General features: G+C 43.2%; 126 protein-coding genes, 1 pseudogene, 1 riboswitch and 1 other annotated feature (2 of these 129 cut by a window edge). Of the genes and pseudogenes, 102 read left to right on the forward strand and 25 right to left on the reverse strand.

From position 1 onward, the window contains the following. The 5 genes from purF to purD form a co-directional block, all read left to right on the forward strand. Positions 1-454 carry the 3' end of an amidophosphoribosyltransferase gene (purF, locus tag K7887_RS02140; protein WP_223491959.1) on the forward strand. It extends 962 nt beyond the left edge of the window, so only the last 454 of its 1,416 coding nucleotides appear in the window; the start codon falls outside the window, past its left edge; its stop codon occupies positions 452-454. Between the two features lie 277 nt (positions 455-731). After that, on the forward strand, positions 732-1,772 hold the full coding sequence (gene purM / locus K7887_RS02145; RefSeq protein ID WP_223491960.1) for a phosphoribosylformylglycinamidine cyclo-ligase: 1,041 nt from the start codon (positions 732-734) through the stop codon (positions 1,770-1,772). Next, positions 1,769-2,359, forward strand: coding sequence for a phosphoribosylglycinamide formyltransferase (purN, locus tag K7887_RS02150; protein ID WP_223491961.1), 591 nt, complete (start codon positions 1,769-1,771; stop codon positions 2,357-2,359). Before purM ends, purN begins: the two co-directional genes overlap by 4 nt. Continuing rightward, positions 2,356-3,885 (forward strand): bifunctional phosphoribosylaminoimidazolecarboxamide formyltransferase/IMP cyclohydrolase, encoded by a 1,530-nt coding sequence (gene purH / locus K7887_RS02155; RefSeq protein ID WP_223491962.1) that lies wholly within the window; start codon positions 2,356-2,358, stop codon positions 3,883-3,885. Before purN ends, purH begins: the two co-directional genes overlap by 4 nt. A 227-nt stretch (positions 3,886-4,112) precedes the next feature. Next, on the forward strand, positions 4,113-5,384 hold the full coding sequence (gene purD, locus K7887_RS02160) for a phosphoribosylamine--glycine ligase (protein WP_223491963.1): 1,272 nt from the start codon (positions 4,113-4,115) through the stop codon (positions 5,382-5,384). Here purD and K7887_RS23045 read toward each other — a convergent pair. After that, positions 5,359-5,463, reverse strand: coding sequence for an EYxxD motif small membrane protein (locus K7887_RS23045; protein WP_326929576.1), 105 nt, complete (start codon positions 5,461-5,463; stop codon positions 5,359-5,361). The genes purD and K7887_RS23045 overlap by 26 nt on opposite strands. A gap of 100 nt (positions 5,464-5,563) precedes the next feature. Beyond that, positions 5,564-5,878 carry a YgaP family membrane protein gene (locus K7887_RS02165; protein WP_223491964.1) on the reverse strand — a complete coding sequence of 105 codons (315 nt, stop codon included), beginning with the start codon at positions 5,876-5,878 and terminating at the stop codon, positions 5,564-5,566. A gap of 216 nt (positions 5,879-6,094) precedes the next feature. Here K7887_RS02165 and K7887_RS02170 point away from each other — a divergent pair, with 216 nt between their 5' ends. Genes K7887_RS02170 through K7887_RS02180 form a run of 3 tightly spaced genes read left to right on the forward strand, consistent with a single transcriptional unit; the run spans position 6,095 to position 9,280 of the window. Next, on the forward strand, positions 6,095-7,840 hold the full coding sequence (locus tag K7887_RS02170) for an adenine deaminase C-terminal domain-containing protein (protein WP_223491965.1): 1,746 nt from the start codon (positions 6,095-6,097) through the stop codon (positions 7,838-7,840). Between the two features lie 60 nt (positions 7,841-7,900). Beyond that, a complete protein-coding gene (locus K7887_RS02175; protein ID WP_223491966.1) occupies positions 7,901-8,941 on the forward strand; it encodes a DUF3048 domain-containing protein in 1,041 nt (346 codons plus the stop codon). A 27-nt stretch (positions 8,942-8,968) separates the two neighbouring features. Then, positions 8,969-9,280, forward strand: coding sequence for a YerC/YecD family TrpR-related protein (locus K7887_RS02180; protein WP_060664037.1), 312 nt, complete (start codon positions 8,969-8,971; stop codon positions 9,278-9,280). A gap of 421 nt (positions 9,281-9,701) precedes the next feature. Here K7887_RS02180 and K7887_RS02185 read toward each other — a convergent pair whose 3' ends face one another. Further along, positions 9,702-9,863, reverse strand: coding sequence for a hypothetical protein (locus K7887_RS02185; RefSeq protein WP_223491967.1), 162 nt, complete (start codon positions 9,861-9,863; stop codon positions 9,702-9,704). Positions 9,864-10,139: 276 nt separating this feature from the next. On the opposite strand from K7887_RS02185, the gene K7887_RS02190 reads away from it, so the two are divergent. The 6 genes from K7887_RS02190 to K7887_RS02215 all read left to right on the forward strand — a co-directional run bounded on the left by K7887_RS02190 (position 10,140) and on the right by K7887_RS02215 (position 19,165). Next, positions 10,140-10,823 carry a heptaprenylglyceryl phosphate synthase gene (locus tag K7887_RS02190; RefSeq protein ID WP_223493560.1) on the forward strand — a complete coding sequence of 228 codons (684 nt, stop codon included), beginning with the start codon at positions 10,140-10,142 and terminating at the stop codon, positions 10,821-10,823. Positions 10,824-11,121: 298 nt separating this feature from the next. Further along, complete coding sequence (gene pcrA, locus K7887_RS02195; RefSeq protein ID WP_223491968.1) at positions 11,122-13,428, forward strand: DNA helicase PcrA; 2,307 nt, start codon at positions 11,122-11,124, stop codon at positions 13,426-13,428. Positions 13,429-13,462: 34 nt separating this feature from the next. Next, positions 13,463-15,469 (forward strand): NAD-dependent DNA ligase LigA, encoded by a 2,007-nt coding sequence (gene ligA / locus K7887_RS02200; RefSeq protein ID WP_223491969.1) that lies wholly within the window; start codon positions 13,463-13,465, stop codon positions 15,467-15,469. 12 nt (positions 15,470-15,481) lie between these two features. Continuing rightward, positions 15,482-16,633, forward strand: a complete 1,152-nt coding sequence (locus K7887_RS02205) for a CamS family sex pheromone protein (protein WP_223491970.1) — start codon at positions 15,482-15,484, stop codon at positions 16,631-16,633. A 162-nt stretch (positions 16,634-16,795) separates the two neighbouring features. Beyond that, positions 16,796-18,340 (forward strand): L-glutamate gamma-semialdehyde dehydrogenase, encoded by a 1,545-nt coding sequence (gene pruA / locus K7887_RS02210; protein WP_088016900.1) that lies wholly within the window; start codon positions 16,796-16,798, stop codon positions 18,338-18,340. A 162-nt stretch (positions 18,341-18,502) separates the two neighbouring features. Next, a complete protein-coding gene (locus K7887_RS02215; protein WP_223491971.1) occupies positions 18,503-19,165 on the forward strand; it encodes a DUF4397 domain-containing protein in 663 nt (220 codons plus the stop codon). Between the two features lie 45 nt (positions 19,166-19,210). On the opposite strand, the gene putP is transcribed toward K7887_RS02215, so the two are convergent. Beyond that, the gene (gene putP / locus K7887_RS02220) at positions 19,211-20,719 is read right to left on the reverse strand and encodes a sodium/proline symporter PutP (RefSeq protein WP_223491972.1); all 1,509 of its coding nucleotides are present in this window, start codon (positions 20,717-20,719) and stop codon (positions 19,211-19,213) included. 539 nt (positions 20,720-21,258) lie between these two features. Between putP and gatC the strand changes: the two genes are divergently transcribed. The 3 genes from gatC to gatB are packed head-to-tail and all read left to right on the forward strand — an operon-like array spanning position 21,259 to position 24,476. Further along, a complete protein-coding gene (gene gatC / locus K7887_RS02225; RefSeq protein ID WP_088016902.1) occupies positions 21,259-21,549 on the forward strand; it encodes an Asp-tRNA(Asn)/Glu-tRNA(Gln) amidotransferase subunit GatC in 291 nt (96 codons plus the stop codon). Between the two features lie 22 nt (positions 21,550-21,571). Further along, complete coding sequence (gatA, locus tag K7887_RS02230) at positions 21,572-23,029, forward strand: Asp-tRNA(Asn)/Glu-tRNA(Gln) amidotransferase subunit GatA (protein WP_010191851.1); 1,458 nt, start codon at positions 21,572-21,574, stop codon at positions 23,027-23,029. Between the two features lie 16 nt (positions 23,030-23,045). After that, positions 23,046-24,476 (forward strand): Asp-tRNA(Asn)/Glu-tRNA(Gln) amidotransferase subunit GatB, encoded by a 1,431-nt coding sequence (gene gatB / locus K7887_RS02235; protein WP_223491973.1) that lies wholly within the window; start codon positions 23,046-23,048, stop codon positions 24,474-24,476. 56 nt (positions 24,477-24,532) lie between these two features. Here gatB and K7887_RS02240 read toward each other — a convergent pair whose 3' ends face one another. After that, positions 24,533-25,411: a M15 family metallopeptidase gene (locus K7887_RS02240; protein WP_223491974.1), complete on the reverse strand. Its 879-nt coding sequence runs from the start codon at positions 25,409-25,411 to the stop codon at positions 24,533-24,535. A gap of 232 nt (positions 25,412-25,643) precedes the next feature. Here K7887_RS02240 and K7887_RS02245 point away from each other — a divergent pair, with 232 nt between their 5' ends. From K7887_RS02245 to K7887_RS02320, 16 genes are all read left to right on the forward strand, one after another. Next, positions 25,644-26,183: an NfeD family membrane protein gene (locus tag K7887_RS02245; protein ID WP_223491975.1), complete on the forward strand. Its 540-nt coding sequence runs from the start codon at positions 25,644-25,646 to the stop codon at positions 26,181-26,183. 12 nt (positions 26,184-26,195) lie between these two features. Continuing rightward, positions 26,196-27,734 (forward strand): flotillin lipid rafts scaffold protein FloT, encoded by a 1,539-nt coding sequence (locus K7887_RS02250; RefSeq protein WP_223491976.1) that lies wholly within the window; start codon positions 26,196-26,198, stop codon positions 27,732-27,734. A gap of 277 nt (positions 27,735-28,011) precedes the next feature. Beyond that, a complete protein-coding gene (locus tag K7887_RS02255) occupies positions 28,012-28,932 on the forward strand; it encodes a diacylglycerol kinase (protein WP_223491977.1) in 921 nt (306 codons plus the stop codon). 161 nt (positions 28,933-29,093) lie between these two features. Continuing rightward, positions 29,094-29,606 carry a hypothetical protein gene (locus K7887_RS02260; protein ID WP_223491978.1) on the forward strand — a complete coding sequence of 171 codons (513 nt, stop codon included), beginning with the start codon at positions 29,094-29,096 and terminating at the stop codon, positions 29,604-29,606. A 121-nt stretch (positions 29,607-29,727) separates the two neighbouring features. Further along, a riboswitch (SAM riboswitch) is annotated at positions 29,728-29,832 on the forward strand. Between the two features lie 58 nt (positions 29,833-29,890). Further along, a complete protein-coding gene (locus K7887_RS02265) occupies positions 29,891-30,052 on the forward strand; it encodes a YezD family protein (RefSeq protein WP_088020100.1) in 162 nt (53 codons plus the stop codon). A 120-nt stretch (positions 30,053-30,172) separates the two neighbouring features. Continuing rightward, a complete protein-coding gene (locus K7887_RS02270; protein ID WP_223493561.1) occupies positions 30,173-30,889 on the forward strand; it encodes a phosphoadenylyl-sulfate reductase in 717 nt (238 codons plus the stop codon). Positions 30,890-30,919: 30 nt separating this feature from the next. Beyond that, a complete protein-coding gene (locus K7887_RS02275; protein ID WP_223491979.1) occupies positions 30,920-32,002 on the forward strand; it encodes a sulfate permease in 1,083 nt (360 codons plus the stop codon). A 96-nt stretch (positions 32,003-32,098) separates the two neighbouring features. Continuing rightward, positions 32,099-33,250, forward strand: coding sequence for a sulfate adenylyltransferase (sat, locus tag K7887_RS02280; RefSeq protein ID WP_223491980.1), 1,152 nt, complete (start codon positions 32,099-32,101; stop codon positions 33,248-33,250). A gap of 15 nt (positions 33,251-33,265) precedes the next feature. Next, entirely contained in the window at positions 33,266-33,868 is a 603-nt protein-coding gene (gene cysC / locus K7887_RS02285) for an adenylyl-sulfate kinase (protein WP_223491981.1), read from the forward strand. A 15-nt stretch (positions 33,869-33,883) separates the two neighbouring features. Next, entirely contained in the window at positions 33,884-35,515 is a 1,632-nt protein-coding gene (locus tag K7887_RS02290; RefSeq protein WP_223491982.1) for a nitrite/sulfite reductase, read from the forward strand. Beyond that, entirely contained in the window at positions 35,499-35,717 is a 219-nt protein-coding gene (locus K7887_RS02295; RefSeq protein ID WP_010191873.1) for a DUF3906 family protein, read from the forward strand. Before K7887_RS02290 ends, K7887_RS02295 begins: the two co-directional genes overlap by 17 nt. Positions 35,718-35,720: 3 nt before the next feature. Continuing rightward, the gene (gene cobA, locus K7887_RS02300; protein WP_223491983.1) at positions 35,721-36,497 is read left to right on the forward strand and encodes a uroporphyrinogen-III C-methyltransferase; all 777 of its coding nucleotides are present in this window, start codon (positions 35,721-35,723) and stop codon (positions 36,495-36,497) included. Positions 36,498-36,512: 15 nt separating this feature from the next. Further along, on the forward strand, positions 36,513-37,271 hold the full coding sequence (locus tag K7887_RS02305) for a sirohydrochlorin chelatase (protein WP_223491984.1): 759 nt from the start codon (positions 36,513-36,515) through the stop codon (positions 37,269-37,271). Then, the gene (locus tag K7887_RS02310) at positions 37,252-37,875 is read left to right on the forward strand and encodes a precorrin-2 dehydrogenase/sirohydrochlorin ferrochelatase family protein (RefSeq protein ID WP_223491985.1); all 624 of its coding nucleotides are present in this window, start codon (positions 37,252-37,254) and stop codon (positions 37,873-37,875) included. The genes K7887_RS02305 and K7887_RS02310 overlap by 20 nt, the downstream gene beginning before the upstream one ends. A gap of 142 nt (positions 37,876-38,017) precedes the next feature. After that, positions 38,018-38,220: a binding site (T-box leader), on the forward strand. A 135-nt stretch (positions 38,221-38,355) separates the two neighbouring features. After that, positions 38,356-39,789, forward strand: coding sequence for a proline--tRNA ligase (proS, locus tag K7887_RS02315; protein WP_223491986.1), 1,434 nt, complete (start codon positions 38,356-38,358; stop codon positions 39,787-39,789). Between the two features lie 21 nt (positions 39,790-39,810). Then, positions 39,811-40,974 carry a MalY/PatB family protein gene (locus K7887_RS02320; protein ID WP_223491987.1) on the forward strand — a complete coding sequence of 388 codons (1,164 nt, stop codon included), beginning with the start codon at positions 39,811-39,813 and terminating at the stop codon, positions 40,972-40,974. Positions 40,975-41,226: 252 nt separating this feature from the next. Here the strand turns inward: K7887_RS02320 and K7887_RS02325 are convergent, their stop codons facing one another. Beyond that, positions 41,227-42,144 (reverse strand): ketopantoate reductase family protein, encoded by a 918-nt coding sequence (locus K7887_RS02325; RefSeq protein ID WP_223491988.1) that lies wholly within the window; start codon positions 42,142-42,144, stop codon positions 41,227-41,229. Between the two features lie 227 nt (positions 42,145-42,371). On the opposite strand from K7887_RS02325, the gene K7887_RS02330 reads away from it, so the two are divergent. The 5 genes from K7887_RS02330 to egtD all read left to right on the forward strand — a co-directional run bounded on the left by K7887_RS02330 (position 42,372) and on the right by egtD (position 47,652). Beyond that, positions 42,372-43,133, forward strand: coding sequence for a class I SAM-dependent methyltransferase (locus K7887_RS02330; RefSeq protein WP_223491989.1), 762 nt, complete (start codon positions 42,372-42,374; stop codon positions 43,131-43,133). A gap of 291 nt (positions 43,134-43,424) precedes the next feature. Further along, complete coding sequence (locus tag K7887_RS02335; RefSeq protein ID WP_223491990.1) at positions 43,425-44,444, forward strand: serine hydrolase domain-containing protein; 1,020 nt, start codon at positions 43,425-43,427, stop codon at positions 44,442-44,444. 335 nt (positions 44,445-44,779) lie between these two features. Continuing rightward, the gene (locus tag K7887_RS02340; RefSeq protein WP_223491991.1) at positions 44,780-45,406 is read left to right on the forward strand and encodes a flavodoxin family protein; all 627 of its coding nucleotides are present in this window, start codon (positions 44,780-44,782) and stop codon (positions 45,404-45,406) included. A 24-nt stretch (positions 45,407-45,430) separates the two neighbouring features. Then, positions 45,431-46,693: an ergothioneine biosynthesis protein EgtB gene (gene egtB / locus K7887_RS02345; protein WP_223491992.1), complete on the forward strand. Its 1,263-nt coding sequence runs from the start codon at positions 45,431-45,433 to the stop codon at positions 46,691-46,693. Continuing rightward, positions 46,690-47,652: an L-histidine N(alpha)-methyltransferase gene (egtD, locus tag K7887_RS02350; protein WP_223491993.1), complete on the forward strand. Its 963-nt coding sequence runs from the start codon at positions 46,690-46,692 to the stop codon at positions 47,650-47,652. Before egtB ends, egtD begins: the two co-directional genes overlap by 4 nt. 51 nt (positions 47,653-47,703) lie before the next feature. Here egtD and K7887_RS02355 read toward each other — a convergent pair whose 3' ends face one another. Beyond that, a complete protein-coding gene (locus K7887_RS02355) occupies positions 47,704-49,560 on the reverse strand; it encodes a M4 family metallopeptidase (RefSeq protein ID WP_223491994.1) in 1,857 nt (618 codons plus the stop codon). A gap of 626 nt (positions 49,561-50,186) precedes the next feature. Beyond that, on the reverse strand, positions 50,187-50,951 hold the full coding sequence (locus K7887_RS02360) for a DeoR/GlpR family DNA-binding transcription regulator (RefSeq protein WP_223493562.1): 765 nt from the start codon (positions 50,949-50,951) through the stop codon (positions 50,187-50,189). Between the two features lie 180 nt (positions 50,952-51,131). Between K7887_RS02360 and K7887_RS02365 the strand changes: the two genes are divergently transcribed. The 9 genes and pseudogenes from K7887_RS02365 to K7887_RS02405 all read left to right on the forward strand — a co-directional run bounded on the left by K7887_RS02365 (position 51,132) and on the right by K7887_RS02405 (position 56,983). Next, entirely contained in the window at positions 51,132-52,406 is a 1,275-nt protein-coding gene (locus K7887_RS02365) for a GNAT family N-acetyltransferase (protein ID WP_223491995.1), read from the forward strand. Positions 52,407-52,408: 2 nt separating this feature from the next. Continuing rightward, on the forward strand, positions 52,409-52,768 hold the full coding sequence (locus tag K7887_RS02370; RefSeq protein WP_223491996.1) for a YybH family protein: 360 nt from the start codon (positions 52,409-52,411) through the stop codon (positions 52,766-52,768). A gap of 31 nt (positions 52,769-52,799) precedes the next feature. After that, positions 52,800-53,579 carry a Cof-type HAD-IIB family hydrolase gene (locus K7887_RS02375; RefSeq protein WP_223491997.1) on the forward strand — a complete coding sequence of 260 codons (780 nt, stop codon included), beginning with the start codon at positions 52,800-52,802 and terminating at the stop codon, positions 53,577-53,579. Between the two features lie 12 nt (positions 53,580-53,591). Beyond that, positions 53,592-54,152, forward strand: a pseudogene (locus K7887_RS02380) (GNAT family N-acetyltransferase). Continuing rightward, positions 54,112-54,465: a hypothetical protein gene (locus K7887_RS02385; RefSeq protein WP_223491998.1), complete on the forward strand. Its 354-nt coding sequence runs from the start codon at positions 54,112-54,114 to the stop codon at positions 54,463-54,465. Before K7887_RS02380 ends, K7887_RS02385 begins: the two are co-directional and overlap by 41 nt. A gap of 38 nt (positions 54,466-54,503) precedes the next feature. Next, entirely contained in the window at positions 54,504-54,794 is a 291-nt protein-coding gene (locus K7887_RS02390; protein ID WP_223491999.1) for a hypothetical protein, read from the forward strand. A gap of 16 nt (positions 54,795-54,810) precedes the next feature. Then, complete coding sequence (locus K7887_RS02395) at positions 54,811-56,355, forward strand: M3 family metallopeptidase (RefSeq protein ID WP_223492000.1); 1,545 nt, start codon at positions 54,811-54,813, stop codon at positions 56,353-56,355. After that, the gene (locus K7887_RS02400) at positions 56,352-56,732 is read left to right on the forward strand and encodes a VOC family protein (protein WP_223492001.1); all 381 of its coding nucleotides are present in this window, start codon (positions 56,352-56,354) and stop codon (positions 56,730-56,732) included. The genes K7887_RS02395 and K7887_RS02400 overlap by 4 nt, the downstream gene beginning before the upstream one ends. 50 nt (positions 56,733-56,782) lie before the next feature. Next, positions 56,783-56,983: a hypothetical protein gene (locus K7887_RS02405; protein WP_223492002.1), complete on the forward strand. Its 201-nt coding sequence runs from the start codon at positions 56,783-56,785 to the stop codon at positions 56,981-56,983. Positions 56,984-57,040: 57 nt separating this feature from the next. Here the strand turns inward: K7887_RS02405 and K7887_RS02410 are convergent, their stop codons facing one another. From K7887_RS02410 to K7887_RS02420, 3 genes are all read right to left on the reverse strand, one after another. Continuing rightward, a complete protein-coding gene (locus K7887_RS02410; protein ID WP_223492003.1) occupies positions 57,041-57,439 on the reverse strand; it encodes a hypothetical protein in 399 nt (132 codons plus the stop codon). Between the two features lie 196 nt (positions 57,440-57,635). Beyond that, the gene (locus K7887_RS02415; protein WP_223492004.1) at positions 57,636-58,940 is read right to left on the reverse strand and encodes a uracil/xanthine transporter; all 1,305 of its coding nucleotides are present in this window, start codon (positions 58,938-58,940) and stop codon (positions 57,636-57,638) included. Next, complete coding sequence (locus K7887_RS02420; protein WP_223492005.1) at positions 58,937-59,095, reverse strand: hypothetical protein; 159 nt, start codon at positions 59,093-59,095, stop codon at positions 58,937-58,939. The genes K7887_RS02415 and K7887_RS02420 overlap by 4 nt, the downstream gene beginning before the upstream one ends. Before the next feature lie 112 nt (positions 59,096-59,207). Between K7887_RS02420 and K7887_RS02425 the strand changes: the two genes are divergently transcribed. From K7887_RS02425 to K7887_RS02440, 4 genes are all read left to right on the forward strand, one after another. Further along, positions 59,208-60,092 (forward strand): LysR family transcriptional regulator, encoded by an 885-nt coding sequence (locus tag K7887_RS02425; protein ID WP_223492006.1) that lies wholly within the window; start codon positions 59,208-59,210, stop codon positions 60,090-60,092. A 52-nt stretch (positions 60,093-60,144) separates the two neighbouring features. Further along, entirely contained in the window at positions 60,145-60,864 is a 720-nt protein-coding gene (locus K7887_RS02430) for a YebC/PmpR family DNA-binding transcriptional regulator (RefSeq protein WP_223492007.1), read from the forward strand. 445 nt (positions 60,865-61,309) lie between these two features. Then, positions 61,310-61,933 carry a GNAT family N-acetyltransferase gene (locus K7887_RS02435; RefSeq protein ID WP_223492008.1) on the forward strand — a complete coding sequence of 208 codons (624 nt, stop codon included), beginning with the start codon at positions 61,310-61,312 and terminating at the stop codon, positions 61,931-61,933. Between the two features lie 6 nt (positions 61,934-61,939). Continuing rightward, positions 61,940-62,473 carry a GNAT family N-acetyltransferase gene (locus K7887_RS02440; protein WP_223492009.1) on the forward strand — a complete coding sequence of 178 codons (534 nt, stop codon included), beginning with the start codon at positions 61,940-61,942 and terminating at the stop codon, positions 62,471-62,473. Here K7887_RS02440 and K7887_RS02445 read toward each other — a convergent pair. Together K7887_RS02445 and K7887_RS02450 are read right to left on the reverse strand one after the other, a co-directional pair. Then, entirely contained in the window at positions 62,470-62,937 is a 468-nt protein-coding gene (locus K7887_RS02445; RefSeq protein WP_223492010.1) for a hypothetical protein, read from the reverse strand. The genes K7887_RS02440 and K7887_RS02445 overlap by 4 nt on opposite strands. Before the next feature lie 66 nt (positions 62,938-63,003). Next, positions 63,004-63,450 (reverse strand): hypothetical protein, encoded by a 447-nt coding sequence (locus K7887_RS02450; protein WP_223492011.1) that lies wholly within the window; start codon positions 63,448-63,450, stop codon positions 63,004-63,006. A gap of 474 nt (positions 63,451-63,924) precedes the next feature. Here K7887_RS02450 and K7887_RS02455 point away from each other — a divergent pair, with 474 nt between their 5' ends. The 24 genes from K7887_RS02455 (at position 63,925) to K7887_RS02570 (ending at position 80,335) form a co-directional block, all read left to right on the forward strand. Continuing rightward, positions 63,925-64,779 (forward strand): STAS domain-containing protein, encoded by an 855-nt coding sequence (locus tag K7887_RS02455; RefSeq protein ID WP_223492012.1) that lies wholly within the window; start codon positions 63,925-63,927, stop codon positions 64,777-64,779. A 436-nt stretch (positions 64,780-65,215) separates the two neighbouring features. Further along, the gene (locus K7887_RS02460) at positions 65,216-65,926 is read left to right on the forward strand and encodes a GNAT family N-acetyltransferase (protein WP_223492013.1); all 711 of its coding nucleotides are present in this window, start codon (positions 65,216-65,218) and stop codon (positions 65,924-65,926) included. A 24-nt stretch (positions 65,927-65,950) separates the two neighbouring features. Further along, positions 65,951-66,634 carry a Type 1 glutamine amidotransferase-like domain-containing protein gene (locus tag K7887_RS02465; RefSeq protein ID WP_223492014.1) on the forward strand — a complete coding sequence of 228 codons (684 nt, stop codon included), beginning with the start codon at positions 65,951-65,953 and terminating at the stop codon, positions 66,632-66,634. Between the two features lie 78 nt (positions 66,635-66,712). After that, a complete protein-coding gene (locus tag K7887_RS02470) occupies positions 66,713-67,585 on the forward strand; it encodes an AraC family transcriptional regulator (RefSeq protein WP_223492015.1) in 873 nt (290 codons plus the stop codon). A 171-nt stretch (positions 67,586-67,756) separates the two neighbouring features. Then, positions 67,757-68,401 (forward strand): peroxiredoxin-like family protein, encoded by a 645-nt coding sequence (locus tag K7887_RS02475; protein WP_223492016.1) that lies wholly within the window; start codon positions 67,757-67,759, stop codon positions 68,399-68,401. Positions 68,402-68,563: 162 nt separating this feature from the next. Continuing rightward, the gene (locus K7887_RS02480) at positions 68,564-68,965 is read left to right on the forward strand and encodes a hypothetical protein (protein WP_223492017.1); all 402 of its coding nucleotides are present in this window, start codon (positions 68,564-68,566) and stop codon (positions 68,963-68,965) included. 204 nt (positions 68,966-69,169) lie between these two features. Beyond that, positions 69,170-69,580, forward strand: a complete 411-nt coding sequence (locus tag K7887_RS02485) for a GNAT family N-acetyltransferase (RefSeq protein ID WP_223492018.1) — start codon at positions 69,170-69,172, stop codon at positions 69,578-69,580. Between the two features lie 388 nt (positions 69,581-69,968). After that, the gene (locus K7887_RS02490; protein WP_223492019.1) at positions 69,969-70,631 is read left to right on the forward strand and encodes an HAD family hydrolase; all 663 of its coding nucleotides are present in this window, start codon (positions 69,969-69,971) and stop codon (positions 70,629-70,631) included. A gap of 121 nt (positions 70,632-70,752) precedes the next feature. Beyond that, a complete protein-coding gene (locus K7887_RS02495; protein WP_223493736.1) occupies positions 70,753-70,893 on the forward strand; it encodes a hypothetical protein in 141 nt (46 codons plus the stop codon). Positions 70,894-70,909: 16 nt separating this feature from the next. Then, positions 70,910-71,452 carry a GNAT family N-acetyltransferase gene (locus K7887_RS02500; RefSeq protein WP_223492020.1) on the forward strand — a complete coding sequence of 181 codons (543 nt, stop codon included), beginning with the start codon at positions 70,910-70,912 and terminating at the stop codon, positions 71,450-71,452. 244 nt (positions 71,453-71,696) lie between these two features. Beyond that, positions 71,697-71,906, forward strand: a complete 210-nt coding sequence (locus K7887_RS02505; RefSeq protein ID WP_223492021.1) for a hypothetical protein — start codon at positions 71,697-71,699, stop codon at positions 71,904-71,906. A 7-nt stretch (positions 71,907-71,913) separates the two neighbouring features. Further along, complete coding sequence (locus K7887_RS02510; protein WP_223492022.1) at positions 71,914-72,162, forward strand: CPCC family cysteine-rich protein; 249 nt, start codon at positions 71,914-71,916, stop codon at positions 72,160-72,162. A 385-nt stretch (positions 72,163-72,547) separates the two neighbouring features. Then, positions 72,548-73,072 (forward strand): YcxB family protein, encoded by a 525-nt coding sequence (locus K7887_RS02515; protein ID WP_223492023.1) that lies wholly within the window; start codon positions 72,548-72,550, stop codon positions 73,070-73,072. A 2-nt stretch (positions 73,073-73,074) separates the two neighbouring features. After that, positions 73,075-73,587, forward strand: coding sequence for a P-loop nucleotide/nucleoside kinase family protein (locus tag K7887_RS02520; RefSeq protein ID WP_223492024.1), 513 nt, complete (start codon positions 73,075-73,077; stop codon positions 73,585-73,587). A gap of 290 nt (positions 73,588-73,877) precedes the next feature. Next, a complete protein-coding gene (locus tag K7887_RS02525; RefSeq protein WP_399209085.1) occupies positions 73,878-74,639 on the forward strand; it encodes an SDR family oxidoreductase in 762 nt (253 codons plus the stop codon). A 4-nt stretch (positions 74,640-74,643) separates the two neighbouring features. After that, positions 74,644-75,114 (forward strand): GNAT family N-acetyltransferase, encoded by a 471-nt coding sequence (locus K7887_RS02530; protein WP_223492026.1) that lies wholly within the window; start codon positions 74,644-74,646, stop codon positions 75,112-75,114. 467 nt (positions 75,115-75,581) lie between these two features. Next, the gene (locus K7887_RS02535; protein ID WP_223492027.1) at positions 75,582-75,821 is read left to right on the forward strand and encodes a hypothetical protein; all 240 of its coding nucleotides are present in this window, start codon (positions 75,582-75,584) and stop codon (positions 75,819-75,821) included. A gap of 150 nt (positions 75,822-75,971) precedes the next feature. After that, entirely contained in the window at positions 75,972-76,910 is a 939-nt protein-coding gene (locus K7887_RS02540) for an ABC transporter permease subunit (protein WP_223492028.1), read from the forward strand. Positions 76,911-76,913: 3 nt separating this feature from the next. Beyond that, positions 76,914-77,810, forward strand: coding sequence for an ABC transporter permease (locus tag K7887_RS02545; RefSeq protein WP_223492029.1), 897 nt, complete (start codon positions 76,914-76,916; stop codon positions 77,808-77,810). Positions 77,811-77,815: 5 nt separating this feature from the next. Further along, positions 77,816-78,103, forward strand: a complete 288-nt coding sequence (locus K7887_RS02550; RefSeq protein ID WP_223492030.1) for a hypothetical protein — start codon at positions 77,816-77,818, stop codon at positions 78,101-78,103. Between the two features lie 26 nt (positions 78,104-78,129). Further along, positions 78,130-78,402 (forward strand): hypothetical protein, encoded by a 273-nt coding sequence (locus K7887_RS02555; protein WP_223492031.1) that lies wholly within the window; start codon positions 78,130-78,132, stop codon positions 78,400-78,402. 22 nt (positions 78,403-78,424) lie between these two features. Beyond that, positions 78,425-79,261, forward strand: coding sequence for a hypothetical protein (locus K7887_RS02560; protein WP_223492032.1), 837 nt, complete (start codon positions 78,425-78,427; stop codon positions 79,259-79,261). Positions 79,262-79,563: 302 nt separating this feature from the next. Further along, on the forward strand, positions 79,564-79,848 hold the full coding sequence (locus K7887_RS02565; RefSeq protein WP_223492033.1) for a hypothetical protein: 285 nt from the start codon (positions 79,564-79,566) through the stop codon (positions 79,846-79,848). Between the two features lie 181 nt (positions 79,849-80,029). Then, positions 80,030-80,335 (forward strand): DUF4190 domain-containing protein, encoded by a 306-nt coding sequence (locus tag K7887_RS02570; RefSeq protein WP_223492034.1) that lies wholly within the window; start codon positions 80,030-80,032, stop codon positions 80,333-80,335. A gap of 449 nt (positions 80,336-80,784) precedes the next feature. Here K7887_RS02570 and K7887_RS02575 read toward each other — a convergent pair whose 3' ends face one another. After that, on the reverse strand, positions 80,785-81,138 hold the full coding sequence (locus tag K7887_RS02575) for a DUF2200 domain-containing protein (protein WP_223493563.1): 354 nt from the start codon (positions 81,136-81,138) through the stop codon (positions 80,785-80,787). 116 nt (positions 81,139-81,254) lie between these two features. Between K7887_RS02575 and K7887_RS02580 the strand changes: the two genes are divergently transcribed. Further along, positions 81,255-82,082 (forward strand): manganese catalase, encoded by an 828-nt coding sequence (locus tag K7887_RS02580; protein WP_223492035.1) that lies wholly within the window; start codon positions 81,255-81,257, stop codon positions 82,080-82,082. A gap of 50 nt (positions 82,083-82,132) precedes the next feature. Here the strand turns inward: K7887_RS02580 and ptsG are convergent, their stop codons facing one another. After that, complete coding sequence (gene ptsG, locus K7887_RS02585) at positions 82,133-84,190, reverse strand: glucose-specific PTS transporter subunit IIBC (protein WP_223492036.1); 2,058 nt, start codon at positions 84,188-84,190, stop codon at positions 82,133-82,135. A 415-nt stretch (positions 84,191-84,605) separates the two neighbouring features. On the opposite strand from ptsG, the gene K7887_RS02590 reads away from it, so the two are divergent. The 4 genes from K7887_RS02590 (at position 84,606) to K7887_RS02605 (ending at position 87,347) form a co-directional block, all read left to right on the forward strand. Continuing rightward, positions 84,606-85,118, forward strand: a complete 513-nt coding sequence (locus K7887_RS02590; RefSeq protein ID WP_223492037.1) for a hypothetical protein — start codon at positions 84,606-84,608, stop codon at positions 85,116-85,118. A gap of 91 nt (positions 85,119-85,209) precedes the next feature. Then, positions 85,210-85,704 carry a DinB family protein gene (locus K7887_RS02595; protein ID WP_223492038.1) on the forward strand — a complete coding sequence of 165 codons (495 nt, stop codon included), beginning with the start codon at positions 85,210-85,212 and terminating at the stop codon, positions 85,702-85,704. Then, positions 85,692-86,504 carry a GNAT family N-acetyltransferase gene (locus K7887_RS02600; RefSeq protein ID WP_223492039.1) on the forward strand — a complete coding sequence of 271 codons (813 nt, stop codon included), beginning with the start codon at positions 85,692-85,694 and terminating at the stop codon, positions 86,502-86,504. The genes K7887_RS02595 and K7887_RS02600 overlap by 13 nt, the downstream gene beginning before the upstream one ends. A 297-nt stretch (positions 86,505-86,801) precedes the next feature. Next, a complete protein-coding gene (locus K7887_RS02605; RefSeq protein ID WP_223492040.1) occupies positions 86,802-87,347 on the forward strand; it encodes a flavodoxin family protein in 546 nt (181 codons plus the stop codon). Between the two features lie 106 nt (positions 87,348-87,453). Here the strand turns inward: K7887_RS02605 and K7887_RS02610 are convergent, their stop codons facing one another. Next, complete coding sequence (locus K7887_RS02610) at positions 87,454-87,933, reverse strand: hypothetical protein (RefSeq protein ID WP_223492041.1); 480 nt, start codon at positions 87,931-87,933, stop codon at positions 87,454-87,456. Between the two features lie 366 nt (positions 87,934-88,299). On the opposite strand from K7887_RS02610, the gene K7887_RS02615 reads away from it, so the two are divergent. The 3 genes from K7887_RS02615 to K7887_RS02625 all read left to right on the forward strand — a co-directional run bounded on the left by K7887_RS02615 (position 88,300) and on the right by K7887_RS02625 (position 90,534). Then, the gene (locus K7887_RS02615; protein WP_223492042.1) at positions 88,300-88,575 is read left to right on the forward strand and encodes a hypothetical protein; all 276 of its coding nucleotides are present in this window, start codon (positions 88,300-88,302) and stop codon (positions 88,573-88,575) included. 38 nt (positions 88,576-88,613) lie between these two features. Continuing rightward, entirely contained in the window at positions 88,614-89,480 is an 867-nt protein-coding gene (locus K7887_RS02620) for a S16 family serine protease (RefSeq protein ID WP_223492043.1), read from the forward strand. 88 nt (positions 89,481-89,568) lie between these two features. After that, positions 89,569-90,534, forward strand: coding sequence for a phosphotransferase enzyme family protein (locus K7887_RS02625; RefSeq protein WP_223492044.1), 966 nt, complete (start codon positions 89,569-89,571; stop codon positions 90,532-90,534). Between the two features lie 236 nt (positions 90,535-90,770). Here the strand turns inward: K7887_RS02625 and K7887_RS02630 are convergent, their stop codons facing one another. The 5 genes from K7887_RS02630 to K7887_RS02650 all read right to left on the reverse strand — a co-directional run bounded on the left by K7887_RS02630 (position 90,771) and on the right by K7887_RS02650 (position 94,901). Next, positions 90,771-92,120 (reverse strand): amino acid permease, encoded by a 1,350-nt coding sequence (locus tag K7887_RS02630; protein ID WP_223492045.1) that lies wholly within the window; start codon positions 92,118-92,120, stop codon positions 90,771-90,773. A gap of 20 nt (positions 92,121-92,140) precedes the next feature. After that, entirely contained in the window at positions 92,141-93,325 is a 1,185-nt protein-coding gene (locus K7887_RS02635; protein ID WP_223493564.1) for an MFS transporter, read from the reverse strand. A gap of 93 nt (positions 93,326-93,418) precedes the next feature. Next, positions 93,419-93,832 (reverse strand): gas vesicle accessory protein GvpU, encoded by a 414-nt coding sequence (gene gvpU, locus K7887_RS02640; protein ID WP_223492046.1) that lies wholly within the window; start codon positions 93,830-93,832, stop codon positions 93,419-93,421. 104 nt (positions 93,833-93,936) lie between these two features. Continuing rightward, positions 93,937-94,566: a LysE family transporter gene (locus K7887_RS02645; protein ID WP_223492047.1), complete on the reverse strand. Its 630-nt coding sequence runs from the start codon at positions 94,564-94,566 to the stop codon at positions 93,937-93,939. A gap of 101 nt (positions 94,567-94,667) precedes the next feature. Next, positions 94,668-94,901: a hypothetical protein gene (locus tag K7887_RS02650; protein ID WP_223492048.1), complete on the reverse strand. Its 234-nt coding sequence runs from the start codon at positions 94,899-94,901 to the stop codon at positions 94,668-94,670. Between the two features lie 146 nt (positions 94,902-95,047). Here K7887_RS02650 and K7887_RS02655 point away from each other — a divergent pair, with 146 nt between their 5' ends. Beyond that, positions 95,048-95,902 (forward strand): dimethylarginine dimethylaminohydrolase family protein, encoded by an 855-nt coding sequence (locus K7887_RS02655; RefSeq protein ID WP_223492049.1) that lies wholly within the window; start codon positions 95,048-95,050, stop codon positions 95,900-95,902. Between the two features lie 135 nt (positions 95,903-96,037). Then, on the forward strand, positions 96,038-96,517 hold the full coding sequence (locus tag K7887_RS02660) for a hypothetical protein (protein ID WP_223492050.1): 480 nt from the start codon (positions 96,038-96,040) through the stop codon (positions 96,515-96,517). A gap of 130 nt (positions 96,518-96,647) precedes the next feature. Here K7887_RS02660 and K7887_RS02665 read toward each other — a convergent pair whose 3' ends face one another. After that, positions 96,648-97,205 carry a nitroreductase family protein gene (locus K7887_RS02665; protein WP_223492051.1) on the reverse strand — a complete coding sequence of 186 codons (558 nt, stop codon included), beginning with the start codon at positions 97,203-97,205 and terminating at the stop codon, positions 96,648-96,650. A gap of 209 nt (positions 97,206-97,414) precedes the next feature. On the opposite strand from K7887_RS02665, the gene K7887_RS23050 reads away from it, so the two are divergent. The 15 genes from K7887_RS23050 to K7887_RS02740 all read left to right on the forward strand — a co-directional run bounded on the left by K7887_RS23050 (position 97,415) and on the right by K7887_RS02740 (position 109,096). Beyond that, positions 97,415-98,392, forward strand: a complete 978-nt coding sequence (locus K7887_RS23050; RefSeq protein WP_399209097.1) for a hypothetical protein — start codon at positions 97,415-97,417, stop codon at positions 98,390-98,392. A 24-nt stretch (positions 98,393-98,416) separates the two neighbouring features. After that, positions 98,417-98,962, forward strand: coding sequence for a histidine phosphatase family protein (locus K7887_RS02675; protein ID WP_223492052.1), 546 nt, complete (start codon positions 98,417-98,419; stop codon positions 98,960-98,962). Positions 98,963-98,987: 25 nt separating this feature from the next. Then, complete coding sequence (locus K7887_RS02680; RefSeq protein ID WP_223492053.1) at positions 98,988-99,548, forward strand: ribonuclease FAU-1 family protein; 561 nt, start codon at positions 98,988-98,990, stop codon at positions 99,546-99,548. 55 nt (positions 99,549-99,603) lie between these two features. After that, a complete protein-coding gene (locus K7887_RS02685; protein WP_223492054.1) occupies positions 99,604-100,431 on the forward strand; it encodes a GNAT family N-acetyltransferase in 828 nt (275 codons plus the stop codon). A gap of 77 nt (positions 100,432-100,508) precedes the next feature. Next, positions 100,509-100,886 (forward strand): hypothetical protein, encoded by a 378-nt coding sequence (locus tag K7887_RS02690; protein WP_223492055.1) that lies wholly within the window; start codon positions 100,509-100,511, stop codon positions 100,884-100,886. Between the two features lie 101 nt (positions 100,887-100,987). Beyond that, positions 100,988-101,554: a GNAT family N-acetyltransferase gene (locus tag K7887_RS02695; protein WP_223492056.1), complete on the forward strand. Its 567-nt coding sequence runs from the start codon at positions 100,988-100,990 to the stop codon at positions 101,552-101,554. A gap of 178 nt (positions 101,555-101,732) precedes the next feature. Then, positions 101,733-102,209, forward strand: a complete 477-nt coding sequence (locus tag K7887_RS02700; RefSeq protein ID WP_223492057.1) for a DUF2975 domain-containing protein — start codon at positions 101,733-101,735, stop codon at positions 102,207-102,209. 10 nt (positions 102,210-102,219) lie between these two features. Continuing rightward, positions 102,220-102,432 carry a helix-turn-helix domain-containing protein gene (locus K7887_RS02705; protein ID WP_060664135.1) on the forward strand — a complete coding sequence of 71 codons (213 nt, stop codon included), beginning with the start codon at positions 102,220-102,222 and terminating at the stop codon, positions 102,430-102,432. A 5-nt stretch (positions 102,433-102,437) separates the two neighbouring features. Then, entirely contained in the window at positions 102,438-102,719 is a 282-nt protein-coding gene (locus K7887_RS02710; RefSeq protein ID WP_223492058.1) for a hypothetical protein, read from the forward strand. A 301-nt stretch (positions 102,720-103,020) separates the two neighbouring features. Next, the gene (gene rlmD / locus K7887_RS02715; protein WP_223492059.1) at positions 103,021-104,388 is read left to right on the forward strand and encodes a 23S rRNA (uracil(1939)-C(5))-methyltransferase RlmD; all 1,368 of its coding nucleotides are present in this window, start codon (positions 103,021-103,023) and stop codon (positions 104,386-104,388) included. A 658-nt stretch (positions 104,389-105,046) separates the two neighbouring features. After that, positions 105,047-105,535: a hypothetical protein gene (locus K7887_RS02720; protein WP_223492060.1), complete on the forward strand. Its 489-nt coding sequence runs from the start codon at positions 105,047-105,049 to the stop codon at positions 105,533-105,535. Positions 105,536-105,673: 138 nt separating this feature from the next. Beyond that, positions 105,674-106,942 carry an MFS transporter gene (locus K7887_RS02725; protein WP_223492061.1) on the forward strand — a complete coding sequence of 423 codons (1,269 nt, stop codon included), beginning with the start codon at positions 105,674-105,676 and terminating at the stop codon, positions 106,940-106,942. A 267-nt stretch (positions 106,943-107,209) separates the two neighbouring features. Then, positions 107,210-108,199, forward strand: a complete 990-nt coding sequence (locus K7887_RS02730) for a tRNA dihydrouridine synthase (RefSeq protein WP_223492062.1) — start codon at positions 107,210-107,212, stop codon at positions 108,197-108,199. A 190-nt stretch (positions 108,200-108,389) separates the two neighbouring features. Next, complete coding sequence (locus K7887_RS02735; protein WP_223492063.1) at positions 108,390-108,578, forward strand: hypothetical protein; 189 nt, start codon at positions 108,390-108,392, stop codon at positions 108,576-108,578. A gap of 71 nt (positions 108,579-108,649) precedes the next feature. Continuing rightward, entirely contained in the window at positions 108,650-109,096 is a 447-nt protein-coding gene (locus K7887_RS02740) for a staygreen family protein (RefSeq protein ID WP_223492064.1), read from the forward strand. Positions 109,097-109,184: 88 nt separating this feature from the next. On the opposite strand, the gene K7887_RS02745 is transcribed toward K7887_RS02740, so the two are convergent. Both K7887_RS02745 and K7887_RS02750 read right to left on the reverse strand, forming a co-directional pair. Further along, complete coding sequence (locus tag K7887_RS02745; protein ID WP_223492065.1) at positions 109,185-110,384, reverse strand: MFS transporter; 1,200 nt, start codon at positions 110,382-110,384, stop codon at positions 109,185-109,187. Between the two features lie 141 nt (positions 110,385-110,525). Beyond that, positions 110,526-111,545: an STAS domain-containing protein gene (locus tag K7887_RS02750; protein ID WP_223492066.1), complete on the reverse strand. Its 1,020-nt coding sequence runs from the start codon at positions 111,543-111,545 to the stop codon at positions 110,526-110,528. Positions 111,546-111,884: 339 nt separating this feature from the next. Between K7887_RS02750 and helD the strand changes: the two genes are divergently transcribed. Both helD and K7887_RS02760 read left to right on the forward strand, forming a co-directional pair. Then, on the forward strand, positions 111,885-114,215 hold the full coding sequence (helD, locus tag K7887_RS02755) for an RNA polymerase recycling motor HelD (RefSeq protein WP_223492067.1): 2,331 nt from the start codon (positions 111,885-111,887) through the stop codon (positions 114,213-114,215). Positions 114,216-114,451: 236 nt separating this feature from the next. Then, positions 114,452-114,943, forward strand: a complete 492-nt coding sequence (locus tag K7887_RS02760) for a hypothetical protein (protein WP_223492068.1) — start codon at positions 114,452-114,454, stop codon at positions 114,941-114,943. Between the two features lie 58 nt (positions 114,944-115,001). Here the strand turns inward: K7887_RS02760 and K7887_RS02765 are convergent, their stop codons facing one another. Continuing rightward, a protein-coding gene (locus K7887_RS02765) for a hypothetical protein (RefSeq protein WP_223492069.1) crosses the window boundary here: on the reverse strand, positions 115,002-115,343 show its end. 819 nt of this gene lie beyond the right edge of the window; 342 of the gene's 1,161 nt are visible here — the last part of the coding sequence; the start codon falls outside the window, past its right edge; its stop codon occupies positions 115,002-115,004.

Consider the following 115,343-nt stretch of genomic DNA (forward strand, 5'->3'; position numbering starts at 1 on the left):
CCGAACGTTCATTCAGCCTTCCCAAGCATTGCGTGAGCAGGGTGTGAAGATGAAGCTTTCTCCTGTCCGCGGTGTTGTGGAAGGCAAGCGCGTGGTGATGGTCGATGATTCGATCGTACGCGGGACGACAAGCAGAAGAATTGTGAAGATGCTTCGCGATGCAGGGGCAACAGAGGTGCATGTACGTATCAGTTCGCCACCGATTAAGAATCCTTGTTTTTACGGAATCGACACGTCGACGCATGAAGAGTTGATTGCTTCTTCCCATTCTGTGGAGGAAATGCGTGAGATTATCGGTGCGGATTCGTTGGCGTTCTTGAGTCCTGGTGGCATGGTCGAGGCGATTGATCGCCCGTTTGAAGGGGAAACGCGCGGCCAGTGCATGGCGTGCTTTACCGGCAAGTATCCGACGGAGATTTTCCCGGACACCGTGCTGCCGCATGAGAAGTGCTAGGTTGCAAGGCTTGGTGGGGCGCTGATTTTTGGAAAAGTTACAATAACGGTTGGAAAAGTCACAATCAGCATGGAAAAAGTCACAATCAAAGTTAAAAAAGTTACAATAACACCAAAAATAGTTACAATCCACCGTGATACCCGTGTGACCCAGGGTAAAGTCATCCAAATACATTGAAAAACCAAACATAAATTACCTTTTTTCAAAAAAGCTTACAAAAAAGCGGCGGGATTCTTAAGATTCGTCGCTTTTCCATTGGAAGGGAGATACAACACATATGGCAAATGCATACAAGCAAGCGGGTGTAGATATAGAAGCGGGCTATGAAGCGGTGACGCGTATGAAAAAGCATGTGGCTAGAACGATGAGGCCAGAAGTGATGGGGGGGCTCGGCGGTTTTGGCGGCCTGTTTGACCTATCGGCGGTAAATGTGAAAAATCCGGTGCTCGTTTCCGGAACAGATGGAGTCGGCACAAAGCTGATGCTTGCTTTCCAGCTCGACAAACATGACACCATTGGGGTGGATGCAGTTGCGATGTGTGTGAACGATGTCGTCGTGCAAGGCGCAGAGCCGCTTTATTTTCTGGACTATATTGCATGCGGAAAAGCGGTGCCGGAGCGCATTGAGAGCATCGTGAAAGGAATCGCGGACGGTTGTGAGCAAGCGGGATGCGCACTGGTTGGCGGCGAAACGGCAGAAATGCCTGGTATGTATGACGACACGGAGTATGATTTGGCAGGATTTACGGTTGGCGTGGTAGACAAGGAGCGCTTGATTAATGGCTCCAAAATAGAGCCTGGAAACGTGTTGATTGGTCTAAGTTCAAGCGGAATTCATAGCAATGGGTACTCGTTGGTACGTAAAATTGTTTTTGAAAAAGGACAACTAGACCTCCATAAAAAGTACGATGGCTTTGACGGGACGCTTGGCGAAGAGCTACTGACTCCTACGAAAATTTATGTGAAACCAATCCTTGAAGTTCTGAAAAAATACGACATCAACGGAATGGCTCATATTACGGGCGGCGGATTTATCGAAAATATCCCACGCATGCTTCCAGAAGGATTGCAAGCTGAAGTGGATTATGGAACTTGGCCGATCCCGCCGATTTTCGATCTTTTACAAGAGGTTGGCGAGCTGGATCGCAAGGAAATGTTTAATATTTTCAACATGGGAATTGGCATGGTGCTTGCGATCAATGAAGAAATTTTACCGGAAGTGGTTCGTATCCTTGAAGGAAGCGGAGAGAAGGCGTACTTGATTGGCCGTGTAAAAGAAGGCGAGGGCATCACGTTTGGCGGAGGAGAAATCCGATGACAACGAGAATCGCCATTTTCGCTTCCGGAAGCGGCTCCAATTTTCAAGCGATCACGGACGCGTGCCGGAAAGGCTTGCTTGATGCCACACCGGCATTGCTTGTGTGTGACAGACCTGGCGCCTTTGTGGTGGAACGTGCGACGGCTGCAGACATTCCTTATTTTGCATTTGCACCGAAAAGCTATCAAAATAAAGAAGAATTTGAAGGTCATATTCTCCAAGAATTGGCGCGGTATAAAGTGGACTTTATCGTCCTGGCAGGGTATATGCGTCTGATCGGACCGACGCTGCTCAACGCTTATAAGGGGAGAATCGTCAATATCCACCCTTCACTCCTCCCGGCATTTCCAGGCCTTGATGCGGTTGGTCAAGCGCTCGATTATGGTGTGAAACTAACAGGAGTGACCATTCATTTTGTTGATGAAGGCATGGACACCGGTCCAATCATCGCTCAACAGGCAATTGAAATTGGACCTGACGATACACGTGAAAGCTTAGAAACGAAAATACATGAGGTAGAACATTCATTTTACCCAAAAACCTTACAACAACTTTTTTCAGTCAAAGGAGAGGCAGCGATACGATGAGAGCATTAGTGAGTGTTTCCAATAAAGAGGGCATCGTCCCATTTGTACAACAATTAGTGGACCTGGGTGTGGAGGTTATCTCTACTGGAGGGACAAAAAAAGTTTTGCAGGATAATGGTGTGAAGGTAATCGGAATTTCCGAAGTGACAGGTTTCCCTGAAATCCTTGATGGCCGTGTGAAAACCTTGCACCCGATGATTCATGGTGGATTATTGGCAATGCGTGACAACGAAAGTCACCAAGCGCAGCTTGAGGAGCACGGAATTACTCCAATCGACTTGGTTGTGGTGAACCTTTATCCATTTAAAGAGACGATTTCTAAAACGGATTCCACGTTTGAAGATGCGATTGAAAACATCGATATCGGCGGACCGACCATGCTTCGTGCAGCAGCAAAAAATCATAAGGACGTTGCTGTTTTAGTAGATCCGGTTGACTACGATGGCGTTATAGCTGAGCTAAAAGAAAGCGGAAAAGTCGAGGTGGCAACACGCCGTCGCCTTGCAGCAAAAGTATTCCGCCATACGGCAGCATATGACGCAATGATCTCCAACTACTTAACAGAAGCAGTGGAAGAAAAGCATCCTGAGTCATTGACTGTGACATTTGAGAAGAAACAAGACTTGCGCTACGGGGAGAACCCGCACCAAAAGGCAGCTTTCTACCAAGCGCCACTTGCGTCTGAATTCTCTATTGCATCAGCCGAGCAGCTTCATGGAAAAGAATTATCCTACAACAATATTAATGACGCAGATGCGGCATTGCAGATTGTAAAAGAATTCAAAGATCCTGCAGTAGTTGCAGTCAAACATATGAACCCTTGCGGCGTGGGAACTGGTGCAACAACGGTGGAAGCATACCGTCGTGCATATGAAGCAGATCCGGTATCCATTTTCGGCGGCATCATCGCTTTCAACACCGAAGTCGATAAGGAAACGGCAGAACTTTTACATGAATTGTTTTTGGAGATTGTTATTGCACCTTCCTTTAGTGAGGATGCGTTGGCTGTCTTGAAGCAGAAAAAGAATATCAGACTGTTATTGGTAGATATGAACGGGGCAGGCGTGATGCAATCACGCATGGTATCCGTTCGCGGTGGTCTGTTGATGCAAGACGAGGATCAGTTTGGCCTGGAAGACGCGACGGTTACTATTCCAACAAAGCGCGAGCCTACCGAGCAAGAGTGGGCAGACTTGAAACTTGCATGGAAAGTCGTGAAGCATGTGAAATCCAACGCCATTGTTCTTGCAAAAGAAGGGCAGACTGTCGGCGTTGGTGCAGGACAGATGAACCGTGTTGGCGCAGCGAAAATCGCCATCGAGCAGGCTGGCGAAAAAGCAGCCGGTTCCGCACTGGGATCTGACGCCTTCTTCCCAATGAACGACACAGTCGAAGCAGCCGCAAAAGCCGGCGTAACCGCCATCATCCAACCAGGGGGCTCCATCAAAGACGAAGACTCCATCAAAAAAGCCGACGAACACGGCATCACCATGGTCTTTACCGGGATGAGACATTTTAAGCATTAATAGAAGGTTGTTCATTAAATGAAAATAAGATTAGCAAATGATTGATCAGTTTCCCCTGTTGACTGAAGTGCAAGGTGTGAGACTCCGGCGGGAGGTAGCGGTAGACTTGAGACCCCACAGCGAAGCGAGGAGGCTCAAGCACCGCCCCGCGGAAAGCGAACACCTGGAACGGAAGGAAACAGGGAGTTAACGAATATACATCCCTCAACACGTCAGGAGGAAAAACCATGAAAGTACTCGTAATCGGAAAAGGTGGCCGCGAACACGCCATCGCCTGGAAATTCGCACAAAGCCCATCCGTAACAGAAGTCTTTATCGCACCAGGAAACATCGGCATGGAAGCAGTCGGAAACCTTGTACCCATCCAAGAATCCGACACAAACTCCTTGATTCATTTTGCAAAAGAAAACCAAATTGACCTCACCATGGTAGGCCCGGAAGTACCTTTACTAAACGGAATTGTCGACGCATTCCAAGCTGAAGGGCTTCAAGTGTTCGGACCAACCAAGTCGGCGGCTCTCATAGAAGGAAGCAAAGGCTTTGCCAAAGATCTCATGAAAAAATACGGCATCCCTACAGCTGGCTATGAAACGTTCACAGATTACGAGGAAGCAAGGACGTATATTGAAGGCAAAGGTGCTCCGATTGTCCTGAAAGCTGACGGATTGGCAGCTGGAAAAGGCGTTGTGGTAGCCATGACGGATGAGGAAGCGCTCGATGCGGTGCACGAAATGATGGCAGAATCCAAATTCGGAGAAGCGTCTTCCAAGCTTGTGATTGAAGAGTTCCTTGAAGGAGAAGAGTTCTCTTTTATGGCATTTGTGAACGGTGAGAAGGTGTATCCGATGGTCATCGCGCAAGATCATAAACGTGCGTTTGACGGGGACCTGGGACCAAACACAGGTGGAATGGGAGCTTACTCGCCAGTGCCGCAAATCCCACAATCAGTTGTGGAAGAGGCATTGGAGACGGTGCTGCTTCCAACAGGTAAAGCAATGGTGGACGAAGGACGTCCGTTCGTCGGTATTTTATATGCAGGGTTGATTTTGACAAAGAAAGGTCCAAAGGTAATTGAGTTCAATGCACGCTTTGGTGATCCGGAAACTCAAGTCGTGTTGCCTAGACTGGAATCTGATTTGGCGGAAGTTTTGACAGGTGTTTTACGTGGAGACGAAGAGTTAGAGCTTAAGTGGTCAAATCAATCTGTAATTGGCGTTGTCATGGCTTCCAAAGGATATCCGGAAGCCTATGAAAATGGTGCGGTTATTGAAGGTGCGGATCAAGTTGGTGAAGGTTTGGTTTTCCATGCCGGAACAGAAGCTAAGGCAGGAAAGCTCGTAACAAACGGCGGCCGCGTGCTGTTGGTTGCAGCACAAAGCGACAACTTGGATCAAGCGCAGAAAAAAGTGTACGAAGAATTGCTTAAAGTAAAATGTGATAATCTATTCTATCGCAAGGACATCGGCCATAAAGCTATTGCGTCCGGCGTTTCTTCTTAACAAACACATACAAAATAGCCACAATACCACCAATAATCGTCGCTAACACAAACGACATATCCGTTAAATACTCAAGCATTTTTCATACCTCCTTATATTGTTCGACGTGAGTGACGAAAACCCTTTGGGGGTCTGACCCCCAAAGGTGTTTTTTTTTCATTTTTAAACTCATCTTCCCCTCAAGAAGGGTTGTAAGAGTCGGCTCCGTTGTCGCCGTTTGCTTTGGCTTCGAAGTCGTCGAAGTCGAAGTTGTAGTGGTTGTTTTCGCTGTTGTGGTCGTTGCGGTATTCTTGGAAGCGTTCGAAGCCTGCGGTCATCGGGCAGTAGCGCAGGATACCTTCAGCGATTTTCATTCCGGCAAGCAGGGCAACAAGCTTGTAGGAGTCGCGGTGTGGACGGCGAACCATTTTGCTTGTAATCCAGGCTAATGTAGCAAATCCTGCTGTGATGCGAATCATCGCGTTGATGATGCTGATATTTGGTCTTACTTTCATCAGAATCCCTCCAAAGTTTTTTAGGAACGATATGGTCGCCCCAATGATTTTCTTAAGTTAAACCATTAAATTGCATAAATTTTCACATAATTATCAATAACGATAATGCAAGCAAGACTCTGTTGTGGTACCATGGTAAAAAGAGGTTATATCAAAATAATATTTACCGAATAAATAAGATAAAGATACAATCTCACAAAGAGTGGGTGATAAATCATGCATGAACAAGCATATAGATGGAAAAACAAAAAAATTCGAGAACAGGTTGCCGTGATTGATGGGAAACAAGCACCAACCTTAGTCTTTACCAATGCAACATACTTAAATGTGCAATTAAAAACATGGATGACGGCAAACATCTGGATCCATGAAGATCGAATTGTCTATGTAGGGGACCAGCTGCCGGGAAACACAGTGAACACAGAAATGGTCGATTGTACCTCGCAATTCCTTGTACCGGGATATATCGAGCCGCATGTGCATCCGTTTCAACTTTATAATCCCCTGTCCTTTGCGCAATATGCATCTAAATTAGGAACAACCACCTTCGTCAATGACAACTTGATGCTTACTTTGCAGATGACAAAAAAGAAAGCGTTTTCTTTTATAGAGGAGATGAACAAGTCTGCTGCGACGATGTACTGGTGGTGCCGATTTGATGCGCAGACGGAGATCAAAAATGAGGATGATATTTTCTCAACCCCAAATATGAAAAGTTGGCTGAATCATCCTCTTGTAATGCAAGGCGGAGAATTGACATGCTGGCCGAAGTTAATGGCAGGCGACGACTTGATTCTGCATTGGGTACAAGAAGCGAATGCGCGCAAAAAGCCGGTGGAGGGTCATTTTCCTGGTGCTTCTGAAAAGACGCTGACCAAAATGCAGCTGCTTGGCATTCATAGCGACCATGAGGCGATGAACGGGGCGGATGTCATCAAACGCATCTCTCAAGGCTATCACGCTTCCTTGCGCTATTCGTCCATCAGGCCGGATCTTCCGTTAATTTTAGAAGAGCTTGAAGCGTCAGGCGTTCATTATTATGACCAGACTTTTTTCAACACAGACGGCTCTACACCGAGCTTTTATGAAAGCGGTGTCATTGACCGGACCATCGCCATTGCTTTAGACAAAGGAGTGCCGGCAATTGAGGCGTACAGAATGGCCTCTTATAATGCGGCAAGACATTTTTCTATTGATAAGTTGCATGGAAGCATTGCTCCTGGTCGGATCGCAAACATCAACTTCCTGAAGGCAAAAGAAGAGCCGACTCCAGTGTTCGTTCTTTCAAAAGGTATGTGGGTGACAAGGGACAACGAGCCGGTAAAGGAAGCTTTTCCTGCCCAGAATTGGCCTTCACTCGGCTTAGAGCCAATGAAACTTAATTGGGATTTAAGCATGGATGATTTACAATTTTCGATGGCACTTGGGATGGAAATGGTTAACGAAGTGATTATCAAGCCATATACTATCTCAGTGGATGTTTCAGGTGACAGTCTGTCCACATCCCATGATCAGTCGTATCTCATGTTGATTGACCGGAAAGGGAAATGGCGTGTGAACACGATTCTTAAAGGGTTTGGCACGCATGTCCAAGGGTTTGCGAGCTCCTATTCCAATACAGGGGATATCGTGCTGATCGGCAAAGACAAGAGCGCTATGATGAAGGCGTTCCAACATATGAAAGACTTAGGCGGAGGAATGGTGCTGGTGGAAGATGGAGAAGTCATTTGTGACATCCCATTACCGCTTGCAGGTGGATTGTCGGATTGTAGCATGGAAGAGTTGATGAAGCAGGAAACAGAACTGCGAAATCAACTTTTTGAAAGAGGCTATAGCTTTAATGATCCGATCTATACGTTGTTATTTTTATCATCTACACATCTTCCTTATATTAGAATAACACCTAGAGGAATATACGATGTGATGAATAAAACGGTACTCTTTCCGTCAATAATGCGTTAAAATATAAAAGTATGAAAAAATACTAAAGGTTGTGTTTGTGTTAGGATGAGTAGGAATAAGATGTTGTTATTGTTGGCAAGCCTCATGCTTATGTTGGCGGGCTGTCAATCCAATAATGAAAAAAATGTTGATTCTAGTCAAGAGCAAAGTGAAGAGACCACGGAAGTAGCGATAGAAGAGGAAGAGCAAGTGGCAACAGAGGTTTCCGAACCGATGGAGCAAGCACCGTTAACTGGAGAAATGGTTGAGGAAAAGGTAGATGCCCGACCTGTTGCAGTGATGGTGAATAATGATATAAAAGCAAGGCCACAGTCTGGATTGCATAAGGCCGATATTGTATATGAAGTGCTGGCAGAAGGCGATATTACAAGACTCCTTGCGATTTTTCACAGTGAAATGCCGGAAACTGTCGGCCCTGTCAGGAGCTCAAGAGCATATTTTGTAGATTTGGCAAAAGGCTATGACCCATTATATGTTTTTCATGGTTGGAGTCCTGGTGCCAAAGAGAAGATACAAGCAGGAGAAGTGGATGGAATTAACGGCCTGACCTATGACGGAACGCTTTTCAAACGGGCAAGTTTCCGAAAGGCGCCGCATAATTCCTATATCAGCTCTGAAAATATCCAAAAAGGCGCAGAGCTACAAAATTATGAGACACAAGCGGAGGTCAAACCTTTCACCTTTTTTAAAAAAGGACAGATCAATCCATATGAAGGTACCGCTTTAGAACAAGTGAAAATTGAATACTCATCCAGACAGGCAACACATGTTGAATATAGATACGATCCTGAGAAAAAAGGATATGTCCGCTATAGTGGCGGCGTGAAGCACACAGACCTTGAAACGAAGGAAGAGATTGTGGCACATAATGTTTTCTTAGTAGAAACGTCTCATCTTGTGGTAGATAAACAAGGTAGAAGGGACATCGATATTACTTCCGGCGGCAACGGTGTGCTCATCCAAAATGGAGAGCGTTTCGATGTGGAATGGAAATCGGTGGACGGCAAGATCCTTCCCTACAAAAATGGCGAACAGGTCCCACTTGCCCCAGGCAAAACGTGGATTCAAATTATTCCCGATTTTGAAAAAGTCATATACTAGTCTTAATTAGCAAAGGAGAAATCAATCATGCAAATCAATAAACTACGTGGAAAAGAACTGGATCAACTTTTTGAATCTATTCTTTCTTTAAAAGATATGGAAGAGTGCTATCGATTTTTCGATGACCTCTGTACCATCAATGAAATCCAATCTTTGGCACAGCGCCTAGAGGTGGCAAGAATGCTGAGAGAAGGTTTCACGTATCATAAAATCGAGACAGAAACCGGTGCAAGCACTGCGACAATCTCTCGTGTGAAACGTTGCCTGAACTATGGTAACGATGCTTACGAGATGGCGCTTGAGCGTATTGCAGAAGAGAAAAAAACTGAAGAAGTGTAAATGAGTTAAGGTGGCCCGCTGTGATGGAAATGCAGCGGGCCATCTTTTTTTCCATGGATGGAGCTCCGTTCTATCTGCCCGAACAGTGGGAGGAACCCCATGAAAAGTCTAATAGAAGGGCTCTATAAGCCCGAACGGTGGGGAAAACCCCGTGAAAAGTCTAATAGAACGCTTCTATACGCCCGAACGGTGGGGGAAACCCTATGAAAAGTCTAATAGAAGGGCTCTATACGCCCGAACCACGTGAAATTCTTCATAAAAAGTCTAATAGAAGGGTTCTATATGCCCGAACTGCGTGAAATCCCCCATGAAAAGTCTAATAGAACGGTTCCTCTTAACTTCTCTCAACCAAACAAACTAAAAAACCGCCTCTTATTAAGAAGCGGTTTTTCAAAAGTAAAAACTCTAAAGAAACCATGCATCATCGATAAAACGTCTCTTGATTTGATTTTACTTGGTCGACTGTTTTAGTGGATGCCGAGGGGTCTGCCGTACTCCTTCTTCTTTTCCCAAAATAGTCTACGAGCGCACCGAAGGCCAAAAGAATTGCAAATCCGATAACAAACCATAGCCACATAGGCATGTTGGACACCTCCTTATCACATCATATTTTGGACCGGGGGCGATATGCATTCATTTATCAAAAGGCAACTATTTTCCTAAGTATTCTTAATGGTGTTATTTTCTACTTACCCGCTATCTAGAAGGAATAACAGACCACAGAAAAAATAAATCTTTTGGTCTACTGTAAAAGGTCGTAACTTCCAGTAAACAATCTCTGTTTCTCTTTTTCGTATTAGCTGGGATTTTGCTATAATAGGGGAATGGAAAATTAGAATGGGGGACGTTTGCAGTGTTAATGGAAATACGTGAGTGGAAGCACGTTTTTAAATTGGATCCTAATAAAGAGATATCGGACGAAGATTTAGAGCTTGTGTGCGAATCTGGCACAGATGCTATTCTAGTCGGAGGTACGGACGGGGTCACATTGGACAATGTGCTGAGCCTGATGAGCAGGGTGCGCAGATATTCCTTGCCGTGTGCATTGGAGGTTTCCACCATTGAATCGGTCACGCCGGGATTTGATTTTTATTTTATCCCAAGTGTGTTGAACAGCAGAAAGACAGAATGGGTCACAGACCTTCATATAGAAGCGCTAAAAGAGTACGGCGATATCATGAACTGGGAGGAAATCGTGGCTGAAGGATACTGCATCCTTAATGCCGACTGCAAAGCTGCCAAGCTGACAGATGCAAAAACGGACCTCGACAAAGAAGATGTGATCGCTTATGCAAGATTGGCGGAGAAAATGTTTAATCTGCCTATCTTTTACTTAGAATATAGTGGTACGTACGGGGACGTGGAAATGGTCCAGGCGGCAAAACAAACACTAGAAAAGACGCAACTGTTCTACGGAGGCGGCATCTCCACGGCAGAGCGCGCCAAAGAAATGGTAGCCCACGCTGATACCGTAGTAGTAGGAAATGCCGTATACGATAACTTAAAAGAAGCCCTAAAAACAGTAGACGCTGTGAAAAATTAGTAGTAGCCAGATATTCTAGCTGTTGATTGGAGCACAGGGCGAAGACTCCTCGAAAATGCTACGCATTTTCTTCGTGCGATGTATCGCTGTCGAAGCCTTCCTTGTCCTGAGGGAGATAGCGGTAGGTTGAGACCCCGCAACGAAGTGAGGAGGCTCAAGCACCGCCCCTAGGAAAGCGAAGCCCAGTGCGGAAATCAACAGCGGTTGTTCACAAAGATTCTAAAATTAATAGTAATTAACGAGCCAATTTAGTATGATAGAAAATAAGAACATATGTTTGTTGGGACGGTGAAAAAATATGCAATATTTAAGTCAAAGGCTTCTTGAGGGACTGAACCCCATGCAAAAAGAAGCAGTGAAAAAAACGGACGGACCCTTACTCATCATGGCCGGAGCGGGAAGTGGGAAAACCAAGGTGCTGACGCATCGAATCGCCTACCTGATGGCCGAAAAACAGGTGGCGCCTTGGAATATCCTTGCGATCACCTTTACAAATAAAGCGGCACGTGAAATGAAAGAGCGTGTGGAAAAGCTACTCGGACCTGCTGCAGAAGACATCTGGATCTCCACATTTCACTCCATGTGTGTGCGAATCCTGCGCCGTGACATTGACCGCATCGGAATGAACCGCAATTTTACCATTCTTGATACGACCGACCAGCTGTCTGTCATCAAGAATATTTTAAAAGACCGCAATATTGATCCAAAAAAGTTTGAACCAAGAACAATCCTAGGTACCATCAGCTCTGCAAAAAATGAACTGATGACCCCGGAACAATATGCAAAACAGCCACTTGGGCCATACGAGCAACAAGTAGCGGAGATCTATACCGACTACCAAAAGAGGTTGAAAAAGAACCAGGCGCTTGATTTTGACGATCTAATCATGACGACCATTCACCTCTTTAAACGTGTACCGGAAGTGCTGGAGTACTATCAACGCAAGTTTCAGTACATTCACGTGGACGAGTATCAGGATACGAACAGAGCGCAATATACGTTAGTTAACCTGTTAGCGGACCGCCTGAAAAACCTTTGTGTGGTAGGGGATTCTGATCAGTCCATCTATCGCTGGCGAGGAGCGGATATAGCCAATATCCTTTCTTTTGAAAAAGACTATCCAAACGCGGAAGTCGTGCTGCTTGAGCAAAATTATCGTTCGACAAAACGTATTCTAGAAGCGGCTAACCGAGTGATAGATAACAATATCGGCCGTAAAAAGAAGAACCTTTGGACAGAAAACGACGAAGGGCAAAAAATCATCCATTATCAAGCTGATTCTGAAAAATCGGAAGCGCAGTTTGTGGTCGGGAAAATGCGTGAACTCATGCAAAAAGACCCAACACGCACGCTTGGTGACTTTGCAATCCTTTACCGCACAAACGCCCAGTCCCGTGTGATGGAGGAAATGCTCCTCATGTCCAACATCAACTACACGATCGTCGGCGGAACCAAGTTCTACGACAGAAAAGAAATCAAGGATATCCTGGCATATCTTCGCTTGATTGCCAATCCAGACGATGACATCAGTTTGCAGCGGATCGTTAACGTACCAAAACGCGGCATCGGAGCGACAACCGTTGATAAGATTGCCAATTACGCTGCGCAGCATGATATCTCCATCTACACGGCGCTTGCAGAGGTAGACCTGATAGGCGTCAGCGGCCGTGCTACATCACAATTGAAAGAATTCCGCGCGCTGATTGAAGGGTATGTGCAAATGCAAGAATACATCTCTGTGACGGAACTGGTGGAAGAGGTACTTGAAAAGTCAGGCTATCGTGAAATGTTGAAAGCCGACAAAACGATTGAATCCCAAAGCAGACTGGAAAACATCGATGAGTTCTTGTCTGTTACGAAGAATTTTGAAGAAAAATATGATGATAAGAGCTTGGTTGCTTTCCTTACAGACCTGGCGCTTGTTGCTGATATTGATAAATTGGACGAGGAAGATCCAGCCCAGCAGGAAGGCGTTATTTTAATGACTCTCCATGCTGCAAAAGGACTCGAGTTCCCGGTTGTATTTTTAATCGGAATGGAGGAAGGGGTATTCCCTCACAGCCGTTCGCTGTTTGAAGAAGCAGAAATGGAAGAGGAACGCCGCCTGGCTTATGTTGGAATCACACGTGCTGAGCAGCAACTGTTCATCACAAATGCCCAAATGCGTACGTTATTTGGTCGTACAAACATCAATCCTCCTTCTCGCTTTATAAAAGAAATACCAGAGGAGTTACTCGAAAGCGAAGAGAACAAAGAAGCTGCATCCCGTCCAACGCCATTTGGTGGACGCGGGTCAAGTTTTGGAGGCGGCTCTGCGTCCCCATTTGGAGGCAATTCAGCTGCAGGAAGAGCAAGGGCGGCAAGTCCTGCTTCCCAAACGGCACGCCGCACCACAGCACCATCCCGTGGACTTACTGCAACGGGTGGAGAAAGCTTGGACTGGATGGTAGGAGACAAAGCGGAACATAAAAAATGGGGAGTCGGTACCGTTGTCAGCGTAAAAGGTGACGGAGACGGCAAAGAGCTGGACATTGCCTTCCCAAGCCCGACAGGCATCAAGCGCCTATTGGCCAAATTTGCCCCTGTGACGAAGGTTCAACAATAGATGAAAACCGCCAAAAAAGAAAGGACGACATTGCATGGAAAGAGAACAAGCTGAAAAACGGGTTCGCGAGCTGCATGATGTGCTGAACCAATATAATTACGAATATCATGTACTGGACAAACCGTCCGTTTCAGATGCCGAATACGACTCTCTTTTACAAGAGCTATTAACGCTTGAAAAGGAGCATCCAGACCTGCAAACGGAAGACTCTCCGACTCAGCGTGTGGGAGGAAATATTCTTGAGATGTTCAACAAGGTCGAGCACCGTACCCCGATGCTCAGCCTTGGCAATGCCTTCAATGAAGACGACTTGCGTGATTTCGACCGCAGAGTCAAACAGGCTGTCGGCGATGATGTGACATATGTGTGCGAGCTGAAAATTGACGGTCTTGCCGTGTCCTTGCGCTATGAGGATGGCCTTTTCGTTCTTGGTGCCACTCGTGGGGATGGTACAACAGGTGAGGACATCACCATGAACCTTAAAACCATTAAATCCATTCCTTTGCGTCTAAAAGAACCTGTAACGATGGAGGTTCGCGGCGAAGCATACATGCCGAAGAATTCTTTTGAAAAGTTGAACGAAGCGAAAATGGAGCGCGAAGAAGAGCCGTTTGCCAACCCTCGTAATGCGGCAGCGGGTTCCCTTCGTCAGCTTGATCCAAAAATCGCTGCATCCCGTAACTTGTCTGTGTACGTATACAGTCTTGCCGATGCCGGAGAAGCTGGTGTGGATTCGCACAGTGAGGCGTTAGATTACCTGGATAAACTGGGCTTTAAAACAAATACAGAAAGAAAAGTATGCACGTCGATCGAAGAAGTTTTGGAATATGTCACAGCTTGGCACACAAAACGCCCGGATCTGTCGTATGATATAGACGGTATCGTTATTAAAGTGGACAACACGGAGCATCAAGAACAGCTGGGTTTTACGGCAAAGAGCCCGAGATGGGCCATTGCGTACAAGTTCCCAGCAGAAGAAGTGACCACTAAGCTTCTTGATATTGAGCTGAATATCGGCCGTACAGGTGTGGTCACGCCAACCGCTATCCTTGAACCTGTGCGTGTAGCAGGCACAACGGTCCAACGCGCGTCCTTACATAATGAAGACCTCATCCGTGAAAAGGACATCAAGCTTGGAGACACGGTCATCGTCAAAAAAGCGGGAGATATCATCCCGGAAGTGGTGAATGTACTTGTAGAGCAGAGAACCGGTGAAGAACGTGATTTTACCATGCCGACACACTGCCCGGAATGTGAAAGCGAGCTTGTCCGCATTGAAGGGGAAGTGGCCTTGCGCTGCATCAACCCGAAATGTCCGGCACAAATTCGTGAAGGATTGATTCACTTTGTATCCCGTAACGCCATGAATATTGATGGTCTTGGCGAAAAGGTGATTGCTCAACTTTTCCGTGAGAATCTGATTGAAGACGTGGCAGACCTTTATAAATTAACAAAAGAACAGCTTTTGGAGCTGGAGCGGATGGGCGAAAAGTCTGCAGATAACTTGATTTCTGCTATTGAAAAGACGAAGGATAACTCGTTGGAGCGCCTTCTGTTTGGACTTGGAATCCGTTTAGTAGGAGCGAAAGCAGCTAAAACATTGGCACAAGAATTCGATCATATGGATAAACTTGCAAGCTTGACGAAAGAAGAGCTGACTGCGATTCATGAAATAGGCGACAAAATGGCAGACTCCATTGTCACCTATTTTGAACAGCCGGAAGTGACTGAACTGCTTTCAGAGTTAAAAGAACTTGGTGTCAACATGGCCTATAAAGGACCAAAGCCTGTAAGAGCAGAAGATGTTGATTCTTATTTTGCAGGAAAAACGATCGTCCTGACAGGGAAGCTGGAAGAGATGTCACGAAATGATGCGAAAGCTGCCATTGAGCAGCTAGGCGGAAAAGTGACGGGAAGCGTCAGCAAGAACACCCATTTAGTCATTGCCGGAGAAGAGGCCGGCTCTAAGCTTACGAAAGCCCAGGAGCTTGGAATAGAAGTTTGGAACGAAGCACAAATGCTTAAGGAAATACAATCATAAGAGGTGTTGGAAGTGAAAAGGTTTTTGTCGTTGCTCCTTGTTGTTTCTCTTTTTGCCACCGGATGTGTGCCTGGCTTCGAGAAGCAGGAAGAAGTGGTACAAGATCCAGCGCAGCAGGAAAACACGGAACAAGCTATTGTTCCTAGATATAAAATTTCAGATGACTATTACCAAACCATCCTTCCCTATAAGCCTGGGGAAACCCGTGGCCAAATCGCCCCGCGCTTAAACAGCCGGGTCGATGTGGAGGAATTGGAAACCGGATTGATGCGAATGGCGCAGGAGGTATTTCCTTCTGACAAATATTTGTATCAGGAAGGGCAGTATATAAAGCGTGATACAATTAAAAGTTGGTTGGGGCGTGTTGACCCTGAAGATGAGGAAAAGCCTGGGTTAAATCCACCGTTGATTCGCGGAGTGGATACGGAAGATACGAACGAAAAAAGCCCAATCTATCTCGCACATATTCAAGAACAAAACTATCTTGTCCGTAAAGGGGAAGATCAGGTGGAACTTGGCGGGGTTTCCATTGGAATTGCCTTGAACTCTGTTCATTATTATAATTTGACGGATGAAGAAGGCGGCTATCCGAGGGAATATGTGATTCCAGATGACGAACTGGAAGCCGAGGGGAAAAAAATAGCGGAAGAAGTTATCAGAAGAGTTCGTGGCATGGAAGGGTTGGAGAATGTTCCGATTATCATTGGATTGTATAAACAGAGTCCAGCCAATGCCGTTGTCCCTGGTAGCTTTATTGCAAAAGCAAATGTGGCAACTGGCGATAATTCCATTGGTAAATGGGAAGAAGTAAACGAAGAATACCACCTTTTCCCAAACAGTGATACTACCGAACTATATCGTGATGATGCCGTTCGCTTTGAGAATTTCAAGCTGGATATTGACGACTATTTTCCAAACCATACAGGAGTTATCGGAAAAGGCTATTACCGTGATGGCGAACTTCAACAGCTTTCGATTGAAGTGAATATGGAGTTTAACGGAAAAGCCGAGTTGATCGGTTTCACCCAGTATGTAACGGGACTGGTGGTTGAACACTTCCCGAACTATATCAATCTACAAGTATCCATTTCTTCCATCAGTGGAGAGGAAGCATTGATTGTAAGGGATGCCGGATCTGAAAAACCGTTTGTTCATATCTATTAATTTTGCAGGAACCTACTATTCTTTACGGGATAGTGGGTTTTTATTTTACCCTCCATTATTTTCTTCCTATTAGAATATAAACAATATTTGAAAGACTAGTAATGATAGGGTAGAATGAGAGTTGTATGCAAGCGCTTTAGAATGCAAAGGAGGGCGAATGTAATGGTATTACCTTACAAACATGAACCATTTACTGATTTCACTAATGAGGAAAACAAACAAGCTTATCTTGAAGGCTTGAAACTAGTGGACTCTTATTTAGGACAAGATTACGACTTAATTATCGGTGGAGAGCGTGTTACGACAGAAGATAAAATCGTATCCGTGAACCCTGCAAATAAAGAAGAGGTTGTTGGTCGTGTGTCAAAGGCGGATCGTGACTTGGCTGAAAAAGCGATGCAAGTTGCAGACGAAACGTTCAAAACGTGGCGTAAAGTGAAGCCAGAAGTAAGAGCAGACATCTTGTTCCGTGCGGCAGCAATCATTCGTCGTCGTAAGCACGAATTCTCTGCACTTTTAACGAAAGAAGCAGGTAAGCCTTGGAATGAAGCGGATGCGGATACAGCGGAAGCAATTGATTTCCTTGAGTACTATGCACGTCAAATGCTGAAATTAAAAGACGGTATGCCTCTAGAGAGCCGTGTTGGCGAATACAACCGTTATAACTATATTCCACTAGGTGTAGGTGTCATTATCTCTCCTTGGAACTTCCCATTTGCGATCATGGCTGGTACTGCAGTAGCGGCGATTGTAACGGGTAACACAGTACTATTGAAGCCTGCGTCTACAACTCCTGTTGTTGCGGCTAAATTCGTAGAAGTAATGGAAGAGGCTGGACTGCCTGCTGGCGTACTTAACTTCGTACCAGGTAGCGGCGCTGAAGTAGGGGACTACCTAGTAGACCACCCACGCACTCGCTTCATCTCGTTCACTGGATCTCGTGACGTTGGTTTACGAATCTATGAGCGTGCTTCTAAAGTGAACCCTGGCCAAATCTGGTTAAAGCGTGTAATCGCTGAAATGGGTGGAAAAGATACGATTGTGGTAGACAGCGAGGGCGACCTTGAGTTGGCAGCACAATCCATCGTAAAATCTGCATTCGGTTTCTCCGGTCAAAAATGTTCTGCGTGCTCCCGTGCGGTAATCGTAGAAGATGTGTATGATCAAGTATTGAACCGTGCAGTAGAATTAACAAAAGAGTTGACAGTTGGCGACCCAACAGAAAACCACTACATGGGACCTGTTATCGACCAAGCTGCATTTGATAAAGTAATGAAATATGTTGCTATCGGAAAAGAAGAAGGACGTATCCTTGCAGGTGGAGAAGGAGACAACTCCAAAGGATTCTTCGTTCAGCCGACAATCGTTGCTGATGTGGATCCAGAAGCTCGCCTGATGAAAGAAGAGATCTTCGGACCGGTTGTAGCATTTGCAAAAGCAAAAGACTACAATCATGCGCTTGAAATTGCAAACAACACAGAGTACGGCTTGACTGGAGCGGTTATCACAAACAACCGTGAAAAAATCGAGCAGGCTCGCGAAGACTTCCACGTTGGTAACCTTTACTTCAACCGTGGATGCACAGGTGCAATCGTTGGATACCAACCATTCGGCGGATTCAACATGTCTGGAACTGACTCCAAAGCGGGCGGTCCTGACTACCTATTGCTTCACTTACAAGCAAAAACAACATCTGAAACTTTGTAATATTTATTATAGAAGGAAGCTGATGCCTAGTTGGGTGTCAGCTTTCTTTTTTTGCGACTCGATGGGGATTTAACACTTAATTACTACTTTTTTACATATTTTCCCCAAGAACATTTCATACTAACAAATGTGTTCTAAACCAGTATGAAAAGGAGACGTAAAATGAAGAAATTCCTTAGTATTTTAACGGTGTTGCTGTTTGTTTTAGGCGGAATGGGCAACTTGGCTGCTGCAAATGCAAATAACAAGGAAGATGCACAAGTCCGTATTCTGCATGCATCTCCTGACGCTCCTGCAGTGGACGTCTATGTTGATGGAAATGCGGCGGTAGAGGGTGCGAAGTTTAAAGATGCTACTGATTACTTAATGCTTCCTGCAGGTCCACATAAAGTGGAAGTCTTTCCTGCAGGGAAAAAAGATCAGCCGGTTATTGCTCAACAACTTGAAGTAGAAGGTGGCAAAGCATACACGGTAGCGGCTGTTAATAAGCTTGCCAAACTTGAAATGATTGCGGTAGAGGATACTAGAAAAGCACCTAAAGGAAAAGCGTTCACGCGTGTAGGTCACCTATCTCCAGATGCTCCACAGGTGGATGTAGGAGTAATTAAAGGGGACACTGTATTCAGTGAACTATCTTTTAAAGACATTTCCGTTTATCAAGAACTTGAGCCTGGGACGTACAATTTGGAAATCAGAACGCCTGATGGAAAACAGGTTCTGGACCTTTCCGGAACTAAGCTTGATAAAGATACAGTATACAGTGTTTTTGCAGTAAATACAGCTGACAAATTAGAAGTAATAGTGCTTGTGGATAGCGAGAAGTAAAAGAAAAAAGAACCCGGCCAAGTGCACGGGTTCTCTTCATTTAAATTAATCTTCTTTATTCTGTTCTGTTTCCATTGTTTCTTCCATTTCCGTAAAGCCTTCACGCACTTTTTTACGTGGGAAGTTTGTAATATAACTTACTACAATTACGGCAATGGTACTAAGGATGAAGCCTGGAATAATTTCATATAAGAAATCAGTCAGCGGTTCGCCGTTGACAGTGAATGGACCATAGATCCAAATTAGTACCGTGAATGTACCAACTAGCATACCTGCAAGTGCACCCCAACGGTTCATACGTTTCCAGTAAAGACTAAGGATTACCACTGGACCAAATGCAGCACCAAATCCTGCCCATGCGTTACCAACTAGGTTAAGGATAGTGTCGTTTGGTGTCAGAGATAAACCAATTGCTACAAGAGCAACGATAAGAACGGAGATACGTCCAATCAATACAAGTTCTTTATCTGAAGCTTCACGACGTAAGAATGTTTTATAAAAATCTTCTGTCAGCGCACTGGATGTAACAAGTAGCTGAGAAGAAATGGTACTCATGATAGCAGCTAGGATTGCTGCAAGTAAGAATCCACTGATTAGTGGGTGGAACAAGAATTGAGAGAAAACAATAAAGATTGTTTCTGAATCAGCTAATTCCATTCCTGTACGGTTTACGTAGGCAATACCTACAAAACCTGTTGCCATCGCACCGATGATGGAAACGATCATCCAGCTCATTCCGATACGACGAGCAGCTTTGAAATCACGGATCGACTTAATTGCCATAAATCGAACGATGATATGAGGCTGTCCAAAATAACCAAGTCCCCACGCAAGTAAAGAGATAATTCCAAGAACGGTTGTACCTTTAAAGAAGTCAAGGTATGTTGGGTCGATAGCACGTACTTCATCAAGTGTTACACCAACACCGCCTAAATCAGTAAAAGCAACAATTGGCACTAGTACTAAGGCAAGAAGCATGATGACACCTTGTACAAAGTCAGTTAAACTAACTGCCAAGAATCCTCCGAACAATGTATAAGCGACAACTACACCAGCCGTTACGAATAAGCCAGTTTTGTAATCTAATCCAAATGCACTATCAAATAGTGTACCACCGGAAACTAAACCAGAGGATGTATAGAGTGTGAAGAAAATGATGATAACGATCGCTGATACGAAGCGTAAAATACGAGTTCCATCATAAAAACGGTTTTCAAAGAAATCTGGGATTGTAATGGAGTCATTCGCAGTTTCAGTATAAACCCTTAAACGAGGTGCAACGACCAAATAGTTCACATATGCTCCAATTGTAAGCCCGATAGCGATCCACATGCTGGATACACCAGATGCATACATGGCACCAGGCAGACCCATTAGCATCCAACCACTCATATCAGATGCCCCGGCAGATAGTGCAGTTACTCCAGGTCCTAATTGACGTCCACCAAGCATATAGCCTGAAATATCGTCGGTAGATGTTTTATAGGCATATAAACCTATTCCTAGCATGGCGATAAAATAAAGTGCTAGGGAAATAAATACTCCTGTTTCCACAATATCAACTCCTGAATAATCTTTAGTTTTGTTTGTACATCAGCAATTTCGGCGCCCCAAATTGCTCTCATAACGGTTACGAGTATTTAAGCTATCAAAGTATTTCCCTTAATTCAAGCGATTGAAACCTTTTTCAATAGGAAGAAAAACACGCTACCCCTTGATACAATGGGCATACTTCCCACTTGACAATTAATTAAAGTAAAACTATTCAGAATTATCAAACACGTAATATTGCTGTAATATTTGCAACCATATTCACCATCACTCTTCCCAGAATGCCCACTTATTTTTCCTCAAAAAACCCGAAACATACCACACCAAACAAAAACGGTTACGTGGATGGAGAGAGGGGTTTCTTTAGTGCTCTAACGCACTGAGGGTCAGACCCCTCTTTACCCAACGCACTGAGGGTCAGACCCCTCTTTACCCAACTAAAGAAATTTCCACCAATATCCCGTGGGAATTGCTTGTGGGGGTTAAAGTTTAGTATGATAGGGGTATTGTGCAAGTTCGATTTTTTGCGGAGGTGAAAGAGGATGTCACGTATTTCGGAGGATCAGGTGAAGCATGTGGCGCATTTGGCCCGTCTTGCGATCAGCGAGGATGAGGCGGTTATGTTCACAAGTCAATTAGATGCAATTATTTCATTCGCGGAGAAGCTGAATGAATTAGATACAGAAAATGTTCAACCAACTTCTCATGTTCTACATATGAAGAATGTCATGAGGGAAGATGTTGCGAAAGATGGCCTGCCGGTGGATGAGGTATTGAAAAATGCGCCAGACCACAAAAACGGCCAGATTCGCGTACCAAGCATTATTGAATAGGAAAGAGTAAGGAGGGAACCCCATGTCATTGTTTGATAAAAAGCTATCAGAATTACATAGCCTTTTACATAAAAAAGAAATCAGCGTATCAGACCTTGTTGATACATCCTACAAACGAATCAACGAAGTCGACGATAAGGTACAAGCATTCCTGACACTTGATGAAGAGAATGCCCGTAAATATGCAAAAGTCCTCGACCAAGCGCTAGGACTGGAAAAAGACCATGGCCTGTTATTCGGCCTTCCAATCGGTGTCAAAGATAACATCGTCACAAAAGGCATCCGCACAACAGCTGCGAGCAAAATCCTTGGTGACTTTAACCCAATCTACAATGCAACAGTGGTGGAAAAGCTGAACCAGGCGGAATCCGTCACCATCGGTAAAATCAATATGGACGAGTTTGCCATGGGATCTTCCAATGAAAACTCTGCCTTTGCGGCAACGAAAAACCCTTGGGACCTTGAACGTGTTCCAGGTGGATCAAGCGGTGGATCTGCAGCGGCAGTAGCAGCAGGGGAAGTATTCTTCTCCCTTGGTTCTGATACAGGTGGATCAATTCGTCAACCTGCAGCATTTTGTGGCGTTGTTGGCCTGAAACCAACTTACGGACGCGTTTCCCGTTACGGTCTGATCGCTTTTGCATCATCCCTTGACCAAATCGGTCCAATCACGCGTACGGTAGAAGACAATGCCTACCTTTTACAAGCGATCTCTGGACTTGACCCAATGGATTCCACGTCTGCAAACGCCGATGTACCGGACTTCCTTTCCAGCCTGACAGGTGATATCAAAGGCCTGAAGATCGGTGTGCCAAAAGAGTATCTAGCAGAAGGTGTGAGCGAAGAAGTGCGCCAATCTGTTAAAGATGCACTGAAAGTTTTAGAAGGGCTTGGCGCAACATGGGAAGAAGTTTCCCTGCCGCACTCCCAATACGCTTTGGCAACTTACTATCTATTGTCTTCGTCAGAAGCATCTGCAAACCTAGCCCGTTTTGACGGTGTCCGTTATGGTTACCGAACGGATAATGCGAAGAACCTTATCGATATGTATAAGCAGACGCGCAGTGAAGGTTTCGGACCGGAAGTGAAGCGCCGTATCATGCTTGGAACTTATGCACTGAGCGCAGGACACTATGATGCTTATTATGTAAAAGCACAAAAGGTTCGTACGCTAATCAAGCAGGATTTTGAAGACGTTTTTGAAAAATATGATGTCATCATCGGACCTACCACGCCGACTCCGGCGTTTAAAGTGGGCGAAAACACGAAAGATCCGCTTACGATGTATGCAAATGATATCCTGACCATCCCAGTGAACCTTGCAGGCGTCCCGGGAATCTCTGTCCCAGCAGGCTTTGTGGACGGACTGCCAGTAGGTTTGCAGATTATTGGAAATCATTTTGACGAGAGCACCATTTACCGTGTTGCACATGCGTTTGAACAAGCAACCGACCATCATAAAAAGAAACCACAGCTGTAAGGGGTGAAAAATAGACATGAACTTTGAAACGATTATTGGCCTTGAAGTACACGTAGAATTAAAAACAAAATCGAAAATTTTCTCGGCAAGTCCAAACGAATTCGGCGCAGAACCGAACTCCAACACAAGTGTCGTAGAACTTGGCTATCCTGGAACCTTACCTGTACTGAACAAACAGGCAGTGGAATACGCGATGAAGGCAGCAATGGCCCTGAACTGTGAAGTTGCAACCGACACGAAATTTGACCGAAAGAATTACTTTTACCCGGACAACCCGAAGGCTTATCAGATCTCTCAGCATGACAAACCGATTGGGGAAAACGGCTGGATTGATATAGAAGTGAACGGGGAGAAGAAGCGCATCGGTATCACGCGTCTTCACCTGGAAGAAGATGCAGGAAAACTGATGCACACAGGAGACGGCTATTCCCTTGTCGACTATAACCGCCAAGGAACACCGCTAGTGGAAATCGTATCGGAACCTGATATCCGCACTCCGGAAGAGGCATATGCTTACTTGGAAAAGTTGAAATCCATCATTCAATACACTGGCGTTTCCGATTGTAAAATGGAAGAAGGATCTTTGCGCTGTGATGCGAACATTTCCTTGCGTCCAGTCGGCCAAGAAGAATTCGGTACAAAAGCGGAACTGAAAAACCTGAACTCCTTCAACTTTGTCCAAAAAGGGCTGGAGCATGAGGTCGTTCGCCAAGAGCAGGTTCTTTTGTCTGGCGGAGTGATTGAACAGGAAACACGCCGTTATGATGAAGCGACGAAAAAGACGATTCTGATGCGTGTAAAAGAAGGGTCCGACGATTACCGTTACTTCCCGGAGCCGGATCTTGTGGCACTTCACATTGATGATGACTGGAAAGAGCGAGTGCGCGCAGACATCCCAACCCTTCCGGATGAGCGCAAAAAGCGTTATGTTGAAGAGCTTGGACTTCCTGCATACGACGCTCAAGTACTGACCATCACAAAAGAAATGTCCGATTTCTTTGATGGGACAGTTGAAGCTGGTGCTGACGCGAAGCTTGCTTCCAACTGGCTGATGGGCGAAGTTTCTGCTTACCTGAACGCCGAAAATAAAGAGCTTGATGACACTGCCTTGTCTCCAGAAGGACTTGCAGGCATGATCAAACTTCTTGAAAAGGGCACGATTTCATCCAAAATTGCCAAGAAAGTTTTCAAAGAACTAATTGAAAACGGCGGCGATGCGGAGAAAATCGTAAAAGAAAAAGGCCTTGTCCAAATTTCGGACGAAGGCACTCTTCGTAAAATGGTCGGCGAAACATTGGATGCAAATCCTAAATCCGTTCAGGACTACAAAGAAGGAACTGAACGCGCCATCGGCTTCCTTGTCGGCCAAATCATGAAAGCCTCTAAAGGCCAGGCAAACCCGCAAATGGTGAACAAGATCTTGATTGAGGAAATTAAGAAGCGATAAATAATACGAGTAGAACCCCAACACAGCATGTTGGGGTTCTGTTTTTTTCTATTCACCTAAAACTCCCTAACATCCCCCATATATTCCTCCAACGTAATCCCTTTCGCATAAATCTCCTCAGCAATGTCCACGCCCACATACCTAAAATGCCATGGCTCGAACGCATAACCTGTAATATTCGTTTTCCCTTTCGGATAGCGCAAAATAAATCCATAATGATGGGCATTTTCCGCAAGCCACTTGCCTTCAGCTGTCCCCTCAAATGACTCCACAAGCTCAAGCCCCACACTTTTCGCGGTAATATCCATCGCAAGTCCGGTTTGATGCTCGCTTGTTCCCGGCAGCGCCACATAAAGAACCGCCTGCTCATATCCGAATGTAGCTACCTCATTTTTAAAAATAGCCTCCTGTGTTTCATAAGAACGGAAGCCGGAACGAGCATAAAGCTCGATGCCTTCACTTTTTGCGACATTGAACATAACCTCAAGCGACTCAGCTGCTTCAGCGCGCAGTTTCGAACGGTCGCTGTTTTCATCGCCAAAGGAAAACGGAACATTTGGCTTGATCAAGTCAGCTGGGCGGTACCCTTCCGGAAGCGACCAGAATTTGTTGACCATGACATTCATTGCGCCGGGGTTGGCGACAACTGGGATCGCTTCAGGTTCGGAGACCTCTTCAGGTTCTGCCGGCTCCTCTGCTTCCTCCTCCGTCGCAGGCTCCTCTTCTGGCTCTTCCGGTGAGACAACAACTTCACTTTCCTTTTCAAAAAAACTCTCCCAACCCTCATCCTCAACCACTGTCACTACGGGCACAGTCGATTTCCCAGAATGAGGGCTACCTAGCAATGTTTCTTTTCCCTCTAACAAACTATCAAAGCCCGTACAACCTGCCAACAGGCTTAGGCTCACCGAGTAAACAATCCCTTTTTTTAACATAAGTAATAGTTTTCCCCTTTTATATGGTTTATGATGGAATAGGTAAAAGTTTGTAAATTCCTACTATTATTTTACACTTATCATGGTCCTAGAAAAAGGTAGAAAAATAGAAATGTTTTTGAAACCTTTAGGAGATTTGACCCGTATATAATAGCGGAAGGAAGTTTTGGAAGGGGGATTAGGATTCCAAAGGTGATTGCCTTCAATACAACAGGAAAGGAAACGATGGCTTATGACGATGTTTGGATTGGACATGATGACGCTATATTTTTGGTGCCTCATCATATTTGGCGGCTTGACGCTGGTTTACATTTTATTGTCTGACGTAGTGGACGGAATATTCGATGCGTTCCCTATTGATCCAGCTCTTATCTTTTCATTTTTTACCGTGTTTGGAGCAACAGGCTATCTAGTTGAAAAATATTCGCCGCTATCAGGGTTGCTTGTGTTGGCCATTGCCACCGTCCTTGCACTTCTACTAGTCATACTGCTTCACGTCTTTGTTTTTGTACCAATCAGGTCCGCAGATTCTTCACTCGGTTACACAGACGATGACTTAAAAGGAAAGCTTGCACGAGTCATCATCTCGGTGCCGAAAGATGGGTATGGGGAAGTGGTACTTAGCATCGGAGGAAGCACCGTTTCGCGATCTGCACAGAGCTTCGAAAATGAAGAAATCCCTTACGATACGGAAGTTCTGATCATCGATGTCCAAACCGGAGTGGTCTCTGTCACTCCATACGAAAAGGTATTAGAAAACTATAATAAATAGGGGGAAGAGAAGATGGGATTGGAATTATTAATTGTCATCGGTGCCGTTGTTGCACTAATTTTCGTACTGATTGTCGTGTTCATCGCACGCTACAAAACAGTCGGTCCTGATGAAGCGTTAATCATCACAGGTAGCTACCTGGGTGGCAAAAATGTTCACACAGACGAAGCAGGAAACAGAATTAAGATTGTACGAGGTGGCGGTGCGTTCATCGTGCCGGTATTCCAGCAATCTGAACCGTTAAGCTTGCTATCTATCAAACTAGACGTTAAAACGCCGGAAGTTTACACAGAGCAAGGTGTACCGGTTATGGCAGACGGTACGGCGATCATCAAGATCGGCAACTCGATCGGCGACATCGCTACAGCTGCCGAGCAATTTTTAGGAAAAAGAAAAGAGGATCTGGAAAACGAAGCACGTGAAGTACTAGAAGGTCACCTTCGTTCCATCCTAGGTTCCATGACAGTGGAAGAAATCTATAAAAATCGTGAAAAATTCTCTCAAGAAGTACAACGTGTTGCATCTCAGGATTTAGCGAAAATGGGATTGATCATCGTATCCTTCACTATCCGCGATATCCGCGACAGCAACGGATACTTAGAATCTCTTGGTAAACCACGTATCGCGCAAGTAAAGCGTGACGCAGACATTGCAACTGCGGAAGCCGATAAAGAAACACGTATCAAGCGTGCCGAAGCGGCTAAAGACGCACAACGCGCTGAGCTTGAGCGTGCGACGGAAATCGCCGAAGCGGAAAAAACCAACCAAATGAAGGTTGCCGAGTACCGCCGCGAGCAAGACATCGCAAAAGCACGTGCTGACCAAGCGTACCACCTAGAGGAAGCACGCGCGAAGCAAGAAGTAACCGAGCAACAAATGCAGATCCAGATCATCGAGCGTCAAAAGCAAATCGAGCTTGAAGAAAAAGAGATCCTGCGTCGTGAGCGTCAATACGACTCCGAAGTGAAGAAAAAAGCCGATGCAGACCGTTACGCTGTTGAGCAAGCAGCATCTGCAGATAAGATGAAGCAAATGGCAGAAGCAGATGCAAACAAATACCGCATCGAAGCAATGGCCAAAGCAGAAGCGGAAAAAGTCCGTATCGACGGTCTTGCGATTGCCGATGCACAAAGAGCACAAGGGGAATCCGAAGCAGAAGTTATCCGCCTGAAAGGTCTTGCAGAAGCAGAGGCGAAAGAAAAGATTGCAGAAGCATTCGAGCAATTCGGTCAAGCGGCTATCCTAGACATGATTATCAAAATGCTTCCTGAGTACGCGAAGCAAGTTGCAGCTCCACTTGGCAACATCGATAAGATTACAGTAGTAGATACTGGTGGAAGCGGTGAAAACAGCGGCGCCAACAAAGTGACCGGCTACGCGACAAACCTGATGTCCACGCTTCAAGAATCTTTGAAGGCGTCATCCGGCATTGATGTTAAAGAACTGATCGAAAACTTCTCCGGCAAAGCGAACGTGCGTCACAGCATCGACAGCTTAACTAGCGAAATTGCTACGAGCAAAAAGAGTGAAGAGAAGAAGACAGAAGAATAATTAAGAACTTAGTGCCCCCATCTGCAGCTGCTACTTTTGAGAAGTGGCGGTGCGGGTGGGGGTTTTATTTTGGAACAATAGATTCCGCATTTCTCAAAATTTTCATTTTAATTGCATATCCACACCAGAATAGGCTAATATGTTATCAGTAGTGGATTCAGGTTCACTACTTAGTGGTATTGGTAAATATAACTATTCTATATAACAACATACAGAGACAGACTACACATAAATATAAAAGAGGGCTTAGTTAAATATACGTTTAGGATGATGGGAAATGAAACGAGCTAGGGTAATATACAATCCAACATCTGGCCGCGAGCTGTTCAAAAAGCATCTGCCAGAAGTGTTGGTTCGATTAGAAAAAGCCGGCTATGAAACATCCTGCCATGCAACAACTGGACATGGAGATGCGACAGAAGCGGCTAAGCTTGCAGTTGAACGCAGGTATGAACTTGTCGTGGCAGCCGGTGGAGATGGAACAATAAATGAAGTGGTCAACGGTCTTGCAGAACAGGACTACCGTCCACAACTTGGTATTATTCCAGTGGGAACGACCAACGACTTTGCCAGAGCACTTGACCTGCCACGTGATGATATATTAGCTTGTGTGGATGTTATTGCAGAAGGCGTCCCAATGCCAGTGGATATTGGAAAAGCCAATGATCAATACTTCATGAATATTGCTGGTGGCGGAAAAATGACCGAGCTGTCTTATGAGGTACCAATCAAGATGAAGACAATGCTTGGCCAGCTTGCCTACTACCTAAAAGGAATCGAGATGCTTCCATCTATTCGCCCGACGAACGTAACGATTGAATACGACGGAAAGATCTTTGAAGGCGAAATTATGCTGTTCCTTGTCTCCTTATCCAATTCAGTAGGCGGCTTCGAAAAGCTTGCGCCAGACTCCTGCATGAACGACGGAATGTTTGATATGATCATTCTTAAAAAAGCAAACATTGCAGACTTCATCCGTATTGCTTCTATGGCATTGCGCGGAGATCATGTGAAAGATGATTTAGTCATCTACACGAAGGCGAACAGGGTAAAAGTAAACACTCAAGAGAAAATGCAGCTAAATCTAGACGGCGAGTACGGTGGACTGCTTCCTGGGGAATTCGTTAACCTTTACCGTCATCTTGATGTCCTTGTTACGGAAAAGCGTAAGAAAATAGAAATGGCTAAATGCGAATAGAAATAAGCGGCGGAGAATGAATCCGCTGCTTATTTTTTTTTGAAAAATAGTGCGGAATCCTTTCTGCATAGGAATCTCGCATCATTTTTATTTTATTGCAACATAGACAAGGAAAAATATGTTAATGTTGAGTAAAATGGGAATGCCAGGAGGGGTTAGGATTGGTTAGTACAAAGGGGAGTAAGTATGAGGATATGTCTTGGATGGGAAGCTTGAAGAGGTTATCTGTTTTGTGTTGTCTTACAATAGTGTTAACAGGCTGTAATTTGTTTGCTCAAGGAGAACCGGATCCTGAATTCACCATCTCCTCCACTTCTGTTGGCATGGGCGGGAATGAGTATGAAACGGTGCAGTATGTCCGCTACTCCATGATTCTCACATACAATGAAAGTTTGAAAATAGCGGAAGATACGGTAGAACCCTTACTGGCCGGATGGTTGGAGGAGCGGATGCTGGACCATGAAATTGAACTGGCAGAGGAATTAGGGGATGGGCAATTCAAGCTGGAAGGGAAAGTGACCTTTGATCCGAACGGATTATCAAAAGTTGATTTGGTGAAACTCGAAGAACAAGAAGAAACAGTACAAGGTGTTCTTTTTGAAACGGTCTCGGGAGATTCCTATCAAGCTGCCATCATTGATTCGGAAACCAAGCTTACAAAGATTGGGGAATGAAGTAGCTGACTAGGACCAACTTCCCAAAAATAAAAAAATCTAAAAAAACAGTCAATAACATTGTTGACAATTCATATAAGTATGGTAGGATTAATTTTATCAAAAACAACAAATGAATCGACGCTTATCTAGAGCGGCTGAGGGACTGGCCCGTTGAAGCCCGGCAACCTGCGAACAGCAAGGTGCCAATTCCAGCAAAATGGATACCCATTTTGGAAGATAAGGTGCAGCATACATACGATGCGCCTTTTCCATAATGGGAGAGGCGTTTTTTATTTGGTGAAATGGAGGCGAGCCAACTGGCAAAGTCAGAATGGGAAGACGTGGTAACCCACTTGGAAAGAATGCTGCAATCCATCAAGTTTGGATCTATCACCCTAGTCGTACAGGATGGAAAAGTCATTCAGATAGAAAAAAATGAGAAGGTTCGCCTTCAAAAAAAATAAACACTCGCTGACCAGACAAACTGGAGGCGGTCACTTTACATGATGCTTGGCTTGGAACAACAAGCATGCACATTAAAGGGGCTGCCTTTTTGCGTTGGAAAAGAAAGGAGCAGTAACAGCATGAACCAGAAAATCACGTATGAAAATTGGAAGGAGATCTCGTCCACCTTCGAGGTTGATGATGACTCAAGAGGCGCCACCGTTGTTTTGGAGTGGGCCTATAGAGTTTACGACTCCGACGAGATAATCTATGCATCAAGTTTTGGTGCGGAGGCAGTGGTGCTGATCGACCTAATTCAAGAAGTAAAGCCTGATGCGAAAATTGTTTTTTTAGATACAGATTTGCATTTTCCGGAAACGTATAAGGTTATTGAGCAGATAGAAGAGAGATATCCGAAGTTGCAGATTGAGAAGAGGAAGCCGCAGCTAACGTTGGAGCAACAAGCCGCGGCACATGGCACGGTTCTTTGGAAAAGAGATCCCGGAAAGTGCTGCCAAATACGGAAGGTGGAACCTTTACGAGAAGCACTCACGCCAAAAAAGGCATGGATATCTGGTCTCAGAAGGGAACAATCCCCAACGAGGGCAGCCACGAATTTCCTCAACCAGGATGACAAGTTTCAAAACATCAAAATTTGCCCGCTCATCCATTGGACATGGGGGGATGTTTGGAATCATATTCGGAGCCGAGGACTTCCCTATAACGAGCTACACGATCATGGCTATCCAAGCATCGGCTGTTTTCCCTGTACACAGGCAGTCGGTGCGGAAGGTGATTCCCGCGCTGGCCGCTGGGCGGGTAGCGGCAAGACGGAGTGCGGCCTGCATACAAACTAAGGTTGGCAGTGAAGTGAAGGAGGAAAAAACATGTTAGTTACCATAGCTGTCATCGTTGGTCTGTTTTTCGCCATGAATATCGGGGCGAGCGGTGCGGCAGCATCCATGGGAATTGCCTATGGTGCAGGAGTTGTAAAAAGGAATGTGGCTTTGGTGCTATGTGGGATTGCGGTGTTCTTTGGAGCGTGGCTCGGCGGCGGAGAGGTCGTCAAGACAATGGGGAGCGGAATTGTGCCACAGAGTACCTTTACGGTGGCCATCGCCCTGATTGTCATCGCATCTGCGGCCCTATCTTTATTTTTAGCAAATGTGTTCGGCATCCCGCTTTCCACCAGTGAAGTGACCGTCGGTGCGGTTGTCGGAGCCGGAATTGTCTATCAATCCGTGTTTGTCGGAAAGCTCGCCTGGATTGTTTCGTTCTGGCTGCTGACACCGGTTCTGGCGTTTTTGTTAGCAATCGGGGCAACCTGGGTGTTGAAAAATAGAGTGGTTGATAGATGGGTTAAGTCGTCAAGGGCCGTTCCAATCTTGTCGGTGCTGGTCGTGGTGATGGGAGTGTTTGAAGCATTTTCCGCGGGGATGAACAATGTTGCCAATGCGGTGGGACCGCTTGTCGGAGCAGGGATTATGAACACTGGGCAGGGAATTCTGTGGGGAGGATTGTTTGTAGCTTTGGGCGCGCTATTGCTTGGCCAACGTGTCATGGAAACGAATGGCAAGAAGATTACAAAGCTGCGGCTGGAGGAAGGATGCGTCATTTCGGGCACGGGAGCCGGAATCGTCACGGTTGCCTCGGTGTTTGGCATTCCCGTGCCACTGACACAAATTACGACGTCTTCGATTATCGGGATTGGTTTTGTGAAGCAGGGGCGATCTGTTTTGCAAAAGGACATCGTCGTACAGCTGTTAGTTGTGTGGGTGGTGTCTCCGGTGTTATCGATGGTACTTTCCTACACGCTGATTCAGCTGTTGATTGAGCAAAATGTGTATCCGGTGATTGCGATGATCGGAGTGCTGGTATCGGTGTTCGGGGTGAAGTTTTTGATGCAGCGGTCGGGAGGAACTGGTTCTGGTTCCGGTGCGGCGGTGGTTTCGGCTGGGAGTGAGGAGTGACGGGGGATATTAAATTAGTTGACCGAACGATTTCAAATCACTAAAAAAACATAGATTTTAACCAAAAAATCCACAAAAAAGCGAGGTAAACAAACAATGACTCTACCAAAACCACACGGCGGCACACTGGTGCAGGCCTACCAACCAAACTATGACACAACAAATCTTACAAAAGAAATCGAAATAGACGCGATCGCACTTAGCGACCTGGAACTCATCGGAGTCGGACTCTTCAGTCCGCTCACAGGATTCCTCACAAAATCCGACTACGAATCTGTCGTTGAAAACCTGCGACTGGCAAACGGCACCATCTGGGCGGTTCCTGTCACGCTGCCAGTTACCAAAGAAGTGGCAAAAAACCTAACAAAAGGGGAGACCTACAAGTTGACCCATCAGCAAACCACTTACGGGGTCATCACGGTAAAGGAATGGTATGAGCCGGATCTTCACAAAGAGGCGCGCGAAGTCTATAAAACGGAAGAGCTTGCACACCCCGGGGTCAAACGTCTATTCGAAAGGGGCGACATTTACGTCGCGGGGAAAGTCAAACTAACGAAAAAACCAAACAAAGGTGTAGCCCAGGATGTCTGGCTCGAACCGAAAGAAACGCGTGAACTTTTCCAACAAAAAGGATGGAAAACGGTCGTTGGCTTCCAAACGAGAAATCCTGTCCACCGCGCTCATGAATACATTCAAAAAGCTGCGCTTGAAACGGTGGATGGACTATTCCTCAATCCACTGGTGGGAGAGACAAAATCGGATGATATTCCGGCGGATGTCCGCCTTAGAAGTTACCGCGTACTCTTAGAAAACTACTATCCAAGAGACCGTGTCCAGCTTGCAGTCTATCCAGCCGCCATGCGCTATGCCGGTCCGAGGGAAGCGATTTTTCACGCCATCGCGAGAAAGAATTTTGGCTGCACTCACTTCATTGTCGGGCGCGATCACGCGGGGGTTGGTGACTATTACGGAACCTATGATGCGCAACATATCTTCCTTCAGTTCACAGAAGAGGAGCTTGGCATCAAGCCATTATTTTTCGAGCATAGCTTTTATTGCAATAAATGCGAGGGCATGGCCTCTGATAAAACATGCCCGCATCCTAAGGAAGACAGGGTTATTTTATCCGGGACGAAGGTGAGGGAACTGCTGCGAGCTGGGGAGTTACCACCGTCCACCTTCAGCCGAAAAGAAGTCATCGAAGTCTTGATTGACGGGCTAAAGCAACAAAAAACAGCTGCTGTATAAAGGGGGAAATGAAAATTGAGTACAAAAGCAACCAACATCACTTGGCATGAACAGGCCATCACTAAAGAGGAGCGCCGTGCACAAAACGGGCATGGCAGCTGCGTCCTCTGGTTCACCGGGCTATCGGGATCCGGTAAATCTACCATCGCGAACGCCGTGTCTACAGAATTATACCGCCAAAGCATTAATGAGTATGTGTTGGACGGTGACAATGTCCGTCACGGACTCAACAAGGATCTTGGTTTTTCGGAAAAGGACCGCAACGAAAACATCCGACGCATTGGGGAAGTGGCAAAATTGTTTGTCGACAGTGGAAAGATTGTCACCACCGCGTTTATCTCGCCGTTCCAGAACGACAGGGATCAGGTTAGGGCTCTTTTCGAGGAAGGTGAATTCATCGAAGTGTTCGTGGACTGTCCGTTAGAAGAATGTGAAAAGAGAGATCCGAAACAATTGTACAAAAAAGCTAGGCGAGGAGAGATAAAGGATTTCACCGGCATTGATTCACCTTACGAGAAGCCGCCACAAGCTGAAATCACGATTGCATCCGGCACACAGACGGTGGAGGAAGCGGTCAGCAAGATACTTCAATACTTAAGAAACCAAAAAATCATTTAAAAGGGGGCTGTACTTATGGCATACGTTAAACACTGGGCCGACAACGAAAAGATCAACAAGACAGAGAAAGCAAAACTGGAGAAGGATGGCTTGCGGATTCTCGATGATATTCCGCATTACGCAAAGAATGGATTCGAATCTATCCCTAAGGAACAATGGGACCTGTTCAAGTGGGCAGGGCTTTATCTGCAACGTCCGAAAGAAGATGGATACTTCATGATGAGGGTCAATGTTCCGTCTGGCATCCTCACCAAGCCTCAGGTGGAAACGCTCGCAGGCATCGCGCGCGATTATGGCCGTGGCGTTTTTGACATCACCACACGGCAGGCGATTCAATTTCACTGGCTCGAAATCGAGCAGATCCCGGACATTTTCAACCGTCTCGATGCAGTGGGACTTTCGAGTGCAGGGGCGTGCGGAGACATCACCCGGACCATTGTAGGCAATCCGATTGCAGGCTTAGATCCTGACGAGCTTTTTGACACAACGGCGATTGTAAAAGAGGTCTATGATTTCTTTCAGAAGAATGAGGACTTCTCCAACTTGCCGCGAAAATACAAAATGTCCATCAGTGCCAATACGAAAAATGCATCCAACGCCGAAATCAACTGTGTTTCATTTACACCTGCGACAAAAACGATAGATGGTGTCACAAAAAGTGGCTTCCACCTGAAAGTCGGCGGCGGGCTTTCCTCCAGACCGTTTCTGGCTGAGACCATCGATGTGTTTGTGGAACCGGAACGAACGCTTGAAGTCGCGATTGCTGTCACGACAATTTTCCGTGATTTTGGATACCGGGAAAAGCGACATCTTGCACGCTTGAAATTTTTAATAGCCGATTGGGGACCGGAAAAGTTCAAGGAGAAGCTGCTAGAGTACACCGGTCCGCTACCCTCCAAAGGCGATGAGCCAAAAGAGGAGTGGAATGCTGGTTACTTTTACGGAATCCATGACCAAAAGCAAGATGGCTTGAAGTTCCTCGGCTTCAATGTACCGGTCGGGCGCTTGGATTCGGAAGAAGTTTTCGAGCTTGCGAGAATTTCAGGAAAGTACGGAAACGGGGAAATCAGAACCTGTAACTCTCAGAATCTCATCATTCCGAACATCCCGGCTGAAAACGTGGAAGCACTCTTGAAAGAACCGATTTTTGAGCGCATCTCCATTAATCCGAACTCTTTTCTCGGGCATGCGGTTTCTTGCACTGGTATCGAGTACTGCAACCTGGCATTGGTGGAAACGAAGGAACGTATGCGACTTATCGCAGAGGAACTTGATCAGCGCATCAGCTTGGATGTCCCGATCCGCACGCATATGGTCGGTTGCCCGAATTCCTGCGGTCAGCGCCAGATTGCCGACATTGGCCTTCAGGGGATGAAGATGCGAAATGAGCAAAAAGAGATGGTCGAAGCCTATGAGATATATGTTGGCGGGACCTTGAATAAAGGTGGCAAGTTCAATGAGAAGCTGAAGGGGAAAGTGGCGGCAGAGGAATTGACGGATGTCCTTGAGGAGCTATTAATCTACTTCCGCGACCAGAAAACAAAAGGGGAATCCTTCTTCGATTTTGTTGGACGCGTGGGAGTCTCTACTTTGCAGGGCGTGTTAGATACTATTTTAGGAAAAGAAACCGATGGCGTATCTATATAGATTTGATGTAACGATAGAGGCCAAGGAAATTGTATCCGTCATCTTTGCCGAGAACGATGAAGCAGCTTTTGAGCACCTTGATGTGGAGCTTGAGAAATTTTATCTGAAAGAGCCTGAAGTGAAAGAAGTTATTTTGCGGGAGAAAAAGCGCCTTGGAAAAAAGAGTGGCTATATTTTAGATCCAGAAGAGAAAGGGTGGTAGCGCATGACCGGAAAAGTATATTTGGTGGGAGCAGGTCCCGGGGATCCCGATTTGATTACAGTGAAGGGGTTGCGCCTACTCGAGCAGGCGGATGTCATCCTTTATGACCGCCTGGTGAACCCCGAACTACTAAACTATGCAAAAAAAGAGGCGCAGCTTGTCTACTGCGGGAAGCTGCCTCATTACCATACGATGAAGCAAGAGACTATCAATCATTTTCTCGTAAAATATGCGAAAAAAGGTTTGCAGGTCGTGCGTTTGAAGGGGGGCGACCCGTTTGTTTTCGGACGTGGCGGCGAGGAGGCAGAGGAATGCTTTAAACAGGATGTTCCTTTTGAAGTCATCCCGGGAATAACCGCTGGGATTGGAGCGGCTGCTTACGCCGGCATTCCTGTCACCCACAGGACCTTGAGCAAAAGTTTCGCATTTGTCACCGGTCACCAGGCAGGCGACAAGGAAGCCGAGCATCAATGGGCAAATCTCGCACATGCGGTGGATACGATCTGTGTGTACATGGGGGTTTCCCAGCTGCCAAATATACTTAAACGTCTGCAGGAGAACGGGAAGTCTTCTAAAACACCGATTGCCCTTGTCCATTGGGGAACGTTACAGGAGCAACGGACTGTCGTGGGAACACTTGCCAACATCGAGCGAAAAGTGAAGGATGCCAACATCTCCAATCCAAGCATGATTGTGATTGGGGAAGTGGTGAAGCTTCATGAAAAACTGCACTGGTTCGAGGAGGAGGTCGCGCCACACTTGCCGGTGGTGCACGGATAGAAGGGAGCGGGTTTTGTGACGAAAGCCATTTTATATGTAGGGCACGGAACGCGGTCGAAAAAAGGATCGGAGGAAGCGAAAGAATTTTTGGGGCGGGTCATTGGTAGAGTGGATGCACCAATTCAGGAAATTAGTTTTCTTGAACTGACGGAGCCGTTTATCCCGGAAGGATTCGAACGTTGTGTGGAAAAAGGAGCAACCGAGATCACCGTCGTCCCCATCTTTCTTTTAACAGCAGGACATATAAAAGAGGACATTCCAGAAGCGCTCGCGCCACTGCGGGTGAAATATCCGGAGTTACGTGTGGAGATTGCCCCGGCCTTTGGGGTGCAGGAGCGGATTGTGGATGCGATAAGTGAATTGGTAGTGGCGACTGTTGGAAAGGTGGATGCTGCAGATTCTGTATTGTTGGTCGGCAGGGGGAGCAGTGATCCTGCTATTCATGAGGCTTTTTCCGATATAAAAAATGGCGTTGGTGAGCGGCTTGGTGTGTCGAGAGTAGATGTCTGCTATTTGGCGGCCACCACACCATTATTCGCTGAGGGCATAGAGGAGATTAGTGTTGGTGCAGTGGGACGGGTGTTGGTGGTGCCTTATTTATTGTTCGCTGGTTTGTTGTTAAGTGAAGTCGAGCGGGAGGTCCGGAAGAGGCGAAGGTCCGGACAAGATATTTTGTTAATGGAGCCGTTGAGCCGTCACGGGGTAATCCAGGATATTGTGGTGGAGCGGGCTTTGGGGAAGGAGGATTGGAGAGTTGCAACCGTTAATCATTGATTTGAAAGGGAAGAAAGTTGTAATCGCAGGCGGTGGGAGAATTGCTGCGCGTAAAGCGAAGGTTTTGGATGCCGAGCAGGCGGACATCACGTTTATCGCACCTGAATTTTCGGAGGAAGTGCTGGAGTTGTCTGTGTTAAGAGGCTACCGGTTGGTGGAGCGAGGAGCGGTGGCAGGGGATTTTGCAGAGGCATTCTTGACCATTTTGGCTACGAACAACAGAGAGGTGAACGCCTCTTTAGTTCGCGGGTTGCATGAGTCACAGCTCGTTTGCGTGGTAGACGAGTCAGGGGAAGGTAACGTCACATTCCCGGCAACCGTGAGGCGTGGAAATCTGCAGATTGCCGTGACTTCTAACGGTTCCAGTCCCAAGCTGACCCGCAAATTGAAAAGAGAACTAGAGGAACAGTTTGATTTTTCCTGGATTTCTTATACTGAGTTTCTGGCGGAATATCGGGAGGTGGTGAAGCGGCTGCCGTTGTCTTTTGAAGAAAAAGGGGAGTTGTTGTGGGAGATATTGGAGGATAGGTATCGGTTGGATGAAGAGGCTAGGGGGGAGAAACTGGGGGAATTGTTGCGGTTGAAGGAAAGGTTAATATCATAGCAGTTGGTGAAAGGCGTGCGTACTTGTCGGATTGTACGGGCGTTTTTTTTGTGTGGACATACGTTTAAGAATCAAAAACCCACCCATACTAGTAAAATAATAGATTGACAAATTTTCCAACAAACCTATATAATCTTCTCAATATCAAACGTCGAAGAGGACCAGTAAAATGATTTTGTCTATCCAAGAGAGGGTGCCGAGTGGTGAGAGGCAGCCATAGATGAGCATTTGAACCTGCCTCAGAGTTCTGCATCAGAAACGGTGCAGCGGTTCAAAACCGTTACCATGAAAGAGAGTGAAGCTTTGCTTTGAATAAGGGTGGTACCGCCAGAAATGGTCCCTTATTTATAGCGGGGCTTTTTTTATTTAGCTGGAAAATGGGTTTGGCATCAACTCGCCTAATTTTGGCATGAACTCGGGCCATTTCCGCACGAACTCACTTCATTTCCGCACGAACTTTATAAAAAGGAGCAAACTCACATGTCTAATAAAAATTTCGTAGAAAAAATCACCAAAATGGACGAAGACTTCGCGCAATGGTACACAGATGTTGTCACCAAAGCTGAACTTGTCGACTATTCCAGCGTTCGCGGCAGCATGATCATCCGCCCATACGGCTACGCACTATGGGAAAACATCAAAGACGCGCTCGACAAACGGATCAAAGAAACCGGCCACGAAAATGTCTACATGCCACTGTTCATTCCAGAGAGCCTCCTCCAAAAGGAAAAGGACCACATCGAAGGCTTTGCACCGGAAGTGGCTTGGGTCACCCACGGCGGCGACGAAAAGCTCCAAGAACGCTTAGTCGTCCGTCCAACATCGGAAGTGCTTTTCGGCGAGCACTACAAAAATATCATCCATTCTTACCGCGACCTGCCAAAGCTTTACAACCAATGGGCAAACGTCGTTCGTTGGGAAAAGACAACCAGACCGTTTCTGAGAACACTCGAATTCCTCTGGCAAGAAGGGCACACGTGTCACGAAACAGACGAACAGGCGCACGAGGAAACCGTAAAAATGCTCAATGTTTATGCGGAAATCTGTGAGGACATCTTGGCCATCCCTGTCATCAAAGGTCAGAAAACGGAAAAAGAAAAATTTGCTGGAGCCAAATACACCTACACGATTGAAAGCCTGATGCATGACGGGAAAGCATTGCAATCGGCCACCTCTCATCATCTCGGGGACGGTTTTGCCAAAGCATTCGGCATTCAATTCTTAAACCGTGAAGGCAAGCAGGAATATGTTCAGCAAACTTCTTGGGGCTTCACTACCCGTATCATCGGAGCCATGATCATGGTCCACGGCGATGACCGAGGTCTTGTCGTACCTCCTAGAATTGCACCAACACAGGTCATGATTGTCCCAATCGCTCAGCACAAAGAGGGAGTCCTTGATTTTGCCTATGATTTAAAAGAAAAGCTAGCCACATCACTTCGCGTCGGGATTGACGCCAGCGACAAAAAGCCTGGCTGGAAGTTCAACGAGTACGAAATGAAGGGCATTCCACTAAGACTGGAAGCGGGCCCACGAGATATTGAACAACAGCAAGTTGTGCTTGTCCGCCGTGACACCGGGGACAAACTGATCACACCTATGGAAGGATTGGAAGCTAAAATCGTAGAAATCCTCGAAGACATCCAGAAAAACCTTTTAGAAAAAGCTCGTTCTCACCGTGAATCGAAAACGAGTGTGGCCACGACTTTCGAAGCCTTTAAAGAACAAATTGAAGAAAAAGGCGGCTTCATCAAAGCGATGTGGTGTGGCGATCAAGCGTGCGAAGACAAGATAAAAGAAGAAACAAGCGCCACTTCCCGTTGTATGCCTTTTGAACAAGAAAAGGTAGCAGAATCTTGTGTATGCTGCGGAAAAGAAGCGAAACATATGGTATATTGGGCTAAAGCATACTAGACCGAGTAAGGGGAGAAAGCCATGCAACTGGAAAAATTCATCGACCGCAGAAAAACGCATTCCGTCAAATGGTTCATCGAAGATCAAGATATCATCCCGCTTTGCATCGCAGATATGGATTTTCAGGTTTCCGAAGAGATTGTCCATGCCATCAGCCAAAAAGCCACGCACGGTATCTACGGCTACAGTACGTTTTGCGCACGCTATTACGACGCTGTTGAATACTGGTGGAAAACGCAGTACGACTGGGAGCTGAAGCAGGAATGGATCTCGTTCAGCCCCGGCATTATCCCCGGGATGAACCTTTTGCTCAAGGCTTTGACTCAACCAGGTGATTCAGTTATTGTGCAGGACCCTGTGTATTATCCTTTCTTTTCTACGATCCAAACACAAGGCTGCACCATCTTGCACAATTCCCTCCTCTATTCCGAGGACGGCTATAAAATGGATTTTGATGACTTTGAAGAAAAGGCATCGCAGCCCAATACGAAGGTGTTCATCCTCTGCAGCCCGCATAATCCAGTTGGAAGAGTGTGGACTCGTGAAGAGTTACGTAAGATTGGAGAGATTTGTGATAAGCATGGAGTAGTGGTCATCTCAGACGAAATGCATGGCGACCTCACCTACCCTGGACACAAGCATATTCCATTTGCAAAAGTGCATCCGGATCATCTGGATTTTTCCATCACCTGCGCCGCGCCGAGCAAGACGTTCAATATCGCAGGAATGCAAAGCTCTATTTTCATCATTCCGAACATGGACATTAAAGAGAAATACGAAACGCTGTTGACTGGATTCGGCCTGATGCGCCCCAACGCGTTTGCGGTAGAAGGAACCATCGCCGCCTACTATAAAGGGTTGCCGTGGCTGCAAGAGGTGAAGGAATATTTGAATGCTAACTTGGAGTATGTCTGCACCTATTTAGCAGAACATATTCCTTCTATAAAAGTAGTGAAACCAGAAGCAACCCATCTTATCTGGTTGGACTGTCGCGAACTTGGAATTGCTGCTGAAGAATTGCATACCTTCTTTTTGGAAAAAGCGGGAGTCCGCCTAGACGAAGGAATGAAATTCGGCGCAGGAGGACAAGGGTTTGAACGTATAAATATCGCCTGTCCACGTGAGGTGCTGACGGAAGCGCTATTGAGGATTAAGGCCGCTATAAAAGAGATGGAGAACTGCTGACGCTAACGTGTCGGCAGTTTTTTTGGAGATGAAGACCTCTGGAGTGGAATTTTTGGATGAGAGAGGTCTTCATCGGCGTTATGAAGATCTATGTGCCAAGAAATTTGAGCGAGGGAGGTCTTCATAGGCGTTATGAAGACCTCTAGGCCAAGTAATCCAACCGGGAGAGGTCTTCATCTATCATAAAACTTCATCTATAAAAACAGAAAAAGCTTAAAGCCCAAACGACCCTAAGCTTTCCAATGCATAACCCTATCGTCTTTGCCCCGCATAGATCCGCAAGTTGGCATAAATCTTTTCCAAAGTTGGAGCCGCTATCCCTTTCTCTTTGGCAATCCCAAGCAGATAGCCATAAAAATGATCAGCCTCTACAGACAATCCTTTTTCCATGTCACGCTGCATCGACGATTTCATCCCTGCTTCGATGGAATGAAGCTTATCCCAGTTTCCACCCACAATATTATTTGCAAGCGGAGCATCTACACTTTTCATAATGCCAGCAGCTTCCTCCAAAGTCAGTTTGATGGTATCCGCACCAAACTCATCCTCCCGAATCGGGCCGATTGGGGAACGGAACAATGTCGTGACCCCTGCCAAGGTGGCGATGAATAGGTACTTATGCCACATCGCTTGATGGATGTTCTCGGATAGGAAAAAGTTGGCTTTGGTGCCACCGAAAGCTTTAACGAGCTTCTCAACCCGTCCTGACTTTCCACCATCTAGTTCACCGAAAACAAGATCATGAATGGTACTCGTCTGTATGATCGCACCCTGTTCATCCAAGGTAGATTCAACAAAGCAAAGTCCACCAATCACGTTTGACTCGTTGATGGCCGCACTTAATTTTTCCATATGTGCTATCCCGTTTAGTAATGGGACAATGATCGTGTCCGGTCCGACATAACTTCTGAAGTCCTCTACCGCAGAGTCCAAATGATAGGCTTTCATCGATAATAAAATGACGTCATACTGTTCCGCCTTTTCTCCACTAACCAGTAGCTTTGGTTTTAGTGTGATATCACCATGAGCGCTTTTGATGACAAGACCGGTCTCTTCCAGTTGCTTTTTCCGCTTCTCCCGCACAAGGAACGTTACATCCTCACCTTTTTCCAATAAACGTCCGCCAAAATATCCACCAACGGCACCCGCACCGACAACGAGTATCTTCACCTGCGATCCCTCCTTGTTATGTATGGCTTCATTGTAACAGGTTTGGAGAAAAATTTGGCAAGGAATGCATTTGTCTCACTTAGTTCAAAAATTTGGTATATTAAAAGAAAAGAAAAATAGGAGACCACACAATGAATCTACTGGAACACAACATATAAAACCGCATTCGCGGACCTCCAAGCCTATCAGGCACAGCTACTGAATTTTAAAAAATGGAGGGTAACTATATGAAAACTGATCAACTTTTTCAACTCTATTTAAAAGAGGCAGAAACCGATTTTTCCGGATGGGATTTTTCCCACATAACTGAAACTGGCCGTCTTGCATCAGGTATGCTTTCCTGGTCATATGGCAGCATGGCGAAAACCTTTATGGCAGACGCCACTTCCATCCTCGACATGGGAACAGGTGGAGGAGAGCTGCTCTCCAAGTTGCAGCCATTTCCGCAATCTGTTTGTGCAACCGAGGGATACAAACCTAACTATCCTATTGCAAAAGAAAGACTGGAACCACTCGGTGTACAGGTGGTAGAAGTGGAGTCGGACAACCTACTGTCTTTTCCAGACAAGCACTTTGACCTGATTATCAACAAACACGAGGAGTACGATCCGAGCGAGGTTAAAAGAGTTCTGCAAGAGGGGGGAACTTTTTTGACCCAGCAAGTCGGCTGGAGCGACTGCCAAGACATCAACCGACTACTTGGTGCTCCGATTAATGAAGAGTATGCGCATTGGAATCTTGAATTTGCAAAAAAACAATTGGAAGAACACGATTTCATGGTTCTTCTCAGTAAACAGGAATTCCCGCTGCAGCGCTTTTACGATATCGGTGCACTTATCTACTATTTGAAGGCTATTCCGTGGCAGGTGGTAGATTTCAGTGTGGAAGATTACCTGGATCCCTTGTATGAGCTTCATCTGAAAATAAAGCGGGAAGGGTATTTGGATATCAGGCAGGACCGGTTTTTATTGAAGGCGGTAGGAAAATAACAAGGTAATATAGGGTTTGTCGAACTGTGTCGTTTGGCATGTATTGTATTATCTTTGGATTGTATTTTGGTAGAAACGGACAGTAAATACTTGGACTTGGATGGTATTTGCCGCAGTTCCGACAGTAAATGTCTCTGTTTGGACAGTAAGCGGATAAATCTCTCCGTAATGATGCGAAAGTTACCACCTTAATTGCCTAAATAGTGTGATAATATAGTTATTGAGTCCTTAACCGCATATATATTGTCACCCGTCCCCCGAGTCAAAAGGATATAAAGGGGTTTAATCTCAGTGAAATTGAAAAACGTAGATTTAGAAACAATCTTAGCTGACAAGGCAAAGGAAATAGACTTTTCAGGTGTTGTTCATGTGGAGAACCGCACTGGAATGATCCATGCCAGTGCCCATGGCTTCTCCAACCGGTCAGAGTCCATTCCCAACACGATCAATACCAGATTTGGAATTGCTTCAGGCTGCAAGCTTTTCACGGCGATAGGTATATGTCAGTTGGTAGAGAATGGATCCATAGCGTTCCATTCCAAACTAAGCAATTTGTTAGATCATTCTTTCCCTCATTTTGGTGGAGAGGTTACGGTCCACCATCTGTTGACACACTCATCTGGTATTCCTGATTATTTTGACGAGGAAGTTATGGATGATTTTGAAGAGCTTTGGGTGAAAAATCCAATGTATCATATGAAGAGGTTGGAGGATTTCCTCCCGTTGTTCCAGGATCAACAGATGAAATTCAACCCTGGTGAAAAATTCCACTACAATAATGCCGGCTATATAGTATTGGGGTTAATCATTGAAAAGGTAGCGGGAACTCCTTTTTCTGATTATGTGGAGGAGTACATCTTCAAGCCGGCACGAATGCAAGACTCTGGTTACTTCTCTTTAGATTGTCTGCCTGCTAAGACGGCACTTGGGTATATCGATAAAGAAGATGGTTCCTGGAAAACCAACAGCTACTCCATCCCGATAAAAGGCGGGGCTGATGGTGGAGCCTATGTTACGGCAGGGGACATGGCGAAACTTTGGCAGTCCCTAATGAACGGAGAGCTAGTAAACAAAGAAATGCTCACTAAAATGACGACACCATGGATTCAAACGGATAACGGTTACTATGGATATGGAATTTGGATCGAGAAAGCCGAAGACAAAATAGTAAAATATCATGTGATGGGCTATGATCCGGGCGTAAGCTTTGCGTCTGGTTATTACGCGGATTCAGAAATGATTGTTGTAATCCCGTCCAATAAGGAAAGAGGTCCGCACAAGCTGATGTACTTGCTTGAGGACCATATTTAAATAAGGAGGGAGGCATACCTGTTAGTTGCGGGTATGTCTTTTTTAATATTTCTAAGTGTCGATTTTTGTCGAATGACGGTTATTTAGGCAAAAGTAGTGGATAAAATGAAAAAGTCGCGGATAAATCTAAAAGTTGTTGGATAAATGTAAAGATTACCTTGAAATTCTCATATGTATGGCTGTACAACCTCAAAACTCTCTGTGTCCCTCCCACCCTTCACAATCTCTTAACCAAAACATCACCTAACAAATCTATCTTTTTACGTTTCAATTTCCTTTAATAGGGTAAAGAGTAATATTTTCAACTCACTCAACCAAAAGGAGGAACACCCCACATGACAAAAGCACTTTTCCTTAATTGTTCACTCAAATCTTCCAACGAAGAATCTAATACAGAAGCACTGATGAAAGAGGTCATCAAGCATTTCAACAGAGAATACGTAGAATCCGAAATCGTGAGGATAGCAGATTACAACATAAAATTCGGTGTCAGCGAGGATGAGGGCTATGGCGATGAGTGGCCGGAAGTGTTCAACAAGGTGATGCGTGCGGACATCATCATCATTGGAACACCGCTGTGGATCGGTGAGAAGAGCAGTGTCGCGACGATGGTGATGGAGCGGCTTTATGGCGGAAGTGGACTAACGAATGATAAAGGGCAATATATTTACTATAACAAGGTGGGAGGTGTGGTCATAACAGGAAACGAGGACGGCGCGAAGCATGCGGCATCATCCATTCTTTACGGATTGACGCATATGGGCTTTACGATTCCGCCGAATGTGGATACATACTGGGTTGGCGAAGCGGGACCGGGATCGTCGTATATGGAAGCGGAAGGACATAAAAATGATTTCACGATGGAGCATGCCAAGATCATGGCCTATAACCTGATGCATTTCGCCAATATGCTAAAAGAAAATCCAATCCCTGCAGAGGGTAATGTAGTCGAACAAAGCTAGAATCCAATAAAAGGGGCGGTATCCATGGAAACACAAACGATAAAATCATTATCTCAACGATTTATGAATGTGCGTGACCTCACCATGAAGCTTGTTCAACCATTAGAAACAGAGGATTTCATTATTCAATCACATCCAGATGTCAGCCCGCCGAAATGGCATCTGGCTCATACCACCTGGTTCTTTGAGCGTTTTGTTCTCAAAGAGTATTTCGAGAACTACCGAGAATTCCATCCAAGGTACGATTTTCTTTTTAATTCCTATTACGAGACGGTTGGGCCATTTCAGCCAAGGCATCAACGCGGCGTCCTCTCAAGACCAAGCATCCAAGATATTTTCCAATACCGCAGTTTTATCAATAATTATATCGTGGACCTGCTCGAGCAACACGAGGAGACCAAGTCCGAACAGACTGACAAAATTCATAGCCTCATAGAAATTGGCATGCAGCACGAACAGCAACACCAAGAGCTAATCTTGATGGATGTAAAATATAACTTTTTCGTTAATCCGTTGCACCCTGTTTACAAAGAATCCAAACCCACCCCATCCCAAAAAAGAGAACTATCCTTCCACACCTACGATGGAGGCCTCGTTGAAATCGGTCATAACGGTGATGGCTTTGCTTTTGACAATGAAAGCCCGAACCATAAAGTGTGGCTTGAGCCGTTTAAGCTGGCTGATCAGCCTGTCACGAATGGAGAGTACCTGGAATTCATCGAAGCGGGCGGGTATCAGAAGCCTTATTACTGGCTTTCCGACGGCTGGAATACGGTCAAAAAGAATGACTGGCAGGCTCCGCTTTACTGGAGTAAGGATGATGGCGAATGGTCCATTTTTACGCTCGCAGGCAAGAAGAAGCTCAATCACCATGAGCCAGTTGTCCATGTCAGCTTCTATGAGGCGGATGCCTTCAGCAGATGGAGAGGCAAGCGTCTCCCGACAGAAGCGGAATGGGAGCATGCGGCAAGGGACCTGGAGATAAAAGGGAACACGATGGACACCGGCACCTATCAACCTGCCGCATCCAATCAATCTGCCGGCTCCAAGATGTTTGGCGATGTGTGGGAATGGACGGCAAGCGCCTACTCGCCATACCCGGGCAGCAAGCCGCTTGAAGGGGCACTTGGCGAATACAATGCTAAATTCATGTGCAATCAGATGGTGCTGCGCGGCGGATCCTGTGCCACACCGCAGGACCATATCCGCAATACCTACCGTAACTTCTTCCCGGCTGACAAACGCTGGCAGTTCAGCGGATTCCGATTGGCGGAGGATGCGCTATGAGATTATTAGAAAATAATATTCAGAGCTATGATTTTTATATAGAAAAAGAGAACATGCGGGCTGAAATCGTAAAAGGGCTCTCAGCTCCAGTGAAAACAATCTCGTCCAAGTTTTTATATGACCACAGGGGATCAGAGTTATTTGAGATGATAACAGAGCTTGAGGAGTATTATCCGACGCGGACGGAAATGAAGATTTTCAACGAAAAGATCCAGGAAATTACGGTGGCTGTGGGTAACGTCCACACTTTGATTGAATATGGCAGTGGAAGCAGCAACAAAATTAAGGCGTTGCTTCACAATTTTGCAAGTCTTAAAGAATATGTGCCCATTGATATCTCTCGGGACTTTCTTTTCCAATCTAGCCTAGAGCTTGCGATGCAGTTTCCACATATCACGATAAAAGCGGTTTGTGGAGATTATACGGCTCCGCTGACCTTGCCGTTAGAGGCGAATGGCAAAAAGGTGATTTTCTTCCCGGGGTCTACCATCGGAAACTTTGAGCCGGTGGAGGTACGGAATTTCCTGATGAAGTCAGCTAAGCTTTTAGACGAAGGGGATGGCTTCCTCATTGGTGTTGACACGAAAAAGGACACTGAAATACTGGAACGTGCCTACGATGACGCGAAGGGTGTTACGGCTGCTTTCAATCTTAATCTCCTGACAAGACTGAACAGGGAGCTTGGGGGGAATTTTAACGAAGAGCAGTTCGAACATCTTGCCTATTATAACGAGGAAAAAGGTCGTATTGAAATGCACCTCGAAAGTCAACGTAATCAACTAGTAACCATTGGAGATCATGAGTTTTCTTTCCTAGAAGGCGAAACCATTCACACGGAAAACTCCTACAAATATTCGATTGGTCAGTTCCAAACGATGGCATTGGAATGCGGATTCAGGCCTAGCAAAGTGTGGACGGATGACGAAGAGAAATTCAGTGTGCATTATTTAGAAAAATAAACGTAAAAAAACAGTGCCAACTGTAGAATCGGCACTGTTTTTTCATTTTAATTAAAACTGTGGTGCTCTTGGATTGTCATTCACAGACCAGCCTTCATAAAGGCCGATATCGTCAAATGCACTCAAGAAAGCATTATATTCGTCGCTGCCCTCGCCATAAAGGTCAATGGCAGATTGTAAGATTGCTTCGCGGAACTCTGCAAAAGAAGCGTCATAGTGGAGGTAGTCATACGCGCGGTACCAAGTGTCCGCAACCACTGTTCTGCCCATGCCATATTCTTCTGCTACAAGGTAGGCGGAGTGCTGAAGGATTGTACAATTGATGTGTACGCCACCGTTATCCATGTTCGCAGGAAGGTAGTAATACTCATCCATGTGAGCCGGGTAGCGACCTTCGCCGTCAATGCTGTAAGGCCAGTACACAGCACCTGTTGGAAATTTACCTGGATCTTCGTTGCTTCGAAGGGCGGTTCTGCCGTTCGCTAACCATTCTTCACCCATGATGTCCTCTCCAACATCCCAGTTGCTGTCGTCTACTAAAGCAGCAAATGTATCAGAGTAGGCTTCATTAATGGCACCTGTTTCAAAACGGTAGCGAAGTCCGCCATTGTAATGCGTGATACCGTGTACCATTTCGTGCGCTGTTACATCAAGAGCAGCAAGCGGAATGAATTGCTGTCCGTCGCCATCTCCGTAAGTCATCATCGCGATTCCGTTACTCCAGAAGGCATTGTTATACTCTTTCCAATAGTGAACGCGGGAATTGATGGCCATCCCGTTTCCATCTAAAGAGTTACGGCCATGCTCATTTAAGAAATAGTCATACACGATACGGGAATTGGAGTGCGCGTCCACTGCAGGACCTTGTCCAACGGTTTCCCATGTGCTGCTGTCCCCAGTGTATTCTACATCTTTCCATGCAGCGCTTTTATTAGAATATAACCACATCTGGTTGGACGTGTTTTTCATATTGTAAGTGAAAATTCCATCCATATCTGGAGTGGTGTAATCAGCAAGGAAGAATTGAGTCCCTTGTCCACTTCCAGGGACATTCCCGTGTGAAAGATTTAACAACTTTGTCAATCCAGTCGTACCTAAGCCAGAACCACGTGCGGGCTTTAATTTCCCAGCATTCTCCACAGCTTTTGGATTTGGTCCTTGCTCTACTTTTAAAGCAGAAGAGCCTTCGACGTTGTTCGTGCCAATGATGTCTTCAAAGAAACCAAAGCCAGTCATTGCGTTATATCGATCTAGCACTTTCCCATTGTGGGCATCCACATACACATACCAGTTACCAGCTTCGCCTTCGAAAAACTCTAGATTTACTCGGTAAGCAAGATGATAGTCTTTTTCAAGTGGATAGATTACTAGCTCAGAGGACTCAACCGGAACTTCAGCAGGAGCATCAACCGCTGCTTTTGCCTCTGTTACCGCTTTTTCTGCTTGGATGGAAGGCGTGGTGTTAATATCTAAAGAGTCTAATTTCGTATCGAAGTTTCCATTAACGGTCGTAATTTCATTCTTTTCGTTAAAATGCACATTCAATTCATTCCGATCGACCGGAACGCCATTTTTCGTTTGTTGCAGACGAACGTGTGTCATCCCAAGGTCATCCGTTGTTGCTCTTACTTCTTTCAGGTCCTTCTCAGGGTTGTTCATGTGGAAAAAGTCCTTATGTTTGCCAAGGAACTTCTTCGCATTTTTCGCATCTGCCTTTGCCTGCTTTTCTGATAGAATACCAGCAACAAACGAAGGTGGCCCTTGTTTGCCTTCGGTATCAACAACTCTCACTTTTCCTTTACTTTTGAATTCCTGTAGCGAGCTCGCCGCATTCGACGATGGTCCACCGGAGAAAAGACCGGCGAAGATAAGGAATACTACTGCAGCTAAAATAAAAATCTTTTTCAAATAAACCCATCCCCTCAAAATATTTAGTGTTACGAAAATATCGAGTTACGATATTTCGACAAGTTTATCGTAATGGAAGGTTGAGATTTGGTAAACAGACTATTCAGACTATTTTTAAGGTCGGGGGAACTTGAATGTAGGCAAATCGATAGGATGTGACAGAATTTGCTATGACTTAAGATACGGTAACGTGTTAAAGTGGCTAGGATAATTACCCTGTTTTTTAGAGTGGGGAGTGTTAAATGACTAGTAAATATTTGGTTAAATGATAGTTTAGGAGTATAGACAGTGGCAGAAAGATGTATATAATAGGAAAATATTACTTGGATTTCTATTTTATGAGGGGGAGAGTTTAGGGGTATGAAGAATTTTTTAGAGACAGAGAGATTATTGTTACGCAGATTAATTAGAGTTGGAGGACACCATTATATATAGTTTGGCACGAACTTGGGTGGTTTTGGCACGAACTCGGCGCATTTCCGCACGAACTCTGGTGGTTTTGGCACGAACTTTGTGGATTTCCGCACCAACTCAGCGAAATACAGCAAAATTGTCGCTGAATATCTATTCATTTCATTAAAAAAAGCGACAGTACCCATGCTCTCTGTCGCTTTCTCCTTATTAATCTATACTCCAGCCACCAAAACCTCTACCCCGGCAGACTTTAAGGCATTGATTTTCTCCTTATCGGTCTCCGAATCCGTTATCACGACATCCAATTTTCCAACAGGGTACATACCGGCAAACATCTCCTGGCCGATCTTTGTGTGCTCAAACATGGCGACCAGTTTCTTGGAATTTTCATAAACTGTCTTATGAAAAACAGCAACTTCCGGCGTTGCAGTACTCAAGCCTTTTACAGAGAGAGCCCCTGCCGTCGCAAAGCATAAATCTACTGTGAACTGTCGCGCAAATTCATTGGCCAATGCATCTGTGATGTTACCTGAACTTTTCACATTCCCGCCAATCAAAAAGGTGGAGATGTTTTCAGACCCACGTAGGGAATAAGCGATTTCAAGTGAGTTGGTCAGCACCGTGAATGGAATGTCCTTTGGTAAATATTTGAGCAGTACATAATGAATGGACGCCCCACCGATAAAAACTGTTTGGTTTGCTTTTACGTAGCCTGCAGCCATTTTTGCTATGGCATTCTGGTGTTCGGTGCCGTCACCAAAGCGCTCTGCTGGTGGGCGTGGCATGGTGCGAACGGATGCAACTGGGATTGCGCCACCATGAGTTCTTTTCAATAACCCGTGTTCTTCCATGATAGAAAGGTCTCGGCGAATGGAATCGATGGACATATTGAATTGATCAGCCAAATCTTTCGCGAGCACTCTCCCGTCCTGTTCTAAAACCTTCAAGATTTCTCCCCGTCTTTCATCTGTAAACAAGAACATCACCCCAATGTCTAATTTCAACTTCGTTTCCTATTATTTCATGTTTATTCCTGTTTAGTCAATGTTATATTTCGTGTTTCTGCTTTTTTATTCTGTTTTACTGTTTATAAAAGGATAAAACATGCAAAGAGTCGAAAAGTGTAGAATGCGTATTTTAAAGAAAAGGTGATAAAGATGTACAAAATTCCAGAGAGTGTACAAAAGGTTTTAGTCCCTTTTATAGATAAATGCAATAAAGAATTACCAGGATTGCTAGAAGGAATGTACCTTCACGGATCCATTGCGATAGATGCTTATCTGGAAGGACAAAGTGACATTGATTTTGTTGCGGTGACAAGCCGGAAGCTGACAACTAAAGATGCAACTATTTTAAAGGAAATTCATTTGAACCTTGCAGAAACATGCAAAAAGCCGCAGTTGGATGGTATATACGTGCAATCGTCCAACTTAGCGGCAGAGGGCTATTTTTATAATGAAGGGACCTTTGGTAAAGCGGTACACGATATTCCGGTTACATGGTGGTTGCTCAAGAACAAGGGTGTAACAATCTTTGGGCCCGCCGCTAGCGAACTTCCCCTGGACGTAACAACGGAAGACCTCACAACCTATGTACGAAAAAACATGAATGACTACTGGGCAACAAGGACTTCTGCCATGGAACAGAAAAAAGAGCAGTTAATGACATATCCGATCGAGCATATTGAAACCGAAATGGAATGGACAGTCCTCGGGTTGCTGCGCCAATTTTACACATTGAGGAAGCAAGATATCATCTCCAAATTAGCAGCAGGGGAGTACGGACTGCGTGAACTTGAACCGAAATGGCATGGGCTTATTCAAGAGGCAATCAACATTTGGCAAGGAAATCCAGAAAGAAACTTTACGAAAAATGAAGAGAGAGTACATGCCACGATCGAATTTGCTAAAGAACTAATTAGATCTTGTAGTTCAAATGAAACTACTAAGAGTCAGGTGAAACTAGAAGCCTATCAACCAGAACACTTAGAAGAACTTATAGAATATAAGCTTACGGAAAGTCAGTTGGAATTCACTTCACATCCCAAAGAGGCCTTACTAGCATGCGAAACGGATAAGGGGAGGCGTCCCATCGTTATTATAGAGAATGGGCAGCCTGCAGGTTTTTTTGTTTTATATCAGGGGGAGGAGCTTACTAAATATACAGACAACCCAAATGCGATTCTTTTGCGGGCATATTCAGTTGCGCTTCCTTTTCAAGGAAAGGGTATTGCGCGGAGATCGCTTGAATTGCTGCCTGGCTTTGTCCTAAAGAATTTTCCTAGAGTGGATGAGGTTGTACTTGCGGTGAACCTAAGAAACGAAGCTGCGCAAAGAGTGTACTTGAGGGCGGGGTTCAAAGACAGTGGAAGAAGGGTGATGGGGCGGATGGGAGAACAGTATGTGTACCGACTCAAGGTGGAAGGAGAATGACTATGGATTATCAAACGGCCTTAGACAAGTACATCCAAGCAACAAACACTCACAACTTCGATAATGTAGAAAAAATGCTCCACGACGATGCGGTCTTTTGGTTCACCAATAAAACTTGCAGGACTATGGAAGAAATCCGCGCCTTTTTTGAAAACGCTTGGGACACCATCAAAGAGGAAGTTTATTCGGCAAAGGACGTGCAGTGGATTGCGGTAGATGAGCACACCGCCACTTGCCTCTATACTTTTCATTATGAGGGACATATGAACGGGGAGTTCATCTCGGGAAGTGGACGTGCGACCAATGTTTTTGTAAAAGAAAAGGGAGAATGGAAGTTGATTCATGAGCATTTGAGCCGATAAAAAGAAAAATGGTTTTTAAAAGGGGAAGGTTATGAACTGCAAAATAGTATTTTTCGATATTGACGGCACCCTCACGCATCACGAGGACGGCAGTATTTCTGTGAGAACAAAAGCGGCCATCCAAGCGTTAAAAGATAAAGGAATTATCGTGGTGGCTGCAACGGGCCGCCCGCTATCGATGTGCAAGGAGATTCGGGAGCTCGGGATTGATACATTCATCACAGCTAATGGAGGCTATGCCAAACATCTAGAAGAGGTCATTCACAAAATTCCGCTGGATAAAAAGGTGATGGAAGAAGTGGTTCAGTTTGCTTCGGAGCAGAAACACGGACTTTCTTTTTATACAGAAGGCTTTCATATGAACGAAGTGGAGGATCCGAGGATCGCACAAGCGTTGAAAGAAACACTTGGGGTACTTGGTTTAGAGGACTTTTCGGTGATGGACCATACTAAAGAGCAGGAAGTCTATCTCATGTGTCTGTTTGCAGCAGAGGATATGATAGAGCCGTATATGGAGAGATTCCCGCACCTGACTTTCAGAAGGTGGCACCCATACATCTTAAATGTCCTGCAAGAGGATGTGTCCAAATCGGTCGCCATTATGAAACTGTTAAACTACTTTGGCATCGACAAGTCCGAGGCGGTTGCATTTGGGGACGGGGAGAATGACATCGACATGCTTGAGCTTGTTGGCTATGGCGTTGCGATGGGGAACGGCAGCGACAGGTTGAAGTCAGTCGCTGATTTTGTCACAAGAAGTTCCAGTGAAGATGGCATTGATTATGCATTAAGAAAACTACAAATCATTTAGGAGGAACCCAACATGTTCATACATAAAATTGATGAGGAACTATCTTTGAAACTAGCAGAAGAAAAAGATGCGGAGCGACTATTTGAGCTGACCGACAACTCCAGGGACTATTTGCGCGAGTGGTTGCCTTGGCTGGACTTCACAAAGAAGGTGGAGGACTCCAGGAATTTTATATAAGGTACGAGACAAGGGTATGCGGAAAATAAATCTATGACCACGATGATCCTCTATAAAGGCGAAATCGTTGGTGTTGGAGGTTATAACACACTCGATTGGACCAATAAAGTGGTAACAATCGGATACTGGCTGGATAAGGATTATCAAGGGAACGGCATCATGACGAGGGTGGCGGAGGCTTTGACGGACTATGCCATCATGGAGCTTGGCATGAACCGTGTTGATATTCGTGCGGCTGTGGAAAATGTGAAGAGCAGATCGATTCCGGAAAGGCTCGGATTTACGTTGGAAGGGAAGGTCCGTCAAGCGGAATGGCTGTATGACCGTCATGTCGATCATGCGGTGTACGGAATGCTTGCAGAAGATTGGAAAAAAAGAAAAGCTGGAGGAATGTAAGCTGAAACGAAAATATTTGTGGTGGGGTGCAGGCGTAATCGTCCTAGCCCTGCTCCTGTCATTTGTCTTTTGGGGGGCGCCTTGGGGCATTTGGACGAACAAGCAGTCATTTGAAGTGTATTTGGAAGAAAAGTATGAGAAGGATTTTGTAATAGAGGATATCTCGTTTGATTTTTTTAACACAAGAAAGTATCACGCGTATGCCTATGCAAAAGAGGAACCGGAACTCTTGTTTTATGTGGGGCAGAATCGGTATACAGGCAAAACGGAAGATGGATTTTTGAAGCAAAGGAAGAAGTTGGCCCAATTGTAGAAGAATATTATCCAGATCACTCTAACTATGGGGTTAATTTGATTTTTCCTGAAACAGAACCAAAAGATTTTATTAGGGCTGATTACAAAAAGCATGCAACAGTTGAAGTGGGAGTCTCCATGGATAATATCCGAGTGAACAGCGCGAACAGTAAGACGGAAATAGAGCGGGCATTCTTTCTTTTACAAGAAATAAAAGAAAAAGAAATACAGCTTCATCACTTTGGTATTAGCTATGAGAACAGGACGCTTCAGCTGCAAAAAGAAGACATTCAATCCATTGAAACGATAAAAGATATGGAAGTTTTTTTAAGCGAATACAATAGATAGCAGAGAGGCGGTGGGGATGATGTATTTTGGAATGGACAAATTGGCGGATATAACGCAAATGGAAGAGTGGAAACGGGCCTATTCAGCAGCGATAGAGCAATTGGACTTGTTGTATCAGGAAGAAAACCGCCTGTATTATTCGACATATGCGCAGGGAATTCAGAGTGAGAGACTGCGAGAAATAATGAGTGTGAAGCATAACCTGATGACGAATGAATCGATAGCAACGGAATTGGCCTCCAAGAGAAAAGCTTTTGAAAAAGATCCAATCTGGAAACGACGTTTGGAAGTCTTTTTGTCCAAAATGAAGCAGGAGTCATTGGATAGTCAGGATGAATTGGTAGCTGTACAACATAAGCTTCAATCAGAGCTTCTAGAAAGCTCATTTACTGTGGATGGAAAAGAATATAATCTTGGTTCTGTTCATTCCACTATCATGGAGAACCCAGATCGTGAGCTTCGTAAAAGGCTTTTTAAGGAAGCGAAAAAGGTTGGTGCAAGAAACGAGACGTTGTTCAGAGAGCTCATTCAAATCCGAAACCAACTTGCAAAGGAACTTGGTTACCAGAACTATTATCATTTTCGATGCAGCCTTCAAGAAATGGATATGGAAGCCTATATTAATGAGATGAATGATCTTTTAGTTAGTGCCCGAGATTGTTCAGACTATTGGGATGGTCGTATAAAAGAAAAATTCGGCTATAAAGAAATACATCAATACGATCAGTATTTTTCGGTATTTAATTATCAGGAAAGTTCAGAAGCAGATTTGTTTAAAGCAGAACGAATCAAGGAAGTGTTTTCTGGAACCTTGACCAGTTTTGGATTATCCATGGATGATTTGCCCTTAAGTGTGGAATGTTTGGAGATTCCTTACGGTGGCTTTTGTATCAACATCCGTCCAACTGATACCAGGGTAGTGGTAAATAAGCGTGATGCCTATTCGGTTTATGTTTCAGGGCTTCATGAACTTGGACATGCCATTGACGGGGTGTACAGCTCCTATCAGTACCCAGAGCTTTACCGATTTTACTCGTCCATTGCTGCAGAGGGTGTTGCAGAGTTGTTTCAAACCATTGCCACAGATAATGAATTTTTGATGAAACATTTTAAACTGGACGAAAACACGGTGAATCAGCTATTGGAACAAAAAGAACTAATGGATATAAAAATGGTCAAAATGAATTTCTATTATAGTTTAGTAGAATACGAACTTTATACTAATCCTGAGCGCAATTTTCAAGAAGTTGCAAACGAGTGTTATAAAGAAGTGTTTGGTACAGAGGGAGAGGCGTTCCATCCTGCGAGTGAGATGTTTTATGTGGAAAACCCAGCATTTTTTCAGGATTATAATGTTGCCCTTGCGATTCGTGAAATGATACTACATACATTTAAAATAAACAGCCCTTATGGTAAGAGAGAGATTTTCGGGGAGCTTGTGGAAAAATATTTGGAACCAAACCAGTTATACACTTGGCAGGAACGGGTTAGGCGACTTTGTGGCGAGGAGTTTACTTTTCGTTATTTAAAAAGAACTCTGGGAAAGGGGGAAACCAAATGAATAAGTTGTTTAAAAGAATAGATACGGTATTCCTTGAGGTTACCAATATGGAGAGATCGATTGGGTGGTACACAAAGGTACTCGGTTTTTCGGTCAGGTGGCATGATGTGGAGAATGGGTATGCAGCGATTGAGATGGGGGAGACACCGCTGACGCTCGTGCGGGCTGAGAAAGTGACACCAGGAACCCATTGTTTATTGAACTTCTATTCTGCGGATATTTATGCTGCACATCAGAAATTGGCAGAGCGAGGGGTTTCGGGGGAGGATGTCATTGACTATGGTGCCGTTCTGTCGTTCGAGTTTAAGGATCCGGACGGGCATATTCTTGGGGTTTGTTATTTTGAGGAGGAGTCGGTGACGAGGGAGGATTCTTAAGGAGCAGGGATACTGGGATCGGGTAAGTGTGAGGCTATGAAGTTCCAAAAATGGATATATCATTTTTCAATGGATATATGTTGCTTTACGATGGATATATTATTCTTACAATTGATAGATTGGCTTTTACAATGGATAAAATGAATTTACAATGGATATCCGTATTTTCACAATCCAATCAGTTGGTGCGGGTGCCGGAAATAGCATCTGCTACCGTAAAAACAAACCTAGTTACCCAAAAACACTTTTAATAAAGACCATATTCCACATAAAAAGAAGCCTTCCCACATCGGCGAAAGGCTTCTTGTTCATTTTACTCTCTTAATCAAAAAACCGACTCTCTCCTCATAGCCCTCATCTAGTGAGGACAACTTCGGAATCGCGATCCCGTCCTGCAAATGATTTCCTTTGAAAAAAATGTAGTAGTCCTTGGTTTCTATCATTTTCGAATGGTCGTTAAAGTGGAATTTTGCATGACCTGCAAGGAAGAAATCATCTCCCTCTTGATACTGCACAACCATTTCCTCTTCAAAAATGGGCTTCCTTAACAATATGACTCCTGCAAAAAAAGTGATGACCTTTATTAAAAGGAACGCAACTACCAACGGAACAAGAAATGCCATAACGGCGGACATGGTAAATATTCCGGCAGGTACCTCTCCGTACATTTTAACCAAATCAAAAAAAGAATAAATGCCGAAAAGCAAAGCCCCTACATAAAAGAGGATTCTCCCGTAACGCCAAGGTTTAAAGTGATCAACCAGCGCAGATAAAGCGTGTCTTGTGACTTCGTATGTAAATTCTATTTGGCGAATGATGGTATCCTCCTAGTTCTCTGTGATTATTATATTACCACTAGAAAGGGTGAGAGAAACATAAAAAGCATAGCCAATCCCCTCAGGATTAGCTATGCTCCACTACTTTATCCTCAAACTGTCCCCAATTCGTCACCTTCTCCAACACAATCGAAAGCAGCACGCCCATGATCAAACCATTCGCCAGAAACGGTTGCAACAGCACCGGCAACGGACTGAACACAGCCGGCGAAGTGTTCATCAAGCATACTCCCAACAATACAGGTGTAGCTAATCGGAAAATGGTATCCGAGTTGAAAACAGCGCCTCGCAAACTACTATACGCGGTACCAAACAATTGAAGGTACGCAACAAACAGCACCGCATTCCCTACCGTCATCGGCATCGTCACCAAGAAAGACGTCAACGGAGGCACAAGTCCAATTGCGGCAAGCATGATACCGCCTATGAAAAACGGCTTCCGGTCTAATATTCTCGTACTCTGTAAAAATCCAATCGTCGAGGTGAACGGCGTATACGGGACGAGCCCAAACAAAGACGCAATGACAGAAAACAATCCAGTAAAAAAGAAAGAGTTTCTGAATTGCCCAGGTTTGGCTGTCTCCCCATAAAGGTCTGCCGCAGCTTGAACGGAGGCTATCGTGTTACTCATATTCAACACCCCGGCAAAAAATGCGACCGCAATAATTCCGTATTCAAGGTTCGGTGCACCAAGCGGGAATAGGTCAAACGCGAAGGCCGCGGCTGGAGCTTCCTGACCGCTACCTGGAAACAGCAGCACATAGGCAATCCAACCAACGACAATCCCTATGAGAATCGCAAAGTTCCCGATAACCCTTGGTGCCTTTATTTTCAACACACTAACAAAGATGACAAGTACCACAGAAAGGATGCTGACAGGCACGTTCATCACGCCATCCTCTGTGATGCCAAGCATCCCTTGGAAAAATACCATCATCAATTGGAAGGTTAATAGGAAAAGGTAGACCGTCATAACCATTGGCGTGAAAATTTTTGGAAGTACGGATGTCCAGCCGAACACCGCAAGCAGCATCGTAAATCCGCCTGCAAGCAAGAGTCCTGTCGCAACGCCCCCACCAATTTCCGTGAAACTCATGCCCAATGAAGAAGCAGTGAGACCAAGGTTCAGCATCACACCCCACAACAAACCAGAGTGTCCTTCGAGCAACGGGTAGCGATGACCCATCCAGCCTTGGAAAATGCAAGCAAGCCCTGTGAACAGTAGGGAGGCACTCAGCATCATCCGGCTTACTTCCGGTGACACATCAAAAGCGGCTCCGACAGATAACGGAACCACGACCGTGTTGGCAAAAATAAAAAAGAGCCATTGTAACGAGGAAAACATCGTAAACGATGAGAATAATTTATTCATAGTAGTTCCTTTCTTAGTTGCATTTGGTGTTCAGCGTACACATGAAAATTTTTATTCACATTGACTCTGGTTCCTTCAGATGTCGTTTTTGCATCTAAAAGTAAAGCAACCATCACAATTAAATTAAGTATGATAAGAATCAGAATCGCTCTCATGTCGTTCTTCTCCTGCCTCTCTCCAAATATATGGTATCATATGTAAAACCATATGGATGATATTTGTTTTGTTGTGAAATCATATGAAAAACATATAGGAGATGAAAAGTAGATGGATATCCGGCAATTGCGTTATTTTACCGTCATTGCGGAAGAAAAAAATATATCACAGGCTGCCCGGAAACTACATATGTCCCAGCCACCATTAAGTCAACAATTAAAGTTGATGGAGGAAGAATTGGGAGTAAGGCTTGTGCACCGTGAAGGAAAGAAGCTTCGGCTGACAGAAGCGGGAGAAAGGCTATATCACCATGCGGTACAAATCACGAAATTAATGGAAGAGGGCATGGAGGAAGTGAAGGAAGTTGGAGAGGGGTTAAAGGGATCCTTGAAAATTGGGGTCAACACGCTGTCCGAGATGTCGCTCAGCGGATTGTTGTTTGCATTCAAAGAAAAGTATCCTTTGGTGACCTATGAAATCCATCAAAATGAATCAGGTCATCTGTTTCAATTGTTGAGTGAACGGGCTATAGACTTGGCGGTCATTCGTTTTCCCGTTCAATCAGATGAATTTGCACATTTTATGCTTAAGAAGGAACCATTCTATTTTGTCAGCCGAGAAGCATGGAACGAATCGTTGACTTTAGAGAAAATTGCTGGCCAATCGCTTGTTGTTCCGAGCACGAAGGGACAGGGGCTTTACGATTATATACTTCAGTCTTTTGCACAAAGAGGGCATGAACCAAACATTGTGTGTGCGAGTTCGGATTTAACCCTGCTCTCCGGCCTTGTCCAGCAAGGGTTTGGAGCAACATTGGTTCCAGAGAGCGCGATGCATATTTTTTCTGGAGCAAAAGTTCATTCGTATTTGGTGGAAGACGAAGGTCTTTCATCCCAATACGGTGTTGCCTGGATGAAAAAGTACTATTTATCAAAGGTGGCAACCAGATTTCTGGAGATGTATAAGGAAATCACTCGAAACCCTCTGGGAAGTTGATGTATAATAGAATAAGTTATATCTTTTAATTTCTGAAAGAGAGTGAATATATATGGGTCGTAAATGGAACAACATTAAGGAAAAAAAGGCGGCAAAGGACCAGAATACGAGTAGAGTCTATTCTAAATTTGCCCTTGAAATCTATGTAGCAGCAAAGCAAGGCGAGCCAGATCCAGAATCCAACATGGCGCTGAAGTTCGTGCTTGAGCGCGCGAAAACTTACAACGTACCACGTAACATTATCGACCGTGCAATCGACAAAGCAAAAGGCGGCGGGGAAGAAAGCTATAACGAGCTTCGTTACGAAGGATTCGGACCAAACGGATCCATGGTCATCGTAGACACGCTGACAAACAACGTAAACCGTACAGCTTCCGAGGTGCGCGCAGCATTCGGAAAAAATGGCGGAAACATGGGTGTAAGTGGATCTGTTGCTTACATGTTCGACGCAACGGCTGTATTCGCATTCGAAGGGAAAACTTCCGACGAAGTGCTTGAAGTGTTGATGGAAGCTGACTTGGACGTGCGCGACATTATGGAAGAAGAGGAAACGGTAATTGTTTACGCAGAGCCGGATCAGTTCCATGCCGTGCAAACAGCGTTGAAGGATGCAGGAGTAGAAGAGTTCTCCGTGGCTGAGTTGACGATGCTAGCGCAAAGCGAAGTAGAGCTTCCTGGGGATGCACAAGAGCAGTTTGAGAAACTGATCGATGCGTTGGAAGACTGCGAAGATGTGCAGCGTGTGTATCATAATGTGGATTTAGGTGAATAAATTGAACTTGTGGACAGGCTTCTATCTTTAAGGATGGGGGCCTGTTTTTTGTTGTGGGGGAGTTTTGTTATATTAAAATATCAATCTCAAAAGTTAATTTGCGATTTTTGCGTGGAGGTGTTGGGGCTGAAGAGGTTAGTTTTTTCTTGAACAAACGATTGTTTGAAAATTGCTATGCTAGTATAAGTGGTTGTTACGCTTGCTGGCGAAGAATTTTTGTTAGCGTAGGAGGCTTTATGGGAGAGTATTCAATAAACGAGGGAAAGTATTCAATAAAACGCGCAAAGTATTCGATAAAACTCTACAATTATGCAATAAACCAATTTAAATTAACGACAATCCATATATTACCGTTTGCAACTCTGGAAAATACACAAGAATTGAAACTAAAACCCTATCAAATGCGTATATTACCTAATCACCTAACTCAAAGGAGCCTTTACGTATGACAACTTCTAAAGCAGCTGTACCAAACACCATCCAAGGAACCAAAATCCAGCTAAAACAGCTCAGCATCGCAGATATACCTGTACTCTACCAGCTAATGTACGGCGACCCCAACCCAGAATACAAAAAATGGGACGCACCGTACTTCCCACTCGAAATGATCGATGAGGAAACCTACCTCTCCAAAATGACAAAACAACTAAATGAAGGAATGGATTCCGTCTACCTGATCCAAACGAAAAGCAAAGAACCCCAAACCATCGGCAGCGTCACATACTACTGGGAGCACGAACCGTCCAATTGGCTTGAAATGGGCATCATCATCTACCTGCCGGAATTCTGGAACGGCGGCTATGGAACTGAGGCCATCCAACTATGGACCGACCACCTTTTCCAAACAAAACCGCAAATCCCTAGAGTCGGTTACACAACCTGGTCCGGCAACCATCGCATGGTCAAAGTCGGCACCAAACTTAATTTTACACAAGAAGCTCGCATCCGTAACGTCCGCACCTACCAGGGCAAATTGTACGATTCCATCCGTATGGGCATGCTGCGCGAGGAATGGGAGCAATCCAAATCCAAATCAAAACCTAAATCCACCCAAAACGGAGGAAACTAACCAACCATGCAAACATACATTGAACTCACCAAAGAAACCGAACAAGACCTTGTCCATCTACTAACAACAGAAACCTGGCCATACCACGGCACCGAAAAACCAACAGAGGAAGCCATCCAAACTTCCATCCAACAAGGCAACTACACAAACGAAGGAACAAAGACCTTCTTCATCCAAGATAAAAACAATACCGTCATTGGCATGTTCCGTCTTTTCGATCTCGAGGACCCGACCTGCCTATTTGACCTGAGACTCAAACAACAAGTGAGAGGTCAAAACCGCGGCGCGCATGCCGTAAAATGGCTTACTCAATTCGCATTCACCAACTATCCGCACCTCATCAGAATCGAAGGCCACACCCGCCACGACAATCTGGCGATGCGCAAAACCTTCCACAATAGCGGGTACGTCAAAGAAGCCTACCACCGAAGTGCCTGGCCTCAGAACGATAAGCTATATGATTCTGTGGGCTATGCCATCACCCGCACGGATTGGGAGCAGAACATCACTACGCTGATCCAAGACAGCATCAAGTTCTAACAATTCTTTGGACAGATAATCAGATCGGTGTGTGACAAAATCTCGATTGCACGCTCCAAATCAGATGTATCTAGGAACACATTCGTATTCTCACCGAGATACATACTTTCCACCTGCAACTCACACCAGAGCGCACCAAAAAGGTCGTTGAGCTGTCCGGACTGTCCCGCCGGCAGCCTTACCACCTGAATAACCTGTCTTTCTTTAAAAGGAATGCCGTAACCGCGCAAAACTCTGCGCATCCCCTGAAGGTCCTTTGTTGTTTCACCTGTACTGCTGCCAAGCACTATTTTTACAAGATGTGTATCCTCATTCAGTTTCGTATGAAAATAGGCATTTACATTAACCTCTTGCTCTGCCAAGCCATCCAAAATACAACTTAATGCCCAATCGTCCACCTGGAAAGCAAACTGCGTCCGAATCAAATAATCAAAAGACTCCACCACTTCCGGCAGTTCCCGCATCGCCCACAACTCCCTCATCCTGAGTTTTACCCTATAATATGCATCACTCTAGGAAAAGGCGTTACTTCAATCCAAACAACGAGGCGGCTCCTCTTCTGACAACAACCGAATGGCGTGCCCGACATTAGAAACATCCAAATAGATATTATTGTCCTCACCAAGATAAACCGCGCGAACCTGCATTTTGCACCAAAGCGTGGCAAAGATGGCATTGACTTGCCCGGGTACACCAGAGATGCTATCCAGCAGCTGAATTACCTGATTCTCTCTGTAACGAACACCCACTTGTTTCATTACCTTCCGTACCACCCGAATGTCGCGCTCACTTTCATCAACCGATGTACCCACAACCATGCGGACAAAATTAAATTTTTTTCCGGCAAGCGTCTGGAAATAGCCGTTGATATTCACGCTGTTCTCAGCTAGTCCATTTAAGATACGGCTCAGATTCCGGTCACTCACTGTAAACGTAAATTGTGTCCTGATATTGAAATCTAGACATGGATTTCCCATCCCATTTCACTCCCATAAAAAAGCCTTTCCTATAGGATATGAGAGTTGGTTTGACCTGCTTGGACTTTTCCCTATGTAGTCTTTCTGTCTTTCCACCATTTAAAAAGAGAAAAAAGTAGAATCACGGCAAGTGTACATAAAATAACAATAAATTTATTAGGCTGGGTCCCTGCGGAATAAGTAAGGGTGGACGTTGCCTCCCCGTAAACCGCCTGCGGAAACCAGAGCATTAAAAATATACCTATAATTAATAACCGGTATTTAACCAGTAGTCCCATTTAACCATCGCCCCTTTTATTTAATATCGTGAACAATGACCTAGTATTTAGTTTATTAGATAATATTCTGATAAATTCATAGTTAAAAAGATTATAATGATAGAAAATAGGGAATGGGGAATAAGGATGGAGTTTAGTACTACATAGAAATTTAATAGAGATTTAGGATGGGTAATCCAAAGAAGGGAAACGTGCAATGCAAAACACTTCTTATAGCACACAGAAAATGATCTACAAAAATTTTGATGAAGCAGCAGATAATATCTTGAACATGATGAGCAGGTTACTCGACATCAATACTCTGTTCATTGCAAAGAACGATCGCTGTACGAACAAAATCATGAAAGTATTAAATAAAAAGGATATTTTGCTAGAAGAAGGTGGCACCCTTCCATTTGAGCAGACATTCTGCAAGCTATCTGTGGACCACGGCAGTAAGCCTTTAATCATTCCGGATATTACACAAAGTGACCTGACAAAGGACATGGTTGTGACAAAAAATCTGGGTGGCGGTTGCTTTATAGGAATCCCTATTTATTATGAAGATGGAGATAATTATGGCACACTATGCGGATTGGATACTAGGCCGCATAATTTGGGAGAAGAGCTCATTGGAGTTTTTGAAACAATGGGGTCTTTGCTTACATATGTCCTTGAGCTTGATGAAGCTTACCAACAAATCCGGAGTCTCTCGGTTCCTTTCATTCCAATCACTCAAGGTGTTGCCGTACTTACGATAACAGGTAATGTCAATGAACATCGAGCAGATACCATTATTACCCTTGCATTAGAGAAAAGTCAGGACTTAGATTTGGACTATTTAATTATCGACCTTTCTGGCATAGGGAAAATCAATGAATTAGTCAGCTATTCTTTACTTAAAATAGTAAACCTCCTTCATATAATAGGCGTGAAACCAATCTTAACCGGAATTACCCCTGATGTTGCCATCAAAGCTATTGGCGTCGGATTTGAGACAGATGATATCCTTGTTCAGTCCAACCTGGAACAGGCTTTAAAGAAAATTGGGTTTACTTTATATAAAGACTGAGTCACAGCTAAATAACAGAACGACAAGAAGCAACCAATTGGATTGGTTGCTTCTTGTTGTTACAACAAGCCAAAACATGTACCAACAGAATATAAAATTGAAGGAAATAGAATGGATTATCTTGAATTTGTAAGTGGAGGGAAAAACGAAGGGTATTAGGAGGAGAATAATGGAAGCTATCATGATACTTGGTGTAACAGTAGGAGCTATATTTATGCCTATTTAAAATTAAAAATGATGAGAATACAAGAACAAATACATTTTGGCTAACCACTTCATTCATTCTCATAGTTTGGAGTATTGCGTTGATAGGACTTGCATCGATTAATTAATAATAATTTTAGATGTCATTAAGAGAGGTAGAGTATCAATGCTTTAATACCTTTCGGATTATACCGAAAAAATAATTACAGGATGAAGTAACGGAGGAAACATTTTGAACTTATATAATATCATCAAAAACCAACAGGAATATTGGCTAGTGGATCAAGTTAAAAAGAAAGATGTTTCAACAGAGTCATACATACGCGAATTGATGAAAATTATAGAGGAATGGAAACGACTAGAGATTGGCTATCTATCTTTACTGATGGATGAACAATATGAAAGTTGGCTGCTTGAAAGGGATTTCGGCAAGATATCGAGTATCGTTGAGTATACAAGAGATCTAGAAGAAGTGCAGAATACGGATAACCAAATGGTGTCACACTCCCTTGCAGAAGGGTTAATAGATGACCATGAGTACGCGAAACTATACGAGCTTTGCCGTTCAGGAAGTGCTAACAAGAACACGAAGCAACCTATAGCCCAGGTTATGAGTTCGCTAGAAAATGAATTAGGAGCGGATTGGCGCAAGCATTGCTATTATTTTTTAAAAGATGGAGCTTTTGCCGGCATAAGTATCCCTCATATTGAAATGGGCACGGAAGATGAAGGGAGACTATTTTATTTCGGAGTAGTGCCTGATCGAAGGGGAAAGGGAGTAGGAGTGCAAATTCATCTAGTCAGTATGCAGTTACTCAAGCAATTCCATGCCACCTATTATGTCGGCAGCACCGATGTAAACAATACCAGTATGATAAAGATATTTGAGAAAAATGGTTGTGAACTTCGTGATCGGAAAGGGATTTATAAGATAGTCAGTTGAGCTTATTTTAAAAGGAGTGTAGTTATGAAATTATTGCTAACATCTGCAGGGGTCAATAACAAAAGTATTCACGACGCGTTGGTTGACATGCTAGACAAGCCAATTGCCGAATCCAACGCCCTGTGCATACCTACTGCTATGTACGGACACCCTTGGGTTGGACCTGGCGTAAAAGCCTGGGAGTTCATTAGAGGTAGTTCCGATAATCCCATGGTCAATCTGGGTTGGAAGTCTGTCGGCGTGCTTGAGCTAACAGCGCTGCCAAGTATCGACCAAGACCGCTGGGTGCCGCTGGTCCGGGAGACGGACGTCCTGTTGGTATCGGGCGGAGATGCCCTCTACCTTTACCACTGGATGAAGGAATCCGTGCTGGCAGACCTCTTGCCGACGCTGAACGCAGTTTATGTGGGAATGAGTGCGGGGAGCATGGTAATGGCCCCTAATATTGGAGAAATCTTCGTTGGCTGGACTCCACCAAACGGTGAAGATAAAACGCTGGGGCTGGTTGATTTTGCAATGTTCCCGCATCTGGACCACGAGATGTTGCCGGGAAACACCATGGCTGTCGCAGAGAAGTGGGCCGCAGGGATGCAAGGACCAGCGTATGCCATTGATGACATGACGGCTATCAAAGTGATAGATGGGGAAGTAGAAGTTGTTTCCGAAGGGCAGTGGAAGCTGTTTAGCCCTAAAACGAGTGATTTGTAATCCTACAAAATGGTGCACAAAATATCGGATGACTAGATTAAACTCCTGTTATTCTATTGATGAAAGGGGGTCATATTAATGGATTTGCTTAAGGACATGAATACTGCAATGAAGTATATCGAGGAAAACCTTACTAATGAAATAGATTTTAAGGTGGTGGCAAGGATAGCTCATTGTTCTGAATATCATTTTAAAAGAATGTTTTCTTTCCTTGCAGGAATTACGTTATCAGAATATATACGCCGCAGACGACTTAGTTTGGCAGCTCAAGAGCTTCATGATAGTAAGGTGAAAGTAATCGATGTTGCAATAAAATATGGATACAATTCACCGGATTCTTTTACTAGAGCCTTTTTCAATTTACACGGCATCACACCATCAGAAGCAAGAGAAAATGGTCAGCAACTAAAAGCCTATCCTCATATGACCTTTCAATTATCAATTAGAGGAGGAAATGAAATGAATTACCGAATAGAACAGAAAGAAGCATTTAACATCGTTGGAATTATGAAAAGGGTTCCCATCGTTTTTCAAGGGGAAAATCCCGAAATCATAGATATGTGGAAATCCTTAGATGCTGATAAGATATCTAATTTACAAAAACTCTCCAATGTGGAACCAAAGGGTATGATTCAAGCATCTACTAATTTCTCGGAAGGACGGATGGAAGAGAAAGGTGAGTTGGATCAGTATATTGGAGTCGCAACAACGCAAGAGAATCCTGAAAGCTTTGTAAAACTTGAAGTCCCTGCCCTAACATGGGCGATATTTGAGACAACAGGACCATTTCCTCACACCCTTCAGGAAACTTGGGGAAAAATTTATTCTGAGTGGTTCCCATCTTCAAGCTATCAAGTTACAGAAGGACCAGAAATCTTGTCGATTAAAAGCAAAGATCTAGCATCACCATCTGTAAAGTGTGAAATATGGATTCCGGTTTTAAAGAAGTAAAAGAGCTTTTAGCTGCCAAATACAAAGATACAATGTAATAAGCTAACAAAAATTAACGCAGGATAATACCTGCGTTTTTTGTGTGATTTCTTACTAAAAGCAAATTAGAGGTAAAGAAAACACTTTTTTGTTAAGGTTATTTTGAACAAAAAATAAGGAGGTAAGATAAGGATGTCTACATTGCTCGAAGAAATCAAAGCTTATAAAGAGGTATTTAAACAAAAGGCTCCGGAGGAAAAGCAGCGTTTAATGGCACAGGCAACAAAAGAATTAGAGGAGTCTGGAGTGGCACAGGGGCTAAAAGAAGGAGAGCGAGTACCGGATTTTACCATTCCTGATGCAACAGGCAAGATGGTGTCCATCAAGGACGAGCTAGAGAAAGGACCAGTGATTCTGACATTCTATCGAGGCGGCTGGTGCCCTTACTGCAACCTTGAATTAAAAGCTTACCAACGAGAATTAGATGCTATTAAAAGCGCTGGTTCCACTTTAATCGCCATCAGTCCACAGACGCCTGATGCTTCCATGTCTACAAAGGAAAAGAATGAACTTGAATTCTTGGTTCTTAGTGATGAAGGTAATCAAGTTGCAGAACAATTTAATTTGCTTTTCAAAATGCCAGATTATTTAGTCGAGATATATAAAAGTTCCGGTTTGATCGTTCCGGATCATAATGGCAATGAGGATTGGGAGCTTCCGAAACCTGCTACATTTGTCATTGATCAAACAGGTAAAATCGTATTTGCCGATGTAGACTCGGACTATACAAAACGTGTAAAGCCTAGCAAAGTGATTGATGTTTTAAAGAGTATCTAACAATAAATAATGTAGAACAATGGCCTGGGATTCTATTCTCAGGCCATTTTGCTTTTCTAAGAAAATAATGCTAGCCAAAATTTAACTGCATAACGTGAAACTTTTCAACTGAATCCTCGTATAGATACTAAGGAATGCCCAGTAAAATACAGGAGGTTTGAGATGAAGAATTTTTTCAAGTATTTTTTCTGGACGGTGGTTATCGGATTTATATACTATGCCGGTTCAAGGTATGAGCTGCAATTGCTGAATGAAGCGCAAATGAACTATAATTTTTGGCCGCAAGTGATATTTGCAGCGTTATTCCCGATCTTAATTGGGATACTCCTTCGCTTGCCTAAATTAATAAAAGAGATACAAGAGGAAAAAGCATGGTCAGTGAATTGGATGAAGCTACTCGCAGTCGGACTCTCTACGCTTTATGTTTCTTTGGTTCCTGTACTTTCACTTACAGGTCTATTTAGGTATATGCCGTTTGCGATGGACATCATCCATTTAGATCTTGCAACCTTAGCTGGAGTGGTTTTTGGATACGTGTTGTTGGATAGTTTGAAAGAAGATTAATTAGCTTTTATATTTATGAAGACCTCTCCGGCTGGAAAAACGGATGGGTCAGGTCTTCATAGGGATTGGAGTAATTTATGAAGGTGTTTGCTGAATAAAGTCGAAATAATAGTGTATACGCTTAAAGCAAGCAATGGAGGTATATAACAGTGGTTAAATGGTGGATGAACTCTTCAAAATAATTATTTTGAGGAGGGAAATGGAATGGAAATTAAATTTAGTAGAGATAAAGCGATTAAGTTAGAACAATTAGAGAAGTTATACAACGATGTAGAGTGGTATGCTTACACCAAGGACTTAGATGTCCTTCAACAAGCAATCTATCAGTCTTTAGAAGTTATTTCTGCTTGGAATGGTGACGAATTAGTAGCGTTGATTCGAGTAGTTGGGGATGGATTGACCATTATCTATATCCAAGACATTCTGGTGTTGAATGCTTATCAAAATCAAGGAATTGCTACTCAACTGGTGCAGCAAATTCTAGAAAAATACAAACATGTTCGGCAAAAAGTTCTGTTAACAGAGGAAGCCACGAATGTAAGGCGTTTTTATGAAAAAAACGGCTTCGGATCTTGTGACAAAGGGTCTTTAGTAGCTTTTGCAAAATTTGATTGATTTTATAAAACATGGTTTTGCGCTATTCAGGAGTCTAGGATAGCGCTTAATTTTTATTTGGTTTTGGGAGAGTCCTTTTTTTCGCTGTGGAAGAAGGAATGGTGCAGGTATAGCGAGCTGCAAAACTTAATGGGAAAGGTGAAAAAATGTTCGATAAAATCAAAGCAGTCCCGGAGAAAAAGTCATTTATCATAGGGATGACCATAATATTAGTTACTCCTTTGCTTTCATTTTTAATAGTAGATTTATTTCTAATGCCAAATTGGATAATGATTTCTGTAGGAGTTTTCATCAACTTTTTTTCAATACTATTTATTTTAAATGCGGCGGATAAACGACATTCACGGGTGAGTAAGAGGTAACCAGTAGTAACAAGGGGGGAGCTTTTTTGGCAGAATACAAGATCATTCTATTCGATTTAGATGGAACGCTTTCCGACCCAAAAGAAGGAATCACGAAATCGGTTCAATATGCATTAGAGAAAATGGACATAGTGGAACCTGACACCGATAGACTAGAGACTTTTATTGGTCCACCACTCCAGGTTTCTTTTGCGGAGTATTATGGTTTTGATGAAAAGGAATCAATACGTGCCATTGATTTTTATAGAGAAAGGTTTAAGGAGAAGGGGATGTTTGAAAATGTCCTTTATCCTAATATATCGTTGCTTTTAGAGGCACTAAAGGAAAGCGGATTTGTATTAGTTGTGGCAACCTCGAAGCCTACCATTTTTGCTGAGCAGATAATAAAGTACTTTGAGTTAGAGGAGTATTTTCAACTGATTGTCGGAAGTAACCTTGATGGAACAAGGTCATCTAAGACGGAAATCATTCAATACATACTTGATAATTATACTGATTTTAATCGTCGTGACTTTGTCATGATTGGAGATCGGAAGCACGATATCATTGGGGCGAAGAATACAGGGATTGACTCTATCGGAGTGACGTATGGGTACGGTTCTCAAGAAGAAATAAGGGATGCTGAGCCCACTTACATCATTTCTAGTGTTGATGATTTAATGGGTTTGTTGCTGGCTAGCCGGGTATAGGATGACTACTTACTCCAGAAATCGTTGTGGCTTAAGCGAGCAATTAGCATCCATGAACCAACACATGAGTGGTTGCAGGTATTAAAATAAGAAACAAATTTTCAAAGCATAAAGGGGAGAGGTGTCTGAAATGCTGATCATTATTACCATCGCTGTTTTTATATTTTTATTCGACTTTGCCAGGATTAGAAAACAGAATGATACGCTAATAGAGCAAAATGAAAAGGTAATATCTTTATTAGAAGAAATTAAAAACAAATAAGAGAAGGTGCTTAAGGGTGCTTAACGTAGAGATAAGAAGGCCAAGAAAGGAAGATATTAATGAGTTACATCAATTTTTTAGAACAGTGATAACAGATACATTTAACAAAGAAGGTATAGGGGATCAGTTAGAGGATTTAGAAGCAGAGATTGAGTCCAAGAAAGCTTACTTAACGGAAGATTTAGCAAGCAATGGAGAGGATCGATTCTTTCTGCTGGCTTTAGAGAGAGAAAAGATCATTGGCACGATAGAACATGGTGCAGCAAGCGATCTTATTTGTAAATGTACGGATAACGCTTTAAAGGAATTGCATGAAGTGGGTACAGTGTTTGTCGGTCCTGACTACCAAAGGATGGGAGTAGGGAATTTACTTTTAGAAAATATGTATCGAACACTGCGGAACAAGGAGATTCGTGAGTTTTGCTTAGATAGCGGGTATGCACGTGCGCAGAATATATGGAGGAAGAAATTTGGTGAACCTGCATATTTACTAGAAAACTATTGGGGCGAAGGCTATCATCATATGATTTGGAGAGTAAACTGTGAGGGAGAGATTTAATTGAGTTGGTTCATAGTACTGGACATTTTAGCATTATTGTTTCTCCTTCTAGCAGCATTTCATTACTTCAAGTTCTGGAAGCGATTCAGAGGACTTAAAGGTGAGCTCGGTCTCTCCAGAAAATTTGTGAATTCAGGTGTCAGAAGTATAAGAGTTGCAACGGTTTTTCTTGTTACTGGGTGTATGTTCGGGCTCATTAGTATATGGGTTTGACCGTATTTAAGAAAATGTGAGGTGGGTATCATTGATTAAGAAAAAGGAGCCAACCGTTAAATACTTTGTTATGATGTCTTCTCTTCTTTGCCTGTTTATCATTTTACAAAGTATCGTGGTGGTGTATACTCCTCATACCTTTGTAAAGGTTATGAATTTGATATCCATCATTGGAGCTTCTGGTACTGTGGGGGCTTTCATTAGAGAAGTATTTATTTTAAAGCAAAAGAGGAACAAGTGATGAAAAAGTGAAAAAACATTATTGCCTCTGTTGTGGTTACAGAACGTTAGAGGAGGAACCACCTGGAACGTATGAAATTTGTGAAATTTGCTTTTGGGAAGACGATGAAATCCAATTCCGTGATCCAGACTATGAAGGCGGTGCAAACGAACTTTCTCTGCGAAACTATCAAAAAGGTGTGTTAGAAGGACGGTTCTTTAAACGCAAACCTGTTAATGGGGAAGAGAGGAATTCGGATTGGATACCATTACAATAAAGGGTGAGCGCGGTGGGGAGAAAGTGGAGAAAGTACTTAAATCCGTTAAAAATAAGAAATGCGGCTGTGTGGATGTTGTTTGTAGGAATGTTTTTCAGTTTTCTAGGACAGGTTTTTGAAAGTATGTGGTTGTTCTATTTATCTATTATTATTGTAGTCATATTTACTATCGTTTCACTTATTTTCTGGAGATGTCCTAATTGTAAAAAGCGGCTTCCACTCAAGTATGATAAGGAGATTGAACTGTCCTACGCGTATGTATGTCCAAGATGTGAGAAGCGGTTTTTTGATGACGGAACGATGGAGTAGGCAGCTAGTTCATCAGGCAAAACCGTTAAAACCAATAGTAATTCATGTTATCCTTGTAACAGAGGAGTGATTTTTTTTGGAAGAAAAGAAAGAAGTAGTTTCTGTAAGTGGAGTAATTAGTAAGGAAATTTTTAAAAAATTCTTGGGCTATCATATCCAGTCATTGAACAGGGTTATACTAACTGTCTTGTTATTGGGTTTCTTTTTGTATATTTGGTTGATGCTTGATTTTGGTTGGTTTTTTTCCTTGATTACTGCTCTCATCCTGTGGGGTATCATTAAGTTAATGCTAACTATTGTGATTAATTTTCGCTCTGCAAAAGAATACAAAAGCGACAAGTTGATGCAAAATGAGGTATTTTTGACTATTAGTGAGGATGGTATTCAGCAGAAACGCCGTAAAGCAGAAGCGTTTTGGGAGTGGGATGATATCCTTTCCATACATGAACAAAAGAATATGTTCTTATTCTATGTTTCTAAAAATAAGGCGGTCTTGTTGCCGAAAAGCTTTCTAGTCAACCATGAGATGATTAAGTTGAGAAAAATTATACATAATAACGCATTGACCCAGAAGGTTAAATTGTTAGAGGAAACGGTGTAGCCATGGCAAGATACGTCTATATCATTTCAGGGCCGTGCGGTGTTGGAAAATCGACCATTACTAAGGGATTGGCATGCAAATTAGAGAAAGCAGTTTTGATTGAGGGGGACCTCATCAGTGCCATGTTTGTAGGGGAGGAGCAGCCTCCCTGGGAAGAGAAACTCTCCATCGTCTGGCAGAACCTAAGCAGCCTGACCAAGAACTTTTTACGGAATGGTTATGATGTTGTGATCGATTATGTGGTGGAGGATGAAATGGAATGGTTTTTCAGGGAACTTCGTCAGACAGGATTTGATATTACGCTGCACTACTATGTTCTGCGTGCCGACCCTGAAGTGCTTATAGAGCGGATCACCAAACGCGGAGACACGGACATGATCCCGCGATCTTTGGAGCTTCTCCATCTGCTGGAAAATAAAGAGGAAAACGCGCCACATTTGTACGACACAACCCACAAGGACCCGAACGTCATTATAGAGGAAATCGCTAATAATATTACAGGTTATTACCCTTGACAGATCCCTTAGAAATTCTTACCATAAAGGAAAGAGATGAACGGAAGGGGAATCGAAATCCTAACAATGTGGAATAACCTTTAATGAAAATTGAGTAATTGGATAGAGTCAGAAGTTCCGGCCAAGGAATCAGTCTGTCCGTCCATCATTTCATTAAAGGGATACACATGTTGTGGAGTCGATACCCCACTTGAAACAGGTGCCTTTGGTGCACCTGTTTTTTTATGGGGAAAAACATCTCTTTTATCGGACCGAACTTGTTTATACCCTAACAATTGGAGGGTTATATTATGAATAGAATTGCAGTAGTAACTGGCGCGAGCCGTTTAAAAGGAATCGGAGCAGCCGTGTGCAGGGAGTTGGCAAAAGCGGGACACCCCGTCTTTTTTACGTATTGGACGCCTTATGATGAAGAGATGCCATGGGGTTCTGAAGCTAGTGAACCACAACTTTTAAAAGAAGAGCTGGAGGAATTCGGTGTTCCGGTGGGGCTGATGGAGCTTGATCTCACAAGAGTGGAAGCGGCTGATGTGTTGTTTCAAAAAGTGAGGGAAGAACTTGGTGAGCCAAGTATACTCGTGAATAACGCGGCCTACTCCACCAACGATGATTATAGCACGATAACAGCGGAGGATCTGGATAAGCATTATCTCGTAAACATCCGGGCTACCACTCTATTAAGCAGTAGATTTGCTCAGCAGTTCAACTTTGGAAGTGGTGGACGAATTGTTAACCTTACATCCGGTCAATTCCGCGGGCCAATGCCAGGCGAGCTTTCGTATGCAACGACTAAAGGCGCCATTGATGCCATGACGATAACGCTTGCGGCAGAGGTTGGGAGGCTTGGAATTACGGTCAATGCAATCAATCCAGGTCCGACCGATACAGGTTGGATGACAGAGGAAATTAAGTCAGGTCTTTCCGGCATGTTTCCTTCAGGACGGGTAGGGTTGCCAAGTGACGTGGCACGGACTATTAAGTTTCTTGTCAGTGAAGAAGCAGAATGGGTGACAGGACAGATTATTCATTCAGAAGGCGGATTTAGGAGGTAGAGTGATGGGAGAGATAAATGTTCGGTTGCAGTTAGTTGAGAGTTCGGATCGCTTGAAGTACTTGTCGTATTTGGTAATGGCGGATGAGAGCGAGAGCGTGGTGAAAGAGTATATAGCGGAAGGGCAAATGTTCGCGATTATTGTTGGGGGTGACTCAGTGGCTGGTGTGGCCTTGTTTGTGGAAGATTCCGAGGATGTGATTGAGCTGAAAAACATCGCGTTGGATCCACAGTTTCGCGGGTTCGGACTAGGGAAACAGGTTATTAATCTGGCTTTTGAGATTTTTCGTGAACAGGGTTTTCGCAAAATGATTGTAGGCACCGCCAGCTCCAGCATCGCCAATCTCGCGTTCTATCAGAAAGTAGGATTTAGGATGGTGGAAATAAGGAAGGATTTCTTCTTGAGGTATCCGGAACCGATTTTTGAGGATGGGATTCAGGCGGTGGATATGGTGGTGTTTGAGCGAGAGTTGTGACTAAGTATATTCTATATGCCCGAAGCGGTGGTTGAATGTGTGGAAAGGTCAAATAGAAGGCGTCTATACGCCCGTAGCAGTGGTGAAATAGGTGAAAAGGTCAAATAGAACGCGTCTATACGCCCGAAGCGGTGACTGAATGTGTGAAACGGTCAAATAGAACGCGTCTATACGCCCGAAATGGTGGCTGAATTATGTGAAAGGTCACATAGAGCCTGTCTATATGCCCGAAGCTCGGTTCACAGCGGTACAATAGTCAAATAGAACACATCTCTACACCAGTACGTAAGGCGCTCCAAAATGATGGAGCGTTTTTTCGTTACTTTATTTAGAGTTTTCCTTAAATATAATCAATTGTAAACAATATCCAACTATAATTTAGCAAAATTTTCAAAAAACAATTGAGTAATCCAAACTATTTTGAAATAATTGGAGATGGAATATTGCAACTAAAAGGAGGAAGTCGGATGTCCTGGAAGCTTTTCTTCATCATCACTTTCATTGTCTACATCGTTCTATCACTCCCCGGCATTTTTGGTGTTGGATATGTAATCGACTGGGTGCCGGAAGCAACGATTTTTCAAAAGGTAAAAGGATATGTGAGGGAAGGGTTGTCAACAAACTTTCTTTTAAAACTTTCTATCGCAATCATAGTTGGTGCGACTGCCAGTTTGTTTAGAAGTAAAAGAAACATAGTCAAACCATAGGCATGGTGAAACCTTCCTTCCACTCCATCCGTCTATTGCCCACCAGGGTAACCCCATACAAACACACCGAGAGTATCATCCTTTACGAGTTGGAAGACAAAAACTATATTGCAGAGAGAAAAGACTGAATGTTAAAAAAAGGGGGATCCAATGGAACTAAAGAAAGAATCACTAAAGTTGTCCGTTTCTGTTATTTTGGCATTGATTTTCACCATCCTGCTCATATTTTTTCCTAGAGGGGGGTACTATGGGGAAATTCCTATGAATCTAGAAGATGGGGCATTTCAAGGGTTTCAACTTTCTCTATTTTTCGAAGTGTATAAAACAAACATCACTCAGTTCTTTCAGCATATTTGGGAACACCAGAGTTTAGGGGGAACCATGTTCTCAGAGACTTCCGTGGAAAAAGAACTAATTCGGTACTATCCGAAAAGCTTACTTATCATCGTGATTGGATTTGTGGTCAGTATTATTTTCGGTGTATTAAAGGGGATTTTTGATTACCGCAATACATATACGAAAAAGAATCTGCTGGGGAACGGAACGACGTGGCTTTTTCAGTCCATTCCTGACTTTTTCGTGGTGATTATCGCGTTTTATCTAGCATTCTATTACTTGCCGATGGGGATGATCTTCAGCAATAAGAACTGGTACAGCTTTGCCGCGCCGGCTTTACTCGTTTCGATTTATCCAACGATGTATGTCGCGCGCATGACGTGTGTGTCACTATTGAATCAAGATGGCCAGGACTATATCCGCACGGCATTTGCGAAAGGATTTAAAGTCAGGCAGGTCATCAACCGCCATATTTTGAGAAACAGTGCGCTTGACTTGATCGCCCACCTGCCGACCATCATGATGGTTGTAATTTCGAATATGTTGATGGTGGAGTACTTGACTGGCTATGCTGGGGCGGGGAACAGGATGTTTGTAGCATTAGGTGGAAGGCAGAACACGGTTGGTTTCGGCACTGCAGATATTGAAGCCGGACTCGTTTTTGGTTTCGCAATTTGCTTTATAGCAACGGTGCTTGTCGTTCATATTGTAAAAATGATTATGCTGACAAAACTCAGCCAGAAGGGAGCGTAAGGGATGCGGAATAACACAGCGCTTTGGACCGGAGGATTTTTTCTTTTTGTGTTAATTTTGGTGGCGGCATTCGGCTCCTCTTTTTCATATGTAAAAGAGGGATTGGAAGGCAACCGATTAATTTTTCCGGAGGCTGGAGGCATCGTTTCAGCGCCATTCCCTCCATCAGCCGACTTCCCACTTGGCTCTGACCATGAAGGCAGAAACATGGTAAGTCTTCTTGTCATGGGGGCCAAAGATACATTATTGCTCATTTTTCTAATTACAAGTATTCGTTATGTTGTCGGCGTGGTGCTTGGTGCGATTGCATCGATCGGGGGGCGCGTAATCTCAAACGTCCTTAATGTGTGGGATCAGATTTTCTCCAGCATGCCGGTGATTTTTTTCGCTATCCTAGCCTTTAATTTACCACTTTTGATTTATGCGGAAAATAGGTTCTGGATTGTTATTTTCAGCATAGCATTGGTGGAAGTGGGGCGCGTGGGCGTGACAATCCGAGATCAATTAATTCATGTAAAAAATAAACCGTATGTCGATGCTGCGAGAACGGTTGGTCTATCAAACTTCGGAATTGCCAAGAATCACTTCCTGCCGACGTTGCTGCCAACCATGCTTGTTAATTTTTGCTTTGATATCGGAAGAGTGGCGCTAATCATCGGCCAGCTCGGGATTTTCTCAATTTTCATTACGATGCAATTTGTGGAGGTTCCACCTGGAGGAATGTATGACCTAGTCAACACAAGCTTCAACTGGCCGACCATTTTAGGAGATGCCCGTAAAGATATCTATACAGCCGTGTGGATTCCAGCTGCTGCAGCGTTTGCAATCATGTATGTTATTTTGACGTTCAATATTTTAGGTGAGGGATTGAGAAGGCACTTTAGTCGTTTTGGGATGTGATGTAAGTGAAGAAATATAGTTTATTTTTTTTAGTGTTTACCTTGCTGGTGGTTGCTGTACTTACTAACCCCAGCGAGAAAGAGTACCTTGAGATGACAGGTGAGCCATCTTATGAAAAGCTTCCGGATGGGATGGAAATGAAAGTGGAACGCGTGAACTTCTTGCTCTTTTCTGCCTACACTCCAGTAGTTGCAGGGGAACACGGTATTACCCATGTAGGGGTCTATGGAAGTTTCTTTCAAATTTCACAAGGACAATTTGATTATCCGGCTTGGTTAGAGATATTCAATTAGTCTTCGAGAATGAGAGGAGAATGTCATTGGATTACAATGATTATAACTACAAAAAACCTGATTTTGATAGCCGCGGTCCCACTCGAACTCGCCATAGCTGGGATACGAGTGAGGTAACACTTGGGACATGGATTGTTGTTTTAATTCTTATCGCAATCCCATTTGTTGGGTTCGTCGTTCTATTGGTTCTGGCATTTGGTGATCACAACGAAAGCTTGAGGAACTTTGCTAAGGCAACACTGATTTTATTGGTGATCGGATTTTTCCTGACTATGCTAGGCGTAGGGTGTAGTTACTAATATTCTCTATTAAAGCGGGGTTATGAAGATTAGAAAAATCATTCTGTTACTTGCTCTAGGGCTATTACTACTTTGGAGTAGGTCATATTTAAGCGACCTGTTCTGGTTAGTGATAGCACTAGAAGCATGCATTGTAACATACATTATTTTTAGTGTGATAAAAAGTATTATTGGTTTGAAACATAAGAGTAGGGAAGATTTCATCAGTAATATAAGGGAAGTATTGGAGCAGAAGTTAGGTAAGTCATTTTTAATAGAGTTTGTTATTACGGAGCTCAATGTTTTTTATTATTCATTACTAGTTTGGTTTGGGAAATCTAGAACAGCTGACCAGAACGGTAAAGCATTTACTTATCATAGAAGCTCGGAGATGAAAACTTTTATTATCGTCTTTTCTATTCTGATTATTGGAGAAGGTGTGCTGTTTCATTATCTTTTGCAGAAGTGGAATGAAGTTATAGCCTGGATCTTTACCACATTGAATGTCTACGGAATTCTATATTTGGTAGGGTTTTATAATTCAGCAAAATACCTCCCGCATTTGATTACGCAAGAAAAGTTGATTATTAGATTGGGTTTTCAAAGTAGCATTACTTTAGATATCGCCAACATTAAGCAAATCAACCGGGCTAAAGAAATCGAGTTAGGGATAAAAATTCCTAAAAGTATGTATTACTCTTTATTGAAACTAGATACCCCGCATTATGAACTTACCTTGAAAGAGCCGGTGGAGATGAAAGGGTCATACGGGATAAAGAAAAAAGTGGATAAAGTGGTATTCAGGGCAGATGATCGGGAAGCGATATTAGAAGAAATTAACCTTGTAAAGACTTTGGGGGATAAATCCAATGTTAACTAGAGCTAAATCATTTAAAAAGTGTACTTCTGCGCCCGAATCTCGGTGCTAGGAGGGAAAATGGTAACAGAGAGGGCCTCTCTAAGCCCGGAACCAGCATGTAAGAAGAAAAACGGTAGTAGAGAGCGCCTCTCTACGCCCAAAACCAGCTTGCAATAAGAGAAACGGTAACAGAGAAAATTCCCCATGATCCCAGCAACTAGTACCCCATTAAAGGACAAGCATGGAACTTTTTCCTAATCAATTTCGTAATACTACTAGAGAGGTCAATCATAAGAGGGTGAAGGTAATAGGAGTGGTTTAAAGTGGGATTGTTTTTTGAAAAAGTAAAACGGACGAAAAGTTCGAAGCCGGTAGTAGCAATTAGAATTATCTTACTTATAACAATGATTGCTCTATTCATTCTAGGATATAGGGATGATTTTAATAGCACGTTTCTAGGATATGGCTTTCTTGTAGTTGGACTCTTGAATATTATGAACGGTGTAGAATCGCACTATCACCGAGAGGAAAAGAAGGTCTATAGGACTGATTACTTTTTAGGGATTTTGTTTTTATTTATGGCCATTACTGAGTTAGGGACGAGTTAAAGTGGGCCAAGGGTGCCTGTCCCTAAAACCCGAAGCAAAAATAAATGATGAAATTAGGCATGGAGATATCTGGATTAGGGAAAAGGATAGTAGAAAAGTTGTGGCGTGTTGTAGCTGAGGAGAGCTATAATGCAGTAAGAGTTTCTAACATTCAGTGGATTAGAATGGTAGGTGCAAAAAAATGAATGAATCTGTTACACATCCCCAGACGGGAAAGCTAAATAGTAATGCTATTATTTCATTGATTCTTGGTATTATATCGATAGTTTGTTGTGTTATTAGTTTTTTGAGCATGCTTTTTGCAGTTCCAGGATTTGTCCTAGCTGTGATTGGGTTGAATGAGATTCACAAAACGGATCAATCAGGAAGAGGGTATGCGAAGGCGGGCTTAATATGCAGCCTTGTCGGAATCATTTTGCCTCTCATCATTATCCTAATTAGCTTGTTGATATTTGAGTCGACGGATTTCATTATGGACGTGAGTTGAGAAGAAAAGGACAACCTCTGTTGGAAAAGGGATTGTCCTTTTTTTATTCTACTATAGAAATTTTTAAACAAACGTATGATTAAGAAAAATTCAAAGCTATGGGGCTGTAGGGAGAAAATGAATTTTTTGAGATTAACTTTTCAAAAAGGTGTAGTGGTATAATTCACAAACCTGCCATTATTCATGTCAAAACGACAAATTTCCCGGGAAACCTTTATTCTGGTATAGGTTTTTTTAAACAAACGTTTGTTAAAGAAAAAAATAACCCCTTGGTAGAGAAGGGGTTCAGCGAAAAAATCTAAATTAACTTTTGAAAAAGGTATGGTGGGAAATTGCCTTTTTTCCAATGAGGGAAATTCCACGTCCTCTTGTCGAATTTTAAGGTGCTTGAAAGCCTAAATTCGCGACAAGAAGTTTACAGAAAATGGTGGGTCGAGGTGCCTGTCCCCTTAGCCCATCCGTAAAATCTTCTCCATCGCTTTTCCCTTAGCTAACTCATCTATGAGCTTATCCAAGTATCGGATTTCTCTCATAGTTGGTTCTTCAATGTTTTCTACTCGTACGCCGCAGACGACTCCTTTGATCAAGTTCCTAGAAGTGTTCATTTTCGGTGCTTCGGCATAGAAGGTTTCAAAGTCCGTTTTATTTTCTAATACTGCTTCTAAATCCTCTTGGGTGTACCCTGTCAACCAACGAATTATCTCATCGACTTCTTCTTTCGTACGGCCTTTTTTCTCTGCCTTCGTAACATAGTGTGGGTATACACTTGCAAAACTCATCGTATAGATTTTGTGCTTTTCCATCATTTATCCTCCCTTAAAGATTCTTTATTTTATTGTATCATGCAAAGGTTAGAATGATGTACAAACCATTGTCAGTATATATAAGATGTGAAGAATTAAAGAAGGGTGGAGATGTTTTGTTTTTTCATATGAAGGAATTACAATATGAGGCAAAACCGGATAAGCCAGATCCCATATTTGCCGCAAGGTTGCAGGAGATTTTGGGAGGGCAGTTTGGAGAGATTTCAGTTGCTGTTCAATACTTGTTTCAAGGGTGGGGTACAAGGAGGCATGATAAGTACCGTGATTTATTGATGGATACTGGGACTGAAGAGCTTGCCCATATTGAAATGCTTGCCACGATGATTGCACGACTGCTCGATAATGCGCCAGTAAAGGCTCAGGAAGAAGCGGCGCAAAATAATCCTGTAATGGCTGCAATTATGGGTGGGATGAACCCGCAACATGCCATTGTCTCGGGGCTAGGGGCAATGCCTGTCAATAGTGTGGGTGTACCGTGGAATGGGGGTTATGTCATTGCCAGTGGAAACCTCCTCGCCGACTTCAGGGCGAACCTGAACGCCGAAACACAAGGTCGTCTGCAAGCAGTCAGATTATACGAACAGACGACCGACCGAGGAGTACGGGACATGTTGTCGTTCCTCATTGCTAGGGATAGAATGCATCAAAACCAGTGGTTGGCCGCAATTCAAGAGCTAGAAGCACAAGAAGGGGTAATCGTGCCAAGTACATTCCCAACGACAAAGGAAAAATCGGAAGTGTCCCATACGTTTATTGCTTTATCGGAAGGAGAAGAAAGCAGCAAGGGTAACTGGGCAAGTGGCCCTGCGCCAGATGGTTTAGCGAATTTCCAATACTTAAGTATGCCAGGTGCGTGGGGTGGCAAACCAATACTTAGTCCTGCACCTCCAGCATTTCATGATACACCGCCATCTGTAAAATAAACAAGGAATGCTCGGTTGCGATAGTTGCAATCCCGAGCATCCCCTCTTAACTAACCTTTAGATATCTCCACAATTCCTTCTTCTTTTAAAGCCACTTCCCCTTGCTTATTCAACTTCACCTTTTCATCATCCTTCAAGTTTGTGAACACAATCGGCGTTATCAATGAAGGGGCGTTCTTCCTGATGAAGTCCATATCAAACTTAAGGAGCTCTTGACCCTTGGTAATGGAGTCACCCTGAGCAACGAGTGCTTCAAATCCTTCCCCTTTAAGATTGACGGTATCAATCCCTACGTGGATCAGGATTTCATGTCCTTCGTTGGACTCAATTCCAATCGCATGTTTGGTAGGGAAAAGGTTTACAATTTTCCCGTCAACAGGAGAGACGACAAGTCCTTCTGAAGGCTCAATCGCAAAGCCGTCACCCATCATTTTTCCAGAAAAAACTTGATCTGGCACATCATCAAGCGGTTTGATTTCCCCTTTGATAGGAGCAATAAACCCGCCTTCTGTGGATTTGGTCTGCATCGCATCCGGATTGATCTCTTCAATTTGCTGCTCGACTTCTTTGTTTGTGTCCGTTTTAGCAGGACGAGGAGTTTTGCCATCCATAATGTCTTTGATTTGTGATTTTAGTGTATCTGATTTGGGACCAAAAATGGCTTGGATGTTGTTGCCGACTTCTAGAACGCCAGAGGCACCAAGTTTTTTTAAGCGAGCTTTATCTACCATGGAAATCTCATTTACTGATACGCGAAGCCTTGTGATACAAGCATCCAAGTGCGAGATGTTCTGCTTGCCACCCATGGCCTCCAACACATCGTGTGGTAAGTCACCGGCAGTTGTCGGAGAGGCTCCATCTTCATCCTCGTCCACTTCCTCACGACCAGGAGTTGCAAGGTTGAATTTCTGGATTGCAAAGCGGAAACCGAAATAGTATATGACTGAGAACACAAGACCGACTGGAATTACCAGCCACCAGGCGGTTCGGTTCGGCACAACTCCGAACAGCAGGTAGTCAATGACCCCACCTGAGAAGGTCATCCCTATTTTTACATCTAAAATATGCATCACCATGAAAGACAGTCCAGCAAAAACAGTGTGAATCGCAAATAACACTGGTGCGACAAACAGGAACGAGAACTCAATTGGTTCTGTAATCCCTGTTAAAAAAGAAGTAAGGGCAGCTGACGCCATGATTCCGCCAACCACTTTTTTCTTTTCAGGACGAGCTGTATGGTAGATCGCAAGCGCCGCAGCAGGAAGTCCAAACATCATGAACGGGAATTTACCAGTCATGAATGTTCCCGCAGTTGGTTCAATACCGTCACGTAGCTGAGCAAAGAATATCGCTTGGTCACCACGGACAATGTTCCCGGCTTCGTTCGTATAGGAACCAAATTCAAACCAGAACGGTGAGTAGAAAATATGATGCAGTCCGAACGGTATTAAAGCCCGTTCAATCACACCGAAAATAAAGGCAGACAACGTTAAGTTGGTGTTAATCATACTTTCTGAAAGTGTGTTCAATCCACTTTGAATCGGCGGCCATACAAAAGACATTACAATTCCAAGCACAACGGCAGAAGCAGCAGTTGCAATCGGAACGAATCGCTTACCGGCGAAGAATCCAAGGTAAGACGGCAGCTCAATATTGTAGTACTTATTGTACATAAAGGCCCCGAGTATCCCAACAATTACCCCACCGAACACGCCACTCTGAAGCGTGTTAATTCCAAGAACATTGGCGTATGCCGGGTCATCAAGCATCCCGTCATCCACGCCGAGCACAACACCCATGGTCGCATTCATAATGAGGTATCCAATGATTGCGGCAAGTGCGGCAACCCCCTCACCACCAGCTAGTCCAACTGCGACCCCAACGGCAAAGAGCACAGGGAGGTTACTAAATACAATTCCTCCGGCAGCATCCATGACGCTCGCCACTAACTGAATCCAATCCGCCCCAAGGAACGGCATCAACTCCAGCAAATTTTCCTCTTTCAATGCAGCCCCAAGTGCTAACAAAATCCCCGCCGCCGGTAGAAGTGCTACCGGAAGCATTAACGCCTTCCCGACTTTCTGCAACACACCAAATAACTTCTTCAAAGGCAGTACCTCCTAAATATGTAATAGTCAAAGTGATTTTAATTTCCCCTAAATGATGAGTTTTAAACACTGGTGGGTTGAGGGGACAGGCACGGCGGCCCATTTGGGTCACCGTGCCTGTTACAAAAGGGTTTTGGCATCAACTAAGGGCATTTTGGAACGAACTTGGCTGTTTTTGGCACGAACTCTAAGTATTTCGGCATCAACTCACCCTGTTTTGGCACGAACTTTATGTAAGGCAAAATAAATATACGAAGAACAGCATAATGTTGTTTTTCTTGTTTATATTTACAAATATAGGATTTAGGAATTGTTTATAACCAGGAGGAGATTAAAAGGGGACATGCCTTTTTTGAATACCTGGCCACATTCAAAGTTAAACTACCAATAAAAACACTAGAATGGAGCCGCACAAATGATTAAACTCCTTTTATTTAGCTTGCTAATGTTTGCACCTCTTCAGCCCCTAAACACCGATGTCGATATTATAACCTCAAGCTATTTAAATTCTGGCTTTACCACCATTGAAAAAGCTACAACTCAATACGAGAAGGAGTTCAATTTGATACTTAAAATACCTGATACCTTACCTTTCAATCCAACACATTCTTTTGGAAGATATATTGACAGAGGTTACTTCAAAGGGACTTTAGAACTTGAATATGTTGATTCAAGTAATATGGATGTTTTAGTAATCTGGTTAGCGCAAAAAGAGCATGAAGTTTTACCTCTAAATATTACAAAACAGGTTTCACTAGAAGGTGGAATAATCGGTAAATTCATTGAGGGCAAAGAACATGCGTCTATCTCCAAGCTAAAGTTTGAATACGAAGGAAATTACTACATGATTGAATATATTCGTGCTCTATCTAAACCATATGTAAAAGCAGAATCACTAGTGAATGTTGCAAATTCCATCATTCATTAAACTGTAGAAATTATTACCATCTCCCCACCTGTATGCTACTATTAACTAAAGACGGAATATTCCTTCATTAAAAAAATAGGGAGATGGGAAAATGGAGTTATTTCAAAGTCAATATGATTGGATCAGACTTACAAGGGAGACGCTATTTCGTTATTGTGAGGGCATGTCTAACGCAGATTATCTAAAGGAAATAGAAAGCTTCGGCGGGGACTCAATCCGAGATCTTCACGTACATATTGCGACCTGCTATCACTTTTGGCTGGGGACGCATGGTCTTGGAAAATCAATCGCTAAAACAGATCCAAACGCGATAAAAAACGTCGAAGATATGAGAGAACTTTTCCGAAAAACGGACGAGCTTGTGGAGGAGTTTTTGCTGAAATACCAAGGCAACTGGGAACAAACCATTCCATATACCTTCAAAAGCGGTGAAACCTCTGATTTCAGCACACTTTGGCTTTATACACACACCATCACTCATGAATTTAATCATAAAGGGCAGATAGTGAAAATTGGCCGCCTGTTAGGCTATATCCCACCGGATACAGATCTGATTGCGCCTGAGGTAAACACATGTCAGTCCTAACAAAAGACCTTATGAAAATCGTGGAACAGTCAGAGATTGAAGCGCTCGAAGACAGACTGATTCGAGTTAAAAGCATGAATGATAATGCCATGGGTGTTGAGGTGAAGCGGTTTGGGAACGCCGTGGCATTCTCTGTGAAAAATATACCGGGGCCATCGTTCAATACGGTGAAAGGCATTAGCAGAGAGAATATAGACGATTTGGATGAAATAGTAGATTTTTATACTAACAAAGGGATTTCAGCTCGGTTTGAAGTGACACCAGGCAATGCCTCTACTGACCTTTTCAGGAAGCTTAGTTCATTGGGCTATTTTCAAAGTGGATTTCATACGGCACTTTACCGCCCATTGCCGACAGAAGAACCAGCGCTTAGTGGTGCAGACACCGCTGTTAAAATTGAAGAAATCAGTCTTGAGAACTTTGATATTTTTGGTGAGTTATATACGAGAGGTTTCGGGATGCCCGCAGCATTCAAGGACTATGTGACCGCCAATAACAAGGTACTTGGAGAGAGCGCCAATTGGAATTTTTATTTGGCGCATGTAGGCGGGGAGCCAGCCGGAATAGGTGTTTTGTATGTTAAAAATGATGTCGCAACCTTGGCTGCTTCGGCTACTGTGCCTGAATTCAGAAACAAAGGTGTTCAAACGGCGTTGATACAAAAGCGGATGCAACGAGCGGTTGAGGGAGGTTGTCGTTATTTAGTTGGGCAAGCGACTTTTGGCAGCGTGAGCCAGAAGAACATGGAGCGAGCTGGGTTGCGGGTTGCGTACACGAATGCGGTTTGGGAGAAGCTTTAACGTGTAACGTCGGGGAAGGTGCAGACTGCCTCGGCGTTTGTCGTTATGTGTCTAATGAAGGGTGTATTGGCCAAAGTCGTGGATAAAACGAAAAGTTAGTGGATAAATCAGAATAGTCGCGGATAAAACCCAAAGGTTCGTGGATAAATACTGCCGGAGGATGAGAAGTATACAAACTACAAGGAATTTAAGCAGATTCGCATAATTATATTACACATAATATTGCTCTTTCCTATGCCTCGCCCCTATCTTCAGTATAAAATGTACTCATCCAGAAATGAAAGGAAGATATATATTATGTCTATAGCTGTAATATATGGGGGAACCCGTCCACTTGGAAATACTGAAACCCTTACCAAACACGCCACTCAGGGTATAGAGGTAGAAGAGATATACTTGAACAACCACAATCTCCTCCCAATCATCGATATGCGTCACGATGTCGAGGGATTTCAAAATAGGAATGATGACTATAACGATATTATAGAACGTGTACTGAAGTATGATACGTTAGTTTTTGCCACGCCGATTTATTGGTATAGCATGTCAGGCACAATGAAGAATTTCATTGATCGATGGTCCCATTCGATGCGTGACAATAATTTTCCTAACTTCAAAGCCGACATGTCAAACAAAGAAGCGTACGTCATTGCAGTTGGAGGAGACAATCCCTCTATCAAAGGACTGCCAATGATCGAGCAATTTAAATACATCTTTGAGTTCATGGGAATGGAATTTAAGGGTTACGTCATTGGTAAAGGAAACCAGCCCGGAGACATACATGCAGATAAGGTAGCTTTGTTTCAAGCAGAAGTGCTGAGGGAAGAACTTAGATTAAAGTAAAGTTTTTTGAGTGCACAAATATCAACAACTATAAAAAGAGCATCCTGGAATAGATGAATGGTGCTCAATTACTACAATTACGGCCGGGTGAGATTCAACTCTCTTTTTATGATGAAGCAGCGATTAATACAATTATTCCGAGTGTACATATAATAAGTAGCAAGTGCAGAATATATAAAGCTAAAGTAGCAAATCCAAGGTAGCGCAATGTCGTTACCTTTTTTAGTGCAATCTCCATGAAAAACAAGATTAGGGAAGGAACCAATAATACAAAGCCGTTTCCCATCCACAAAATAATAATGCCAACAGGAACAAGGTAAAGTAAAACCTTGAATAATAGCACCCTGGATTGAGTAGTCCATGATTTTGTGAGAGTATCCCCTATCAACAGTAAAATAAAAGATAGTATAAGTGTAATAACATGTAAAAACGGTGCGAAAAACAGGACAGTGTAGACCATTGAAGTCATAAACTCTTCGGAGGCGTGACTTTCGATGAATAATGCCCCGATGATAACCCAATTACTTATTAAGCTAGTAAGAAGAACGATTAGTAAAGCCTTCCCAAAATATCTCCTGTTGAACATAGATTAGCCCCCTAGGTTATATAAATCCCCTTCAACATTAATATTACCACAATAATCCAATAAATTTAGCGAGATTAAAAGGGATTACCCCAACAAAAATAGAAAAAGTTAGTAGATAGATTTTCATGAAATATGCGAACTTTATTGACGGGAGTGGACGATAATTAAGAATATAAGCATATTTTTAGTGTTCTGGATTGCAGGGACGTTATTGGGGCTATTAGGATATAAACTAATTTTTAACGAAGAAGTGAATTGGGGTAGGCATCTCCATAATGATGGGTGGCCTAATTGGGGCATTCATTCGATATAAATTAAGAGGGGAATAAATGTGATATATCCCATCTGATTGGAGGAAGACTTGATATGGAGTTTATGCTCATCTTCGGAATTCATTTTATCATTATGGGTTCGGGATCCATGTTTTTAAGTTTAGTTGTTAGTTCTGTGGCGAAGAAGATTCCTTTTTTAGTAACGATCTTTGGTTGTATGTTCTTAGGTGTTTTATATGCAAGTAAAATTGGTTTTACAGATATTTTGTGGTTGGCAGCTTTGTTTAATGGTGTCCTTTCGGCTATTGCTGTGGGTTTGGTTAAATTAGTTGATTATGCTGGGGAGAGGGCGGAAAGGGTTAATGGTTAATAATCACAGACTAACAACCGCCAAAAGGGGATATTAATTTGGAAAAAACGAGTATTTTAAAACCTTTTTTAGGTGCGATTTTTATCTATTTAACATTTTTATACTTATATTTGTTTGATCATCTCACTGGGATGGATTTTGCATTATTGTTGCTGTTACTTACGGTAACTAACATAGTGTTCATTTTTGTTACCTTTAAATTAAAAGCGTTGCGCCGAGCCTTTCTATTTTCAGCTTTATTGACTTTTATTCTTTTTAATTACGAGTTTTCCACATTCATTCTTGACGAAACCGAGTCAATTGTACTTTTTTATCAACCGTCAGAAGAAGTGGTACCTAACACTGGCGTTTATGTTTTGGGAGTTGGAAGTGCTGAGCTTGGAAAGGGAGCGACATTACACTTTTATAATGAAGCAGACAGATTTGAAAATATAACTGCTACTAATAATATTCGCTATCGGAGTAAGAATGATGGGATTTTTGAGCTTTTAAACTTGAAGGAGAATTCGGTGGAAGATATGAGGGATAGTGTACAACATTACTTAAGTGACACTAACTCTGAAATAAATGAATTCCTTAATAGAGAGGACCTTGATGGAAATAGTGCTGGATTAGCGTTGGTGTTGTCATCCATTTTACATGAGAAAAAAGAGACTAATAATCTTGGGATAGGGGTGACAGGCGCTATTAACAAAAGAGGTAAAGTAAGAGAAATAGGCCATGTAAAAGAAAAAATCCAAACTGCTGCCAGGGATGGGCACACGCACGTCATTGTCCCTCATGGGAACCTGAAAGAGGCATTGAAAGCAAAGAAAGATTTCAATCTTGGTATTGAGATTGTAGGAGTAAATAGTGTAGAGGAAGCACTTGGGGTTATTGAAAGCTGGAATTCTCCGAGCAATTAAAGTGAGGCTATTTCACATTGAAACATATTTTCAAGTTGTTTCGTATTAAATCTACGGAGAATTACGTTCCTATAACTGGGGGTAAACGATGCAACAATCAAATAGAATTTTGAAAGAAGAGACGCTTGAAGCTGCGCTTGCTTCATTATATGATTTGGCAGGTCCAATCTCTTGTACGTTCCTCAGAAGGAGTTTCAATGATCATTATGTGGTTAATACAGGGGACGAGAAGTATATTTTGCGAGTATATCTTAATGAAAAAAGCTATATTCATAATCAAGAAAATATTCATTTTGAATTAGATTTCCTTACATATTTGCATTCCAAAAATGTAAAGCTTTGCTCCATCCGATTGGAAAATGAAATCAGATACGTTGCCTTGTTTCCTTTTGCGAAAGGAAAACCAATTGAGCCGGATCTTACAGAGAGTCAAGCTCTTGCTTTTGGTGAAGTGATTGGAAAATTACATGGTGAGTCCAATGCCTTTAGAAGTGAATTTTCCCGGTATTATTTGAATGTCAAAGAGCTTATTGCAGAACCGCTTAACCAAATCGAAGTATATGCCAATTTGTTCGGTCTTGGCAATCTTGATTTTTACCGGGATGCGGCCGGAAAATTAATGGAAGGGTTGAATCGCCTCCTTAAAGACAAGGAAACCTTTGGACTCATTCATGGAGATCCAAACCCTTCTAATCTTTATTTTAGTAAAACAAGTGGCTTCTCTCTTTTTGACTTCGATCACTGTGGTTTTGGTTATAGAATTCATGACTTGGCAGTTGTTAAGCTTAGTTATCCAGAGGATGTTTACGACTCGGTAGTGGAGGGCTATGAGCGGATTAGGACGCTTCATAAAAACGAAAAAGAATTCATCCCATTATATGCTGATATTTTATTGGTAAAGAAATTCAGCGATATTTTAAACATGCTTGAAGTGACAGGTGCAGATGAAACCACCAAGAAATCAATTGCCTCAAATGCGATGAAGACCTTAAAAGATATGAGTAATCATGAGGGAAATATGGATGAAAGAATAGACGATACCTGGGACGTTTAATAAAGACAATTCCGGGGATACCAAATACCCATGTGGTTGTTGATGACACGATCATTACTGTAAAAGTGAAGACATGTTCACAGCGGAAAAGGAGGGAGGGAAGTCTTCATAAGGTGGATGAAGACCTGTTTGAATGGAAAAAGGTTGAGGAGAGGTCCTCATCATCCAATCACTCTTCCCCATAGCCACCTCAAACAAAAAATGGGCCACGGTGCCTGTCCCCGCAACCCACCCACTCAACTATACTTCAACTTCTTCCCCGCACCTTTTTTCCACTTACGCTGCATGATTAAGGTAACAATCGCAATTAACGCAACAAACAAAATACTGATGAAGAAACCGTTTCGGACGGTTTTTTCTACGATGGTCCCGCTTATGGCTACTAGCAGTAAGAGCAGCCCCAGCACGGAAACGAATTTCCCCTTTTTTTCTAACCGCATGGATGAAAGCAAGATAAATATCCAGTTATACAACAATAATAATCCTGCCGCGGTGGTGATGTATTCAAACACCTTGCTTTGCAACACAAATGCACAAACAACGGAAGCTGCTAACCCCACCACTCCAAGTAACAGGGAGGGAAGTGGTAGCTCCCTAAACTGCAATTTTTTCTGAAATAGCTTTGGTGCATCCCCGTCTTTTGCCAACGTGACCAACAGGGTGGTTACCCCGAACAGGGCTGCGGTCATGGTGGAGAAACCTGCGATGATGATGGCCCCGTTGAAAACATGAGGGAAGAAATTCAGGTCGTAATTGGTTAGGGCGGTCACGAACGGGCTTTCTTTTTCATTGAATTTTTCAAAGGCAGCCAGGCTAACTGCAAGTCCAAGGGAGCCTACATAGAGAATCATTAAAATGAACATCATGACGGTTCCGGCTTTTAACGTATCTTCTTTCTTTTTCAGCTGCATGGCCATGAGCCCGATTACTTCGATTCCGCCGTAAGCGTAGAAGGCATAGATTAGCGAAGACCAGACTCCCTTCACACCCATCGGCATCCATTCTTTGATCGTGTTCGGCAAATTGCCGGGGCTACCGCCATCTCCCTTAATCCAGCCAAAATAAATCCCCAAAGCAATGACAATGAACATCACAATCGCCGCAACCTTGATGATGGCAAAAAGGTCTTCCATTTTATCGAAGCCTTTTGTCCCCAGCATTACTACGAAAAACGACAACACTGCGTAACCTGCAGAGAAAATCCAAAGCGGCACGTCTGGAAACCAAAATTGAGATAACAAGCCTAGGGCAGTCAGTTGACTACCCATGATTAGTATGTTGGAGCACCAGTAATTCCAGCCGCAGCTGAATCCAGCCCATTTTCCAAAAGCTTTGCCTGCGTAGTAGCAGAAGGATCCTTCTTGTGGGTCGTCGATGGTCATTTTGGCTAATCTGCTGTACACGATATAGGTCCCGGCCGCGCCGATCAAAAAGGAAAGGATGATTGAAGCGCCAGCAAGTTTGATTCCTAAAGAGGAACCAAGGAAAAAGCCGATGCCAATGGTGCATCCGATTCCTATTAGTGACAGTTGCCACCAGGCTAGATCACCTGTTGTTTGTTTGGAACTGCAAGAGGCTTTTGACATGTGATTCTCCTTCTAACCAGCTACCAAAGCGTGCTTTTCTTTGGCTTTACATTTTGGACGAAAAAGAAAACAAGAATTCCAATAATGATGGCCAACGCACTAGACAGATAAAGACTTATGAGTAGGTGGTTTTTCATTACGACTGACATGATTGGTGGACCCGCAGCGACTCCGATGAATCGGGAAGAGCTATAAAGAGATGAGATCGTCCCTTTCTCTTCCTTTTCTACATTTTCCGTAATCAAAGCATCAAGCGTGGGCAACATTGCCCCAATGCTAATGCCGATAAAGCTGGAGATGGTGAGCAATAAAAAAATCTTTTCATTTTGATATTCTACAAAAACAATGGTTAAGGCGATGACCCCAAGGGATACCAGAAGAATTTTTCTCATCAATTCAATATTTCCTTTGATCACTTTTCCTGTGATATAGGAAGAGACACAGAGGGTAAATAAAGGGACCGCCAAATATAACCCTTTTTTCACACCATGCAGGTTATGCGTTTTTTCAAGAATGTCTGACAGGTAAAATAATAGTCCGAATAGGATCAGCATGGAATATATACCGATAACAAAGGTGGTATAGAGCCATTTTCCTTCTTTTTGAAAGATCTTTTTGGTGTTTTGAATAAAAATATTTAGTGCGAGTGGTTTGTCTTTTTGCTTAGGCACCTTGATAAAGAAAAGGACCATTAAGATAGAAATCAAACTGAAAACGGATATAGAAAAGAATGGGAGATACCATAGGACAGCTGCCAACAGTGAACCCAATATTGGACTAAGAACCTTCCCAAATGTATTGGACGTTTCAATGATACCTAAACAAGAACTGGTCTTCTCATCGTCATCTTGATATAGGTCCCCAACGAGTGGCAAAATAATTGGTGTCGCACCTGCTGCCCCAACACCTTGAATGATTCTTCCGATTATAATCCAAGTGTATGGATCCTCTATTTTCCAAGATGCAAATCCGGAAATCAGTCCCCCGATGAGCGCCATCGTCAAACTAGGCAATATAATCATTTTCCTGCCAAACCGGTCAGACAGATAACCTGCAATAGGTATTAAAAAAATAGAAGCAACAGAATAAGAAGTGATGATCATACTGGATTGGAAGGAGGAGATGTCCAATTCTTTTTCGAGCATTGGCAAAACAGGAATAAGCATAGAATTGCCCAGCGTCATAATAAGAGGGATGGAAGCCATGCTTATTATGCACCAAGCACTGACTTGTCCGATTTTCTTGTTTGTCACCTCTACCCCTCCATCGTCTTGTCTACGATTAATAAGTTCGAATGCTTAAAGCTTAAATGAAAACCCATCAATGGAATCAATTCTTCCACGCCACCATGCATGACTTTTGATAGGAGATTGCGTGGTTCCAGAGATATACGCAGCGTCTTTTAAATGAATAAAAGTAGCAATCATATCCTGCTTTTTCTTCTCCTTTTCCTCTTGCCGTTCACTGATATAGGCCTCTTTAAGGTCAGTGAATTTTTTATGTAGAACGTGCTTCAGGGTGCTATTTTCTACATCATCTGCAGAGGCGATGATTCCTTCATAATAAGTATGCGGTCCTACAAGCGTTCCGGCTACCACTGTCCCACTAATATTTAACGTGATTCCTATCTCTACACCGTCTTTGTCAGTTAAATCAAGCAACATTTGCATCACTGCATCATCGGTAGATACGTTTTCCTCTTTTTTCGCCAAGTTAACCCCTCACTTTTTGTATCTTCATCCATTTATTTTGTCACGCACATAGTTAGTATAGGTAAAGTGAGGGAGGTTATTCTGGAAGTTTGTGCAAATGCTTTTTACATAAACAACAACCTAAATGCCTCCACGCCAAAATAAATGCCGAAACCAATCATCGACAAAGAAGAAATTATCGAAATCACCACAAGAAAATTAGTATGCAGAAGATTCCTCGCGATACTCGAGATCGTAGCCATGAACAAATCCCAAAGTAGGATCCCGCAGATAATGGCCGCACTATAAATAGCTAACTGGTTACTGGAAAAAGAAGAAGCTGTTTTTGCGAGGACGGATCCATAAATACCAAGCCAAAAAAGAATCGTAAGTGGGTTAGAGATGGAAAGCAGGAAGCCGGAAATCCATGATCGAAGCAATGTCGTTTTTCCTTTTGGACCATCCACAAAGGTGGATTTCCCGCTTTTCACCAAGCTCTCTATCCCGGTGTACGTAAGCACGAAAAAGCCGAAAAGCCAAAGAAATGCTTTCATCATCGGCTGCTCAATGAAATGGATCATCCCCATATAAACGAGCAGCATATAGCATATATCCGCAACAAGTGCCCCGACACCAAATATCCAAGCATGTCCAAAACCAAGACGCAATCCTTTATCCAACTGCGCAGCATTGACCGGTCCAATAGGTGCTGCCAGTGATACTCCTAAGAATATGTAAGTGAAAATAGAATTCATTTTTAGCCCTCCCCATCATCTCCTTACATTTCTATTCACGAAGGAAGGGTTGTACCACATTTTTTCATAAGAAAAGAGCCCCAAACTTGGAGCCCTGAGGCCTAATCGTTCTGTATTTCATTCACAGCTGCTTGTGTCTCTTTCAAGCGTCTTAACATATCTTTTGCATGCTGTTCATCTGAAGTGGGCGAGGTATTATGGGGAGCATCCTTTAGCGCTTTTTCTACTTTTTCAATAGCCTGATGTGAATATCCGATATTATCCGAGTTGCTTTCCAATTGTGAAGCATAAACAGCCTTATCTGCTTCTTCTAACAATTTTTTTAACTTGTCCATCTCATGCCTCCTTACTACGAATAATGTAAAGTTATTTTATGCAAAAAGGTTGGTTTTACACGAAAATTAAAAACGTTCCCAAGGCCAATTAAAATTCCTTCTACTAGGCAACAATAAAAATATTATTTTGTGATGGGGGTATTTTCATGTCTTTATTTTCAAAGAGCCCGATGAGGCCGCATGCAAGTAGTGAATATGATGTGTTAAAAAAAGTTATTCTCTGCAAACCGGAGTACATGACCATCCGTGAAGTCATCAATGAAACGCAGAAAAAGTTTAAGGATGAGGGCATTCATATTGAAATTGCGATGGCACAGCACAAGAAGTTCGTAGAAACATTGGAGGACCATGGAGTGGAGGTTATTCTCCTGCCTGCCATCAAAATGTTCCCAGAGCAAGTTTTCACACGTGATATAGGCTTCACCCTTGGGAATATTCTATTTGTGGCGGAAATGGCGAATAAAATTAGACAGGGCGAAGAAGAGGTCCTAAAAAGTATGTTGGAGGAAAAGGACATTTCTTATTTGAATTTAAAAGGTGACATGATTGAAGGCGGAGACGTCATCATTAATGGAGAAACGGTGTATGTCGGCCTGAGCAACCGGACCAACGAGGATGCAATCGAACACTTGCAAAGCATCCTGCCACATTATGAAGTCGTGAAAGTGCCATTCAAAGAAAAATACTTACATCTCGATTGCGTGTTCAACATCATTTCACCGACAGAAGCACTTTACTACCCAGAAGCATTCACACCAAAAGAACTAGACATCCTCGCGTCGCGGTTTGAACTTATCGAAGTAACAGATGAGGAACAGTTCACCCTTGGCACAAACGTACTCAACATAGGCAACAAAAGGGTATTCAGCCTCCCCGTAAATCCAAAGGTAAACGCAGAACTCACCAAGAGGGGATTTGAAGTAATAGAAGTCGACATCATCGAAATCATTAAATCCGGCGGATCCTTCCGTTGTTGTACGTTACCGATACTTCGTGGGTAGAGGGGACAGGCACGATGACCCACTTTTAACAGTGGGTCGCTGTGATACCCGCATCTAAAATTGGAAAATGTATTTTTCGTATAAAGCGTGATAGTTATCCTTTTATCCACTATAATGAATAGAGGAGGTGATAACATGGAAAAGCAAATTCTAGAACTGCTGATTGGATTGGACTCGGAAGTTAAAGGCTTAAAGTCAGAAATCGGCAGTATGAAGTCAGAAATGACAAGTATGAAGTCGGAAATTGGCAGTGTGAAGTCGGAAATGACAGGTGTGAAGTCAGAAATTGGCAGTCTGAAGTCGGAAATGACAGGTGTGAAGTCAGAAATTGGCAGTGTGAAATCCGGACTCGGTAGTTTGAAGTCAGAAATGGCAGGCATGAAATCAGAAATGGCAGGCATGAAATCAGAAATGCATGAGCGTTTTAATGGTGTTAACGAGCGATTTAATACTGTTGACAAGCGTTTTGATACTGTCGAAGGAAAGCTTGACGGAATGGGAAATCAATTCGAACTAACAAATGAGTCCAGGATAAATGAGGTCGACTTCCTAGACAACAAGGTGAACAGGCTTGAAAAAGAAATCTTCATTATGAAAAGTAAAAGTAACAGATAAGGTGGCCCCTGCATAACCCTCTATAAAACCTCTAAGTGTTTACTTCCACCTTGCATACCTCAGGAACTATATTCAAACATGAAAAGACGCTTCCCTCTACAGAAGGTAAGCGTCTTTTCCAATGCCGTTATTATTGATTTTTGAACACCGTCAATTTGCTCTCCGCAGACTTTCGTTCGCGTTTGGGTGGTACCTGTTCAAAGTATCCCATATGCAAGAATCCTGCAATTTTTTCTCCAGGCTGCACACCTAAAATTTTATGAACCTTAGGATCGTATATATGTGGATTGGTTTTCCATACAACGCCAAGCATCTTCTCCCAAGCAAGCAGCTGGAAATTCTGAATAAGTGAGCTCACTGCCCCGAAGTTTTCCTCCCACTGCTTTTGCCTCGGGTCTTCCTCCATCACCACGATTAGGAAGGCAGCCGGCTGACTGAAATAATTACGTCTATTTTCCTGCATTTCTGGAGGAAAGGTTCTAACCAGTTTCTCCACAAATCCCTCTTTCTCACTTGAAGAAACAAAAATAAACCTCCAAGGCTCTCGCAGTCCATGATTCGGTGCCCAGACAGCATCGTCCAGTAGTTCAAGAACTGTTTCTTGTGTCACCACTTTGTCGGTGTATCCAGCTTTTATAGAACGTCGCTCTCGTATGGTTTGAGCTAAGGTTGATTTATTCTTTTCCATTAGATGGTCTCCTTTTTTAATATGCGTATGATTATCATTCTCAATTACATTGTAGTATAAAATTTTATTTAATTCCATATCTATGGCTGTGAAGAGAAAATGTGTCATGGAGATAAAGTTAACGGAGAATTAATTAACCAAGGATATCCCCTTGATATGAAAGTCTTGTTTTGAAATAATTGTCATATTAGGAAGGGGATGTGAAGTAGTTGAAGAAAGGTTTTATGTTTGTTTGGATAGTTGGTTTGTTGTTAATGTTTGTTGGTTGTGCAAAGTCCGTTGAGCCAAATGAAGAGTTGGTGATGGGAGATATTCAAGAGAATGTAAAGGATAGTGCTGATGAAACATCAGGTACTGTTAAAGAAGAAGCACCAGAGTCAGTTGTGGAATCAGATAAAGATAAGGAAGATGCAACAAGCCCAACAGAATTTGACGTTGAGAACTACTTAAATGAGCATTATTCACTGGATAACTCACATTTTGAAGCCATTAGCTGGGAAAATGAAGATACAGGAACAACAGATTATACCGTTAATATCGTTCCTGATTTGAAAGAACATAGTAACGAAATGAAAGAAAAATTTCAGAATGCTCATATGAACATCTATGAGGAAATAGAAACAATGACAGAAGCAGCTAAACAAATGATGGATGAATTGCCTAAAATAAATTCTAAGCTTCGCATCGATTCCGTTAATTGGGTTTCACATGATGGTGAATTCTCCGTTATGTTATTGCAAGATTATGAGAATAGCAGCATAAAAGTAGAAGGAAAGAAGAGTAGCAAAACACTATCTCAATTTTCCAGTCAACAAATCGAATGCGCTCGCGTTTGGCTTCTCCTTGGGCCAAATCAAGAAATTGATGAGTTAAATGTTCGAATTATTCCAGCAGGTGAGCCCGTCAATCCTCATGATGAAACAAGTGCGACATATCCAGAAGAGGTCATCCAATTAACAGGTTCTCGCCTGGTAGATGGCTCCGTAACCTATAGTGGCAATGGAGATGGCACCATAAACGTATACAATGTACCTTTGCGTTTTGAAAAGAATGTACCGGAAGACCTTGATAGAAATTATATGCGAATACTCACAGAGGGCATGATTGAAAATACTGAGCTAGTGTACGTTGATCCAGGTCAAGAAGAAGATATTATCGAATTAATTAAGTTGCAAAAAATTCATTGAATGAAGGGAGGTAAGGTTATACACATGTCAAAAAACATATACATAGTCAGACATTGTGAAGCCGAGGGGCAACCAGCGGAAGCACAGCTTACAGGAAAGGGATTCAAGCAAGCTGGGGAGTTAGCAAAATTCTTCTCCAACACACCAATTGACCGCATCACCTCAAGCCCCTTTTTGCGCGCCATCCAATCTATTGAACCATTAAGCAAGGAAACTAATATTAGCATAGAAGTTGATGAGCGCTTAGCCGAACGCACACTCAGTTGCGTAGATTTACCGGATTGGATGGATAAATTGAAAGCAACCTATGATGACCTGGAGTTGAAGTATGAAGGCGGCGAGTCAAGTAGAGAAGCGAGGGATAGAATCGTCAGCGTTGTAGAAGAAGCGTTTAAATCTGACCCGGAAAACACCATTATCGTTACACACGGAAATATCATGTCACTGCTAATTAGACATTACCAACCTAGCTTTGGATTTGAAGACTGGAAAAAACTTAGGAATCCGGATGTATTTCTTTTGAAAAGAGATGGGGAGAAAGGTGCAGTGACAGCTGAAAGGATAATGTGACATGGAGGATTAGAGGAGGATGCCGATGCTAAAAAGAAGACACGGAGACCGCTCTGAATGGAAGCGGGTCTTGAAACGGCAGTACACACAGAAGTTTTTGGATACAGATGGCTTCAAAGGTTATGTTACCTTACTTAAAATACATAAAGTGACGGAGCCGTTATTCGTATACTATGAAGAAAAGAATGTATGCATTGTGGACGATGGGTACATGTGGCTTCAGCATTTTCCAAATAATGAACATTACTCTTTAACTACCATGTTTGACGCTAATGGCGAGGTTGTTCAATGGTATATCGATATCACGTATGAGAACGGAGTAGAGAATAATCTTCCGTACACGGATGATCTTTTCTTGGACATCATTGTGCTTTCTACAGGGGAAGTCCTCCAGAAAGATGCAGATGAACTGGAGGAAGCGCTAACCAGAGGGACGATTAATCAGTCCCAATATCAACTCGCCTGGGCAGAAGCAAACAAAATTAATCAACAGATTGAGAACAATGACTTTCAGTTGATGAAACTAGCGAAAACACATTTGGAGATTTTGTTGAAGGATTTTGGTGATACCAATGCGAATGATTAATGAGGTTATTAAAGACAAGCGTTCTATTCAACCACTAACTAAAGAGGTGTAAACCATGCTAACAAAAGAACAGCTACAACAAATTACAGAACTTAAATCCGTTTGCGAAAAAGAAGGCGGATTTGAGCTGAAACTGAATGAAGATATGCTCGAAACAAGAGATGGTAAAAGCAAGGAGGACTTCTTCCATTATGAAGAGGGACGACTCGTTGGTTTCCTAGGTTGTTACGGATTTGGTAATAAAATCGAAATGACGGGAATGGTTCACCCGGACTACCGGAGAAAAGGAATTTTTACAACATTGTTTGGTGAAGCTGTTGCAGAAGTGAAAAAACGCGAGATTTCGACCATTTTGTTGAACGCACCTAGCCCCTCTCAAAGCGCCAAGGAGTTTCTAAAAAGCATTCCTTGTACATTCGAGGTAGCAGAGTACCAAATGAAATGGGAGGCAGGCGAGTTACATGATGAACTTTCTGTAATTATTAGACCATCAATGTCCCGAGAGGATTTTGAAGTTGAAATTCAACTGGAAGTGGCTTGCTTTGGTTTTACAGAACAAGAAGCTCGCAGCTTTAATCACCGGATGAAGGAACTTAATAACGAAGACATGTTCATCATTGAAGCAGAAGGCCAAACTGCAGGGAAAATTCGTGTATCTGAAACAAACGGGGAAGCTTGGATATATGGGTTTGCCGTTTCTCCTGAGCTGCAAGGGAAAGGGATAGGACGAAAAGCTCTATCCAAAGTGGTGAAAATGGAGACGGGAAAAGGGCTGCCGGTGTTCTTGGAAGTAGAAGCGAGAAATGCTCATGCGCTGAAACTCTATGAATCTTGTGGGTTTAGGAGTTATCATTCGCAGGATTACTATAAGTACTTGGGATAGCGTGGATGAAGACCTCTGCTATAGAAAAATTCACAAGCGGAGGTCATCATTCACTGGCTTGCCTTAGGAGGATACCTATGATAAAACGCCTCTCCATTATCAGCCTTATTGCCATCATCCTAGTAATAGTCGCCTACAATACTAGATTTTACTATGCGACACTGCCGATAGAATCTGTAAGTAAAAAGGAAGTCTTGCATTCTATCAATGACTCATCAGAACCGATTGTGCTAATTGCGAATGAAGATGGGTATGATTGGTTTATTACACGGTCAAATCAAGGAGAGTACAGGGAGTCCTTTAAAGAAATGTTGGGTGAACTTGGATGGGAGTTTGAATATCAAGAAGGTAGTGGTTACTTCTTTGAAAAAGAGGGTGAGACGCTAATTGTTACCACGCAAATGTGGACAGGGGAGTATGTGATTGTGCAGGTGCCTGAGAGTTGGGAGGAATAAGAATCACAACCATTTTTTAGAGTGGAAAATAGAAGGAAATTCTGGTAATGGCCTATTCATTATTTAATCATGTGCATAAACAGTTGGGAGGAGAGAGAATTATGACCATCACAAAACCAATCTTAAAAGACTTCCCATACGAATTTACCACAGACCGACTAATAATTAGAATGCCGCTGTCAGGGGACGGTCCAGCGGTACATGACGCGATCATTCATTCTCTTCCTGAGCTCAAGCCGTGGATGATCTTCGCACAACATGACCAGACAGTGGAAGATGTGGAAGCGAATATTAGGGAGAGCCATGCTGAATTTCTGCAGCGAAAAGACTTGAGGCTCTTAGTTTTCTTAAAAGAAACCGGTGAATTCGTAGCGTCGTCGGGCTTGCATCGGATCGACTGGTCTATCCCGAAGTTTGAGATCGGTTATTGGATCGATTCTAGGCACAGTGGCAAGGGCTACATAACAGAAGCGGTGGAAGGAATCAGTCAGTTTGCCTTTGAACAATTGGGGGCAAATCGCTTGGAGATTCGCTGCGATTCTAAAAATGTGAAGAGTCGGGCTGTTGCAGAGAGAGCCGGATACACGTTAGAGGGAATTCTTAAAAGCAGTGAGCGAGATGTAACAGGGGAATTGCGCGATACGTGTGTTTATGCGAAAGTGAAATAATTAGTTTTGAGGACAAGTGAGTGAGGTGCTTGTCTTTTTTTGTGTGGAGAAATGGGTCACGGTGCCTGTCCCCTCAGTTATTCGTCGACTCTTTTTTATTCATTTCAATATATTTTTATTGAAAAACAATAAATAAAGTGGTAAATTTTTATTATCACGATGAAGCGAGGTGCTTTTGATGAAGCATGGTTCTACACTTTTTTTGAAGATAGCGGTATTTCTTATTGGGACACCGGTATTTATTTTATCTATAGTCGGCTTGTTTTCGCTGATAAGAAATCCGGCAAGCCCTGAGTACGCGTATATCTTGTATCCCATTGTAATCGGGATGTTCTTAACCACCATTCCGTTTTATTTTGCGTTGTATCAGGCGTTTAAACTATTAGGGTATATTGATAAGAATGAGGCTTTCTCGCAATTTTCGGTGGAAGCGTTGAAGAAAATAAAAATTTGTGCGCTTACTATCAGTGGTGTGTATGTGGTTCTCATGCCGTTTATCTTTCTTTTAGCAGATAAAGATGATGCACCAGGAGCGATCATTATGGGCGCGGTTCCTATTTTTGCCTCTATCGTTATCGCGGTATTCAGTGCGGTCCTCCAAAGGCTTTTGCAAGTAGCCATCGACATAAAATCCGAAAATGACTTAACAGTGTGAGGTGAAAACAATGGCTATAATCATAAATGTTGATGTCATGTTGGCAAAAAGAAAAATGAGCGTCACCGAACTCTCCGAAAGAGTCGGAATCACAATGGCAAACCTCTCCATCCTGAAGAATGGCAAGGCCAAAGCCATCCGTTTCTCCACGCTCGAGGCCGTCTGCAAAGCTCTCGACTGCCAACCGGGAGACATCTTGGAGTATAGGCCTGAGGAGGAGTAGATAAAGTGGGACGCATTATAAGGATTATTACAATGCCGTTGATTGTTGTACACCTTTTAATAGCATACTTTTGGATTTTTGACTGGGAGAAGTTAACGACAGATGTAGGTCTGATTAGCTGGATCGGGTCGATTATATTAGGACTTGTTATATTTATCATAAATCGAAAATCAAAGACCTCTGACCGGAACCTAAGCTATAAAATAGTCTCTGTAACAACTTTTATGACTTTATTATTGGGGATTTTCGCTTTGATGATTGAGTTTATTACTAGTTCGATGCCTTAGAGTTGGTCGTGATTCACTATCGGAGGTTTCTATCGCTTGAGCGAAGCAGTAGAAACCTCTTTTTTTATGAAAATGTAGAAAGTCTTCGTTGAAAGGTATAAGTTCGTTTGGGAAATGTAGAAGTAGACTCGGGAAATGTAGAAGCTCGCCAGAAAAATGTAGAAGGTGAAGGTTAAATGGTAGAAAGGTGCGAAAGCATAGAGTTATTTACCAACAACTATCCCCCACCCCAACTGGCAAGCCAAACCTCCATGTGGTACAATCGGAACAGCGATTTTAAACGTGAAGGAAGAGAAAATACATGACAGTACCTGTTCAAAAAAATGAATACTACGATGTCACCGTTCAGGATTTGACCCATGACGGCGCCGGCGTAGCAAAAATAGATGGCTTTCCAATTTTCGTTCAAAACGCCTTGCCGGACGAGGAAATTAAAGTCAAAATTATAAAAGTAAAAAAAGGCTATGCATTCGGCCGGCTTGAGGAGATCTACAAGACAAGTCCGTACCGTGTCGATGCTCCGTGTCCGATTTATAAGCAATGCGGAGGCTGCCAGCTTCAGCACCTAAGCTATGAAGGCCAGCTTGTGGCGAAGCAAAAGCAGGTTAAGGATGTTCTTGAACGCATTGGACACCTAAAAGACGTGCCGGTTCATCCGGTACTTGGAATGGACCACAACCCATGGCGCTACCGCAATAAAGCCCAAGTTCCAATCGGTGAGCGGGAAGGCGGATTGATTGCAGGGTTTTATCAGCAGCGCAGTCACGAAATCATAGACATGAAGGAATGCTTAATTCAGCAAGAAATCAACGACCGTGTGGTTCAAACGGTCCGCGAAATCTGCGACAAGCATGACGTGCGTGCTTATAATGAAAAAACACATAAGGGTGTGCTCCGTCATGTGATGGCCCGCTATGGCCTGGTTACTGGTGAAGTAATGGTAGTGCTCATCACTCGTACTCCAGATATACCAAACCGCAAGGCAATCGTGGAAGAAATAACAGCGGCCCTGCCGGAAGTGAAATCCGTTGTGCAAAACGTAAACACCAAGAAAACGAACGTAATTTTCGGAGAGGAAACGCGTGTACTTTGGGGCAACGAGTACATTTATGATTTCATCGGCGACATCAAGTTTGCGATTTCCGCGAGGTCCTTCTACCAGGTCAACCCAGAGCAAACGAAGGTCCTGTATGATAAAGCGCTCGAGTATGCCGATCTTACCGGCGAAGAGTCAGTCATTGATGCTTACTGCGGAATCGGGACCATCTCCTTATTCCTGGCACAAAAGGCGAATAAAGTGTTCGGAGTCGAAATCGTGCCAGAAGCGATTGAAGATGCAAAACGCAACGCAGAACTAAACGAAATTACAAATGCAGAATTCGCAGTGGGCGAAGCGGAAGTCGTAATCCCGAAATGGTATAAGGAAGGCAACACAGCTGACGTGTTAATGGTAGATCCACCGCGTAAAGGCTGTGATGAAGCTCTCCTTAAAACAATACTGGAAATGAAGCCGAAGAAGGTTGTCTATGTATCCTGTAATCCAGCGACACTTGCGAGGGACCTGCGAGTGTTGGAGGATGGGGGATATAGGACGGTTGAGGTGCAGCCGGTGGACATGTTTCCTCATACGACGCACGTGGAGTGCGTAACACAACTAGTATTAAGATAAGTGAGCTGAAAAAAACCTTCCATTCAACCAGGGAAGGTTTTTTTTGCTATGTTCTTTTTTTACTTAATTAACATATATGATTTCAGCCATCCCGTTTACTGTTTGTTTTCTTTAGATGCAGTATTCTTTTGACATTATATGTACAAAATAGTGTAGATAAAATAAAAATGGTGGCTGATATGAAAATATTATGGCTTTTTCTAATTTTAGCAATATTATCCTTTATTTCCCTGTACATACTGATGAAGAAAATGAACGTCACTAACGTCTTGGGCTGTTATTTTTTCTCCAATATTCTTATTACAAATACAGGTCTAATCATTAATTTAAACTTAGAACTTACAAAGCAAGAGCCAAGTCAGTTAATTTTTTGGACACAAAAAATTCCTGAGTTGTCACTCAAACCAGCGTTACTTTTATGGATTATTTATATTTTGTTCTCTAATAGAACTAATTTTAGCAAGTTTATTCACATATTCCTCTTCTTAACAGCACTTATTTCAATTGAATTATTTTTCGTTCATATTGGATATTTAGAATGGGTAAATTGGAATGTATTTTATTCATATTTAAGGTACACTCTGATTATTTTATTATTGGCTATTTACTCTTTTTATTTAGAAAAACTTATTTGTAGAGGCAAAGAGGTGAATACGTCATGATGTTACCTCTTCCTGAGAAATTTGATTCAAATGAAATATTTATTATCTTTTCCACAGTACTTTCTTGGGCCCTAATGTTTATATTACCTAAACGCTTGCCTGCTGCTACCATCACTATTATTTGGACATTTAATGTTTTTCTTGCTGTCTTAGCTGATATTACCCTTAGTGTAAAACCATATGAATTATACTTTACGATTGATCATAAAAAGCATGAATTATTTGATGTTTTATTGCACTTTGTCACTTACCCTACGCTTTCTTACTTTGTGGTAAACTTCTATCAACGTAACAAGCCCAAAGGCCTGAAGTATCTATTTTATATTATTTTTTGGGCAGGGGTAGCGATTTCTTTGGAATGGATTTCAGTAAAATTTCATGTTTTTACATATACAGGTTGGAAATTGTATTTATCCTTCATCACTTATTTGTTTGTTTTTGCTGCTACCCTTTGGCTTGCGAACTTCGTTGAAAAGAAAGGATAGTTACGTACGAGAAATGTAGTGTATTTTTATGATGAGGTCATTTCTCGTTAAAAATGATTACTTTTCTTTTTAAATACTATTTCTACTGTTAGAGGAAACCCATATATATAGGGTAAAAGCTAACAGGAGTAGGATAACATGGACAAACAAAATAGTAATTTTAGATGGGTTATATTTACTTCTGTATTGTTTACATACTTGATAATGTCGAGCCAACGAACGGCTCCCGGATTAATTACAGACCAATTAATGTTGGATTTTAGTGTAACAGCAGCAACGGTTGGTTTAGTGACAAGTATTCAGTTTTTTGTATACACCGGTTTGCAAATTCCGATGGGCATTTTAGCTGATCGTTATGGACCTAATTTTCTTCTAATTTTAGGGGCAACTCTTACAGGCATAGGTACCATCATTTATAGTTTCGGCACACATGAATTGGTCCTTTTTTTTGCCAGAATCCTAACGGGAATAGGGGATGCGACCATATGGGTAAATATGGTGTTGATTTTAAGCCTATGGTTTAATAAAAAGGAATTTACTCGATTAATTGGGTTTGCAGGAATGACAGGAAGCCTGGGTTTCCTTTTGGCAACTGTTCCTTTCTCTGTATTGATTGCCTTACTTGGTTGGAGGGGAGCATTTCTTTTAGCTGGGATACTCTTATGCTTATTAAGTATTTTCCTTTATTTTGTGCTGGTTAAAAAATCACAGCAATCGTTAATTTTAGCCCCAAAAATACAACGTGAAAAAACATCGGTTATACTGCGAAGAGTACTTTCGGATCGGCAGGCATGGGCATTGTTTTTTTGTCATTTTGGGATTGTCGGAGGGTATATAGGGTTTATCGGTTCGTGGGCAGTGCCATATGTAATGGATGTGTATGGAATGACACGCATAGTTGCAAGTCAGCTTATTATGATTAGTCTTATTGGGGCACTCATTGGGGCACCTCTAATTGGTTGGATTTCAAGTTGTTTAGAAACTATTAAACGGCCATATATTGTTTTTCATATTACGGTTTTATTGTGTTGGTCCATTTTTCTTTTATTTAAGGAGCATCCACCTTTTTACTTACTGATTTTCCTTTTCTTTATCATTGGCTTTGGCTTTGGATCAAATTCCTTAACTTTTGCAGTCGTTCGTCAGTCCTTTCCTATTAAAGAAACAGGCATTGTTACTGGGTTTGCGAATACTGGTGGATTTTTAAGTGCAGTATTACTACCTAGTATTTTTGGATATCTGTTGGATTATTTTCAGTCAACTTCAGGTAGTATTAGTGGTGGGTACTACTACGGTTTTCTCACTCCAGTCGTCTTCTCTATATTTGGCTTAATTGGAGTGATTTTTATGGAGGAAAAGCGTCAAAATGCAGGACGAAGATCAAATGCAAATGGGGTTCCTTTATAATGGAGAATATTAAGCTTAAAATAGGCGTTGCCTTTTTACGTTGCTTCTAGTGAAAAAGTGGACGTTTTATCTTAGAAACTTCCAACCAGAGAAAAAAGGTATCTTCTGGCATTTTGTTTAAATAAATTCCATTCAGGAACGAATTTCGTTAAAATAAAGAATGTCGATTTTCACAAGTCTAAAGTACTTGTATTTGAAAAAAAGTGAAGAAACATGATATAAGATATAAGTGTGAATTTTTGTTCGGAAATTTTGGTACTTTGTATTTTGAGAGGATTTGAGTTTGACATGATAGATAATTTTTGGCGTGAGTTACCGAAGCCGTTTTTTGTGTTGGCGCCGATGGAAGATGTGACAGATGTCGTTTTCCGCACGGTGGTAAGGAAAGCGGGGCGCCCAGATGTGTTCTTTACGGAGTTCACCAATTCGGATAGCTATTGTCATCCTGAGGGAAAAGACAGCGTGCGCGGGCGTTTACTTTTTACAGAAGAGGAACAGCCGATGGTGGCGCATATTTGGGGCGATAGTCCAGAGTATTTCCGTCAAATGAGTATTGGCATGGCGGAGCTGGGATTTAAGGGGATCGACATTAACATGGGTTGTCCTGTGCCGAATGTGGCGACAAGAGGAAAAGGAAGCGGCCTTATCCAACGTCCAGATGTTGCGGCGGAACTGATTCAAGCGGCTAAAGCTGGTGGACTGCCTGTCAGCGTGAAAACGCGACTTGGCTTTACGGTAGTAGACGAGTGGAAAGAGTGGTTGAAGCATATTCTAGAGCAGGATATTGCGAACCTTTCTATTCATTTACGGACCCGAAAAGAAATGAGCGAAGTAGATGCGCATTGGGAGCTAATTCCGGAAATCAAGGAGTTACGTGACCGTATTGCGCCGGAGACGTTGCTAACGATTAATGGAGACATTCCAAACCGTCAAGTTGGCCAGGAGCTCGCGGAGAAATATGGCATTGACGGTGTGATGATCGGACGAGGAATTTTCAAAAATCCTTTCGCTTTTGAAAAAGAGCCGAAAGAGCATAGCAGCAAGGAGTACCTGGATCTCTTAAGACTGCAACTGGACCTACAAGATCATTATGCGGAAATAGTGCCACGCAACATGTCTAAGCTTCATCGCTTTTTCAAAATCTATGTCAAAGGATTCCGTGGAGCTGGAGAACTAAGAAACCAACTCATGAACACCAAATCTACCGATGAAGTGCGAGCATTGCTTGATGCTTTTGAGAAAGAGAACGGGCTGTAGGGACAGGCACCGTGACCCACTACAATTAAAAATACACAAAGTGAAAAGCCGAGAATACTTGCTATTCTCGGCTTTCTTGCGTCTGTGTATAAGGAAATGGTTCGGCGTGCCTGTCCCCTCGACTCAAAACATATTCACCCCCCTATCCGTAATATAAATATAGAAGTAACGGAGGGAGGAACCAATCATCTTGGATGTATCCTTACTGTTTTTCATCATCCCATTACTGTATTTACTGAGCTATGTGATTTTGTTTTGGGTTTTCGTGGACGCAAAAGAAAAGCATGGCACCAACATTGGTTGTTTATGGGCACTAATTGTATTTGCCACGGGTCCACTAGGGGTAATCGCTTACTTGATTGTTCGAAATGCTGATTGAGTATAAACTAACTTGAATTTAAAAATGGGCCGAGGTGCCTGTCCCTGTGGCCCAAGGAGTGGAGCTAATCTATGGGGAAGCTAAATCCTGAAAAGCTACAAGTGGAGTTTAGACCGGGTGTAACAATGACTCAGCCAATACTGGGACGAAAATATACATTAACGCATTCCGACATAACTGCTGAACTTTTTCTGACTGTAGGCTTACAATTTGCTTATGACAAAATCACCAATATGAGAGATGAGGTTTTAGCAGAATGGAAAATATCTAACGGTTGTTTATTTCTAAATGTTTACGTTTATGTGGGAGATTATGGTCCAGCCGTGAACGATCTCCGTAATACCATCTTCAGACGCGAATTACCATTGGCACTTGAAGCTATCGTCTATGGGGATCAAAAGTACTTAAAAGTAAATCCACCATTAATGAATGCTCCCATCTGGATCCAGTTTGATTCCGCCGATCCTACCTACAACCGATTTGAGTACTGGGGTACTGCTAGAGATTATAGGTTATAAGGGCCCGTTGTCCCACTATTGCATACAAAAAAGAGCCGAGAATATTAGCTATTCTCGGCTCTATGTGTGTCCTCCACAACAAAATGGGTCACCGTGCATGTCCCCTTGACGCCTCTTTCCGATCCAAATTATAACTCAAAAAAGTAAGCAAACTAGCACACACAGCTACAATTCCACCAACCCATGTTACATGAATAAGACCGACTTGATGGTAGACAAGTCCACCAAGGGCTGACCCCATAGCGATGCCGACGTTACTTGCAACAGGCATGAGGGAAGCCGCGAGCCCTGTTGCACTAGGCTGATAGATCTTGGCTAGGTCTATCAGGTAAAGCTGGGTGGATGTAGTTAAAAGAATGGCCATCAATGACATCAATCCAATGTTTACAAGTCCTAACCCAAAATGATTAATGGTCCAAAATAAGCTGATCAATACAGCTGCCTGCACAAGAAACACAAATCGGAGGCGACCGATTGCATTATGACTGGCTATTTTACCCGCCAAGATGTTGCTGAAAATCGAGATGAATCCGTATCCGAAAAGAATCAAACTGATGGAATAGCTTGGTGCTCCCATTCCTTTTAGAATCGGAACAAGATAAGTAAAGACGACATAAGTTGCCCCAAATCCTAGAGCAGGAATGAAAAAGGCAATCAAGATTCGCGGATTGGTCAGCAGTGAGAACTGATCACGGATCGAGCTACGAACCTGGCTGAGCTTGCTTGGCAACACGAAGTAAGATGCAAGGAACGCCAATACTCCCAATATCGTCGTCAGCATGAAAGTGGAATTCCAGCCGAACCAAGATGCTACGACCGTTCCAATCGGTACTCCGATGACGTTCGCAAGGGTGAAACCACCGAACACAAAAGAAATGGCAAGCCCGCGCTTTGCAGCCGGCATGGTTTCACTTGCGACGATCATCGCCAGAGAGATGAGAACCCCCGTCACAATTGCCGTCAAAATCCGAAAAGAAAGAAGCATCGTGTAGGACGTGGACACCGCGCACAAAGCATTAAAAATGATGAAAGCTCCTATTAAAAACAACATCCATTTACGCTTTGGAAAATGACTTGTTGCAGACATCACAATCGGTGTGGCAATGGCAAACGTAATGGCAAATGCAGAAACAAGTGTACCTGCTTTTGCATTAGACATATCAAGGCTTGAAGAAATCTCCGTCAAGATTCCAACTATAACAAACTCGCTTGTACCTAGAACAAACGTTAATAAGGAAAGGGTTAAGATGAGCAACCAATGTTGCCTCGTTAATTTATCAGATTGCATAAATACCTCTTTTCTAAGCTGAATGGAAATGTGTTATGTGGTAAGTAAACAACCTAAATATCATAACATAATGATTGTTGTATAAGAAATATTCTCGTATTCAAAAAAACACGCCAAACCCTGGAAGTTTGACGAGTTTCTTCAGATTATTCTTCTTCCATTCTGAGCGAGGGCAAAATGAATGCCGTGCTGCAGCGACTGGAAGAAATCGAAATGAGTGAGATCAATGTCTGCTTTTGTAATTTCCAAGCTTAGCTGGGCGGAAATACCGACTAGAATGGTCTTTATTCCCAGTAGTTCTGCGGAACAACCTAGCTTTTCAATCATGCTTGCTGTATATGGTGTCAGATTGTCATCCATCCCGGTTAAATCAAGTACGAGATAGCTTGCTTTGTGCTTTGGAAGATTATACAGGGTTTTTACAATCAGCTCGTCTGCCCGTTCCTCATCATATTTTCCTAGAAGGGAAACCACCACAATTCCTTCTAATACAGGTATTACGGGAGAAGATATTGTCTTGATCAGCTCTTTTAGTTCTTTTGTTTTTTCTTCCACTACTTTTTCCAGCTTTTCTATCTGCTCCGCCTCTTTTTGACGGGCAAGCTGGTGGATGTTTTGGGCAACATTCACTTCTTTTGGGAAATATTCGATAGTGGTATATTCATGGCCCTCTATCTGATGCTGCAGGATTTTATACCAGATGTCCGTTTTGAATAGGCCAGTAAAAATCCCTGCATAATGTGCCGCAAGGAAATTGCCGCCGGTTTTCTTTCCTTGTGCCTGATTGATTTTATATTCCCAGTCATCCTTGAGCTGGACGGTCAATGTGTAATTATCCACATCCAGGTTTTTTACATAAGCTCTTCCCCATCCGGCAGATGCATAGGTATTGGTAATCAAGCCAGCTATTTTTTCAATACTGATATCTGTCATATCTTCAAAATATTTTCCAACTACCGCACCTTGCCGATAGCCTGTGGATTCCATTACAAGGCAGGTCGCTTCCTGGCCGGAAACCTCTTCAATTGTATCAAAGAAGGTTTTCATCGCCGATGAGATCCAAAATAGGACAGCATCCTCCCCTTCAAAGAGAAATTTCCCTTTTTCTAAATCCCATTCAAACTGAAGACCTTCTATATCGATTTTTGGAAGTGTACTCATTTTCTTACCAAATCCTTTATTTTTTTATTATTATAAACTAATTAATATCCTATTAAAAGGAGATGGATATAAATGAAAGACTAATATAAAAACTAGCTATGAAAAAGCTCTACCTGATATTCTAGCCTTCCCTGCGTATTTGGAATATAAAAAGGGTCGAGGAACCTGTCCCTCGACCCAAAAAAAGACTTGAATCCACCACAAATCCATGGTAAATTCAAATAGACTGTATTGTATATGTGTGACGTTACTTATAATTATCCTATTATAATCATACAATACAACCCATCTTCGAGTCAACCCCCTAAGTATCCATTTTTGAAAAAAAGGAGTGTTTGCATGAGTACGGAATTTCAGTTGGAGCAAAAACGTGTGGACAATGTGATGGAGACCATTACAGAGGAGATCGGGAAGTTAGAGAAAGAGACTTCCAGACGTAAGGATGAAGTCATTCATATTCGCAAACACTTTTGGGAAGAAGTAAAGGTTAGTACGGATTCATTTGATGATTATCTGGAAACGATCATTGGCTTGAGACAAGAGGCGCAAGCGTTGTCGGTGAGTCAGAGCTCCCATAGACATGCCGCCAAGCGTCTGATCACCCTGCGGAAAATGGAGGAGATTCCTTATTTCGGCCGAATCGATTTTAAAGAGGACGGCACTTCAGAGGGGGAGCAGGTCTATATTGGAATTTCTGCCCTCATGGATCAAAGTGGGGAGGACTTCCTAATTTATGATTGGCGAGCGCCGATCTCAAGCGTCTACTATGATTACCAGCCGGGGCGGGCTATGTACACAACTCCGGAAGGTGAAATCAAGGGCACCTTGGAAAAGAAGTGGCAGTACCTAATCCGAAATGGTGAGCTTGAATCCATGTTTGATACAAGTCTCACGATTGGGGATGAAATTTTACAAAAGGTGCTCGGGAAAGCGACCGCAGACAACTATATGCATAATATCGTCGCCACCATCCAACAGGAGCAGAACCGGATTATCCGACATGACAGAGGAAGACTCTTAATTGTTCATGGTGCGGCAGGCAGTGGAAAGACGTCGGCTGCTCTTCAACGAATTGCGTATTTACTTTATAAATACAGAAATAGTCTTGATGCCGACCAGATTCTTTTATTTTCACCAAACTCGATGTTCAAAAGCTATGTGTCCAATGTCTTGCCGGAGCTTGGCGAGGAAAGTATGGAGCAGGTTACCTTTCAAGAGTATCTTGACCACAGGCTTTCCAAAGCGTTTCAGGTGGAGAATCCGTATGAGCAATTGGAGTATGTGTTGACGGAGAGTGGTTCGCCTGGTTATAGTGCAAGGCTTGCAGGCATAAAATTTAAGGCTTCGTTGCGGTTTTATGATGCAATTCAATCTTATATAGAGTCGTTAGCGTCAGAAGGAATGACGTTTAAAGACATCACCTTTAGAGGGGAAACAATTTTAACGGCACAGCAAATTGCGGACCGTTTTTATCAGCAAGAAACCTCGCTTCGCCTGTCCAATCGCCTGGAAAAGTTGAAGGATTGGCTGATTACAGAGTTAAAAACGATCCAGAAATCGGAAAGCGATAAGCCGTGGGTTCAGGAGGAAATGGAACTTCTCAGTAACGAAGAATACAATGAAGCCCGTGCCTTTTTGGCGAAAAAGAAAGGCTTTGAAAGGGAAGAGGTTGCGGATTATGAAGTCGACCCAAGGGCACTTGCGAGGTTGCTTGTGCATAAAAAGATGAAACCATTGCGTCAAAGGGTCCGTGCTTATCAATTTATCAACTTTAAGGCGTTGTATGAGCAGATTTTTGCAGAGCCGGAGCGGGTTGGCCAGTGGCTGGAAGGGGCGCCGCCTGAAGAGTGGCCGGCGATCTGCCAGGGAACAATAGCGGCCCTAAATGAAGGTAAGCTGATGTATGAGGATGCGACACCATTTTTACTATTAAAAGAATTGATTCTTGGTTTTCAGATTAACAGCTCGATCAAGCATATTGTTGTGGACGAAGCCCAGGATTACTCCCCGTTTCAATTTGAGTTCATGAAGAGGCTTTTCCCAGCTGCCAGAATGACCGTCCTGGGGGACTTTAACCAGGCGATCTTTGCCCATGCAAGTGAAGCGGTCAACTTTGACGTGCTGGAGGGTCTTTATGGACCGGAAAAGACAGAGATTATTAATATAACAAGGAGCTACCGTTCCACACGGCCTATTATCGAGTTTACGAGAAGACTTGTTCCAAACGGAGATAAAATTATCCCGTTTGACCGTGACGGCGAGGAGCCAGTAATGACGGAAGTGGCTGATTTTGAGAGCCTGCATGCAGGGATCACTGAGAGAGTGGAGGAGTTAAAGGCCCGGGGCTATCACAGTATAGCTATTATCTGTAAGTCGAGTGAAGAGAGTGGTCGTGCATATGAAGCACTTTCTTCAGGTATCGAGGAATTAAAGCTGTTGAAAATGAACTCCATGGAGTACGAACAAGGCATAGTCGTCGTTCCGTCCTACTTGTCAAAAGGCATCGAGTTTGACGCGGTCATTATTTATAATGCATCCGATGAAGTCTATGGCGACGAGAGTTTAAGGAGAGTCTTCTATACAGCATGTACCAGAGCAATGCATTATTTGGAGATTTGTAGTGTGGGGAAGGGTTGTGGGGACAGGTTCCTTGACCCGGGTGTGCGTTAATGTAATTAAGTGGTTAGCCACAAACAAATGATAAAGGTATTATTTGTAATTAGAAGAAGGAATATGTGTGTTTTATAATTGAACGGGCGGGCTGTGAGCTGAAGGGACAGGCACTTTGACCCGTGGTGGGCCGCCGTGCCTGTCCCCACAACCCACTGAAACTTTTCTTCTGCAAATTCGTAAATAAAAGCAGGAGGCGATAATATGCAAAAAATATGGTGCTCGGTGAAAGCCTCATGAAATTCTATTGGCTGAAACAATCCGCGGTAATTTCTTTACTTTTTTTATTTGCATTCATAGCAAATTTCAATCTAGTGAATCCTTATTCGACTATGGAAAGCACACTATTAAAACAGCTGGTCATCCTGTTGTCTATTTCGCTGATCTTGTTTGCGTGTAATCAATTGCTCTATAACTATGCAAAGAATAAAAAGCAATTCATGCAACATCCTATATGGGATAAAATGTTCATCGTCGTCCTACTTTGGTTAATGATTTCCTTTGCCCTGTTTATCGTGTTAATTCACATCACGCCATTACAAGACTTACTCAGTCAACATGCATGGCTGATGTTTCTAGTTGTCTATTACTTTTTGTTTTTCATAAATCTATTCATTTTGTCTATTGTACATAAGGTGATGGACGCAACAGTAAAAGTAGAGAAGAAACTTGTTGTCACATGGATCAGTTCTTCTCTATTAATAGCGATAATCTTATTAATGGGCTGAAGGGACAGGCACTATGACCCGTGGTGGGTCCTCGTGCCTGTCCCCTCAACTCTCCTCGCTACTGGATCGGCATAAATGACACGGCCCAACTGCCGTCTTCTTCTTTCACCATTTGAAAGCCCCATTCTTGACCATAGAGGTTCGTATAGCTGATGTATCCACTATCCCCTCGGTCATGGAAGATGCCATCCTGGATTCCGAAGAACGTCTCGCGGATTTGTTCAGCCGAAGAATGACCCATTTCGCTCAAGTATTCCTCTTTATCAATTTGCATCATGTCCTGCCTGTCTGTGTAAAGTTCATATTTTAATTCCCTTTCCTCTTCCAGAGCAGCCTGCACATAAAGCTTGGCGATGCTGACAGGGGAGAGGTCCATTAAAAGTTGTGTATCGAACTCCGT

Source organism: Sutcliffiella horikoshii (genome assembly GCF_019931755.1).
In the GTDB taxonomy this organism is placed as follows: domain Bacteria; phylum Bacillota; class Bacilli; order Bacillales; family Bacillaceae_I; genus Sutcliffiella_A; species Sutcliffiella_A horikoshii_E.

Bases quoted from the DNA above. Each gene is read 5' to 3' on its own strand.
- purM (WP_223491960.1), top strand. From the start codon at position 732: ATGGCAAATGCATACAAGCAAGCGGGTGTAGATATAGAAGCGGGCTAT.
- purN (WP_223491961.1), top strand. From the start codon at position 1,769: ATGACAACGAGAATCGCCATTTTCGCTTCCGGAAGCGGCTCCAATTTT.
- purH (WP_223491962.1), top strand. From the start codon at position 2,356: ATGAGAGCATTAGTGAGTGTTTCCAATAAAGAGGGCATCGTCCCATTT.
- purD (WP_223491963.1), top strand. From the start codon at position 4,113: ATGAAAGTACTCGTAATCGGAAAAGGTGGCCGCGAACACGCCATCGCC.
- K7887_RS23045 (WP_326929576.1), bottom strand. From the start codon at position 5,463: ATGCTTGAGTATTTAACGGATATGTCGTTTGTGTTAGCGACGATTATT.
- K7887_RS02165 (WP_223491964.1), bottom strand. From the start codon at position 5,878: ATGAAAGTAAGACCAAATATCAGCATCATCAACGCGATGATTCGCATC.
- K7887_RS02170 (WP_223491965.1), top strand. From the start codon at position 6,095: ATGCATGAACAAGCATATAGATGGAAAAACAAAAAAATTCGAGAACAG.
- K7887_RS02175 (WP_223491966.1), top strand. From the start codon at position 7,901: ATGTTGTTATTGTTGGCAAGCCTCATGCTTATGTTGGCGGGCTGTCAA.
- K7887_RS02180 (WP_060664037.1), top strand. From the start codon at position 8,969: ATGCAAATCAATAAACTACGTGGAAAAGAACTGGATCAACTTTTTGAA.
- K7887_RS02185 (WP_223491967.1), bottom strand. From the start codon at position 9,863: ATGCCTATGTGGCTATGGTTTGTTATCGGATTTGCAATTCTTTTGGCC.
- K7887_RS02190 (WP_223493560.1), top strand. From the start codon at position 10,140: ATGGAAATACGTGAGTGGAAGCACGTTTTTAAATTGGATCCTAATAAA.
- pcrA (WP_223491968.1), top strand. From the start codon at position 11,122: ATGCAATATTTAAGTCAAAGGCTTCTTGAGGGACTGAACCCCATGCAA.
- ligA (WP_223491969.1), top strand. From the start codon at position 13,463: ATGGAAAGAGAACAAGCTGAAAAACGGGTTCGCGAGCTGCATGATGTG.
- pruA (WP_088016900.1), top strand. From the start codon at position 16,796: ATGGTATTACCTTACAAACATGAACCATTTACTGATTTCACTAATGAG.
- K7887_RS02215 (WP_223491971.1), top strand. From the start codon at position 18,503: ATGAAGAAATTCCTTAGTATTTTAACGGTGTTGCTGTTTGTTTTAGGC.
- gatC (WP_088016902.1), top strand. From the start codon at position 21,259: ATGTCACGTATTTCGGAGGATCAGGTGAAGCATGTGGCGCATTTGGCC.
- gatA (WP_010191851.1), top strand. From the start codon at position 21,572: ATGTCATTGTTTGATAAAAAGCTATCAGAATTACATAGCCTTTTACAT.
- gatB (WP_223491973.1), top strand. From the start codon at position 23,046: ATGAACTTTGAAACGATTATTGGCCTTGAAGTACACGTAGAATTAAAA.
- K7887_RS02240 (WP_223491974.1), bottom strand. From the start codon at position 25,411: ATGTTAAAAAAAGGGATTGTTTACTCGGTGAGCCTAAGCCTGTTGGCA.
- K7887_RS02245 (WP_223491975.1), top strand. From the start codon at position 25,644: ATGACGATGTTTGGATTGGACATGATGACGCTATATTTTTGGTGCCTC.
- K7887_RS02250 (WP_223491976.1), top strand. From the start codon at position 26,196: ATGGGATTGGAATTATTAATTGTCATCGGTGCCGTTGTTGCACTAATT.
- K7887_RS02255 (WP_223491977.1), top strand. From the start codon at position 28,012: ATGAAACGAGCTAGGGTAATATACAATCCAACATCTGGCCGCGAGCTG.
- K7887_RS02265 (WP_088020100.1), top strand. From the start codon at position 29,891: ATGGAGGCGAGCCAACTGGCAAAGTCAGAATGGGAAGACGTGGTAACC.
- K7887_RS02270 (WP_223493561.1), top strand. From the start codon at position 30,173: ATGAACCAGAAAATCACGTATGAAAATTGGAAGGAGATCTCGTCCACC.
- K7887_RS02275 (WP_223491979.1), top strand. From the start codon at position 30,920: ATGTTAGTTACCATAGCTGTCATCGTTGGTCTGTTTTTCGCCATGAAT.
- sat (WP_223491980.1), top strand. From the start codon at position 32,099: ATGACTCTACCAAAACCACACGGCGGCACACTGGTGCAGGCCTACCAA.
- K7887_RS02290 (WP_223491982.1), top strand. From the start codon at position 33,884: ATGGCATACGTTAAACACTGGGCCGACAACGAAAAGATCAACAAGACA.
- K7887_RS02295 (WP_010191873.1), top strand. From the start codon at position 35,499: ATGGCGTATCTATATAGATTTGATGTAACGATAGAGGCCAAGGAAATT.
- cobA (WP_223491983.1), top strand. From the start codon at position 35,721: ATGACCGGAAAAGTATATTTGGTGGGAGCAGGTCCCGGGGATCCCGAT.
- proS (WP_223491986.1), top strand. From the start codon at position 38,356: ATGTCTAATAAAAATTTCGTAGAAAAAATCACCAAAATGGACGAAGAC.
- K7887_RS02320 (WP_223491987.1), top strand. From the start codon at position 39,811: ATGCAACTGGAAAAATTCATCGACCGCAGAAAAACGCATTCCGTCAAA.
- K7887_RS02330 (WP_223491989.1), top strand. From the start codon at position 42,372: ATGAAAACTGATCAACTTTTTCAACTCTATTTAAAAGAGGCAGAAACC.
- K7887_RS02340 (WP_223491991.1), top strand. From the start codon at position 44,780: ATGACAAAAGCACTTTTCCTTAATTGTTCACTCAAATCTTCCAACGAA.
- egtB (WP_223491992.1), top strand. From the start codon at position 45,431: ATGGAAACACAAACGATAAAATCATTATCTCAACGATTTATGAATGTG.
- egtD (WP_223491993.1), top strand. From the start codon at position 46,690: ATGAGATTATTAGAAAATAATATTCAGAGCTATGATTTTTATATAGAA.
- K7887_RS02365 (WP_223491995.1), top strand. From the start codon at position 51,132: ATGTACAAAATTCCAGAGAGTGTACAAAAGGTTTTAGTCCCTTTTATA.
- K7887_RS02370 (WP_223491996.1), top strand. From the start codon at position 52,409: ATGGATTATCAAACGGCCTTAGACAAGTACATCCAAGCAACAAACACT.
- K7887_RS02375 (WP_223491997.1), top strand. From the start codon at position 52,800: ATGAACTGCAAAATAGTATTTTTCGATATTGACGGCACCCTCACGCAT.
- K7887_RS02395 (WP_223492000.1), top strand. From the start codon at position 54,811: ATGATGTATTTTGGAATGGACAAATTGGCGGATATAACGCAAATGGAA.
- K7887_RS02400 (WP_223492001.1), top strand. From the start codon at position 56,352: ATGAATAAGTTGTTTAAAAGAATAGATACGGTATTCCTTGAGGTTACC.
- K7887_RS02405 (WP_223492002.1), top strand. From the start codon at position 56,783: ATGGATATATCATTTTTCAATGGATATATGTTGCTTTACGATGGATAT.
- K7887_RS02415 (WP_223492004.1), bottom strand. From the start codon at position 58,940: ATGAATAAATTATTCTCATCGTTTACGATGTTTTCCTCGTTACAATGG.
- K7887_RS02420 (WP_223492005.1), bottom strand. From the start codon at position 59,095: ATGAGAGCGATTCTGATTCTTATCATACTTAATTTAATTGTGATGGTT.
- K7887_RS02425 (WP_223492006.1), top strand. From the start codon at position 59,208: ATGGATATCCGGCAATTGCGTTATTTTACCGTCATTGCGGAAGAAAAA.
- K7887_RS02430 (WP_223492007.1), top strand. From the start codon at position 60,145: ATGGGTCGTAAATGGAACAACATTAAGGAAAAAAAGGCGGCAAAGGAC.
- K7887_RS02435 (WP_223492008.1), top strand. From the start codon at position 61,310: ATGACAACTTCTAAAGCAGCTGTACCAAACACCATCCAAGGAACCAAA.
- K7887_RS02440 (WP_223492009.1), top strand. From the start codon at position 61,940: ATGCAAACATACATTGAACTCACCAAAGAAACCGAACAAGACCTTGTC.
- K7887_RS02445 (WP_223492010.1), bottom strand. From the start codon at position 62,937: ATGCGGGAACTGCCGGAAGTGGTGGAGTCTTTTGATTATTTGATTCGG.
- K7887_RS02450 (WP_223492011.1), bottom strand. From the start codon at position 63,450: ATGGGAAATCCATGTCTAGATTTCAATATCAGGACACAATTTACGTTT.
- K7887_RS02455 (WP_223492012.1), top strand. From the start codon at position 63,925: ATGCAAAACACTTCTTATAGCACACAGAAAATGATCTACAAAAATTTT.
- K7887_RS02465 (WP_223492014.1), top strand. From the start codon at position 65,951: ATGAAATTATTGCTAACATCTGCAGGGGTCAATAACAAAAGTATTCAC.
- K7887_RS02470 (WP_223492015.1), top strand. From the start codon at position 66,713: ATGGATTTGCTTAAGGACATGAATACTGCAATGAAGTATATCGAGGAA.
- K7887_RS02475 (WP_223492016.1), top strand. From the start codon at position 67,757: ATGTCTACATTGCTCGAAGAAATCAAAGCTTATAAAGAGGTATTTAAA.
- K7887_RS02480 (WP_223492017.1), top strand. From the start codon at position 68,564: ATGAAGAATTTTTTCAAGTATTTTTTCTGGACGGTGGTTATCGGATTT.
- K7887_RS02485 (WP_223492018.1), top strand. From the start codon at position 69,170: ATGGAAATTAAATTTAGTAGAGATAAAGCGATTAAGTTAGAACAATTA.
- K7887_RS02520 (WP_223492024.1), top strand. From the start codon at position 73,075: ATGGCAAGATACGTCTATATCATTTCAGGGCCGTGCGGTGTTGGAAAA.
- K7887_RS02525 (WP_399209085.1), top strand. From the start codon at position 73,878: ATGAATAGAATTGCAGTAGTAACTGGCGCGAGCCGTTTAAAAGGAATC.
- K7887_RS02530 (WP_223492026.1), top strand. From the start codon at position 74,644: ATGGGAGAGATAAATGTTCGGTTGCAGTTAGTTGAGAGTTCGGATCGC.
- K7887_RS02535 (WP_223492027.1), top strand. From the start codon at position 75,582: ATGTCCTGGAAGCTTTTCTTCATCATCACTTTCATTGTCTACATCGTT.
- K7887_RS02540 (WP_223492028.1), top strand. From the start codon at position 75,972: ATGGAACTAAAGAAAGAATCACTAAAGTTGTCCGTTTCTGTTATTTTG.
- K7887_RS02545 (WP_223492029.1), top strand. From the start codon at position 76,914: ATGCGGAATAACACAGCGCTTTGGACCGGAGGATTTTTTCTTTTTGTG.
- K7887_RS02560 (WP_223492032.1), top strand. From the start codon at position 78,425: ATGAAGATTAGAAAAATCATTCTGTTACTTGCTCTAGGGCTATTACTA.
- K7887_RS02570 (WP_223492034.1), top strand. From the start codon at position 80,030: ATGAATGAATCTGTTACACATCCCCAGACGGGAAAGCTAAATAGTAAT.
- K7887_RS02575 (WP_223493563.1), bottom strand. From the start codon at position 81,138: ATGGAAAAGCACAAAATCTATACGATGAGTTTTGCAAGTGTATACCCA.
- K7887_RS02590 (WP_223492037.1), top strand. From the start codon at position 84,606: ATGATTAAACTCCTTTTATTTAGCTTGCTAATGTTTGCACCTCTTCAG.
- K7887_RS02595 (WP_223492038.1), top strand. From the start codon at position 85,210: ATGGAGTTATTTCAAAGTCAATATGATTGGATCAGACTTACAAGGGAG.
- K7887_RS02600 (WP_223492039.1), top strand. From the start codon at position 85,692: ATGTCAGTCCTAACAAAAGACCTTATGAAAATCGTGGAACAGTCAGAG.
- K7887_RS02605 (WP_223492040.1), top strand. From the start codon at position 86,802: ATGTCTATAGCTGTAATATATGGGGGAACCCGTCCACTTGGAAATACT.
- K7887_RS02610 (WP_223492041.1), bottom strand. From the start codon at position 87,933: ATGTTCAACAGGAGATATTTTGGGAAGGCTTTACTAATCGTTCTTCTT.
- K7887_RS02615 (WP_223492042.1), top strand. From the start codon at position 88,300: ATGGAGTTTATGCTCATCTTCGGAATTCATTTTATCATTATGGGTTCG.
- K7887_RS02625 (WP_223492044.1), top strand. From the start codon at position 89,569: ATGCAACAATCAAATAGAATTTTGAAAGAAGAGACGCTTGAAGCTGCG.
- K7887_RS02630 (WP_223492045.1), bottom strand. From the start codon at position 92,120: ATGTCAAAAGCCTCTTGCAGTTCCAAACAAACAACAGGTGATCTAGCC.
- K7887_RS02635 (WP_223493564.1), bottom strand. From the start codon at position 93,325: ATGGCTTCCATCCCTCTTATTATGACGCTGGGCAATTCTATGCTTATT.
- K7887_RS02645 (WP_223492047.1), bottom strand. From the start codon at position 94,566: ATGAATTCTATTTTCACTTACATATTCTTAGGAGTATCACTGGCAGCA.
- K7887_RS02650 (WP_223492048.1), bottom strand. From the start codon at position 94,901: ATGGACAAGTTAAAAAAATTGTTAGAAGAAGCAGATAAGGCTGTTTAT.
- K7887_RS02655 (WP_223492049.1), top strand. From the start codon at position 95,048: ATGTCTTTATTTTCAAAGAGCCCGATGAGGCCGCATGCAAGTAGTGAA.
- K7887_RS02660 (WP_223492050.1), top strand. From the start codon at position 96,038: ATGGAAAAGCAAATTCTAGAACTGCTGATTGGATTGGACTCGGAAGTT.
- K7887_RS02665 (WP_223492051.1), bottom strand. From the start codon at position 97,205: ATGGAAAAGAATAAATCAACCTTAGCTCAAACCATACGAGAGCGACGT.
- K7887_RS02675 (WP_223492052.1), top strand. From the start codon at position 98,417: ATGTCAAAAAACATATACATAGTCAGACATTGTGAAGCCGAGGGGCAA.
- K7887_RS02680 (WP_223492053.1), top strand. From the start codon at position 98,988: ATGCTAAAAAGAAGACACGGAGACCGCTCTGAATGGAAGCGGGTCTTG.
- K7887_RS02685 (WP_223492054.1), top strand. From the start codon at position 99,604: ATGCTAACAAAAGAACAGCTACAACAAATTACAGAACTTAAATCCGTT.
- K7887_RS02690 (WP_223492055.1), top strand. From the start codon at position 100,509: ATGATAAAACGCCTCTCCATTATCAGCCTTATTGCCATCATCCTAGTA.
- K7887_RS02695 (WP_223492056.1), top strand. From the start codon at position 100,988: ATGACCATCACAAAACCAATCTTAAAAGACTTCCCATACGAATTTACC.
- K7887_RS02700 (WP_223492057.1), top strand. From the start codon at position 101,733: ATGAAGCATGGTTCTACACTTTTTTTGAAGATAGCGGTATTTCTTATT.
- K7887_RS02705 (WP_060664135.1), top strand. From the start codon at position 102,220: ATGGCTATAATCATAAATGTTGATGTCATGTTGGCAAAAAGAAAAATG.
- rlmD (WP_223492059.1), top strand. From the start codon at position 103,021: ATGACAGTACCTGTTCAAAAAAATGAATACTACGATGTCACCGTTCAG.
- K7887_RS02720 (WP_223492060.1), top strand. From the start codon at position 105,047: ATGATGTTACCTCTTCCTGAGAAATTTGATTCAAATGAAATATTTATT.
- K7887_RS02725 (WP_223492061.1), top strand. From the start codon at position 105,674: ATGGACAAACAAAATAGTAATTTTAGATGGGTTATATTTACTTCTGTA.
- K7887_RS02740 (WP_223492064.1), top strand. From the start codon at position 108,650: ATGGGGAAGCTAAATCCTGAAAAGCTACAAGTGGAGTTTAGACCGGGT.
- K7887_RS02745 (WP_223492065.1), bottom strand. From the start codon at position 110,384: ATGCAATCTGATAAATTAACGAGGCAACATTGGTTGCTCATCTTAACC.
- K7887_RS02750 (WP_223492066.1), bottom strand. From the start codon at position 111,545: ATGAGTACACTTCCAAAAATCGATATAGAAGGTCTTCAGTTTGAATGG.
- helD (WP_223492067.1), top strand. From the start codon at position 111,885: ATGAGTACGGAATTTCAGTTGGAGCAAAAACGTGTGGACAATGTGATG.
- K7887_RS02760 (WP_223492068.1), top strand. From the start codon at position 114,452: ATGAAATTCTATTGGCTGAAACAATCCGCGGTAATTTCTTTACTTTTT.